Origin of the sequence: Micromonospora sp. WMMD1128, assembly GCF_027497235.1 — a bacterium.
GTDB lineage: Bacteria > Actinomycetota > Actinomycetes > Mycobacteriales > Micromonosporaceae > Micromonospora.
Genome location: NZ_CP114902.1, coordinates 2,211,954 through 2,327,296 on the forward strand (window position 1 = coordinate 2,211,954; position 115,343 = coordinate 2,327,296).

Annotated in this window: 95 protein-coding genes (2 of these 95 cut by a window edge); 64 read left to right on the forward strand and 31 right to left on the reverse strand. The window is 73.7% G+C overall.

The genetic code is table 11. The features are described 5' to 3' along the window. Nucleotides 1-487, reverse strand: the 5' portion of a protein-coding gene (locus O7602_RS10230; RefSeq protein ID WP_281590239.1) for an XRE family transcriptional regulator. It extends 143 nt beyond the left edge of the window; the window shows 487 of its 630 coding nt (coding positions 1-487); its start codon is at nt 485-487; the stop codon falls past the left edge of the window. 140 nt (nt 488-627) lie between these two features. On the opposite strand from O7602_RS10230, the gene O7602_RS10235 reads away from it, so the two are divergent. The 3 genes from O7602_RS10235 to O7602_RS10245 all read left to right on the forward strand — a co-directional run bounded on the left by O7602_RS10235 (nt 628) and on the right by O7602_RS10245 (nt 3,083). Beyond that, the gene (locus tag O7602_RS10235) at nt 628-1,464 is read left to right on the forward strand and encodes a methyltransferase domain-containing protein (protein ID WP_281588185.1); all 837 of its coding nucleotides are present in this window, start codon (nt 628-630) and stop codon (nt 1,462-1,464) included. Between the two features lie 269 nt (nt 1,465-1,733). Continuing rightward, complete coding sequence (locus tag O7602_RS10240; protein ID WP_281588186.1) at nt 1,734-2,468, forward strand: NAD(P)H-binding protein; 735 nt, start codon at nt 1,734-1,736, stop codon at nt 2,466-2,468. Nucleotides 2,469-2,864: 396 nt separating this feature from the next. Continuing rightward, nucleotides 2,865-3,083, forward strand: a complete 219-nt coding sequence (locus O7602_RS10245) for a hypothetical protein (protein ID WP_281588187.1) — start codon at nt 2,865-2,867, stop codon at nt 3,081-3,083. Between the two features lie 39 nt (nt 3,084-3,122). On the opposite strand, the gene O7602_RS10250 is transcribed toward O7602_RS10245, so the two are convergent. Both O7602_RS10250 and O7602_RS10255 read right to left on the reverse strand, forming a co-directional pair. Beyond that, a complete protein-coding gene (locus O7602_RS10250; protein WP_281588188.1) occupies nt 3,123-3,479 on the reverse strand; it encodes a nuclear transport factor 2 family protein in 357 nt (118 codons plus the stop codon). A gap of 84 nt (nt 3,480-3,563) precedes the next feature. Then, nucleotides 3,564-4,448: an RNA polymerase sigma-70 factor gene (locus O7602_RS10255; RefSeq protein WP_281588189.1), complete on the reverse strand. Its 885-nt coding sequence runs from the start codon at nt 4,446-4,448 to the stop codon at nt 3,564-3,566. A gap of 536 nt (nt 4,449-4,984) precedes the next feature. Here O7602_RS10255 and O7602_RS10260 point away from each other — a divergent pair. Both O7602_RS10260 and O7602_RS10265 read left to right on the forward strand, forming a co-directional pair. Further along, the gene (locus O7602_RS10260) at nt 4,985-6,451 is read left to right on the forward strand and encodes an endo-1,4-beta-xylanase (RefSeq protein ID WP_281588190.1); all 1,467 of its coding nucleotides are present in this window, start codon (nt 4,985-4,987) and stop codon (nt 6,449-6,451) included. A 103-nt stretch (nt 6,452-6,554) separates the two neighbouring features. After that, on the forward strand, nt 6,555-7,328 hold the full coding sequence (locus O7602_RS10265; RefSeq protein WP_281588191.1) for a hypothetical protein: 774 nt from the start codon (nt 6,555-6,557) through the stop codon (nt 7,326-7,328). A 59-nt stretch (nt 7,329-7,387) separates the two neighbouring features. On the opposite strand, the gene O7602_RS10270 is transcribed toward O7602_RS10265, so the two are convergent. Beyond that, a complete protein-coding gene (locus O7602_RS10270; protein ID WP_281588192.1) occupies nt 7,388-11,614 on the reverse strand; it encodes an FG-GAP-like repeat-containing protein in 4,227 nt (1,408 codons plus the stop codon). Between the two features lie 144 nt (nt 11,615-11,758). On the opposite strand from O7602_RS10270, the gene O7602_RS10275 reads away from it, so the two are divergent. Together O7602_RS10275 and O7602_RS10280 are read left to right on the forward strand one after the other, a co-directional pair. Continuing rightward, complete coding sequence (locus O7602_RS10275; protein ID WP_281588193.1) at nt 11,759-12,949, forward strand: cellulose binding domain-containing protein; 1,191 nt, start codon at nt 11,759-11,761, stop codon at nt 12,947-12,949. A gap of 23 nt (nt 12,950-12,972) precedes the next feature. Beyond that, the gene (locus O7602_RS10280; protein ID WP_281588194.1) at nt 12,973-14,094 is read left to right on the forward strand and encodes a glycosyl hydrolase 53 family protein; all 1,122 of its coding nucleotides are present in this window, start codon (nt 12,973-12,975) and stop codon (nt 14,092-14,094) included. 56 nt (nt 14,095-14,150) lie between these two features. On the opposite strand, the gene O7602_RS10285 is transcribed toward O7602_RS10280, so the two are convergent. The 4 genes from O7602_RS10285 to O7602_RS10300 all read right to left on the reverse strand — a co-directional run bounded on the left by O7602_RS10285 (nt 14,151) and on the right by O7602_RS10300 (nt 20,123). Next, entirely contained in the window at nt 14,151-15,716 is a 1,566-nt protein-coding gene (locus O7602_RS10285) for a cellulase family glycosylhydrolase (RefSeq protein ID WP_281588195.1), read from the reverse strand. A 75-nt stretch (nt 15,717-15,791) separates the two neighbouring features. Continuing rightward, entirely contained in the window at nt 15,792-16,652 is an 861-nt protein-coding gene (locus tag O7602_RS10290; protein WP_281588196.1) for a substrate-binding domain-containing protein, read from the reverse strand. Between the two features lie 21 nt (nt 16,653-16,673). Beyond that, entirely contained in the window at nt 16,674-17,930 is a 1,257-nt protein-coding gene (locus O7602_RS10295) for an ROK family transcriptional regulator (protein ID WP_281588197.1), read from the reverse strand. 114 nt (nt 17,931-18,044) lie between these two features. Further along, nucleotides 18,045-20,123, reverse strand: coding sequence for a cellulase family glycosylhydrolase (locus O7602_RS10300; protein WP_281588198.1), 2,079 nt, complete (start codon nt 20,121-20,123; stop codon nt 18,045-18,047). 464 nt (nt 20,124-20,587) lie between these two features. On the opposite strand from O7602_RS10300, the gene O7602_RS10305 reads away from it, so the two are divergent. Further along, the gene (locus tag O7602_RS10305; protein ID WP_281588199.1) at nt 20,588-21,661 is read left to right on the forward strand and encodes a LacI family DNA-binding transcriptional regulator; all 1,074 of its coding nucleotides are present in this window, start codon (nt 20,588-20,590) and stop codon (nt 21,659-21,661) included. Here O7602_RS10305 and O7602_RS10310 read toward each other — a convergent pair. The 11 genes from O7602_RS10310 to O7602_RS10360 form a co-directional block, all read right to left on the reverse strand. Then, nucleotides 21,637-22,884 carry a PP2C family protein-serine/threonine phosphatase gene (locus O7602_RS10310; protein ID WP_281588200.1) on the reverse strand — a complete coding sequence of 416 codons (1,248 nt, stop codon included), beginning with the start codon at nt 22,882-22,884 and terminating at the stop codon, nt 21,637-21,639. The two genes, O7602_RS10305 and O7602_RS10310, sit on opposite strands and share 25 nt — an antisense overlap. An 81-nt stretch (nt 22,885-22,965) precedes the next feature. Next, the gene (locus O7602_RS10315; RefSeq protein WP_281588201.1) at nt 22,966-24,330 is read right to left on the reverse strand and encodes an MmgE/PrpD family protein; all 1,365 of its coding nucleotides are present in this window, start codon (nt 24,328-24,330) and stop codon (nt 22,966-22,968) included. Continuing rightward, on the reverse strand, nt 24,327-25,262 hold the full coding sequence (locus O7602_RS10320) for an LLM class flavin-dependent oxidoreductase (RefSeq protein WP_281588203.1): 936 nt from the start codon (nt 25,260-25,262) through the stop codon (nt 24,327-24,329). Before O7602_RS10320 ends, O7602_RS10315 begins: the two co-directional genes overlap by 4 nt. Beyond that, nucleotides 25,259-25,861 carry a hypothetical protein gene (locus O7602_RS10325; RefSeq protein WP_281588205.1) on the reverse strand — a complete coding sequence of 201 codons (603 nt, stop codon included), beginning with the start codon at nt 25,859-25,861 and terminating at the stop codon, nt 25,259-25,261. Before O7602_RS10325 ends, O7602_RS10320 begins: the two co-directional genes overlap by 4 nt. Next, nucleotides 25,858-26,211 (reverse strand): EthD domain-containing protein, encoded by a 354-nt coding sequence (locus O7602_RS10330; RefSeq protein WP_281588206.1) that lies wholly within the window; start codon nt 26,209-26,211, stop codon nt 25,858-25,860. Before O7602_RS10330 ends, O7602_RS10325 begins: the two co-directional genes overlap by 4 nt. Further along, nucleotides 26,208-26,729 carry a hypothetical protein gene (locus O7602_RS10335; RefSeq protein ID WP_281588208.1) on the reverse strand — a complete coding sequence of 174 codons (522 nt, stop codon included), beginning with the start codon at nt 26,727-26,729 and terminating at the stop codon, nt 26,208-26,210. Before O7602_RS10335 ends, O7602_RS10330 begins: the two co-directional genes overlap by 4 nt. Next, a complete protein-coding gene (locus O7602_RS10340) occupies nt 26,729-27,607 on the reverse strand; it encodes a DUF3891 family protein (protein ID WP_281588210.1) in 879 nt (292 codons plus the stop codon). The genes O7602_RS10335 and O7602_RS10340 overlap by 1 nt, the downstream gene beginning before the upstream one ends. Beyond that, nucleotides 27,604-29,016 (reverse strand): MmgE/PrpD family protein, encoded by a 1,413-nt coding sequence (locus tag O7602_RS10345; RefSeq protein ID WP_281588211.1) that lies wholly within the window; start codon nt 29,014-29,016, stop codon nt 27,604-27,606. The genes O7602_RS10340 and O7602_RS10345 overlap by 4 nt, the downstream gene beginning before the upstream one ends. A gap of 37 nt (nt 29,017-29,053) precedes the next feature. After that, entirely contained in the window at nt 29,054-29,899 is an 846-nt protein-coding gene (locus O7602_RS10350) for a cyclase family protein (protein ID WP_281588212.1), read from the reverse strand. Then, nucleotides 29,896-30,738: a CoA ester lyase gene (locus tag O7602_RS10355; protein WP_281588214.1), complete on the reverse strand. Its 843-nt coding sequence runs from the start codon at nt 30,736-30,738 to the stop codon at nt 29,896-29,898. Before O7602_RS10355 ends, O7602_RS10350 begins: the two co-directional genes overlap by 4 nt. Further along, a complete protein-coding gene (locus O7602_RS10360) occupies nt 30,735-31,511 on the reverse strand; it encodes an IclR family transcriptional regulator (RefSeq protein WP_281588217.1) in 777 nt (258 codons plus the stop codon). The genes O7602_RS10355 and O7602_RS10360 overlap by 4 nt, the downstream gene beginning before the upstream one ends. A gap of 204 nt (nt 31,512-31,715) precedes the next feature. On the opposite strand from O7602_RS10360, the gene O7602_RS10365 reads away from it, so the two are divergent. From O7602_RS10365 to O7602_RS10415, 11 genes are all read left to right on the forward strand, one after another. Next, a complete protein-coding gene (locus tag O7602_RS10365; protein WP_281588218.1) occupies nt 31,716-32,963 on the forward strand; it encodes an ABC transporter substrate-binding protein in 1,248 nt (415 codons plus the stop codon). Continuing rightward, a complete protein-coding gene (locus tag O7602_RS10370) occupies nt 32,960-33,991 on the forward strand; it encodes a branched-chain amino acid ABC transporter permease (protein ID WP_281588220.1) in 1,032 nt (343 codons plus the stop codon). Before O7602_RS10365 ends, O7602_RS10370 begins: the two co-directional genes overlap by 4 nt. Beyond that, a complete protein-coding gene (locus tag O7602_RS10375; protein WP_281588222.1) occupies nt 33,988-35,037 on the forward strand; it encodes a branched-chain amino acid ABC transporter permease in 1,050 nt (349 codons plus the stop codon). Before O7602_RS10370 ends, O7602_RS10375 begins: the two co-directional genes overlap by 4 nt. Further along, entirely contained in the window at nt 35,034-35,765 is a 732-nt protein-coding gene (locus O7602_RS10380; protein ID WP_281588224.1) for an ABC transporter ATP-binding protein, read from the forward strand. Before O7602_RS10375 ends, O7602_RS10380 begins: the two co-directional genes overlap by 4 nt. After that, entirely contained in the window at nt 35,752-36,453 is a 702-nt protein-coding gene (locus O7602_RS10385; protein WP_281588226.1) for an ABC transporter ATP-binding protein, read from the forward strand. Before O7602_RS10380 ends, O7602_RS10385 begins: the two co-directional genes overlap by 14 nt. A 1-nt stretch (nt 36,454) precedes the next feature. After that, a complete protein-coding gene (locus O7602_RS10390) occupies nt 36,455-37,789 on the forward strand; it encodes an MmgE/PrpD family protein (protein ID WP_281588228.1) in 1,335 nt (444 codons plus the stop codon). Nucleotides 37,790-37,798: 9 nt separating this feature from the next. Continuing rightward, a complete protein-coding gene (locus tag O7602_RS10395; RefSeq protein ID WP_281588230.1) occupies nt 37,799-38,443 on the forward strand; it encodes an aspartate/glutamate racemase family protein in 645 nt (214 codons plus the stop codon). Then, complete coding sequence (locus tag O7602_RS10400) at nt 38,440-39,837, forward strand: FAD-binding protein (protein WP_281588232.1); 1,398 nt, start codon at nt 38,440-38,442, stop codon at nt 39,835-39,837. The genes O7602_RS10395 and O7602_RS10400 overlap by 4 nt, the downstream gene beginning before the upstream one ends. Then, complete coding sequence (locus O7602_RS10405; RefSeq protein WP_281588233.1) at nt 39,834-41,303, forward strand: dihydroorotase family protein; 1,470 nt, start codon at nt 39,834-39,836, stop codon at nt 41,301-41,303. Before O7602_RS10400 ends, O7602_RS10405 begins: the two co-directional genes overlap by 4 nt. Before the next feature lie 2 nt (nt 41,304-41,305). After that, nucleotides 41,306-42,511: a CoA transferase gene (locus O7602_RS10410; protein WP_281588235.1), complete on the forward strand. Its 1,206-nt coding sequence runs from the start codon at nt 41,306-41,308 to the stop codon at nt 42,509-42,511. Nucleotides 42,512-42,628: 117 nt separating this feature from the next. After that, the gene (locus tag O7602_RS10415; RefSeq protein WP_281588236.1) at nt 42,629-44,215 is read left to right on the forward strand and encodes a tannase/feruloyl esterase family alpha/beta hydrolase; all 1,587 of its coding nucleotides are present in this window, start codon (nt 42,629-42,631) and stop codon (nt 44,213-44,215) included. A 47-nt stretch (nt 44,216-44,262) separates the two neighbouring features. Here O7602_RS10415 and O7602_RS10420 read toward each other — a convergent pair whose 3' ends face one another. Further along, nucleotides 44,263-44,781, reverse strand: coding sequence for a hypothetical protein (locus O7602_RS10420; protein WP_281590241.1), 519 nt, complete (start codon nt 44,779-44,781; stop codon nt 44,263-44,265). A 1,091-nt stretch (nt 44,782-45,872) separates the two neighbouring features. Between O7602_RS10420 and O7602_RS10425 the strand changes: the two genes are divergently transcribed. The 17 genes from O7602_RS10425 (at nt 45,873) to O7602_RS10505 (ending at nt 80,266) form a co-directional block, all read left to right on the forward strand. Further along, nucleotides 45,873-51,110, forward strand: coding sequence for a non-ribosomal peptide synthetase (locus O7602_RS10425; protein WP_281588238.1), 5,238 nt, complete (start codon nt 45,873-45,875; stop codon nt 51,108-51,110). Nucleotides 51,111-51,141: 31 nt separating this feature from the next. Continuing rightward, nucleotides 51,142-51,984 (forward strand): IS5 family transposase, encoded by an 843-nt coding sequence (locus O7602_RS10430; protein WP_281583622.1) that lies wholly within the window; start codon nt 51,142-51,144, stop codon nt 51,982-51,984. After that, nucleotides 51,981-52,400 (forward strand): hypothetical protein, encoded by a 420-nt coding sequence (locus O7602_RS10435; RefSeq protein ID WP_281583623.1) that lies wholly within the window; start codon nt 51,981-51,983, stop codon nt 52,398-52,400. The genes O7602_RS10430 and O7602_RS10435 overlap by 4 nt, the downstream gene beginning before the upstream one ends. A gap of 70 nt (nt 52,401-52,470) precedes the next feature. Further along, complete coding sequence (locus O7602_RS10440) at nt 52,471-53,409, forward strand: phosphopantetheine-binding protein (protein ID WP_281588240.1); 939 nt, start codon at nt 52,471-52,473, stop codon at nt 53,407-53,409. After that, nucleotides 53,406-61,295: a non-ribosomal peptide synthetase gene (locus O7602_RS10445; protein ID WP_281588242.1), complete on the forward strand. Its 7,890-nt coding sequence runs from the start codon at nt 53,406-53,408 to the stop codon at nt 61,293-61,295. Before O7602_RS10440 ends, O7602_RS10445 begins: the two co-directional genes overlap by 4 nt. After that, on the forward strand, nt 61,292-68,506 hold the full coding sequence (locus tag O7602_RS10450; protein ID WP_281588244.1) for a non-ribosomal peptide synthetase: 7,215 nt from the start codon (nt 61,292-61,294) through the stop codon (nt 68,504-68,506). Before O7602_RS10445 ends, O7602_RS10450 begins: the two co-directional genes overlap by 4 nt. Next, nucleotides 68,503-69,723 carry a cytochrome P450 gene (locus O7602_RS10455; RefSeq protein WP_281588245.1) on the forward strand — a complete coding sequence of 407 codons (1,221 nt, stop codon included), beginning with the start codon at nt 68,503-68,505 and terminating at the stop codon, nt 69,721-69,723. The genes O7602_RS10450 and O7602_RS10455 overlap by 4 nt, the downstream gene beginning before the upstream one ends. Nucleotides 69,724-69,820: 97 nt before the next feature. Next, on the forward strand, nt 69,821-70,033 hold the full coding sequence (locus tag O7602_RS10460; protein ID WP_281588247.1) for an MbtH family NRPS accessory protein: 213 nt from the start codon (nt 69,821-69,823) through the stop codon (nt 70,031-70,033). A gap of 97 nt (nt 70,034-70,130) precedes the next feature. Then, a complete protein-coding gene (locus tag O7602_RS10465; RefSeq protein ID WP_281588249.1) occupies nt 70,131-71,396 on the forward strand; it encodes a lysine 2,3-aminomutase in 1,266 nt (421 codons plus the stop codon). Next, nucleotides 71,393-72,688, forward strand: coding sequence for an MFS transporter (locus tag O7602_RS10470; protein WP_281588251.1), 1,296 nt, complete (start codon nt 71,393-71,395; stop codon nt 72,686-72,688). The genes O7602_RS10465 and O7602_RS10470 overlap by 4 nt, the downstream gene beginning before the upstream one ends. A 130-nt stretch (nt 72,689-72,818) precedes the next feature. Continuing rightward, nucleotides 72,819-74,015: a S8/S53 family peptidase gene (locus O7602_RS10475; protein WP_281588253.1), complete on the forward strand. Its 1,197-nt coding sequence runs from the start codon at nt 72,819-72,821 to the stop codon at nt 74,013-74,015. A gap of 4 nt (nt 74,016-74,019) precedes the next feature. Then, complete coding sequence (locus O7602_RS10480) at nt 74,020-74,610, forward strand: sigma-70 family RNA polymerase sigma factor (RefSeq protein WP_281588254.1); 591 nt, start codon at nt 74,020-74,022, stop codon at nt 74,608-74,610. Continuing rightward, nucleotides 74,607-75,095 carry a hypothetical protein gene (locus O7602_RS10485; protein WP_281588256.1) on the forward strand — a complete coding sequence of 163 codons (489 nt, stop codon included), beginning with the start codon at nt 74,607-74,609 and terminating at the stop codon, nt 75,093-75,095. Before O7602_RS10480 ends, O7602_RS10485 begins: the two co-directional genes overlap by 4 nt. Nucleotides 75,096-75,147: 52 nt before the next feature. Further along, on the forward strand, nt 75,148-77,619 hold the full coding sequence (locus tag O7602_RS10490) for a CHAT domain-containing protein (protein ID WP_281588257.1): 2,472 nt from the start codon (nt 75,148-75,150) through the stop codon (nt 77,617-77,619). Between the two features lie 64 nt (nt 77,620-77,683). Continuing rightward, entirely contained in the window at nt 77,684-78,643 is a 960-nt protein-coding gene (locus O7602_RS10495; protein WP_281588259.1) for a hypothetical protein, read from the forward strand. Between the two features lie 113 nt (nt 78,644-78,756). Beyond that, nucleotides 78,757-78,990: a hypothetical protein gene (locus O7602_RS10500; RefSeq protein WP_281588260.1), complete on the forward strand. Its 234-nt coding sequence runs from the start codon at nt 78,757-78,759 to the stop codon at nt 78,988-78,990. A gap of 91 nt (nt 78,991-79,081) precedes the next feature. Then, nucleotides 79,082-80,266, forward strand: coding sequence for a radical SAM protein (locus O7602_RS10505; protein WP_281588262.1), 1,185 nt, complete (start codon nt 79,082-79,084; stop codon nt 80,264-80,266). An 8-nt stretch (nt 80,267-80,274) separates the two neighbouring features. Here the strand turns inward: O7602_RS10505 and O7602_RS10510 are convergent, their stop codons facing one another. Together O7602_RS10510 and O7602_RS10515 are read right to left on the reverse strand one after the other, a co-directional pair. Continuing rightward, the gene (locus O7602_RS10510) at nt 80,275-80,943 is read right to left on the reverse strand and encodes a lysophospholipid acyltransferase family protein (protein WP_281588264.1); all 669 of its coding nucleotides are present in this window, start codon (nt 80,941-80,943) and stop codon (nt 80,275-80,277) included. Then, on the reverse strand, nt 80,937-81,533 hold the full coding sequence (locus O7602_RS10515) for a TetR/AcrR family transcriptional regulator (protein ID WP_281588265.1): 597 nt from the start codon (nt 81,531-81,533) through the stop codon (nt 80,937-80,939). Before O7602_RS10515 ends, O7602_RS10510 begins: the two co-directional genes overlap by 7 nt. A 129-nt stretch (nt 81,534-81,662) precedes the next feature. Here O7602_RS10515 and O7602_RS10520 point away from each other — a divergent pair, with 129 nt between their 5' ends. From O7602_RS10520 to O7602_RS10555, 8 genes are all read left to right on the forward strand, one after another. Next, entirely contained in the window at nt 81,663-82,706 is a 1,044-nt protein-coding gene (locus tag O7602_RS10520) for an aromatic ring-hydroxylating dioxygenase subunit alpha (protein ID WP_281588267.1), read from the forward strand. Further along, nucleotides 82,703-82,909 carry a hypothetical protein gene (locus O7602_RS10525; protein WP_281588269.1) on the forward strand — a complete coding sequence of 69 codons (207 nt, stop codon included), beginning with the start codon at nt 82,703-82,705 and terminating at the stop codon, nt 82,907-82,909. Before O7602_RS10520 ends, O7602_RS10525 begins: the two co-directional genes overlap by 4 nt. Beyond that, nucleotides 82,906-83,859, forward strand: a complete 954-nt coding sequence (locus O7602_RS10530) for a PDR/VanB family oxidoreductase (RefSeq protein WP_281588271.1) — start codon at nt 82,906-82,908, stop codon at nt 83,857-83,859. Before O7602_RS10525 ends, O7602_RS10530 begins: the two co-directional genes overlap by 4 nt. Nucleotides 83,860-83,889: 30 nt before the next feature. Further along, nucleotides 83,890-84,660, forward strand: coding sequence for an IclR family transcriptional regulator (locus O7602_RS10535; protein WP_281588273.1), 771 nt, complete (start codon nt 83,890-83,892; stop codon nt 84,658-84,660). A gap of 76 nt (nt 84,661-84,736) precedes the next feature. Further along, nucleotides 84,737-85,663 carry an SDR family NAD(P)-dependent oxidoreductase gene (locus O7602_RS10540; RefSeq protein ID WP_281588275.1) on the forward strand — a complete coding sequence of 309 codons (927 nt, stop codon included), beginning with the start codon at nt 84,737-84,739 and terminating at the stop codon, nt 85,661-85,663. 37 nt (nt 85,664-85,700) lie between these two features. After that, nucleotides 85,701-86,582, forward strand: coding sequence for an amidohydrolase family protein (locus O7602_RS10545; RefSeq protein WP_281588277.1), 882 nt, complete (start codon nt 85,701-85,703; stop codon nt 86,580-86,582). Between the two features lie 17 nt (nt 86,583-86,599). Beyond that, nucleotides 86,600-87,052, forward strand: a complete 453-nt coding sequence (locus O7602_RS10550; RefSeq protein WP_281588279.1) for a MaoC family dehydratase — start codon at nt 86,600-86,602, stop codon at nt 87,050-87,052. Between the two features lie 13 nt (nt 87,053-87,065). Then, the gene (locus O7602_RS10555) at nt 87,066-88,589 is read left to right on the forward strand and encodes a long-chain fatty acid--CoA ligase (RefSeq protein ID WP_281588280.1); all 1,524 of its coding nucleotides are present in this window, start codon (nt 87,066-87,068) and stop codon (nt 88,587-88,589) included. Here the strand turns inward: O7602_RS10555 and O7602_RS10560 are convergent. From O7602_RS10560 to O7602_RS10585, 6 genes are all read right to left on the reverse strand, one after another. Next, nucleotides 88,513-89,400, reverse strand: coding sequence for a PaaX family transcriptional regulator C-terminal domain-containing protein (locus O7602_RS10560; protein WP_281588281.1), 888 nt, complete (start codon nt 89,398-89,400; stop codon nt 88,513-88,515). The two genes, O7602_RS10555 and O7602_RS10560, sit on opposite strands and share 77 nt — an antisense overlap. A gap of 38 nt (nt 89,401-89,438) precedes the next feature. Continuing rightward, nucleotides 89,439-90,251, reverse strand: coding sequence for an ABC transporter ATP-binding protein (locus tag O7602_RS10565; protein WP_281588282.1), 813 nt, complete (start codon nt 90,249-90,251; stop codon nt 89,439-89,441). Beyond that, a complete protein-coding gene (locus O7602_RS10570) occupies nt 90,244-91,068 on the reverse strand; it encodes an ABC transporter permease (protein WP_281588284.1) in 825 nt (274 codons plus the stop codon). The genes O7602_RS10565 and O7602_RS10570 overlap by 8 nt, the downstream gene beginning before the upstream one ends. Continuing rightward, nucleotides 91,065-91,865, reverse strand: a complete 801-nt coding sequence (locus O7602_RS10575; protein WP_281588286.1) for an ABC transporter permease — start codon at nt 91,863-91,865, stop codon at nt 91,065-91,067. Before O7602_RS10575 ends, O7602_RS10570 begins: the two co-directional genes overlap by 4 nt. A gap of 5 nt (nt 91,866-91,870) precedes the next feature. After that, complete coding sequence (locus tag O7602_RS10580; RefSeq protein ID WP_281588288.1) at nt 91,871-92,845, reverse strand: ABC transporter substrate-binding protein; 975 nt, start codon at nt 92,843-92,845, stop codon at nt 91,871-91,873. A gap of 89 nt (nt 92,846-92,934) precedes the next feature. Then, nucleotides 92,935-94,107, reverse strand: a complete 1,173-nt coding sequence (locus O7602_RS10585) for a 4-hydroxybenzoate 3-monooxygenase (protein ID WP_281588289.1) — start codon at nt 94,105-94,107, stop codon at nt 92,935-92,937. Nucleotides 94,108-94,343: 236 nt separating this feature from the next. Between O7602_RS10585 and O7602_RS10590 the strand changes: the two genes are divergently transcribed. The 8 genes from O7602_RS10590 to O7602_RS10625 are packed head-to-tail and all read left to right on the forward strand — an operon-like array spanning nt 94,344 to nt 100,544. After that, the gene (locus O7602_RS10590; RefSeq protein WP_281588291.1) at nt 94,344-95,159 is read left to right on the forward strand and encodes a CoA transferase subunit A; all 816 of its coding nucleotides are present in this window, start codon (nt 94,344-94,346) and stop codon (nt 95,157-95,159) included. A gap of 26 nt (nt 95,160-95,185) precedes the next feature. Next, the gene (locus O7602_RS10595; RefSeq protein WP_348651330.1) at nt 95,186-95,947 is read left to right on the forward strand and encodes a CoA-transferase; all 762 of its coding nucleotides are present in this window, start codon (nt 95,186-95,188) and stop codon (nt 95,945-95,947) included. Further along, nucleotides 95,944-96,693, forward strand: a complete 750-nt coding sequence (gene pcaH / locus O7602_RS10600; protein WP_281588295.1) for a protocatechuate 3,4-dioxygenase subunit beta — start codon at nt 95,944-95,946, stop codon at nt 96,691-96,693. Before O7602_RS10595 ends, pcaH begins: the two co-directional genes overlap by 4 nt. After that, nucleotides 96,686-97,258 (forward strand): protocatechuate 3,4-dioxygenase subunit alpha, encoded by a 573-nt coding sequence (gene pcaG, locus O7602_RS10605; RefSeq protein WP_281588297.1) that lies wholly within the window; start codon nt 96,686-96,688, stop codon nt 97,256-97,258. Before pcaH ends, pcaG begins: the two co-directional genes overlap by 8 nt. Then, nucleotides 97,233-98,573 carry a 3-carboxy-cis,cis-muconate cycloisomerase gene (gene pcaB / locus O7602_RS10610; RefSeq protein ID WP_281588299.1) on the forward strand — a complete coding sequence of 447 codons (1,341 nt, stop codon included), beginning with the start codon at nt 97,233-97,235 and terminating at the stop codon, nt 98,571-98,573. The genes pcaG and pcaB overlap by 26 nt, the downstream gene beginning before the upstream one ends. Beyond that, nucleotides 98,570-99,349: a 3-oxoadipate enol-lactonase gene (gene pcaD, locus O7602_RS10615; RefSeq protein WP_281588301.1), complete on the forward strand. Its 780-nt coding sequence runs from the start codon at nt 98,570-98,572 to the stop codon at nt 99,347-99,349. Before pcaB ends, pcaD begins: the two co-directional genes overlap by 4 nt. After that, on the forward strand, nt 99,346-99,726 hold the full coding sequence (gene pcaC / locus O7602_RS10620) for a 4-carboxymuconolactone decarboxylase (protein WP_281588303.1): 381 nt from the start codon (nt 99,346-99,348) through the stop codon (nt 99,724-99,726). Before pcaD ends, pcaC begins: the two co-directional genes overlap by 4 nt. Next, complete coding sequence (locus O7602_RS10625) at nt 99,723-100,544, forward strand: IclR family transcriptional regulator C-terminal domain-containing protein (protein WP_281588304.1); 822 nt, start codon at nt 99,723-99,725, stop codon at nt 100,542-100,544. The genes pcaC and O7602_RS10625 overlap by 4 nt, the downstream gene beginning before the upstream one ends. Here O7602_RS10625 and O7602_RS10630 read toward each other — a convergent pair. Together O7602_RS10630 and O7602_RS10635 are read right to left on the reverse strand one after the other, a co-directional pair. After that, on the reverse strand, nt 100,534-101,460 hold the full coding sequence (locus O7602_RS10630; RefSeq protein WP_281588306.1) for a glycoside hydrolase family 68 protein: 927 nt from the start codon (nt 101,458-101,460) through the stop codon (nt 100,534-100,536). The genes O7602_RS10625 and O7602_RS10630 overlap by 11 nt on opposite strands. Before the next feature lie 63 nt (nt 101,461-101,523). Then, nucleotides 101,524-102,594: a LacI family DNA-binding transcriptional regulator gene (locus tag O7602_RS10635; protein ID WP_281588307.1), complete on the reverse strand. Its 1,071-nt coding sequence runs from the start codon at nt 102,592-102,594 to the stop codon at nt 101,524-101,526. 166 nt (nt 102,595-102,760) lie between these two features. Between O7602_RS10635 and O7602_RS10640 the strand changes: the two genes are divergently transcribed. From O7602_RS10640 to O7602_RS10660, 5 genes are all read left to right on the forward strand, one after another. Continuing rightward, the gene (locus O7602_RS10640) at nt 102,761-104,116 is read left to right on the forward strand and encodes an extracellular solute-binding protein (protein WP_281588309.1); all 1,356 of its coding nucleotides are present in this window, start codon (nt 102,761-102,763) and stop codon (nt 104,114-104,116) included. Next, nucleotides 104,113-105,030 carry a sugar ABC transporter permease gene (locus tag O7602_RS10645; protein ID WP_281588311.1) on the forward strand — a complete coding sequence of 306 codons (918 nt, stop codon included), beginning with the start codon at nt 104,113-104,115 and terminating at the stop codon, nt 105,028-105,030. Before O7602_RS10640 ends, O7602_RS10645 begins: the two co-directional genes overlap by 4 nt. Then, nucleotides 105,027-105,854: a carbohydrate ABC transporter permease gene (locus O7602_RS10650; protein ID WP_281588313.1), complete on the forward strand. Its 828-nt coding sequence runs from the start codon at nt 105,027-105,029 to the stop codon at nt 105,852-105,854. Before O7602_RS10645 ends, O7602_RS10650 begins: the two co-directional genes overlap by 4 nt. A gap of 4 nt (nt 105,855-105,858) precedes the next feature. Then, nucleotides 105,859-107,004: a serine hydrolase domain-containing protein gene (locus O7602_RS10655; protein WP_281588315.1), complete on the forward strand. Its 1,146-nt coding sequence runs from the start codon at nt 105,859-105,861 to the stop codon at nt 107,002-107,004. A gap of 174 nt (nt 107,005-107,178) precedes the next feature. Further along, nucleotides 107,179-108,402, forward strand: coding sequence for a multidrug effflux MFS transporter (locus tag O7602_RS10660; RefSeq protein WP_281590243.1), 1,224 nt, complete (start codon nt 107,179-107,181; stop codon nt 108,400-108,402). 25 nt (nt 108,403-108,427) lie between these two features. Here O7602_RS10660 and O7602_RS10665 read toward each other — a convergent pair whose 3' ends face one another. After that, entirely contained in the window at nt 108,428-109,633 is a 1,206-nt protein-coding gene (locus tag O7602_RS10665; RefSeq protein WP_281588317.1) for a CoA transferase, read from the reverse strand. 337 nt (nt 109,634-109,970) lie between these two features. Between O7602_RS10665 and O7602_RS10670 the strand changes: the two genes are divergently transcribed. The 7 genes in view from O7602_RS10670 to O7602_RS10700 are tightly spaced (at most 2 nt apart) and all read left to right on the forward strand, a layout consistent with a single transcriptional unit that may run on beyond the window. Next, on the forward strand, nt 109,971-111,167 hold the full coding sequence (locus O7602_RS10670; RefSeq protein WP_281588319.1) for a substrate-binding domain-containing protein: 1,197 nt from the start codon (nt 109,971-109,973) through the stop codon (nt 111,165-111,167). Continuing rightward, nucleotides 111,164-111,937, forward strand: a complete 774-nt coding sequence (locus O7602_RS10675; protein ID WP_281588321.1) for an ATP-binding cassette domain-containing protein — start codon at nt 111,164-111,166, stop codon at nt 111,935-111,937. The genes O7602_RS10670 and O7602_RS10675 overlap by 4 nt, the downstream gene beginning before the upstream one ends. Then, a complete protein-coding gene (locus O7602_RS10680; protein WP_281588322.1) occupies nt 111,937-113,031 on the forward strand; it encodes an ABC transporter permease in 1,095 nt (364 codons plus the stop codon). Before O7602_RS10675 ends, O7602_RS10680 begins: the two co-directional genes overlap by 1 nt. A 2-nt stretch (nt 113,032-113,033) precedes the next feature. After that, nucleotides 113,034-114,080, forward strand: coding sequence for an amidohydrolase family protein (locus tag O7602_RS10685; protein ID WP_281588324.1), 1,047 nt, complete (start codon nt 113,034-113,036; stop codon nt 114,078-114,080). Continuing rightward, complete coding sequence (locus tag O7602_RS10690) at nt 114,067-114,384, forward strand: NifU family protein (RefSeq protein WP_281588326.1); 318 nt, start codon at nt 114,067-114,069, stop codon at nt 114,382-114,384. Before O7602_RS10685 ends, O7602_RS10690 begins: the two co-directional genes overlap by 14 nt. Then, nucleotides 114,381-114,899, forward strand: coding sequence for a heme-binding protein (locus tag O7602_RS10695; protein WP_281588328.1), 519 nt, complete (start codon nt 114,381-114,383; stop codon nt 114,897-114,899). Before O7602_RS10690 ends, O7602_RS10695 begins: the two co-directional genes overlap by 4 nt. Beyond that, nucleotides 114,896-115,343, forward strand: the 5' portion of a protein-coding gene (locus tag O7602_RS10700) for an enoyl-CoA hydratase-related protein (RefSeq protein ID WP_281588330.1). It continues 311 nt past the right edge of the window; the window shows 448 of its 759 coding nt (coding positions 1-448); the start codon lies at nt 114,896-114,898; the stop codon falls past the right edge of the window. Before O7602_RS10695 ends, O7602_RS10700 begins: the two co-directional genes overlap by 4 nt.

Consider the following 115,343-nt stretch of genomic DNA (forward strand, 5'->3'; position numbering starts at 1 on the left):
GCTCACCGGAGATGACGTAGGCGAACTCCTCCCCCCGGTGGCCGTACGCGTTCTCCCGCCGCCCGCCCGGCGCGATGTGCACGAGCATCGGCTCCAGCACCAGGTCCGGCCCCCGGTCGGAGAGCATGCGATAGGTCTGCTGCCCCGACACGTACTGCGTGGCAGACGTTTCCGCCCTGGTGAGCGTGAAGTGCCGGGGGAGCGGGGAGACGTTGCTGTCCGACGCGCCGGTGCCGGCGTCGAAGAAGTCGGCCACCGAACGGTCCAGCGCCTTGGCGACGCTGCCGAGCGCGGTCAGACCGATCGAGGAGATCCCGCGCTCGACCTGGGACAGGAAACCGATCGACAGGCCGGCGCGGGAGGCGAGGCCACGCAGGGTGAGCCCGCGCTCCTTGCGGTAGCGCCGGATCCGGGCCCCGACCACGCCGGCCGGGGTGCTCTCGTCCACGGCGCCACCGGCGCCGGCCGGCTGCGGCCGGGTGTCCATGGACCGCACGTGGACCTCCTGTCGCCGTGGCGGGGGAGCCCGCCCGAGATGTTCGATGCTATCGAACATGCCCGCGGGTGTGCGAGGGGTAGCCGGCCCGCAGTTCCCCTCGCCGCGGCGGTCGGCGCGAGAATGCGGTCATGAGTTCATCGCAGCCCGGCGTCGACCCCGGGCCGGACCCGACCGCGGATCACCGCTACCTGCTCGACAACGCCCGGGCGGAGGCGGGCGAACGGTTCACCTGGCTGGCCGAGCTGTTCGACGGCGTCACACGGGGGCACGTCGACCGGCTCGGCGCGCGGCCGGGCTGGCGCTGCTGGGAGATCGGCGCCGGCGGCCCCAGCATTCCCGAGGCGCTCGCCACGGCCGTCGGGCCGACCGGCCACGTGCTGGCCACCGACATCAATCCGGCCTGGTTGGACCCGCACGGCGGGTACGAGGTGCGCCGACATGACGTCGTCGCGGACCCGCCGCCGCAGCCCGGCACGTTCGACCTGGTCCATGCGCGGCTCGTCCTCGTCCACGTGCCCGACCGGGCCCGCGCGTTGGCGACGATGGCGGCGGCGCTGCGGCCCGGCGGCTGGCTGCTGGTGGAGGACGCCGACACCGAGCTTCAGCCGCTGGCCTGCCTCGACGAGGTCGGCCCGGCGCAGCGGCGCGCCAACCGGTTACGGCGCGCGGTCCGGGAGCTGATGACCCGCCGCGGCGCCGACCTGCGCTTCGGCCGGACGCTGCCCCGGGCGTTGCGCGCGGCGGGCCTGGTCGACGTCGCGGCGGCCGGGTGCTTCCCGGTCGGCGGGGTGGCCTGCGACCGGCTGGAGGCCGCGACGGTGCGCATGGTCCGCGCCGACCTGCTCGCCGCCGGGCTGGCCGACGACGCCGAGATCGACGCGCACCTGGCCGCCGTGGACGCCGGCGAACTCGACCTGACGCTCGCGCCACTGATCTCGGCGTGGGGACGCCGCCCACCGTCCTAGGGTGCGGGCCGGCGGACCGGGCGTCACCCGGACGCGCAGCGACGCCACGGTCTCGACGGTCTGCTCACGGACGCCGTCGGAGGGCTGCAGCTCCAGCGCGCGGACGACGTCGCGCTGCTGGGCGTCCGGATCGGGCACCCACCGGCTGGCGGCGAGTGATCCGGGACACCACCCGCGGTGAAGCCGTCACGATCGGCGGCGCTGTCCGGTCATTGCGGGTGTAGCCGGGCGAACGCCCGACGGTCCGACCGAGACACGAGGTGTGAGACATGAAGATCGCCGTACTGGGTGGCACCGGGCTCATCGGCTCGCAGGTCGTACGGATCCTGCGGGACGGGGGGCACGAGGCGGCGCCACTGTCGCCGTCCAACGGGGTGGACCTGTTCACCGGCGACGGCCTCGACGCCGGGCTGAAGGGCGCCGACGTCGTGCTCAACCTGACGAACTCGCCCACCTTCGACGAGGCATCGGCCACGTTCTTCCGGAGGACCATGGACAACCTGCTCGCCGCCGCCGACCGCGAGGGCGTCGGGCACGCGGCGGTCCTCTCCATCGTCGGGGTCGACCAGGTGCCGGACCTTGCCTACTACCGCGCCAAGGTCCTGCAGGAGGACCTGCTCAAGGCCGGCCCGGTGCCGTACTCCATCGTCCGCGCCACCCAGTTCTTCGAGTTCGTCGACTCGATCCTGGCCATGACCACCGAGGGAGAGACGGTACGACTGCCCGGCACCCCGGTGCAACCGATGGCCTCGGCCGACGTGGCGCGGGCGGTGGCCGAGGTCGCCGTGGGGCAGCCGCTGAACGGCGTCCGTAACGTGGCCGGCCCGGAGGTCTTCCCGCTCGACGAACTCGGCCGGATCACCCTGGCGGCCAAGGGCGACCCCCGTACCGTCGTCACCGACGGCGCCGCGGGCATGTTCGGCGCGGTGCCCGGTGACGTCCTGATCGCCCCGCGCGACGCCGTCCTGGCCACCACCACCTACCGGGACTGGCTGGCCCGCTAGGGCCGACGCCGCACGCCGCGGCAGGCCGTGCTCCGGCACGGACAACGCCTCCAGCGGGCCGGGCGCGGTCCTCCGGCGCGGGCCGCGCGTACACAGAACGCGCCCTCGGCCAACCAGGCGGAGGTCTCCCAGCCGGGTATACGCGCGTCCAACACCACGGGGTGGCCCGTGGTCGGCGGATGCCTGGCGGGGGCGGGATGCCCGGCAGCACAACCCTGCACGGCGAGCAGGCTGGCTACGACGATCGCGATGATGCGAGTGCGCATGTCTTAAGCATTCCGGCTAAATGTCCCCGCGGCGACCAACAGCCGCCGCGGGGACGAAGTTGTCACGTCAGCAGAAGCAGGCCATCAACGCGATCCAGACCGCGTACGCCGCCACCGCAGCCCGGCGGGGTTGCCGGTCGAGCCGCCGGGCCACGGCGAGGACCCGGCGGCGACGGTGGAGCGCGCCGACGAACTGCGGGCGGCGCTGCTGCTGCTCGGCACCCGGCTGACCGTCGGCCTGGGCCGGCCGGCCTCCGCCGCGGATCAACTGCGGCTGCTGGCGGCGTTCCTGGAGGTCGCCCCGACCGGGAGCCCGGCTGCGCTCGCCGAGCTGGCACGGGACCGATGACGTGGCCACGAGCCCGCGCGGGCACCGCCGGACCGGGGTTCAGGGACGGTGCCAGCCGCGCAGTTTCGCCGGGTTCACGACGACCCACAGGACCGCGGCGGCGTCCTCCGTCCGGCTGACGGCGATCACGGCCACGGCGGTGCCGGCCTGGCGAAGGGCCAGGCCGGCCCGCCCGTTGACGCTCTCGACCGTCACCTGCGTGCCGGGCAGGAGGGCGCGCAGCAGCCGGGCCACCTCGGCGGCGCCGTGCCGCGGGCCGGCCGGAGCCGGCACCCGGCCGCCGCCGTCGCACACCGCCACGGCGTCCGGATGGAGGGCGGCCCCGATCGCCGCGACGGCACCGTCGCGGCAGGCGGCGGCGAGCCGGCGTACGGCGTCGTCATGCGCGTCCGACATCGCCTGACGACGCGCCCGCCGCGCCCCCGCCGACGATCAGCATCGTCCGCATTCCGCGCGCCCCCAGTCCCCGGATCCGCACCGCTACGGCCGGGCGGGCGGCGCAGATGTGACAGCGGTCAGCTTGTCGGGATTCATCATCCACAGCAGCCGTTCGATGCCGGCCTCGGACGCGCTGACCGTGATCACGCCGAACGGCGTCCCGTCCCGGCTCAGGACGGCGCCGGTCTGTCCGTTCGCGTCCGTCCACCGGACCTCCACGCCCGTCCAGAACCAGGACGACACCGTGACGACGAACCGCGCCACCCGATCCCCGCCGGAGATGACCTTGCGGGCGACCCGCCGCGCGCCGTTGCCGTCGGAGACGCTCGTCGCGTCGGCCGCAAACAGCCGTTCGAGCGCCGCCAGGTCACCGCTGCGGGCGGCCTCCAGGAAGGTCCCCAGCAGCTGCCGCTGGGCGGTCGGCGAAACCGGGATCCTCCGCTCCTCGGCGATATGCCGGCGGGCCCGGCTGACCAGCTGACGGACGGCCGGTTCGGTCGACTGCAGGATCTCGGCGATCTGCGGATAGGGATAGTCGAACGCCTCCCGCAGCACGTACGCGGCCCGCTCGTGCGGGGTGAGGCGCTCCATCAGCATCAGCACCGCGAGTTCCAGCGCCTCCCCGCGCTCGGCGCCCAGGAACGGGTCGGCGCTGGTGTCCACCGGCTCCGGCAGCCAGGGTCCGATGTACGTCTCCCGACGGACCCGCGCCGACTGCAACTCGTTGATGGCCAGCCGGGTCGCCGTCGTGGCCAGGAAGGCGCCCGGGTGCTCCACCACGCTGCGGTCGGTCGCCTGCCAGCGCAGCCAGACCTCCTGCACCAGATCCTCGGCCTCGCCGGCGCTGCCGAGCATCCGGTAGGCGATCCCGAACAGGCGCCGACGCACGCCCTGGAAGATCGACGCCGCCTCGTCCAGATCAGTCACCCGAACCCCCAAGGTCGCTCGGCTCAGGCTAGCGGGCTGTCACGATCCGGTGGCCTGTCAGGTCATGGGTGACGACACGGCCGACGCCCAGAGGCAGGGCAGACGATCCGGCGCGGACGGCGCTCGGCCGGACCGACCCGGCGAACCGGACGGACGCGCGTTCCACGGCCAGTTCGCCGCCGACCTGTCTGCGTCGGAGGCCGCCGTGCTGGCCGCGACACAGCGACCGGCGCGCGTGCGATGGTGTCGCGGGCCGGACCGGGCGAACCGCCCCGGCGGCGGTGGCGGGACCAGGCGGTCGTCGCGGGATCGGGGACACCCGTCGCAGATCGAATTGATTCGATATAGCATCGCGACAGGGCAGCGTCACTCCGCCCGGGCGTACCACGCGGAGTGCTCGCCATCCACCGGACGGACCGGGTAGCCGGCCGGTGGCCACCGATTCGGGCGCGGCCGGCTGACGCCGGCTCGGCGTCCCCTGCGGCCTGCCGGTCCAGCGACAGCGGGCCGGACAGAACACCGAGGAGAAAGCACAGATGAACGACGTACCCGCTCGACCGAAACGCCGCACCAGGGCCGCCACCAGGCTGCTTCTGGGCGGAGCCTGCGCGCTGGCGATCACCGTGTCCTCGATGGCCGTGGCGACCTTCGCCAGCGCCGACCTCAGCGGACCGCCCGGGACCACGCTGAAGGCCGCCGCCGAACGCAGTGGCAGGTACTTCGGGGCCGCCATGGGGGGAGACCGGCTCAACGACTCGGGCTTCCTGACCATCGCGAACCGCGAGTTCGACATGATGACCGCCGTCAACGAGATGAAGCCCGACGCGACCGAGCCCAACCGGGGTCAGTTCGACTTCCGCGCCGGTGACGCGATCTACAACTGGGCCGTCCAGCACGGCATGCGGGTCCGTGGTCACACCCTGGCCTGGCACGCCCAGCAGCCGAGGTTCTGGGGCAGCCTCAGCGGCAGCGCCCTGCGGACCGCGATGATCGACCACATCAACGGCGTGATGGCCCACTACAAGGGCAAGCTGGCCTACTGGGACGTGGTGAACGAGGCGTTCGCCGAGAACGGCAGCCGGCGGTCGTCGAACCTGCAGTCCACCGGGAACGACTGGATCGAGGTGGCGTTCCGGACCGCGCGCGCCGCCGACCCGAGCGTGAAGCTCTGCTACAACGACTACAACATCGAGAACTGGACGTACGGCAAGACGCAGGGCGTCTACAACATGATCAAGGACTTCAAGGCCCGTGGCGTCCCGATCGACTGCGTCGGACTCCAGACCCACTTCACCGGCGGCAGCTCGTTGCCGGGCAACTTCCAGCAGACGCTGTCGAGCTTCGCCGCCCTCGACGTGGACGTGGCCTTGACCGAGGCCGACGTCACCAACGCCTCGACCAGCCAGTACCAGGGCATGGCCCAGGCCTGCGCGAGCGTCCCCCGTTGCGTCGGCATCACCACATGGGGCATCCGGGACAGCGACTCGTGGCGCGGCAACGAGAACCCGCTGCTGTTCGACCGCAACAGCAACCCCAAGGCGGCGTACACGGCGGTCCTCAACGCGCTCAACGCCGCCTCCACCACCGTGCCCGGCACGAGCACCCCGCCGACCACCACCCCGCCGACGAGCACGCCGCCGACCAGCACCCCACCCACGAGCGCCCCGCCGACCAGTACCCCACCGACCAGCACCCCGCCGGGCGCCTGCACCGCGACGTACCGGATGGTCAATAGTTGGGGCGGCGGCTTCCAGGGCGAGGTCACCGTGGCCAACAACGGCTCCGCCACCCTCAACGGCTGGACCGTACGGCTGACGCTTGCCGGTGGGCAGACCCTTGCCAACATCTGGAACGGCATCAACACCGGCACCAGCGGGACGGTGAGCGTCCGCAACGCCGACTACAACGGGTCCCTCGGCGGGAACGCCTCGACCACCTTCGGCTTCCTGGTCAACGGCAGCAGCAACGCGGCGCCCGGCAACCTCTCCTGCACCAGCCCCTGACCGACGACAGGCACCAGCGCCCCGTGCCGGGACGCCTACCGGGCCCGGAGCCACCGGCTCCGGGCCCGGGTGCGCGACCGGCCGTCAACCCATGGAGGACGACATGCGTAGTTTCCTCGCGGTGCTCGGCGCCGCCCTGATCCTCGGCACCGCCGCCGGCAGCGTTCCGGCCGGCGCGTCCGGTGCCGCCCCGCGCCCGTGCCCCCGGGGCGTGCTCTTCTGTGAGGACTTCGAGCGGCTGCCGCCCGGCGGGCCCAGCACGCTGAAGTGGGGCGTCGACACCCGCCACGGCACGCTCACCGTCGAGCGCGCCCGCCGTGGCAACCAGGTGCTGCACGTCCACACGGTCGACAACGGACGCGCCTTCCTGCGGGTCGACGACTTCGCCGCGCCGGGTAACCGCTTCTACGGCCGGATGCGCCTGCGCGTCGACGCCTTCCCCACCGCCCCGGACTGGGCGCACTTCACCCTCGTGGAGGCGACCGGCGCCGGCAGCGCGGAGGTCGTCCGCCCGATCGGCGGCCAGTACGCGCCCACCGTCCCCGGGACCTTCTGGGGGATCGGCGCCGACGGGGGCCCGACCGGCGACTGGACCAACTGGCGGGAGTCCGCCCCGGTCACCGAGGACACCTGGCAGTGCGTCGAGTGGAAGCTCGACGCGGCGGACAACCGCGTCGCGGTGTGGATCGACGGCGTGGCGAACCCGGAGCTGACCGCCTCCACGACCGAGCACGGCGGCGCCGACGTGCCCTTCGTCCTGCCGACCGTCGACACGGTGAAGATCGGCTGGCAGCTCTACCAGGGCGGCACGACGCCCGGCGCGTTCGACCTCTGGATCGACGACATCGCCCTCTCCAGCAGGCGGCTCGGCTGCTGAGCGGCCGGCGGGGCGGGCACGGATCGGCTCCGTGCCCGCCCCGCCGGCGACGTGGTCGGTCAGGAACAGCGGTTGGCGACGCAGAGCGGCGGGTCCGTGCCGTCCCCGGGGACCGGCGGGCTCGGGTCGCCCGGCAGCGGGGTCGGGTTACCGGCCGCGGGCCCGCCGGCCGCACCGTTGTTGAACCAGGCCCGAATGCCGCCCTGGTCGTCGAGGACCAGGTAGTCGGCCCGCCGGTCGCCGTTGATCTCGGCGAGTTCCACCCGGCTGCCCGGGTAGCCGGCCCCCGAGGCGACCTCGCCGCGCGACAGCCAGGCCGAGCCGGGCCCACCCCGGTTGTTGACCCAGGCGCGGACCTGCCCGTACGCGCCGATGACGAGGTAGTCGTCGCGGCGGTCGCCGTCGAGGTCGGCGAAGGTGACGGTGTCTCCGGCCGCGCCGACACCGGCGGCCACCTCACCCTGCGCCGTCCAGGCCACGGCGTTGCCAGTGCCGGTGTTCAGCCAGCCCTGGACCTGCCCGAGGTCGCCGAGGACCAGGTAGTCGTCGCGGCCGTCGCCGTTGAGGTCGGCGAACCGGACCCGGTCGCGGGGGCCGGCGCCGGCGGCGACCTGACCCGCTGACGTCCAGGCCACGCCGTCGCCGGTGCCCGTGTTGAGCCACAACCGGACCTGCCCCTGGTCGCCGACGAGCAGGTAGTCGTCGCGGCCGTCGCCGTTGAGGTCGGCGAACCGCACCTGCTCGCGCGGGCCGGCGCCGGCGGCGACCTCGTCCCGCCAGTCCCAGCCGACCCGGTCACCGTCGCGCACGTTGAGCCAGGCCCGCACCTGACCCTGCGCACCCACCGCGAGGTAGTCGTCGCGGCCGTCGCCGTTGAGGTCGGCCAGGCGTACCTGCTCCCGGCCGACGCCGCTGGTCGCGATCAGGCCCTGCCAGTCCCACGGGTCCGGGCGGCCGTACCTGTCGTTGAGCCAGGCTCGGACCTGCCCCTGCTCGCCGACGACGAGGTAGTCGTCGCGGCCGTCGCCGTTGACGTCGGCCAGGACGAGTTCGGCGCTCGTCGCGCCGACGCCGCCGGCGACGTCGCCCTGATAGATCCACGGCCGCGCGCCGCCGACGTCGTTCAACCAGCCACGGATCTGCGCCTGGTCGCTGACCGTCAGGTAGTCGTCGCGGCCGTCGCCGTCGAGGTCGGCGAACCGGACCCGGTCCCGGGTCGAGTTCACCCCGGAGGCGACCTCACCCTGGTAACTCCACCCCCAGCCGCCGGCGCCGTACGCGTTCAGCCAGGCCCGTACCTGGCCCTGATCACCGACCACGAGGTAGTCCGCGCGGCCGTCCACGTCGATGTCGGCGAAGCGCACCTGGTCGCGGGTGGCGCCGACCCCGGGGGCGACCGTGCCCGCGGCCGTCCAGGACACCGCGTCGCCGGCGCCGGTGTTGAGCCATGCCTGCACCTGGCCCTGGTCGCCGACGACCAGGTAGTCGTCGCGGCCGTCGCCGTCGAGGTCGGCGAACCGGACCTGCGTGCGCGGGCCGGCGCCGGCCGCGACCTCGCCCCGGTACTGCCAGCCGAAGCCGTCACCGCTACGTCGGTTGAGCCACAAGCGGACCTGGCCCTGGTCGCCGACGAGCAGGTAGTCGTCGCGGCCGTCGCCGTTGAGGTCGGCGAAGCGGACCTGCTCGCGGGGGCCGGTGCCGGCGGCGATCTCACCGACCCAGTTCCAACCGGGCGGGCGGGGCCCCTCGGGTAGGTTGCCGGGCGGGCTGCCGCACGGGGCGGAGTCGCCGGCGACCGGGGGCCGGATGAGCCCTTCGGCCAGGGCGTCGGTGACGGCCCGGCCGAACGCGTCCGCCATCTTGCGGTAGCCGGTGTTGTTCGGGTGCAACGAGTCGGTCAGGTCCGCGGTCGTCACCGCGTTCATGCTGACCAGCCGTACCGACAGTCCTTCGGCGCGCAGTTCGTCGACGATGCCGGGGATGCGGGCGTTGTACTGCTGGATCCGGCTGTTGGTCACGCTCGTCGACGACGGCACGAGCGTGGCCACCAGCACGGTGGTCTCCGGAGCCAGCCGGAGGATGTGCTCGATGAGCGCCTTGAGCCGCGCCGGTGCCGCGGCGAGGTCGTCGCCGTAGGCCATGTCGTTGGTGCCGATGTGCAGGGTGACCACGTTGGGCCGGTAGCGGCGCACCGTGCAGTCGCCGACGAGCTGGTCGATCTGGCTGATCCGCCATCTCGGGTGCCCCTCGTGGTCGGTGTCGGGCAGTTGCCCGGAGTCCACCGAACCGACGAAGTCCAGCGCGCCGGGTTTGGCCGCCAGTTGGTCCCACAGGCGGGCCCGGTAACCGGTCCCGGCCGGGGTGCCACCGACCCCGAAGGTGATGGAGTCACCGAGGGGGAGCACGCGCAGGTCCACGCCGCCCGGCGCCGGCGTCGGCACCGGCGGCGGCGCCGGCAACGGGCCGTCCGGATCCTCGGTCATCCCGAGGCTGTACCCGGTGTCGACAGTGGCGCCCGGCACGTTCTGCCGGGCGTAGGGGATGGCGTTCCACCAGGTGAAGGCACCTTCGTACCAGACCCGGTTGTCCCACTTGTAGGTCATGCCCGCCGGCACGCCGTGATAGAGGAACCGGCCCCTCGACCCGGCCGGCACCCCGTTGCGCGCGTCGCCGCCGGGCAGCGCGAAGCTGTGGTGACCGGGACCGTCGGCGTTGCGCAGGGCACGGGACCCGGACATCATGGTCGCCGCGTCCGAACCGAGCACGCAGCCGTTCGACTTGTACCAGTCCCACACGTACGTCGGGTCGCCGCCCTTGCGCAGCCGCAGGTCACCGAGGCAGTACTGCTCGCTCCACGAGCCGTTGGCCGAGTACACGATGTGCAACTGCCCGTTCGGGTCGACGATCGGCTCCGGCGCCTCGTTGACGAAGGGCTCGCCGACGACCCGTTCCCACGACTCGCGTGGCTGCGAGATCCGGTACCGCGGCCCGGTCACGGTGGTGGGGTTGCTCATCCGGGCGAGGTAGAGGTTCTGCTCGACGTTCGTGGTGCCCTCCCAGCCCGACCACACGAACCACAGTTGGTTGTCGAAGGTGAACGGTGCTCCGTCGATCGCCCACCTGTCGTCGGGCAGGCTCAGCTTCTGGTGGGCGCCGTAGCCGCTTGTGGGTGCGGACGAGCTGATGACGTACATCCGGTGGGCGGCGCCCGCCCCGGCGGAGAAGTAGATGTGGTAGCGGCCACCGACGGCGACGAGTTGCGGCGCCCACAGCTCGGCCAGGCCCGGGTTGCTCCAGATCTTGCGGGGCGGCACGTCGCCCAGCCCGGCCAGGCTCGGCGCCGACCTCGTGTAGAGGCCGTCGCCACCGGACTCCACCGAGTGATAGGTGTTGCCGACCCGGATCACGCTCGGGTCGGCGCCCCGCACGAACAGCCGCCCGGGGGTGGGCGGCGGCAGCATGTCCGGAAGCGGCCGACCTTCGACGTTCCAGCCGCGCATCTCCCAGGCGAGCTGCTCCTCCAGCTCGATCGCCAGCTCGGCGGCCTCCTCGGCCGCGACCGCGATCGGCGCGCCGAAGACCGACTGGAGCGCGGGGACCTTGGTGAGGATCCACTGGCCGATGTTCTTCAGCGCGCCCGGCAGATAGTTCTTCGCGAAGCCGGACGCCCACTTCTCCCAGGCGAAGCCGACGACCAGACCGACGATCGTGCGGATGATGATGTCCACCCACGCCCCGCTGGTCGCCAGGTCGCCCGCGAAGGCGTGCGCGATCAGGCCGCTGACGAAACCGGTCACGGCCCCCTGCATCGGGGTGCAGATCAGCGGCACGGTCGCCGCGCCCACGCCGGAGGCCGTGAGCCATCCGATGCACAGCACCCGCAGCCCGTAGCCGGCGAGAGCGCCGAGCGTCAGCGCGACGAGCTGGCTCCACCACGACGACGACTGCACCTCCGCGGCCGGCACCGTGATCGTCATCCCGGCACCGTCCGGGGTCAGGGTCAGCGCGCCGTCGAAGTCCGGCACCGAGGAGATGTCCAGGGCGGCCACCCCACCTGGTGGATGGTCCCGCAGGTCCTTCTTGATCGACGCGCCGAGCCCGCCGTCCTGGCGGATCTCCGCCTGGATCTGCGGCACGACCTGACGGATGACCGCTGGGTCCAGCCCCATGTCCGACGCGGTGAGGGTGAGCGTGAGGTCGGTGGCGGCCCGTGCGGGCGCGACGCCGACGGCCACCACCAGCACCACGGAGAGCAGCATGGATATCACGAACCGAAGCTTCTGCACAGCGGTATCCAACTGCCTGGATGTTGTTCGGCCGTGTCGCCGCGATGAACAATTTCGCAGCGCTGCTCGACAATCGAGGCGCCGCGCTGACCGAGGCGTGAGACACGTTGGCGATCATCGATATCTTGCCGGCATCGTCGAGATATGACAGGCGTCTCCCCGTCCACACTGTTCCGCCGGCTGCGGCCGGGCCCGCTGGCCGCCGTCGTGCTGTCGACGGCGGTGCTCGCCACCGCCCTGAGCGTCGTGCCGGAGGCATCCGCCGGCACCGTGCCCTCCGCCGCGTACCCCGGGGTCGCCCCGGCGCCCGGCGGGGCCGCGGTGGCCGTCGCGGACCCGAGCGGAACCCCGCCGTCGACGCCGACCACGGCGCCCAGCACGCCGAACACGTCGCCGTTCCCGCCGACCGCGCCCACGGACCTGACCGCCAGCGAGGTACGGACCGGATCCGTCACCCTCACCTGGACGGCCGCCAAGCCCGGCTGTTGTCCCGTCGTCGGCTACGACATCACGTACTACCAGGCGTTCAGCGACGTCATCTACAGCGCCAGCGTCGGAAACGTCACCACCACCACGATCACCAACTACCTCTCGCCGGGCCGGCAGTTCTCGTTCCGGTTGGCCGCCCGGGACAGCCTGGGACACCGCTCGGCCACGTCGGACACGCTGACCGTGGTCACGCCGGTGACGGACACCGGCCCGGACACCACGCCGCCGAGCGCGCCGCAGAACCTGACCGTCGGCGAGGTGACCGCCTCGACCGGCACGCTGTCCTGGTCGCCGTCGACGGACGACGTCGGCGTGCTCGGATACAACGTCTACCGGTTCGACGGCTGGTTCACCTCCACGCTGATCGCCACCGTGCCGGGAACGACGTACACGGCGTCGCTGCCACCGTCGACGCCGCTGCGGACCCTGTACTACGTCCGGGCGCGGGACGCGGCGGGCAACGTGTCGATCGCGTCCAACACGGTCTCCCTGCCGACGACGTCCACCCCGCCGCCACCGCCCCCCGCGACCTGCCGGGTGACCTACCGGAACCAGTCCGAGTGGCGGGGCGGTTTCGTGGCCACGGTGACGGTCGAGAACACCGGGGCGGCGCCGATCGACGGCTGGATCGTCAGCTTCGGTTTCCCGGGCGACCAGCAGGTCACCTCCGCGTGGAACGCCACGGTCGGCCAGACCGGCGCCGCCGTCACCGCCCGGAACGTCGACTGGAACCGCGTGCTCGCGCCGGACGGCTCCGCGACCTTCGGCATCCAGGGGCGGTGGGGCGCCAGCGACGCGCCGCCGACCGCCTTCACGCTCAACGGCGCTCCCTGCGCCGTGGGCTGAGTCCGGTCCTGGAAGGAGTTCCGGTGCGCACACGCCACCCCCGGGCCCTGGTCGGGGCCGTCACGGCCGGCGTCCTCGCCGTCTGCGCCACGCTCGGCGGCACGCCCACGCCCGTCGCCGCCGCGAACACGCTCAGCATGCGGGGCGCCGACGTCTCCTCCCTGCAGCGCAGCCTGGATCTCGGTGCGAGATACTACGACGCCGGCGGCGTCGCCCGTGACCCGCTGGACATCCTGCGGTCCGTCGGCGTCAACTACGTGCGGCTGCGCGTCTGGAACAACCCGGTCAGCGGCTACAACAACAAGAGCAAGGTGTTGGCCCAGGCGAGGGCGGCCCGGGCGAAGGGCCTGAAGGTGCTCATCGACTTCCACTACTCCGACACCTGGGCCGACCCCGGCAAGCAGTACAAGCCGGCCGCCTGGGCCGGGCACAACCTGAGCCAGCTGCGTACCGACGTGTACAACTTCACCTACGACGTCTGCGCCAGCCTCAGCGGGCAGGGCACCCCGCCGGACAGCGTGCAGATCGGCAACGAGATCAACGTCGGGATGCTCTGGAACGAGGGCAAGGTCGTCAACAACGACTTCGCCCCGCTTGCCAGCCTGCTGAAGCAGGGCTACAACGCCACCAAGGCGTGCGGCGGCGGCATCCCGGTGATGATCCACACCGCCGACGCCGACAGCAACGCCAACGCCCGCTGGTTCTACGACGGCATCCGGGCCCAGGGCGTGCAGTGGGACATCACCGCGCTGTCGTACTACTGCATGTGGCACGGCACCCTGGCGAACCTCTACAACAACATCGTCGACCTGCGCGGTCGCTACGGCAGGCCGGTGGTGATCGTGGAGACCGCGTACCCCTTCACCCGGGCCAACGCGGACAGCGAGCCGAACGCCATCGGCGACGCGACCTGCGACGGCATCGGCGCGACCTGGTCCGGGCAGGCCCAGGAGTTCGACTGGGTGCAGAACACGGCCCGCAACGCCGGGGCGATCGGGGTCTTCTACTGGGAGCCGACCTGGTACGCCGTCCCGGGTAACGGCTGGGATCCGGCGAACATCAGCGGCACCGGAAACCAGTGGGACAACATGGCCGTCTTCGACTGGTCCGGCCGGATCAACCCGAACGTGCGCTGGACGCCCTGACCGCCGGCGGGGTGTGGGTGCGGCGGTGCACCCACACCCCGCGGCTGAGGTTTTCCCTACGGGGTCACGGTGAGCAGGTGGGCGCGGTAGCCCTCGCCGTAGCTCTTCGTCGGGGTGCCGTTGTAGTCCTCGATCAGCACGTTGCCGCCGCTGCAACCCCACGGGTTCCACGTCCACGCGGTGTAGCCCAGCCGGTTGCGGTCCAGCCAGGTCATCAGCTTGTCGATGTAGTCGTGCGCGCAGGTGTCCTGGCCGATCTCACCGGCGTGCACCGGCACCTGCGCGGCCACCGCGCCGATCTGGCTGTCCCAGCAGGTCTCGGTGACGCAGGCGTTGAAGTTGTACGAGTGCCACGAGGCCACGATGTTGTCGCGCGGGTCGGTCGGCTTCCAGGTCAGCCACTGGCTCAGGTCGTTGGTCCAGGTCAGGCCGGGCACCAGCAGCACGTTCGTGGCGCCGGTGGCGCGTACCGCGTCGACCAGTTCCTGCATGCCGGCGACCGGGTAGGTGATGCCGGTGCAGGCGCCGCCGTCGCGCAGGCACTTCCAGGCGGCGGTCATGTCCGACCAGTTGTTGGCGGCGTCCGGGTAGGGCTCGTTGAACAGGTCGAACAGGACCGCGTCGTTGCCCTTGAACGCGTTCGCCACCCCGGTCCAGAACTGCGGCGTGTACTGCCGGCTCGGCATCGGCTTCTGGCAGGTGGCGTTCACGTCGGAGCAGGCCGAGATGTTGCCGGTGTACTGGCCGTGGGTCCAGTGCAGGTCGAGGATCGGGTTGATCCCGTTGGCGACGAGCAACTTCACGTAGTCCTTGACCGCCTGCTGGTAGGTGGCGCCGCTGGGCGAGCCGGAGAGGCCCAGCCAGCAGTCCTCGTTGAGCGGGATCCGGACCGCGCGGATGTGCCACGCCTTCATCGCGTCGACGGACGCCTGGTCGACCGGGCCGCTGTCCCACATGCCCTTGCCCTGTACGCAGGCGAACTCACCGCTGGACCGGTTGACGCCGAGCAGGCGGTAGGTGGCGCCGCCCGCCGTCAGCAGCCGGTTGCCGGATACGCGCAGGCTCGGCGCGACCCCGCCCGGCGGGGTGGTGGTCGGGGGCGTGGTCGTCGGGGGAGTGGTGGTCGGCGGCGTGGTCGTGGGCGGGGTGGTGGTCGGTGGCGTGGTGGTCGGTGGGCCGGTGGGCGTCGTCGTCGGGGACGGGCTGACCGAGCCGGTGCAGGTCGTGCCGTTGAGCGCGAACGACGTGGGCACGGGGTTGGCGCCGCTCCACGACCCGTTGAAGCCGATGGTGGTCGAACCGCCGGTGGCCAGGGAGCCGTTCCAGCTCAGGCTGGCCGCCGACACCCGCGCGCCGGACTGGGACCAGGTGGCGCTCCAGCCCTGGGTGACCCGCTGGGTGGCGGTGGGGAAGTCGAACGTCAGGGTCCAGCTCGTGACCGCGGAGCCGAGGTTGGTGATGGCGACGTTGCCGGTGAATCCGCCGGTCCACTGGCTCTGCACGGTGTACGCGACAGTGCATCCGGTGGTCGCGGCCGAGGCGGGCAGGGTGACCGCGACCACGCTGGCGGCCACCAGCGTGCCGGCGGCGGCCGATGCCAGCAGGGCATGACGACGTGTCATTGATGCTCTCCTGAGTGCTAGAGGGGAGCGTCGATGGGAGCGCGTCTCGGAGCTTTGTTTATTAACCTCACTAAGTCAAGCCGATCGATGTGGCGGCCGGGGCGCGGCGGTCGTGCCCCGGGCGACCACGGTCTCGGTGTCGCACCATCGTTCCGGCACCGCCGCGCCGCCGACGAGCCGCAGCACGGACTCGCCCACCAACCCGCCGAACGTGTGCACGTCCAGGCTCATCGTGGTGAGCGCGGGCGAGGCCAGGCGGCAGAGGCTGGAGTCGTCCCAGGCGATGAGGCTGACGTCTCGAGGCACCTGTCGGCCCGACTCGGTGGCCGCGCGCAGGCCCGCGACCGCCATCAGGTCGTTGTCGTAGATGATCGCGGTGGGCGGCTCGGGATCGTCCATCAACCTGGTGGTCAACATCGCCCCGGCCTCCTCCGAGTAGTCGCCCTCCACGACGACGACGTCGACCTCGGCCACCGCCGCGGCCGAGCGCATGGCGGCGGTGCGGGTGCGGGTGTGCAGGAGGGCGCCGGGTCCGGTGACCCGGGCGATCCGGCGGTGCCCGAGGTCCACCAGGTGCGCCAGCGCCGCCCGCATCGATCCGACGTCGTCCCGGCGTACCGCCGGGGTGTCGGGGGTCGGCTCACCCGCCACCACGACGGGCAGGCGGAGGTCCCGCAGCACCGCCGGCCGGGTGTCGTCGACCGACGGGTTCACCAGCACCACCGCGTCGACCAGGCGCTGCCGTGCCCACCTGCGGTACGCCTCGATCTCGGCGGCGTGGTGCGTGACGACGTGCAGCAACACCGACCGTCCGTGCTCGGCGAGCCGTTCCTCGATGCCCGCGATGAACTCCATGAAGAACGGCTCGGTGCCGAGCAGGCGGGGCGGCCGGGCGAGCACCAGACCCACCGCGCTCGTCCGCCACACGTCGTCCATTGCGTACGCCTCCCGGGTTCGTCAGCTCGCCGACTCGGTGAGCCGGCCCCGCTCGGGCGGGCGTGGACCATAACCCAGCGGGACGAGTTCGGATTCGAGGACCAGGGCGGCGGCTCCGACGGCCGACGCCGTGGCGGCGGACCGGGAGAGGCGTACGTCGACGGTGTGCGTGCCCCGGGAGAAGGACGCGCGCAGCTCGTGCCGGACGATCGGCAGATACACCGATCCGGCGGCGGCCAGGCTCGGCCCGGTCAGCACGAGCACCTCCAGGTCGATCAGGTTCGCCAGGGTCCGGGCGGCCACGCCGACGTGCCGGGCGGACCGTTCCAGCAACGCCAGCGCGTGCGGCTCGCCCCGCCGCGCGGCGCGGCTGATCGCGGCGAAGTCGGCGACCACCGAGCCTCGCCGGCCCGCGACGGCGAGACCCGTCGCGCGGGCCGCCGCCGGGTCCGACCGGGCGGCGGCGACCACGGCGGCCGGCCCGGCCAGCGCCTCCACGCACCCCTGGGCGCCGCACCAGCACCGCGGGCCGTCGGCGGACACGCACACGTGCCCCAACTCGCCGACGTTGCCGCTCGGCCCCCGGTAGGTGACGCCGCCGATGACCAGTCCGGCGCCGATGCCGGTGCCCATGTAGAGCGCGGCGGCCGAGGTGGCGGCGCCGAACCCGCCCGTCCAGTGCTCGCCGAGCGCCGCCGCGGTCGAGTCGTTGTCGAGCATGACCGGCAGCGTCGTCACCTGCCCCAGCGCCGAGGCCAGCGGAAACCCGGTCCACTGTCGCATGGCCGGGGCCAGGCCCACGTCCGGCGGGCCGCCGATGCCCCGGGCGGCGTCGACCGGGCCCGGAAACACCAGGCCGACGCCGAGGATCCGGGCCCGGTCCACGCCGACACCGTCGATCAGCGCGGCGATCTCGGCGGCGATCCGCGCGACGACGACCGCGGGCTTCTCGGCGCCGGCGCCCGGCCGGGAGATCCGGGCCACCACCGTGCCGCCGAGGTTGGTCAGGGCGTACGTGATGACGCCGTGGTCCAGGTGCACGCCGACGGCGTACCGGGACGTGTGGTCGAGCTGGAGCAGGACCCGCCGCTTGCCCCCGGTCGACTTCGCGTGACCGGTCTCGACCACCAGGCCCTCGTCGATCAGCTTCCGGACCAGGTTGGAGATCGTCGGCGCGGTGAAGCCGGTGGCCTTGATCAGGCCGACCCGGCTGATCGTGCCGGCCGCCCGGATCGCGTCGAGAACGACTGACTTGCTGCTCGCTGCTGGTCCGCTCACTGCTTCTCTGCCACGGCTGGTGGGTCGGCCGAGGGAAGCATACAGGGATCCCGATGCCGTGGGGCCCGCCGACGGCGGTGCCGCGGCGGGACAGTTCCGCGGCACCGCCGGGCATCAGGTGGCGGCGCCGGTCACGGTCGTGCCGGACTTGGTGATGCGGTACGTGATCTTCGTGCCGCTCCAGAAGTGGAAGGTGAGGGTAACCGTGCCGTCGTTCACCTCGGCGAAGAACTCCGGCTTCAGGATGATGGTGCCGGCGGTGTAGTCGGGTTGGAAGTTGCCCCAGAACTCCTTGTACGGCGTCCAGTTGGCCGGGCCGGCGGGGCTGCCGTCGGCGTAGGTGGCCTCCATGGTGGCGAGCTGGTCGCCGCGGAACTGGGTGGGGATGGCGAAGGAACTGGTCGTGCCGGTGGCGGCCGACTGGGTGGGCGGCTCCGAGCTGATGACGTCGATCCGCCAGGGCACGCCCTGGGAGAAGCGGGCCTCGATGCTGGAGTTGACGCCGTACGCCCGGTTGCCGGCCAGGCGGGTCAGCGCCGCCGACGTGAGCGTGACGGTGCTGCCGGAGACGGTGTAGTCGGCGCCGTTGGCCAACTGCGTGCCGCCCTGCCAGAGACCGCGGAAGGTCAGGCCGTTGAGGTTGAGCGTGATCGACCTGGCGCTGATCGTGCCGGTGCGCGGCACGTACACCTGGTCGATGGAGGCGGTGCCGGAGCGGGTGGTCCAGCTCGCCTTGAGCATGTCGTACACGCCCTGGTCGCGCCAGCGCAGCTCGGCGCGGTTGAGGAACTGGCCGGCGTCCCACAGCATCGTGGTGAGGTTTCGCGTGCGGGCGTGGTAGCCGACCGCTTCGAGGTATTTCAGGAACTCACCCCGTTCGATGATGCCGGGTCGGGTGTGGTCCCAAGCGAGCAACGCCCACTCGCCGATGATGACCGGGATGCCGTGGGCGACGAAGGTGTCGTGGACCCGGTCGAACGTGCCGACGAGGTCCTGCTCCACGTTCGTGTCGTAGCGGGTGCCGCCGGCGATGTTCACGCTGAACGGCCACCACCCGTAGAAGTGCACGGTGGCGGCGAGGTTGGGGTCGTCCAGTTGGTCGATGCCGGCGGCGAGCGCGTCCAGCCGGGCCTGCTCGCCGCTCGTGTGCAGGGTGGGCAGGACCAGCAGCCGGGTGGCGTTGTTGCCGCCGGTCGCGCGCACCAGGCGGACGAACTCGGCGTTGAGTTCCCGGATCGCGGTGTCACCCTGCTCGTCGGTGGTGTCGGTGAACTGCGGCTCGTTGATGCTCTCGAAGACCAGCTTCGGTGAGTAGCCGCGGAACGTGGTGGCGAGCTGGGTCCAGAGCGCCCGGTAGCGGTTCGTCACGCCCGTCCGGTCGGCGGGATAGGTGTTGAGCCACTGCCAGGAGTCGTGATGCAGGTTGATCATCACGTAGAGGTCCTCGGCGAGGGACCAGTCGACGATCTGGCGGACGCGGTTCAACCACGTCGCGTCGATGGTGTAGTCGGGCGCCGGGCCGTGGTGGTTGCTCCACGTGATCGGGAGCCGGATGCTGCGGTAGCCCTGCGACCGTACGTGGCGCAGGAGCGCCTGGGTGGTCAGGGGGTTGCCCCAGGCGGTCTCGTCCGGGATGGCGTCGAGCGTGTTGCCGAGGTTCCAGCCGGGTTGCATCGCGGCCACCGTGGCCATCGGGTCGCCGGCCGGGGGAGGCGTGGTCGGTGGCGTCGACGGCGACGCGGTGGCGGTGGGCGACGGGGTGGTCGACGGCGTGGTCGACGGACTCGCGCTCGGCGACGGCGTGCCGCCGGTGCCGGTGCAGGCGACGCCGTTGAGGGTGAAGGCGGCCGGCGCGGTGTTGCTGCCCGACCACGACCCGTTGAAGCCGAAGGACACGGTGGCGTTCGTGCCGATGGCGGCGTTGTAGCTGACGTTGGTCGCGGTGACCTGGCTGCCCGACGAGGTGACCGTGGCGTTCCACGCCTGGGTCACCCGCTGCCCGGACGGGAACGTCCACCCCACGCGCCAGCCGTTGACCGGGTCGCCGAGGTTCGTCACGTCCACCGCGGCGGTGAACCCGCCCGGCCACTGCGACGACACCGCGTACGACACCCGGCAGCCGGCGGCCGCCTGGGCGCCGACGGGCACCATCATCGATGCCACAAGCACCGCTGCCACGCTGCCGGCGAGCATGCCGGCACGGAGGCGGATTCTTCGTATGCGTTGCAGACTCATCGCGTTCTCTCTTGCCGTTGTGGGCGGCGCGCCGCGGGTCGATCGCCGACCCGGGGCGCCGCGTGGGTTGCGGTGCGTCAGAGGTCTCCACGTCGGAAGCGAGCGGAGACGCGCGCGACGCGCGCAGGGTGGGTTCTCGCGGAGGCTGCCCGTTGTCTCCGCCGAACGCTGCACGGCTCCCGCAAGCCATGGAAACTTTCCATACACGATGGAAAGTTTCGGGCCGAACGCTACGCCCCTCCATGACGAGCGTCAATGCATCGCACGGCTACTCCGTTCGCGTCGGAGATGCCTACGAACCGGAAGGCCGTCTCCTCGCCCGAGAAACTTTCCGGCACCGCGGACGGCGGTCGGACATGGGGACTGGACAGGGCGATATCCTTGCGGCGCGAACCGTCGGGACCGGCGTGGGGGGAGTCAGGTTGTCGCACGCCGAGTCGGACGAGGTGGTCGCCGAGCGGGCCGACGCGGGCGGCGCTCCCGGCCGGCCGGTGACGATCTCCTACATCGCGGAGACCGCCGGGGTGTCGGTGCCGACCGTCTCGAAGGTCATCAACGGGCGTTCCGGCGTGGCGTCCGAGACGCGGGCCCGCGTCGAGGCGCTGATCACCCGGTACGGCTACCGCAGGCCGACCGCGTCCACCCGCAGCAACCTGGTCGAACTCGTCTTCGACCAGCTGGAACACATGTGGGGCGTCGAGGTCATCCGCGGCGTGGAGCGGGTCGCCCGGGAGAACCGGGTGGGCGTCGTGCTCACCGAGTTCGGCCCGGAGCGCAGTGCGGTCCGCTACTGGATCGACGACACCCTGGCCCGCCGGCCGGACTGCGTCATCTCCGTCGCCCAGTTGTCGAGCGAGCAACGCGACCAGTTGCGCGCCCGGGGCATCCCCTTCGTCGTCTTCGATCCCACGGGCGAGCTGCCCGACGGCGTTCCCTTCGTCGGAGCGACGAACTGGGCGGGTGGCCGGTCGGCCACCCGGCACCTGATCCACCTGGGGCACCGCCGGATCGGGATGATCGTCGGCCGGGACCGGATCCTGTGCTGCCGCGCGCGCCTCGACGGCTACCGCTCCGCGATGGAGGCAGCCGAGCTGCCGGTCGGCGCCGACCTGGTGGAGCGGGCCGAGCTGACCGTCGAGGGCGGCCGGGTCGCCGCGCTGCGCCTGCTCGGCCGCACCGACCGCCCGACGGCGATCTTCGCCAGCAACGACCTCCAGGCGGTGGGCGTCTACCACGCCGCGCGTCAGCTCGGGTTGCGGATCCCGGCCGACCTGAGCGTGGTGGGCTTCGACGACCTGCCCATCGCCGCGCTCGTCGATCCGCCGTTGACCACGGTCCACCAGCCACTGGCCCAGATGGCGGTGGCCGCGACCGAGCTGGCGCTCGCGCTCGGGCGCGGCGAGCGGACGCCGAGCACCGGGATCGAGCTGGCGACCACGCTCACGGTGCGGAGCAGCACGGCCGCCCGCGGTCACGACTCCGTCAGCAACGGGTGATGTGCCGCTGAGCTGACCGGCTCCAGGTCCGAGCGGTCGGGCGCCGGGCTGCGCCACTCGGCGAGCAGCACGGTCGCGTCGTCCTGCAGGCAGTCGTCCTGGTGGTCGAGGATGGCGTGCACGAGCCGGCGAGCGGTCTCGGGCAGCGGGAGGCGGTCGGCGAACGCCTTGGTGGTGAACTCCACCAGCCGCTCCATGCCGAATGCCTCGCCGTCGGGGGTGCGGGCCTCGATGATGCCGTCGGTGTAGAGCAGCACGTGGTCGCCGGGTTCGAGCGCCTCCTCGACGACCACCGGCGGACGGCGGTCGCCGAGGGTGACCGGAAGGGCGGTCGGGGTGGGGAGGATCCGGGCGACCCGGCCGTCGCGCAGCACGATGCCGCTCGGGTGACCCGCGGAGATGACCCGGAGGACGCCGCTGCGCTGGTCGAGTTCGGCGAGCACCGCGGTGATCATCCCGTACCGGTCGTGGGCGCGGACCGTGCGGTCGATGAGGTGGTAGGTGTCGGTCAGGTCCAGGCCGGTCCGGCGGGCGTTGCGGTAGGCGGCCAGGGCGATGGAGACGAGCACCACCGCACGCATCCCGCCACTGGAGCCGTGACCGGCGGCGTCGAAGAGCGCCAGGTGCGCGGTGTCGCCGTTGACCGCGTAGTCGAACGCGTCACCGCCCACGTCGTAGCACGGTTCGAGGATGCCGCTGATGATCAGGTGCCCGGTGGAGAAGGTCAGCGGCGGCAGTTGCGCCCGGAGCATCTCCGCCGCCAACTGCATGGGTTGCCGGCGTCGGATCAGCTCGATCCGGTCGCTGTACAGGCTGCGCGTGGTGATCAGCTCGGCGAGCAGCGTCGCGACCGCGCCACAGTCGTCGAGACCGTCGTCGCTCAACGGGGCGTCGGCGACGACCTCGAGCACGCCCATGCGTTCGCTGCCGTCGACCACCGGCACCCAGACCCGTACGCCGTCGTCGTCGCTGCCGCCGACGTACGTCGACGCGGTGCTGAAGGCGCGCCCGGCGAGGGTGCCGTCGACGTCGACCGGCTCGCGGGCCGGTGCGCTGCCGCCCAGCAGCGGCAACAGCAGCCGCTGCTGGTGGTCGACCAGATAGATCACCAGCACGCGCGCGTCCAGCAGGGGCGCGGCCCGCATCGCCATCTCCGGGAGGTCGTCCGGGCGGGCGTGGTGCGACTGCTGCAGCAACTGCCGCAGCGACTCCAGGCTGCTCACGCGCGTCCTCTCCGGCGTCACCCCAGGGGACAGGGGTGGCTCAGCCATTAGACAGGACGGTACCGACAGCAGGGCAGGCGGTCAGGGGCAGAACGTGCCGACGACCTCGGCGGCCACCCGGGTCAGGGCGTCGCCGCCGGCCGTGTCGTCGAGGAGCCCGGTCACCACCGCGTCGACGGCCGCCGGGGTGAGCACGTCCTCGGCGTTGCGGCGGAACTTGGTGACCACCTCGTCGACGGTCAGCGGGTCGCTCGGGTTGCCCCGCGCGTTGCGTACCGTGGCCGACGCCGTGACGCCGTCCCGCCACCCGACCGTGACCGTCGCCGGTCGTTCGTGCGGCAGGGCGGCGGTGAACGTCGGCTCCTCGCGCAGCCGGACCGACGCGGCCAGCGCGCCGACCTCGGGACGGGCCAGCCGGTCGGGCAGGAAGCCGGCCGCCGCCAGCTCGCCGTCGAGAGCGAGGGTGGCCAGGCTGACCGGCACCGAGAACCGCGCGTGCAGGTCCGAGGAGACCTCGGCGGCGGACAGCGAGGCGGCGAACGCGAACGTGTCGACCTCGATCCAGGCCAGGCCGTCGTGGTCGCGTACCGGGTCCGGCACGCCCGCGACGGCGGCGCGGAACGCGTCCAGCGCCGGGTGCACCCAGCGTGCGCAGGCGTACGGCTTGAGGTAGCTGTCGACGAGCCGCCACCGGCTGCCCAGCCCCGAGGTCAGCTCCGCGGCGGACAGGTCGGTGCAGACCAGGCCGTCGAGGAGGCCCGTGAGCAGGGCGGTCGACGCGGTGGCGCCGTCGGCCGCGCGACGGGCGGCGGCGGCGCCGTGCCAGGCGCCCAGCCCGGTCCACAGGTTGCGGACCGTGCCGCCGCGCATCGGCACGGCCAGGGTCGCGGCCATCGGCGCCGAGCCGGCCAGCGCGACGGCGGTGGCGGTGGCAGCCGGGGGAAGGTCGTCGAGCAGCGCGGTGGCGACCGCCGCGGCGACCGGGCCGTGGATGCCGTGCGGGTGCAGGCCGGGCCGCAGGGTGGTGCCGACGCCGAACCGCATGCCGATCTCGTTGGCGACCAGGAAGATCTCGACGAGCCGCCGGTCGTCGGCCCCGTTCGCGGCGGCGTGCAGCAGCACGGGCAGCGAGTGCGGCGCGGGGTGCGCCGTCGGCACCGGCGGCAGCCGGTGACCCTGCGGGTGGAAGGACCCGCCGGAGTCGGCGTCCAGCCAGGTCGCGGCCGTGCCGAGGGTGAGCAGCCGGCCGAACGGGAGGTCGGCGCCGACCGCCGGGCGCAGCGCGTCGCCGAGCGCCCGCACGGCCGGGTAGCGCAGGCCACCCAGCAGCGCACCGAGCGTGTCGAGCAGCAGCGCGCGGGTGAAGCGGACGACCTCGGCGGGCGCGTCGTCGATCCGGGTCCGGTGGGCGAACGCGGCGATCCGCGCGGTGTCGACTCCGGTCATCGTCCGTCCCCCGTCATCCCGTCGCGGACCGCCCGGCCCAGGTCGTCGAGCCGCTCCCACACCCCGTCGAGGGCGCCGGCCAGCACCACGCCGTCGACGCCGGCCGCGGCGAACGCGGCGAACCGGTCCGCGACCGCCCGCCGGTCCCCGGTCACCACGAACCGGTCGCGGACGAACCGGTCCGCGTCGGCCGGCCCGGCGCTGCCGGCCCGGGCGCCGGCGGTGCCGTGCCGCCGGTAGTCGTGCGCCTCGGCCACGGCGGCGACCCCGCCGCGCATCGCCTCCGGCACGTCGAACCAGTCCGGCGCCTGCGCCAGCCGGGCCGCGCACGAGCCGAGCACCGGCGCGGCGGCGGCCTCGGCGCCGGCCTCGTCGCCGGTCACCACCGCGCGGACGAACATCCAGACCGGCACGTCCGCCCGCGCCGAACGGGCCAGCGCCACCGCCCTGCCGACGATCGCCGGATCCGCGCCCGCGTCGACGAGGACGCCGCCGAGCCGGGCGGCGGTGGCCGCGATGGTGCGCGGCCCGGACGCGGCGCCGAGGAGCAGCGCCGACGCCGGCGTCAGCTCGCGCAACGTGTCGAGCGCCGACTCGTACGCCCGCAGCGGCGGCGGTGTCAGCCCCTCGTTGCGGACCGAGCTCTCGCCCCGGCCGACCACGGTGAGCAGCCGGCCCGGATGGTGCGCGTCGAGGGTGCGCACCGCGCCGGCCACCGTGGCCGGGTGCCGCAGCCCGAGGCTGAGCACGCACGGCCCGGCGAGGCGGGCCGGGGTGGCGGCGAGCACCCGCCCGGTCTCCACCAGGCAGTCGGGGAACAGCCGTGGGCTGTCGGCCAGGGCGACCCCGTCGAGCCCCGCCGCGAGCGCGGCGCCGGCCAGGTCGACCGGGTCGGCCTCGCCCATCGGCCGGGCCACGTTCAGCACGATCATCGCAGCGCCTCGACGAGTCCGGCGACGTCAGGGCCGGCCGGCACGACGTCGGGAAGCCCGTCGGAGACCACGGACAGGGTGTGGGCCAGCCCGCCGGGCATGCCGGTGATGCCCGCGTCCCAGGCGCGCAGGGCGAGCCAGGCGGCGGCCGGGTCGTGCCCGGGCACGACCCCGGGCGGACCGATCACCATCAGGCTCGCCGCGAGGTCCAGCAGCGCCGGCAGCTCGTGCGCCGGCACCCCGGCCAGCCGCGCCGCGCAGACGGTGGCGGTCAGCACACCGGTGCTCACCGGCGCGGTGGACGCCGACCACGCGGTCGCGGCGGCCAGCCCGGCGTCGACGGCGGCCGACAGCTCCGCCACCGTCCGCCGCCGGGCCGTGCCGACCGCGAGACCGGCGAGCGTCGGCCCGACGGCCGGCCCGAGCGCCGCGCACCGCTCGCCGTTCCACCGCAACGCGACGTACGTCTCCGCCCGCGTCCCGGCGCCGAACAGCGGGAACTCCCCGTCCGGGGTGCCGACCCGCGTCGCCCACGCGGCCAGGGAGCCCTCCGGCGGCGGTAGCGCGGCCAACCCGGCCAGCACGGCGTCGACAGTCATCCCCGGGTCACCTCGGTGCTGTCGGTGACCAGGTAGAACATGAACTTCGTGCGACCGGCCGGGCCGCGTTCCGCCGGCAGCGGATGCTCCTCGAACCAGCGCAGGTAGTTCGCGTACGCCTCCTCGTCGGCGTAGTGCATCTCGGCGATCCGATAGAACGACAGGCCCTCCGGCACCTGCGCCGTGCCGCCGGAGGCCTGCCGCACCGGGCGCAGCACCTTGTTGAAGACGATCCGGTCGAGGTGCGGGTTGGCCAGCAGGTCCGGCGCGTGCACCTCGAAGAGCCAGCGCTCGTACTCCTGCGGGCTGACGCCCTCCTCGATCTCGTAGCCGAGGATGGTCTTGATCATGCGCTTCCTCTCCTCACCGTCCACAGATGGGACTCGGCGCCCACGCCGAACCCCTCCAACCGCACCCGCGCCGGCTCGATCCGGACCCCGGCCAGCTCGGCGGCCACCTCGTCGTCGGTCCGCACGGGCGCTCGGGTGCAGCCGGCCGCCCGCTGCCGGGCCACCTCCCGCCGGTAGACCGCGAGCGTCCAGTCCGGGGGCATCACCGCCGCCGTCCCCCGCACGGCCACCGCGCGGGGTGGGAGCCGGCCGATGTCGAAGACGTGCGGCCGTTCGTTCGTCGCCCCCGGCGCCGGCGCGCCGACCCAGCAGACGAGCGTGTGCGGGTCCCGCCGCCACTGGTCGAGCCGCCGGTGGCCGGCGCGCTGCACCAGGCTGACCGACCAGTCCGGCTCCAGGAACGCGGTCGTCGTGCGGCTCACCGGAAAACCGTCCTGGTCGATCGTGGTCACCTGCGCGAAGCCGGCCTCGCCGAGCACGAAGGCGTACGCGGCGGCGCGGGCGGTGGCGACGTCCATCAGCGGCTCCACGGCGCGAGGCGCCAGGTCGTCACGGTGGCCGGCGTGCGGCCGACCCGGGCGGCGAGTTCGGCGTGCGTGTACGCCCGGTCCGGCACGACCACGCCGCACACGTCGACGGTCACGCCGGGGCGGCGGAACGGGTACGGGTCCAGCCGGAGCACGCCCGGCTCCCGGACGCCCACGGTGATCCGCTCGACCGGGCCGAACGGGTTCGTGCGCACCGGCGGCAGCAGCACGTCCTCGGCCGGATGGTCGAGGGCGGCCAGTTGCGGACCCCAGGGCCGGGCCGGACCCGGCTCGGCGGTCGGCTGCGGCGGCATCACGCACAGGTAGAGCGAGAGCAGGTCCCACAGCTGCAACAGCTCGTAGTTGTGCCAGAGCCGGGTCTCGAACGCGGCCCGCGGCTCGGTCGCCGTCCAGGCCAGCCGCTTCGCCGCGATCCACCGCCGTTCCTCGGCGTCGACCGCCGCGTCCTGCGCGGCCCGGCCGTCGGCGCCGAGGTCCAGCCGGCCCCGGGCGCCCGGCGTCGACCACCGGCCCCGGTAGAGGCCGGTCCAGTGCATCCCGACCAGCACGCCGGCGTACACGTCGCCGAGCGCCACCCGCTCGACGCCCTGGCGGTAGAGCCGCACGTGCTCGGTCGCGTCGATCTCCAGGAAGTGCAGCGGCCGGCGCTCCAGCTCGTGCAGGAGCACCCGGGCGTCCCACGCCCGCCAGCCCTCGTCGTGCCGGGTGGCCGCGGTGCGCACCGGCGGGCCCGGCGTCGGCGGCTCGAACCGGTCGTTGCCCCACGCGGTCGCCAGCTCGCCGGCGACCCGGCCGTGTTCGACCTGCTCGACCAGGTGCAGCGCGCCGTCGCGCCGGGTGACGATCATGCCGCCACCGCCGCCGCCCGCAGCGCGGCGCCGAGCGAACGGGCGTCCCCGCCGGCGGCCAGCCCGTCGACCGCGGCGAGCACGGCGTCGGCGTGCCCGGGGAACCGGTGGTCGAGCAGCCGCCGGGCCTTCGTCCGCGAGGCGTCCCGGTCGAAGGCCCGCGTGCCGTCGCCGCGCGGCAGGTCGGCGGCGCCGGTCAGCTCGCTGCCGTCGGCGCGGACGACCCGGACCCGGGCCGGGCGGCCGGCCGGATAGCCGGCGTCCAGCGCCGGGTCGTGCCGCACCTCGACCCGTGCCGCCAGGTCGCGCACCGGCGCCGAGCAGACCGTCGCCGTGGTCAGCGTGGTCTCGTCGAGCGCGCCGGTGAGCAACGCGACCGCGACCGAGGTGGGCACGCTGAACCGGGCGGCCAGCTCGCTGCCGGCGACCGTGTCGAACCGGGCCGCGTGCGCGAACGTGCGCACCTCGACGCGGTCCACGTCCGTGAGCGGGCCGGTCGCGGCCACGATGTCCGCCACCGCGTCGTTGACGCCGTGCAGGTGGGCGCAGGTGGGGTGCGCCTTGGTGTAGCCGGCCAGCACCTCGTGGCCGTGCTCCGGCCCGCCGGCCGACCAGTCGCGGGCAGCGACCGCCGCGAAGTGCCGCTCCAGCGCGCCGGGCAGCGGTTCCAGGCCGGCCACGGCCGCCGCGCCGAGGCTGGCGCCCAGCTGCACCGACGCGCCCAGGAACGCGTGCCCGCCGGTGCGGCCGGCGAAGACGGTCGCCGCGTCGCTGAGCAGCACGGCGGAACCGGCCAGTTCGATCGCGCGGCGCGCGGCGTCCACGTCGCCGGGGGCCAGCAGCCGGGCCACCCCGGCCGCCGCGCCGACCTGACCCCAGGTGCCGATGTCGTGTACGCCGTCCGGCGTGCCGCCCATCGCCCGGCCGACCCGGACCCCGACCTGGTAGCCGGCCAGCACCGACGACAGCAGCTCCGCGCCGGTCAGGTCCCGGTCCTCGGCGAGCGCCAGCACGGCCGGCACCACGTGCGACGCCGGATGCCCGCGGGCCGGCCGGTGCCCGTCCTGCAACTGGTCCGCCGCGATCGCGCTGCCGTTGAGGAACTGGGCGTCGCCGACGGGCCGCCGGTGCGGCGAACCCACCACCGTCGACGCGCCCGAGCCCGTGCAACCGGCTGCCAGCGCCCGCAGCTCGGCCCGCCCGCTGCCGAGCGCGGCGACCGCGACCGTGTCCGCGACCAGGTCGAGGACCCGGTCCCGCACGGCCGCCGGCGCGGACGCCCAGTCGGTGGCCGCGGCGGTCGCGGCGAGCCGCTCGATCATCCCCGCACCCGGGCCGTCAGGCCGGCCGACGTCCGGGGCGGGGGCCACGACGGGCACCACCGCGGCGACGTCCTCCCGGTCGGGCATCCGCGCGGCGGCCAGCTCCGCCGAACTGACGGCGTGCTCACGGGGTCACCGCCGCGAAGGGGCGGATCGGTGAGCCGGTGCCGCCGACGATGCGCAGCGGCGCCATCACGAAGACGAACGCGGTGAGCCCCTCGGCGGCGGCGTGCTCCAGGTTGAGGTGTTCGACGATGTGGATGCCGGCGTCGACGAGCAGCACCCGGTGCACGGGCAGCACGCTGTGCCCGACCCCCGGCCTGATCTGCTCGTACGCCGTGGTGTCCGAGCCGGTGGCGGCCACCCGCCGCGCGGCCAGCCACCCGGCGGCGTCGGTGGTGACGCCCGGCACGCCGGTGGCCTGCCCGAGATAGGTGGCCGCGTCGTCGAAGTGCCGGGCCCAGCCGGTGCGCACCAGCGCGACGTCGCCGGGGCCGGGTTCGGCCCCGGCCCGTTCGGCGGCGGCGGTCAGGTCGGCCGCGGTCACGCCGTAGCCGGCGGGCAGCACGTCGACCCCGTGCACGGCGGCCACGTCGAGCAGCACCCCGCGGGTGAGCAGCGCGGGGGTGTGTTCGGCGCCGAGCGCGGTGAACCGGCCGCCGGTCTGCGCCGCCGCGGCGTCCACGTCGCCGTGCAGCCGACCGTCATGGCTGACGTGGGAGAGCGCGTCGACGTGGGTGCCGACGTGCCCGCCGGTCACGATCATCTCGTTCGCCGCCGAGCCGCCGTCCGGGCGGACCATGTCGCCGTGCCGGCGGATCAGGCTCATCTGGAAGCCGGGGTGGTTCGGCGAGCACGGCATGCCCGTGAAGTGCGGGTGCCCGAGCTCGACGAGCCGTACCCCCGCGGTCACCGCGGCGAGCAGAGCGTCGTCCGTACGCGCCGGGCGGGCCTGCGGCTCGATGGTCAACTCGTTCCTCCTGGAGGCGGTTCGGACGGTTCGATCAGGTCGAGGACGAGCCGGGCCCGGCGGACCACCGCGGGGTCGACGAACCGGCCGTCGGCGTCGAGCACGGCCACCTCGCCGGCTTCCTCGGCGCGCGCGGCGGCGGAGACGACTGCCCGCGCGGCCGTCACCTCGCCGGCGGTCGGGGTGAAGACCTCGTGCACGACCGGGATCTGTCGGGGATGGACGACCGAGCGACCGACGAAGCCGGCGGCCCGGGCCCGTTCGGTGCTGGCGCGCAGGCCGTCGAGGTCGGCGACGTCGGTGTAGACGCTCTGCACCGGGGAGGGGAGCCCGGCGGCCCGGGCCGCGACCACCACCCAGCCGCGTGCCCAGGCCAACCCGTCGTCGCCGGTCACCCGCAGGTCGGCCGAGAGATCGGCCTCGCCCAGCCCGAGCCCCGCGACCAGGGGGTGCGCGGTGGCCAGCTCGGTGGCCCGGGCCAGTCCGGCGGCGCTCTCCAGGAGGAGTTGCAGCGGCAGCCCCGCTCGGGTGGCGGCCTGGCGGATCACGTCCGGGTCCTCGCAGCGCGGCACCCGCAGGCCGGACAGGTCGAGTCCGGCCAGCGCGTCGATGTCGGCCTCGCCCCAGGGGCCGGCCGGGTCGTTCACGCGTACCCACACCTGCCGGTCGTGGCCGCCCTGGGCGGCCACCCGCAGCGCGGTTTCCCGGGCCGTCGTCTTCGCCGCCGGCGGCACCGCGTCCTCCAGGTCGACGACCACCGCGTCGGCGCCGGCGGCGAGTGCCTTCGCCACCCGGTCGGCGCGGTGGCCGGGCACATAGAGCCAGGATCGCGGCGTCACTTGGGCAGCCCGCCGGACCAGCCCAGCGCCCGGGAGATGCGGTCGGCGGCCTCCCGTACCAGCGGGCCGTAGCGTTCCCGGGCGGTCGCGTCGACCCGGTGCGCCGGGCCGCAGACCGAGAGGGCGCCGACGACCGCGCCGTCGATGCCGAAGACCGGCGCCGCGACCGAACCGGCGCCCTCCTGCCGCTCGCCGTCGGAGTGGGCGATCCCGGTCTCGCGGATCTCGCCGAGCCGGGTGCGGAGCAGGTCGCGGTCGGTCACGGTGCGGGCGGTCAGCGGCGGCAGCCCGGCGGCGAGCGCCGCCTCCCGCTCGGTGTCGGGCAGGAAGGCCAGGATGCAGGTGCTGGAGCTGCCGGCGTGCAGCGGGAAACGGCGGCCCACCTCGACCGTCATCTTGATTTCCCGGGTGGACTCGACCTGGTCGAGATAGACCCGGCCGCCGTGCACCCGGGCGGACACGGTCGTCGTCTCGCCGGTGGTCAGTTGCAGCTCGCGCAGGACGGGCATCGCGACGGTGCGCAGTTGGGACTCGCGCAGCGCGCGGGCGCCGAGGGCGGCGGCTGCCGGGCCGAGCTGGTAGCCGCGGCTCGCGGGATCGCTCACCAGCAGCCGGCGCTCGACGAGGGTCTGCAGGATCCGGTGCACGACCGCCTTGGACAGGTCGAGGCTGCGGGCGATCGCGGTGACCCCGAGGAAGTCCGGCCCGTCGGTGAACAGGAGGAGGACGTCGGCCACGCGGCTCGCCGTCTCGGTGCCCTGACTCTCTGCCACGTGTTCATCTCCAGACGCTGTTTCCGCCAGCGGAACACGATTCCAGCACTGACCAAGTAGATGGTCAACCCCCAAAAAAGCCTTCAAGCTGCGATGAAGAAGATTCTTCGACTAACCCTTGACCGGGTAGGCGGGCGGTGCCAGCATCATCCCCCATGTGATGTTCCGTGCTGCGGAACACGGTCACCCCCAGGAGCTGACGCCATGAGGAAGACCTGGACCCTGAGCCTCGCCCTGACCCTGCCGCTGGCCCTCGCCGCGTGCGGCGGGTCGGGACCCGCCGGCACGAGCAACGGTGGCGGTGCGCAGTCGGGCGGCACGATAAAGATCGGTTCCCTGCACCCGCTCAGCGGCGCGTCCGCGGCCGACGGGCAGCAGATGGACAACGGCGCCAAGCTGGCCGTGGAGGCCATCAACGACGCCGGCGGCATCAAGTCGCAGGGCGGCAAGAAGCTGGAACTGGTGAGTGCCGACACCCAGGGCAAGCCGGAGGTCGGCCAGAGCGAGGCGCAGCGCCTCATCTCCGACGGCGCGGTCGGCCTGGTCGGCACCTACCAGAGCGCGGTCACCGCGAACGTGTCCACGGTGGCCGAACGCAACAAGGTGCCGCTGGTGATCGACGTGTCGAGTGCGGACTCGATCCTGGCCCAGGGCTACAAGTACACGTTCCGGGTGCAGCCCAGCTCCACCGTGCTCGGCACCGCCGGAGCGCAGTTCCTCGACCAGGTGGCCAAGGCGGCCGGCCAGCCGGTCAAGACCGTGGCCGTGCTGCACGAGCAGGGCCCGTTCGGCACCGCCGTCCGGGACGCGTTCAAGGCCGAGGCGGAGAAGGCCGGCATCAAGGTCGGCCCGGCGATCGGCTACGACGCCGCGAACGTCTCCGACCTGACCACACAGGTCACCCAGGTCAAGGCCAGCGGCGCCGACGTGCTGATGGTGGCCGGCTACTACCGCGACGGCGTACTGGCGGCCAAGGCCGTCGCCACCGTGAAGCCGCCGGCCCTCAACGCGGTCTACGGCGTCGCCAACGGCGCGTTCGACCTCCCGCAGTTCCCCAAGGAGGCGGGCGCCGCGGCCGAGGGTTTCTTCGACGCGAACTACCACGCCGACATGACCAACCCCGACATGCAGGCGCTGGCCAAGCTCTACCAGGAGCGCTACAACGATGAGATCCGCACCGGCGCGGTGCTCGCGTACGACTCGGTCCGGGTGATCGCCGACGCGCTGGAACGGGCCGGCGGCGCCGAGCCGGCCAAGGTGCGCGACGCGATCGCCGAGGGTTCGGTGCCGACGCTCATCGCCGGCAACGGCCCGATCACGTTCGGCCCGACCGGGGAGAACGAGAACGCCACGCCGATCCTCATGCAGGTCCAGGGTGGCGTGGTCAAGCAGGTGTTCCCGGCCGACAAGGCGGAGGCCAAGCCCGTCTACCCCGCCCTCAAGAACCAGTGACGTCGCCAGCCGACCAGGGCCACGTCGCCGCCGGCGGCGGCGACGTGGCGACCCTGGAGCCCGACGAGGTACGCGCGCCCGCCGGCCATGCCGTGCAGTGGCGACGGTACGCGCTGGTCGGCGCGCTCGTCGTGCTCGCGGTCGCGCTCGCCTACGTCCGCTCCGGCAGCGGGGTGGTCGTCGTCCAGGCGGTGGCCACCGGCGTTCTGATCGGCGGCGTCTACGGCCTGATCGCGATGGGCCTCACCCTGATCTTCGGCGTCCTCGACATCGTCAACTTCGCGCACGGCAGCTTCCTGGCGCTGGCCCTGTTCCTCACCTTCGGGCTCACCCAGGCCGGGCTGCATCCCTATCTCGCGCTCGCGGCCAGCGTGCCGGCGATGTTCCTGCTCGGTGTGCTGGTGCAGCGCGGCATCCTGGCCGGCGCGATGGGCAAGCCGCTGGAGAACCAGTTGCTGATCACGCTCGGCATCTCGCTGATCGTGGAGAACGCGCTGCTGCTGTTCTTCGGCGCCAACCCGCGCTCGGTGTCGCTTCCCGGCGACCGCGGCGTGCAGATCTTCGGGGCGGTGGCCAACCTGTCCCGGATCCTCGCCTTCGTCGGCGCGCTGCTCCTGGCCGGCCTGCTCTACCTGCTGCTGCAACGCACCCGGCTGGGCACGGCGATCCGCGCGGTGGCCGCCAACGACACCGGCGCGCAGCTCGTCGGCATCGACACCCGGGTGATCTACGCGGTGACCTTCGCGCTTGGCACCGCCTGCGCGGGCGCCGCCGGCACGCTCGTCGCGCCGCTCGTCACCATCGAGCCCACCACCGGCGCGCTGTTCAACATCGTGGCCTTCGTGGTGGTCGTGCTCGGCGGCATGGGCAACGTGGTCGGCGCGCTCGTCGGCGGCCTGGTCATCGGGCTGGCCGAGCAGCTCGGCGGCATCTACCTGCCCGGCCAGTCGCCGTTGCTGTCGGTGTTCATCGTCTTCGTGCTGGTGCTCTTCCTGCGTCCGCAGGGACTCTTCGGGAGGTCGGCATGACGACCACCACCGCCCCGCCGGCGCCGGAGGCCGCGACCGGCAAGCCGCTGCCCCGCCTGCCGTGGAACCGGCACCTGCTCGCCATCGCGGTGGTCGCCGTGCTGCTGGTGCCGTTGCCGCTGGTCCTGCCGCCGGCGCAGGCGTCGGTCGCGGTGCGGGTGCTCATCTTCGCGCTGATGAGCATCGGCTGGAACATGATGAGCGGCTTCGGCGGCCTGTTCAGCTTCGGGCACGCGGCCTACTTCGGCATCGGCGCGTACGCCGGCGCCTGGCTCCTGGTCGAGCGCCAGGTGTCGCCGTGGATCGGGATGCTCGTCGGCATGGTGCTCGCCGCCGCGTTCGCCACCCTGATCGGCTTCCTCGCGCTGCGTTACAAGCTGCGCGGCGCCTACTTCGCGCTTGCCACCTTCGCGTTCGCCGAGATGCTCCGGCTCTGGGCGACGAACAGCGACTTCGTCAACCGGGCGGTCGGCTACCACGTGCCGCTGCGCCCCGACGCCTCGTGGTGGTGGCTCCAGTTCGAGCCCAGCTCGCCGAACTACTTCTGGGTCGCGCTCGCGCTCACCGTCGCCGCGCTCGTGGTCAGCGTGCTGTACGTCCGCTCCCGGGCCGGGCAGTTCACCAAGGCGGCCCGCGACGACGAGGACGCCGCCGCCGCGGTCGGCATCCCGGTGATGCGCTACAAGCTGACGACCATGGCGCTCTCGGCCGCGATCACCGCGGTCGCCGGGACCTTCTACGTGCAGTACTTCCTGTTCATCGACCCCGACCTGGCGTTCGGGTCGAGCGTGTCGATCCAGGCGATCCTGCCCGCGGTGATCGGCGGCGTGGCGACCATCTGGGGCCCGGTGATCGGCTCGGTGGTGATGGGTCCGCTGAACGACGTGACGGCGACGTTGCTGCGCAACCCGCCGCCCGGGCTGGAGTTCCTCCAGGGCCGCAGCGGGCTCGACGTGATCGTCTACGGGGCCCTGCTGATCATCATCGTGCTGGTCCTGCCGAAGGGCATCTACGGAACGATCCGGCAAAGGTGGTCCCGACGATGACGCTGCTGCGGGTCGACAACATCTCCAAGTCGTTCAAGGGCCTGCGCGCGGTCGACGAGGTGAGCTTCGAGGTCGCCGAGGGCAGCATCCTCGGCGTCATCGGGCCCAACGGCGCCGGCAAGACCACCATCTTCAACCTCATCGCGGGCGCGTTGCGGCCGGACTCCGGCCGGGTGCACCTGGCCGGTCGGGAGATCACCGGGCACTCGCCGCACCAGGTGACCGCCGCCGGCATGACCCGCACGTTCCAGCTGATGCGTCCGTTCCACTCGATGACCGTGCTGGAGAACGTCGCCGTCGCGGTGCTGGCCGGCGGCGCCGCCAAGCGGACCGCCCGGACCGCCGCCGCCGAGCTGATCGAGCGGGTCGGCCTCGGCCGGTGGCGCGACGCACCCACCGAGGGCCTGCCCACCGCCGCGCTCAAACGGTTGGAACTCGCCCGGGCGTTGGCCAGCAGGCCCCGCGTGCTGCTGCTGGACGAGGTGCTGGCCGGGCTGGTGCCGGCGGAGCGGGCGCCGGTGATGGAGCTGCTGGAACAGCTGCGCACCGCCGACGGCGTGACGCTCGTCTTCGTCGAGCACATCATGGCCGCCGTCATGCGGTTGTCGGACTCGGTGCTCGTGCTCGACCTGGGCCGGGTGCTCACCACCGGCGCGCCGGAGGAGGTGACCCGCGACCCGCGGGTCATCGAGGCATACCTCGGGGAGGACCCGCATGCTCACGCTTGAGGGGCTCAGCGCCGGCTACCACGGCCTGCAGATCCTGCACCAACTCGACCTGCGGGTCGCCGAGGGCGAGATCGTGGCGATCGTCGGCGCCAACGGCGCCGGCAAGACCACCACGCTCAAGGCGATCTCCGGGCTGATCAGGCCGACCGCGGGCACGATCACCTTCGACGGCCGGCGGGCCGACGGCGTACGCCCGAGCGAACTGGTCGGCCGCGGCCTGCTGCACGTGGCGGAGGGGCGGGCGCTGTTCGGGCCGCTCAGCGTCGAGGAGAACCTGCGGATGGGCGGCTGGACCCGGGGGCGCAAGCCGCTCGACGAGCCGCTGCGCGAGGTCTACGACCTGTTCCCGATCCTCGCCGAGCGGCGCGCCCAGGCCGCCGAGACGCTCAGCGGCGGGCAGCAGCAGATGCTCGCCATCGGCCGGGCGTTGATGGCCGGGCCGCGGCTGCTGCTGCTCGACGAGCCGTCCACCGGCCTGTCGCCGAAGCTGACCTGGACCGTGCTCGACGCGATCCGGGCGATCCGCGACCGGGGCGTCTCGGTGCTGCTGGTCGAGCAGAACGCCGCGCACGCGCTCAACCTGGCCGACCGGGCGTACGTGCTGGAGAGCGGCAGCCTGGTCCTCGACGGCCCGGGGCCGGAGCTGGCCCGCGACGACCGGGTCCGCGCCGCGTACCTGGGGCTCTGACGTGACGTCCACCGTGGCGGCCGTGGCCCGGCTCGGCGCCTGGACCGCCGGGCTGCGCTGGGCCGACGTCCCGGACGCCGCCCGCGACCAGCTCGGGCTGGTGCTGCTCGACTCGCTCGGCGTGACGGCGGTCGGCGCCCGGCAGGCCGAGCAGCGGGCGCTGGCCGCGGCGTGGCGGCCCGGCCCCGGGCCGGCGCCGCTCGTGGGCGGCGGCGCGACCACCACCGTGGAGGCCGCCGCCTGGCTCAACGCGACGGCGATGGCCCGGCTCGAACTCGACGAGGGACACAAGTACGCCAAGGGCCATCCGGCGGCGCACGGGCTGCCCGCGGTGCTCGCGCTCGCCGCCGACCTCGGCGCCCCCGGTCCGGAGACGATGACGGCGCTGCTCGCGGCCTACGAGGTGGCGGCCCGGTTCGGCCGGGCCACCAACCTGCGGTCCGGGCTGCATCCGCACGGCAGTTGGGGCGTCGCGGGCGCGGCGGCCGGCTGCGCGCGACTGCTCGGTCTGTCGGGCGAGGGCGTCGCCGCGGCGATCGACGCGGGCGCCGGCCTGCCGGTGGCCGGTCACTTCGCCAGCGCGCTCGACGGCAACCCGGTCCGGGACGCCTGGCTGGGCGCGTCCAACCTGTCCGGGCTGGCGGCGGCGCGGATGGCCGCCGCCGGTGTCGCCCGCAACACCGGCACGCCCGCGGTGTCGCTCGGTGACGTGCTCGGCCGGTTCGACCCGGCGCCGCTCACCGACGGGCTCGGCACGCGCTGGGACGTGCGGCTCGGCTATTTCAAACGGCACGCGGCGTGCTCGTTCACCCACCCGGCCGCCGACGCGGCCCTGCTGCTGCGCGCCGACGGGCTGGCCCTCGACACCGTCGAGGAGATCCTGGTCGAAACGCATTCGCTGGCCGGCGGACTGGCCCGGACGACCTGGGACAGCCGGCTGGCCGCGCTCTTCTCGACGCCGTTCGTGGTGGCCGCCGCGCTTGTGCACGGCGCCGTCGACCCGGCGGTCTCCGCCGAGGGCCGGCGCGACGACCCGCGGGTACGCGAGCTGGCCGGCAGGGTGGTGCTCCGGGTGGCCCCCGACCTCGACGCGCGGCTGCCCGACGAGCGGGCGGCCCGGGTGACCGTGCGCCGCGTCGGCGCGCCGCCCCGGGTGATCGAGGTGCCCAACCCGGTCGGCGACGCGGCCCACCACCCGATGGCCGAGGGTGACGTGCTCGCGTTGCTCGGCCGCCTGCTCGACGCCGACACCGTCGGGATCGTGCGCGAGGTCGCCGCCGGCCTGGCCGGCAGCGCCGACGTCGGGCCCGACCTGCGCCGGCTCGCCGAGATCTAGGAGAAGACCGTGCGGATCTACGCCGTGACCCCGATCCACGTCGACGCCGAGGAACTGGCCCGCCGGCAGGCGCGCTACGCCGCGCTCGCGCCGCCCGGCGTCGAGGTCGTGCTGCACGACCTCGGGCCGGACGCGCCGCGCGCCCTGGACACCGACGCGCAGGTACGCCGGAGTGAGGAACTCGTCGTCGCCGCGCTGCGCGGCGCGCCGGCCGGATTCGACGCGCTGCTGCCGGACTGCGTCCTCGACCCGGGTGTCGCGGACCTCGCCGGCACCCTGCCGGTGCCGGTCCTCGGGTTGCTCCGGCTCAGCCTCGGGTGGGCGGTGCTGACCGGCCGCCGGTGCGCGGCGGTGGCCCGCAACCGGGCGATCGCCGACGAGATGGTGGCCCGGGCCCGGGTCTACGGCTGGTCGGCCGACCTGCTCGGGGTCGAGGTGCTGGACCTGGACGTGCACGCGATCGCCGACACCGCCCGCTGGGCGGACGCGCTGGGCGGGGTCGTCGCGACGATGGCCGCGGACGGCGCGCGTACCGTGATCAACGGCTGCTCGGCGGTGGACGTGCCGGCCGGCGTCACCCTGCCGGCCCGGGTGGTGGATCCGACCGCGCTGGCGCTGCGGCTGATCGCCGCGGGGGAGGTGACTCCCTCATGACCGGGCCCGACCTCGTGGTGGCCGGCGCCGGCGGCGGCCTGGTGGCCGCCCTGCGCGCCGCGCAGCTCGGCCTCGACGTGCTGGTGGTGGAGGCCAGCGAGCACTTCCGCCGGGGCAACAACACCTCGATGTCGACCGCGATGATCCCGGGCGCCGGCTCGCGGTGGCAGCGGGCGGCCGGGATCGACGACTCGGCCGAGCGGTTCGCCGCGGACGTCGCAGGCAAGACCAAGGGCCAGGGCGACCAGCGGCTCGCCCGCGCGCTCGGCGCGGTGAGCGCGGAGCTGGTCGAGTGGCTGACCGACCACGTCGGGCTGGAGCTGTCCCTGGTCACCGACTTCCACTACCCGGGCCACTCGGTCGACCGCTGCCACACCGTCGAGGGCCGGCACGGCACCGTCCTGCTCGACCACCTGGTCCAGCGGGTGAGCCGGGCCGACATCGACCTGCTGGTGCCGGCCCGCCTGGTCGACGTGCTGGTGGACGACGACGGGGTGTCCGCCGCCGTGGTCGAGCGGCCGGACGGCACCCGGGAGGAGATCCCGACCCGGGCGGTGCTGCTGGCCACCAACGGCTACGGCGCGGACCGGGCGCTCGTCGCCGAGCACCTGCCGGAGATCGCCCGGGCGGTCTACCACGGCAGCGAGACGTCCCGCGGCGACGCGCTGCGGATCGGGGCCGCGCTCGGCGCGCAGAGCGCCTTCCTCGACGCCTACCAGGGGCACGCCGCGCTCTCGGCGAGCGCCGCGACGCTGGTCGGCTGGGCGACCGTGATGCACGGCGGCTTCCTGCTGGACGCCACCGGCCGGCGGTTCGGGGACGAGACCACCGGCTACTCCGAGTACGCCGCCGCGCTCGCGGCCCGCCCGGACGCGGCCGGCTGGCTGGTGCTCGACCGTCGGATCCACGACGCCTGCCTGGCGTTCACCGACTTCCGGCAGAGCGTGGAGTCCGGCGCGCTGCGGGAGGCCGCCGACGCCGCCGCCCTGGCGTCGGTGACCGGGCTGCCGGCCGAGGCGGTGGACGCGGAACTCGCCGAGACCGCCGCGGTGGCCCGGGGCGAGCGCGCCGACCGGTTCGGCCGCGCCTTCTTCGCGGCCCCGCTGGAGCCGCCGTACCTCGTCGCCCGGGTGGTGCCGGCGCTCTTCCACACCCAGGGCGGCCTGGTGGTCGACGAGCACGCCCGGGTGCTGCGCGCGGACGGCGGGCCGATCCCCGGGCTGTACGCCTCGGGCGGCGCCGCGGCCGGCATCTCCGGTCACGGCGCGGCCGGTTACCTCGCCGGCAACGGCCTGCTGCCCGCGCTCGGCCTCGCCTACCTCGCGGCGAACCACGTCGCGGCCACCGGGCAGTCCCGCACCACGCAAGCCCGAACCACGGAAGGAAGCGCATGAAACCGCTGGAGACTTTGATCAAGAACGTCACCGTGGTACGCCCCGACGCCGGCTCGCCGGACGGCGACCGGCTCGACATCGGCGTCGCCGGTGGCAAGGTGGTGCGGTTGGCGGCGGACATCCCGGCCGACGAGGCGCAGGTCGTGGTGGACGGTCGCGGCCGGTTCGCGTACCCGGGCGCGGTCGACGCGCACCAGCACTGGGGCATCTACAACCCGCTGGCCGAGGACACCGCCACGGAGAGCCGCGCCAGCGCGCAGGGCGGCGTCACCACCGGGCTCACCTACATGCGGACCGGGCAGTACTACCTCAACCGGGGCGGCTCGTACGCGGAGTTCTTCCCGCACGTGCTCGCCGCGTCGGAGGGCCGGTCGTTCATCGACTACGGTTTCCACCTCGCGCCGATGATGCGGGAGCACATCGACGAGATCCCGTCGATCGTGGAGAACTTCGGCGTCACCTCCTTCAAGATCTTCATGTTCTACGGCAGCCACGGGCTGCACGGGCGCTCCGCCGACCAGAGTTCGTTCCTGATGATCCCGCCGGACGAGCGCTACGACCTCGCGCACTTCGAGTTCGTGATGCGCGGCGTGCAGGCGGCGCGGGAGAAGCTGACCGAGGCCGCGCCGCACGTGTCGCTGTCGCTGCACTGCGAGACCGCCGAGATCATGACCGCCTACACCAGGCTGGTCGAGCAGGACGCGTCGCTGTCCGGCCTCGCCGCCTACAGCGCGTCGCGACCGCCGCACTCGGAGGGGCTCGCGGTGTCGATCGCGGCGTTCCTGGCCGACGAGACCGGCCTGCCCAACATCAACCTGCTGCACCTGTCCTCGCGCAAGGCGCTGCGGGCCGCGATGCTGATGGCGAAGACGTTCCCGCACGTCGACTTCCGCCGTGAGGTGACCATCGGGCACCTGCTGGCCGACGTGGACACCGCGCACGGTCTGGGCGGCAAGGTGAACCCGCCGCTGCGCCCGCGGGAGGACGTGGAGGCGCTCTGGGAGTACGTGCTCGACGGCAGCGTCGACTGGGTGGTCAGCGACCACGCGTGCTGCAAGGACGAGATGAAGTTCGGCGACCCGCGCGACGACGTCTTCGCCGCGAAGTCCGGCTTCGGCGGCGCCGAGTACCTGGTGCCCGGCCTGGTCTCCGAGGGGCGCAAGCGAGGGCTGTCGCACCAGCGGATCGCGCAGCTGATCGCCTGGAACCCGGCCCGCCGCTACGGCCTGCCCGGCAAGGGCACCATCGGGGTCGGCTTCGACGCCGACCTGTGCCTGGTGGAGAACGCCAGCTGGACCGTGCGCGCGGCCGACTCGGCGTCCACCCAGGAGTACACGCCGTTCGAGGGCTTCGAGATCGGCGCCCGGGTCACCGACACCTGGGTCCGGGGGCGGCGCGTGCTCGACGCCGGCAACGTCGTCGGCACGCCGAGCGGCCGTTACGTCCACCGTCCGTACCAGGGGTGACCATGTCCGACGGAACCGACGGGCCGCTCGTCGGCCTGCGCGTGCTCGACGTGTCGACGATCCTGGCCGGTCCGCTCGTGGCGCAGGTGCTCGGCGACTTCGGCGCCGAGGTGATCAAGATCGAACACCCGGGTCGCGGCGACGGCATGCGCGGGCACGGGCTGGCCAAGGACGACCAGCCGCTGTGGTGGAAGATGATCGCCCGCAACAAGCGGACGGTCGGGCTCTATCTCGGCGACCCGGCCGGAGCGGAGATCTTCCGGAAGCTCGCGGCCACCGCCGACGTGGTGATCGAGAACTTCCGGCCCGGCACGCTGGAGCGCTGGGGGCTCGGCTACGACGTGCTCTCCGCCGACAACCCGGGCCTGGTCCTGCTGCGGGTCACCGGCTTCGGCCAGTCCGGCCCGTACGCGGCGCGGCCGGCGTTCGGCACGCTCGTCGAGTCGATGAGCGGGTTCGCCCACCTGACCGGCGAGCCGGACGGCCCGCCGACGCTGCCGGCGTTCGGCCTGGCTGACTCGATCGCCGGCATGGCGGGTGCGGCGGCGGTCTCGATGGCGCTGTTCCAGCGGTCGAAGGACGGTCGCGGGCAGGAGATCGACCTCGACCTGCTCAGCCCGATCATGACCGCGGTCGGGCCGGGCGTGATCTACGCCGACCAGCTCGGCATCGACCAGCAGCGCACCGGCAACCGGTCGGCGAACAACGCGCCGCGCAACACCTACCGCACCGCCGACGGGCACTGGGTGGCCGTCTCCACGAGCGCCGGCAGTATCGCCCGGCGGGTGCTGACGCTCGTCGGCCACCCCGAGGTGATCGACGAACCCTGGTTCGCCACCGGACGCCAGCGGGCCCAGCACGCCGACCTGCTCGACGGTTACGTGGGGGAGTGGATCGGGGCGCGGACCCGCGACGAGGTGCTGCGCGAGTTCGCGGAGGCGGGGGCCGCGGTGGGTCCGGTCTACAAGCCGAGCGAGCTGCTCGACGACCCGCAGGTGCGGGCGCTGGAGCTGGTGACCACCGTGGACGACCCGGACCTGGGTCCGATCCGGATGCAGAACGCGCTGTGGCGGATGAGCCGCACACCGGGCCGGATCCGGTTCACCGGGCGGGCGTTGGGCGCCGACACCGACGCGGTGCTCGGCGACGAGCTGGGTCTGTCCCCGGCGGAGCTGGCGGCCCTGCGGGAGCGTGGCGTGCTCGGCTAGTTCCGCTGAGCGGAACGACGGGGCTCGATATTGACAGCAGGTATTACCAGCTCTAGCGTCATCTCCCCGGCCGTGGTCGGCAAGCCACGTTCCGCTCAGCGAAACACTGGAGGCATCGTGCTCCACAGGTTACGTCTCCGCACCGGACTGGCCGTCGTCGCCGGCCTCGTCGTCGCCGGTTCCCCCGGCCCCGCCCTCGCGCACGGCAAGCCCAACCCCCGACCCGACTGCTCCGCCGTCGCCGCCGGCAAGCTCAGTCGCGCCGTCGGCCAGCCGACGACCGTCACCTCCGCCACCACCGGCGCCACCGCGGCCGGCACGTCCTACTGCGACGTGCGGGCCGGCATCACGGTCCGCGCCCACGACCGCAGCACCTCGGTCGTCCAGCTCCGCCTCCAGGTGCCAACAGACTGGAACCGCCGCTACGTCCAACTGGGCGGCGGCGGCTTCTGCGGCAGCATCCCCACCGCCGGCACGTCCGGCGACGGCACCGTCGACCTCGGCTACGCGGTCGCTTCCGACGACACCGGGCACGTCGGCGGCGGCTCGGACGCCTCGTTCGCGTACGACGACACCGCCGCCCAGAACACCTGGGGCTACCTGTCCGAGCACCTGACCGCGCTGGCGGCCAAGGCGATCCTCAAGGCGGTGACCCGGCAGACGACCGCGTACGCCTACTTCGTCGGCTGCTCGACCGGCGGCCGGCAGGCCCTCATCGAGGCGCAGCGCTGGCCCGGCGACTTCGACGGGATCGTGGCCGGCGCGCCGGCCAACCGGCAGAACTACCTCGCGCCCCTCTCCCAGGGGACACGCGAGTTGCAGAACCGGGACGCCGACTTCCGGCAGATCGTCGACGCGTCCGCGGCGGCGGTGCTGGCCCGGGGCGTGCTGGCGGCCTGCGACGGGGTGGTCCGCGACGGTGTGGTCGACGACCCGCGTACCTGCCGGTTCGACCCGGCGACGCTGCTCTGCCCGGGCGGCACGGCCGCGCCGGACTGCCTCAGCGCCGCCCAGGTCGCGGTGGCGCGGAAGTGGTACGACAGTCCCCGCGACGAGCGGGGTCGCGAGCTCTACCCGGGCGGGCTGCCGCTCGGCTCCGAGGGCGGCTGGGTCGGCGCCGACATCAGCACCTCGCCGACCGGGCTCAGCGGCGGTGGCGCGTACGCCGAGCAGGTCCTGCGCTACCTGGCGTTCCCGACCGATCCGGGGCCGACCTACTCGCTGCGGGACTTCGACCCGAGCCGGGACGCGGCCCGCCTGGCCGCGATGGCGAAGGTCTACAACGCCGACACCACGAACCTCGACGCGTTCCGCCGGGCGGGCGGCAAGTTGATGCTCTACCACGGCCTGGCCGACCCGCTGATCACCCCGTTCGGCACCATCCAGTACTACGAGGACGTGGTGCGGCGGTACGGCTCACTGGCCCGGACGCAGCAGTTCGCCCGGCTGTACCTGCTGCCCGGCGTCTACCACTGCGCCGGCGGTCCCGGTCCGGACCGGGTCGACTGGCTCGGCGCGATCCGCGCCTGGACCGAGCGGGGCCGGGCGCCGGCCTCGGTGCTGGCCGGCAAGGTGAGCGGCGGCGTGACCACGATGGAACGGCCGGTGTACGCGTACCCGCTGCGGGCCCGCTACGACGGCAGCGGCGACCCGAACGCGGCGGCCAACTGGCGGCCGGCGCCCGGCCCGCGCGGCCGGCGCTGACCGCTACCGCGGGGCCCGTGCGTCGCGCGCGGGCCCCGCGGCCGGTCTCAGGACAGGAGCAGGAACGTCGGCACCGCGATCAGGGCGCCGACGAGCGCGCCGGCCACCACCTGGCCGGTCGTGTGGTCACCCAGTCGGACCCGGGACCAGCCCACCAGGGCGACGAGCGCCAGCGCGGGGAGCAGCGCCGGCCCGAGCACGACGACGAGCACGGCCGTCGAACCGGCGACCACCGCGGCGTGCGCGCTGAGCTTCCACACCTGGTTGACCGCGGTGACGACGAGCAGCACCGCGAACATCACCACGACCATGGCGACGAGCGGCGCGGGCGCGCCGGCCACCACGAGCAGGGCGAGACCGACCAGGACGGAGAACATGCCGTAGACGAGCGGCATGCGGCGCTGCTCGCGTACCCCGATGTGGTGGTCGGTCAGCCGGCCCCGGCGGACGCCGACCCAGATGACGGCGTACGGGACGACGGAGCAGAACAGGACGGCGAGCAGGGCCCAGCCGAGACCGGCCGCGACGGCGGGCGCGGTGCTGTGCACCGCGATGACAAGCGGCATCACGGCCGCGAGAACGGCCGGCGCGCAGATCTCGGTGACGGCCCGGGCCACTCGGGCGGAGGCGGGGGCGGGCACGTGACGGGTCTACCTTCCGGACGGCTGCGGGCGTGGTGGGCGCGGCGGCGGACGCGGCGCCCGCGACGACCGTAGCGGTCAACGGTGACGAGATCGCACGGGCGACCTCGTCACCTGGTCGGTGGCGCCGAGGTCGTCGGTGGCCGGTCGCAAGCCGGGCCCGGCGCAGCAGGGCCGACGGCTGGACCGTGATCCGTCTACGCCCTCAGGTTCGTAGGCGCTCACGGGCGATCCCGCCGGCACCGAAGACGCGTCGGACACCCATACCGTTCCACCCATCGCGGGTGCCGGGCGCGGGCGGGGCTGGGCGCGCGGGCGGGGGCGGCCGTCGCCGGGGGATCGCGGGGGCGGCGTTCCTGAGCGCCGTGCGACACGCCGAACGCGAAGAATTTTTTCGTCGGGCGAGCGTGCCGTCGTCGCGGCCGGGGGCCGACGCCGCCCGCGTCGTCCGCATCCCGCCGCTCAACTGGTGCAACGTTGAAAACTTGACCCCGAATAGGGCTCCGTCATTAGCGCCCGGACCCGCCCGATCGGCCTCCTGATCATCCGCTTCCCGACAGCCGAGAGTTTGCGGAATGGCTGTCGGGCGTTGCAGAATGAGTGCTGTCCGCAGATGTCGGGGGATCCACTGCGGTTGACGAACTTAAGGATCGTAAAGGTCTTGGGGGAGTGGGTAGATGATCTCTGCGGTGTGGTCGTAGCGGGGTAAATCCCGACACTTGGTGACACAACACAGTGTGTGACCTGGCCACTTTCTAGATCAACCTGACCGGCGGAATGAGTTGCTCGTGTGGCATTTCCGCTTCGCCACACCTTCTGCCTAATGGTGAATGGGCGGCATTGGGCTTCGACGGCCCGGCTGAATGGTGCGCCGTGCTGCCCTGTCGGATCGTGAACAAGCCCGTCGCCTGCCAGTTTCCAGCCGAGGGGAATTTGAATTGCGACAGCTAGCGAACTGCGTCCAGAATGAATACGCTGCGTCGTTTTCCCAGCATCGTATGTGGTTCCTGGATCGGTTGGACTCAGGCCACGGCACCGCGTACGTCACGACCCCGATGTGGCGGGTGCACGGCCCGCTCGACCGGGCGCGACTCCAGGCCGCGCTCGACACGGTGGTCGCCCGGCACGACGTGCTGCGCGCGGTCTTCCTGGAACGCGACGGCACGCCCCGGGTCGTCCTGACCCCGTCGGTCGACCTCACCATCGACTGGCGGGACGCCACCTCGGCCGACGAGATCGCCCGGCAGGCCGGCGCCGAGGCCGAGCGGCCGTTCGACCTGACCACCGGTCCGCTGCTGCGGGTGGTCGCCTGGCGGCTCACCGACACCGAGCACGTGCTGCTGGCCGCGACGCACCACATCGTCTCCGACGGCTGGTCGGTGGGCCTCCTGGCCCGCGAGCTGGCCACCGCGTACGCCGGGGAACCGCTGCCCGACCTGCCCGTCCGGTACGTCGACTTCGCCCAGACGCAGCGTCGGGAACTCGACGGTGACCGGCTCGCCGCCGACCTGGACCACTGGCGGCGCCAGCTCGCCGGCCTGCCCGCGCTGACCCTGCCCACCGACCGGCCGCGCCCGGAGCATCCCTCCCACGCGGCGGCGACGACCGAGTTCGTCCTCGGCCCGGACCTGGTGGCCGGGCTGCACCGGCTCGGCCGGGAGCACGGCGTCACGCTCTACATGACGCTGCTGGCCGCCTTCCAGGTGCTGCTGTCCCGGTGGAGCGGGCAGCGTGACTTCGGCATCGGCTCGCCGGTGGCCGGCCGGAACTCCCCGGAGGTGGAGAACCTCATCGGCCTGTTCGTCAACACCGTGGTCCTGCGGGCCCGCCTGGCCGGCGACCCGACCTTCGCCGAACTGCTCGCCCGGGTCCGCGATGACGCCCTCGACGCCCTCGACCACCAGGAGGTCCCGTACGAACGGGTGGTCCAGGAGCTGCGCCCCGACCGGCCGGACACCGACTCGCTCATCGACGCCTGGTTCGCCATGCAGAACGTGCCCGGCGACGGCCCGTCGGCCGGCCCGCTGCGCTTCACCGACTTCGAGGTCGACCGGCCGAAGGCGCTGTTCGCGGTGTCGCTGTTCGCCCAGCCTCGCGGCGACGAACTGGCGATGACAGTCGTCTACCGCTCGGACCTGTTCGACGCGGCGACCGTCGACCGCCTGGCGCGGCGGTGCCGGGAGTTGCTGGCGGCCGTGGTGGCCGATCCGGGGATCCGGGTCGGTGCGGTGGAGCTGCCGGCGGACGAGACGGCGGTGCTGCGACGGTTCGGCGCGGCCGAGGTGACCGGCCGGGTGGTCGACCCGGTGGCAGCCCTCACCGACCGGGTCCGGCGGGACGGTGCCGCCGCTGCCGCCCTGACCGGCGACGCGACGGTCAGCTACGCGGAGCTGAACGCGCGGGCCAACCGGGTCGCGTGGTGGCTGCGGGAGCGGGGGGTGAGGCCGGAGAGTCCGGTCGGGATCCGGTTGCCGCGCGGGGTGGACATGCTCGCCGCCGTGCTCGGGGTGCTGAAGGCCGGCGGGGCGTACGTGCCGCTGGACCCGGCCTGGCCGGCCGAGCGCGTCGACGTCGTCCGCGCCGACGCCGGCCTCGACATCCTGCTCGACGGGCCGCTGCCGGACGGTGGCCGGGAGGACGACCCGGCGGTGGCGGTGGATCCGGCGCAGTTGGCGTACGTGATCTACACGTCGGGGTCGACGGGTCGGCCGAAGGGGGTCGGGGTGTCGCGGGGGGCGATGGCGGCGCACGTGTCGCGGATGCGGCGGCGGTTCGGGCTGGGTCCGGCCGACCGGGTGTTGCAGTTCGCCGCGCTGGCGTTCGACGCCTCGATCGACCAGATCTTCCCGGCGCTGTCCTGTGGCGCGGCGCTGGTGCTGCCCGAACACGGCCTCGTCGCGCCCGCCACGCTGCTGCCGCTGCTGGACCGGCACGGCGTCACGCTCGTCAACCTGCCGCCGGCGTACTTCGGCGAGCTGGTCGCCGAACTGACCGAGCGGGGCGGGACCGTGCCGCGCGCGCTGCGGACGGTGGTGCTCGGCGGTGACGTCGTCCGACCCGCCGACGTGGACCGCTTCGGCACGTGCTGCCCCGACGTGGCGGTGCTCAACGCGTACGGGCCGACCGAGACCACCGTCACCACGACGGTCGCCGAGGTCCCGTGCGGCCTCAGCGGCGCCGTGCCGATCGGCCGCGCCCTCGCCGACCGCGACCTGTACGTGCTCGACGCCGCGCTGCGCGACGTGCCGGTGGGCGCGGTGGGTGAGCTGTTCGTCGGCGGCACGCAGCTCGCGCGCGGCTATCTGGGCCGCCCGGGGCTGACCGGCGAGCGGTTCGTGCCGGACCCGTACGGGCGGACACCCGGCGGCCGGTTGTACCGGACCGGGGACCTGGTGCGGTGGCGGCCGGACGGGCAGGTGGAGTTCCACGGCCGGGCCGACGGCCAGGTGAAGGTGCGCGGGTTCCGGGTCGAGGTCGGTGAGGTCGAGGCCCGGCTGCGGGAGCACCCGGGCGTGCGGGACGCGGTGGTGGTCGCCTGGCAGGACCGGCTGGTGGCCTACCTGACCGGCGACGGCGTCACCGGCGCGCAGGTGCGGGAGCGGCTGGCCGAACGGCTGCCGGAGTTCATGGTGCCGGCCGTGGTGGTGGTGCTCGACGAGTTGCCGCGCACCGTCGGCGGCAAGGTCGACCGGGGCCGGCTGCCCGACCCGGAGGGACACCGCCCGGAGGTGACCGACGGCTTCGCCGAGCCGCGCACCCCGACCGAGGAGACGATCGCGGACGTGTGGCGGCAGGTGCTGCGGGTCGACCGGATCGGCGTCCACGACAACTTCTTCGACCTGGGCGGCCACTCGCTGCTCGCCACGCTCGCGGTGGCCCGGCTGGTGAAGGCGCTCGACCGGCCGGTCGACGTCCGGTCCTTCTTCGCCCACCCGACCATCGCCGAGTTCGCCGCCGCCCTGCCACCGGCCGCCGCCGGCCCCGGCCCCGAGCCCGCGCCCGCGATCACCCGGCTGCGCCGCAGCGGCGACTTCCCGCTCTCCTTCGCCCAGGAACGGATGTGGTTCCTCAACCGGCTGGAGCCGGACGCGCCCGACTACATGGCGGCGCTGGCCTGGCGGGTGGACGGGCCGCTCGACCGGGGTCGGCTCGACCGGGCCCTGCGGCAGCTCGTCGACCGGCACGAGTCGCTGCGGACCACCTTCCCGGTGGTCGACACGGCCCCGACGCAGCGGGTCGCCGCCGCCGGCGAGGTGGCCGCCGACTGGCACGACGTGACCGCGGAGACCGACCCGTACGCCACCGCCGTGGCCCGGGCCGGGGCGGAGCTGCACCGCCCGTTCGACCTGGCCGCCGGCCCGCTGTTCCGGGCCCTGGTCTGGCGGCTCGGGCCGGCGGACCACCTGCTGGTGCTGGCCATGCACCACATCGTCTCGGACGGCTGGTCGATGGGCGTGCTGGTGCGCGAGCTGGGCGCCGCGTACGCCGGCGAGGCCCTGCCGGAGCTGCCGGTGCAGTACGCCGACTACGCCGGCTGGCAGCGTCGGGAACTCACCGGTGACCGACTCGCCACCGAGCTGGGGCACTGGCGCGAACGGCTGGCCGACCTGCCGGCGCTCGAACTGCCTACCGACCGTCCCCGGCCCGCCCACCCCTCCTGGGCCGGCGCGACCCACGAGTTCACCCTGGACCCCGAGCTGGTGGCCGGGCTGGAACGGCTGGGCCGCCGGCACGGCGCGACGCTCTACATGACGCTGCTGGCGGCGTTCCAGGCGCTGTTGTCCCGGTGGACCGGGCAGCACGACTTCGGCGTCGGGGTGCCGGTGGCCGGACGTACCCGGCCCGAGGTGGAGAACGTCATCGGGTTCTTCGTCAACACCCTCGTCATGCGCGCCGACACCGGCGGCGACCCGACCTTCGCCGAGTTGCTGGGCCGGGTGCGGGACCGGGCGCTCGACGCCTACCAGTACCAGGAGCTGCCCTTCGAGCGGGTGGTGGAGGAGCTACGGCCGGACCGGGAGTCGGGCCGGTCCCCGCTGTTCCAGGTCATGTTCGACCTGGAGGCGCGGGCGATCGCCGCGCCCCGGCTCGGCGCCGCCCGGCTGCGTCCCGCCGAGATCCCGTTCGACGTGACCAAGTTCGACCTGATGGTCACGTTCACCACCGAACCCGGCGCGGCCGGCGGGTTCGTGCAGTACCGCACGGACCTGTTCGACGCGGCCACCATCGACCGGCTGGTGCGGCGGGGTCAGGAACTGCTCGCCGCGGTGGCCGCCGCGCCGGACACCCGGCTCGGCACGACCGCGCTGCCGGCCGACGAGACCGCCCTGCTGCGGCGCTTCGGCGCGGCCGAGACGCCCGGCCGGGTGACCGACCCGGTGGTGGCGTTCGAGGGCCGGGCCCGCCGGGATCCGGGCGCGCTCGCCGCGATCGCCGCCGACGGCGTGCTGTCGTACGCGGAGCTGAACGCGCGGGCCAACCGGGTCGCGTGGTGGCTGCGGGCGCGGGGCGTGCGGGCGGAGACGCCGGTGGTGGTCCGCCTGCCGCGCGGGGTGGAGATGCTCGCCGCCGTGCTCGGGGTGCTGAAGGCCGGCGGGGCGTACGTGCCCGTCGACCCAACGTGGCCGGCCGAGCGGGCCGACCTGGTCACCGCCGACGTGGGCGCGTCCGTGGTGCTGGACGGGCCGCTGCCGGACGGTGGCCGGGAGGACGACCCGGCGGTGGCGGTGGATCCGGCGCAGTTGGCGTACGTGATCTACACGTCGGGGTCGACGGGTCGGCCGAAGGGGGTCGGGGTGTCGCGGGGGGCGATGGCGGCGCACGTGTCGCGGATGCGGCGGCGGTTCGGGCTGGGTCCGGCCGACCGGGTGTTGCAGTTCGCCGCGCTGGCGTTCGACGCCTCGATCGAGCAGATCTTCCCGGCGCTGTCCTGCGGCGCGGCGCTGGTGCTGCCCGAGCACGGGCTGGTCGCGCCGGCCCAGATCGTCGCCGACGTGGAACGCCACCGGGTGACCGTGATGGAGGTGGTCCCCGGCTACCTCACCGAGCTGATCGCCGAGGTCACCGGCGACGGCACCACCGCGCCCACCTGGAGTCCGGCCCGGCTGCGGCTGCTGGTGCTCGGCGGGGACGCGGTCCGCCCCGCGGACCTGGCGTGGTGGCGCCGGCACCACCCGGACGTGTCAGAGGGTGGTTCGGTAGCTTTCGTCCATTGTGGGTTCGGCCCGGCATGTGAAGGTGAGCCGTGGTCGTAACCGGTGACGTGGTGGCCGCGTTGGGCTGATCATGGGTGAGCGTGCGGCGTATCCGAGTGACCTGACCGATGAGCAGTGGGCGGTGGTCGGGCCGTTCCTGCAGGCGTGGAAGGACCGGCACCCGTCGGTGTCGGGGCATCAGGGCCGTTACGAGTTGCGGGAGATCGTGAACGCGATCTTCTACCAGAACCGGACCGGGTGCCAGTGGGCGTACCTGCCGCACGACCTGCCGCCGAAGTCGGCCACCTACTACTACTTCGCCCTGTGGCGTGATGACGGCACCGACCAGGTGATTCACGATCTGCTGCGCTGCCAGGCACGGGAGAAGGCCGGCCGCCGGGAGGATCCGACCGCGGTGGTGCTGGACACTCAGTCGATTCGGGCGGCCAACCACGTCCCGGCCGCCACGACCGGCAAGGACGCCGCGAAGAAGGTGCCGGGCCGTAAGCGGGGCCTCGCGGTCGACGCCCTCGGGTTGATCATCGCGGTGGTGGTCACCGCCGCGTCGGTCACCGACAACGCGATCGGCGTGAAGCTGCTGGACAACGTCCTCGCGCACACGCCGACGGTGACCAAGGCATGGGTCGACGCCGGGTTCAAAGACGACGTGCAGATCCACGGCGCGGTCCGAGGTGTCGACGTGGAGCAGGTCCTGCGGTCCGACACGACCGCCGGGTTCGTGCCGATCAAGCGGCGGTGGGTGGTCGAGCAGACCAACGGCACGCTGATGCTGCACCGCCGCCTGGTCCGCGAGTACGAAAGCCGACCCGCCTCCGCGGTGTCCCACACCTGGTGGGCCTCGACAGCGAACCTCATCCGCCGGCTGACCGGCACCGCCACCACGTCCTGGCGCGACCCAGGCCACCAGCGGTGACCCAGCCGTCGCTGCTGACCCTGCTCACTGAACGCGAAACCGCCGCCGGCCTCGCCGTCGAACGGCTCCGCGCCCAGATCGCCTCCCTCGACGAGCAGCTCACCGCCGCCGAGACCGAGGTGGCCGAACTCGCCATCACCCGCAAGACGCTGCTGAGCCTGGGCGGCCCACTCGACGCGGTCGCACCTGCTGACCCGACCATCGCCAGCCCCGCCTACCAGCAGATCCTCGCCGTGTTCCACGCCGGGACCGCACCGATGCGCGCCAAGGACATCTGCAAAGCGCTGGGCGCCGGGACCACCGCGAAGGACACCGAGAATCTCCGCGCCAAGCTCAAACGCCTCGTCGCCCGCCAGATCCTCACCGAACCCGACGCCGGACTGTTCACCCTGGCTCCACCGACGACGTCCGCGTAACCCCACCAACCAGGGCCGCTAACGAACCACCAAGTCCGCATCGGACATAGCCTCCCGAACCACCCTCTCAGTGGTCAACACGTACGGACCGACCGAGACCACGATCAGCGCCACCGTCTACGACGTGCCGGCCGACGTGGACGGCGTCGTGCCGATCGGCCGCGCGGTGGGGGACCGGGCGCTGTACGTGCTCGACGGTGACCTCGCCGAGGTGCCGGTGGGCGCGGTCGGCGAGCTGTTCGTCGGCGGCACCCAACTCGCCCGGGGCTACCTGGGCCGGCCGGGGCTGACCGGCGAGCGGTTCGTGCCGGACCCGTACGGGCCGGAGCCCGGCGGCCGGCTGTACCGGACCGGGGACCTGGTCCGCTGGCGGGCCGACGGGCAGGTGGAGTTCCACGGCCGGGCCGACGGCCAGGTGAAGGTGCGCGGGTTCCGGGTGGAGGTGGGCGAGGTCGAGGCCCGGCTGCGGGAGCACCCGGGCGTGCGGGACGCGGTGGTGGTCGCCTGGCAGGACCGGCTGGTGGCCTACCTGACCGGCGACGGCGTCACCGGCGCGCAGGTGCGGGACCGGCTGGCCGAACGGCTGCCCGGATTCATGGTGCCGGCCGTGCTGATCGTCCTCGACGAGCTGCCGCGCACCGTCGGCGGCAAGGTCGACCGGGACCGGCTGCCCGACCCGGCCGGACACCGGCCGGCGCCCGCCGCCGACGCGGAACCGCCGCGCACCCCGACCGAGGAGACGGTCGCCGACATCTGGCGGCAGGTCCTGCGGGTCGACCGGATCGGCATCCACGACAACTTCTTCCACCTGGGCGGCCACTCCCTGCTCGCCACCCGGGTCGCCATCCGGCTGCGCGCGGCCTTCGGCTGCGAGGTGGCCGTCCGAACCCTCTTCGAGGAGCCCACCGTGGCCCGGCTCGCCGCCGCCGTCGAGGACCGGCTGATGGCCGAGATCGCGGCGATGAGCAGCGAGGACGTCGAGCAGGCACTGAAGGAGCAGAACCAGTGAGCACGATCCACGGATTGGTCGAGGCGCAGGTCCGGCGTACCCCGGACGCGGTCGCCCTGGAGTTCGAGGGCGCGGAGCTGACCTACCGCGACCTGGACCGGCGGGCCAACCGGCTCGCCCACGCCCTGCGCCGGGCCGGCGCCGGTCCGGAGACGGTGGTCGCCGTCGGCGCCCAGCGCTCCCTGGACCTGCTCGTCACGCTGCTCGGCGTGCTCAAGAGCGGCGCCGCCTACCTGCCGCTGGACCTGGAGCTGCCCACCGACCGGCTGACCTACATGGCCGGTCAGGGCGGCGCGAAGGTCCTGGTCCGCGGCCCGGGCATGGACATCGACCTGGGCCTGCCCGGCCTGCCCGAGCTGACGCTCGCCGACACCGGGGCAGAGTCCGACGAGCCGTGCGACGTCGGCGTCGACGGGCGCAACGCCTGCTACGTCATGTACACCTCCGGTTCGACCGGCCGGCCCAAGGGCGTGGTCGTCGAGCACCGGGGCGTGGTCAACCGGCTGCGCTGGGGCCAGCACGAGTACGGCATGACCTCCGACGAGCGGGTGCTCCAGAAGACCCCGTACGCCTTCGACGTGTCGGTGCACGAGCTGTTCTGGCCGCTGATGGTCGGCGCCCGGCTGGTCATCGCCCGGCCCGGCGGGCACCGGGACACCCGCTACCTGGTGGAGACCATCAGGCGGCGCGGCATCACCAGCGCGCACTTCATCCCGACCATGCTGGCCCTGTTCGTCGGCGAACCCGGCGTCGCCGACTGCCACAGCCTGCGCCGGATCCTGGCCAGCGGCGAGGCGCTCCCCACCGACCTGCAGAACCGGGTGCTGCGCGCCCTGCCCGACGTCGAGCTGCACAACCTCTACGGCCCGACCGAAGCCTCCATCGAGGTCAGCGCGTGGGCCTGCCAACCGGAGTGGTCCGGGGCGAGCGTGCCGATCGGCGCGGCCGTCGACCACACCCAACTGCACATCCTCGACGCCGAGCTGCGCCCGGCACCGGGCGACGGCCCGGGGGAGCTGTACCTGGCCGGGGTGCAGCTCGCGCGCGGCTACCTCGGCCAGCCCGGCCTGACCGCCGAGCGGTTCCTGCCCGACCCGTACGGCGAGCCGGGCGGGCGGATGTACCGCAGTGGCGACCTGGCCGGCTGGCACCGCCCCGGCGTGGTCGACTACCTCGGGCGGGTCGACGAGCAGCTCAAGCTCGCCGGCAACCGGGTGGAGCTGGGCGAGATCCAGGCGGTGCTCGACGACCAGCCGGGCGTCCGCGCCTCGGTGGTGGTGGCCACCGGCGAGGCCGCCGAGAAGCGGCTCGTCGCGTACGTCGTGGGGGACCGGCCGGACCTGGACGCGCTGCGGGACCGGCTGGCCGAACGGCTGCCCGGCTACATGGTGCCGTCGACGTTCGTGCCGCTGGCCGAACTGCCGCTGACCCCGAGCGGGAAACTGGACCGCAAGGCGCTGCCCGCGCCGGACCGGCCCGACCTGGCGGTGGCGTACCGGGCCCCGGAGAACCCGGCGCAGGAACGCCTCGCCAAGGTCTGGACCGACGTGTTCGGGGTGGCCCGGGTCGGTGTCGACGACACCTTCTTCGCCCTCGGCGGGCACTCGCTGCTGGCCGTGCGGCTGATCGCCCGCCTCCGCGAGGAACTGGGCGTCGAGGTGTCCATCCGGGACCTGTTCGGCGGGCTGACCGTCGCCGACCTGGCCGAGGCCGTCACCGCCGCGCCCGACGGGGACACCGCGCCGGCGCTCGTGGCCGGCGGCGACGACGCGCCCGCGGTGGCCTCGTTCGGCCAGGAACGGCTGCTGTTCCTCCAGCGGATCCACCCGGACAGCCCCAGCTACGTCATCCCGGTCGCCTGGCGGGTCGACGGTCACCTCGACGAGACCACCCTGCGCCGGGCCCTGCACCGGCTCGCCGTGCGGCACGACGCGCTGCGGACCCGGTTCGCCGGCGACGTGCCGGTGGTGGATCCGGAACCGGCGGTGGAGCTGGCCCGGGTCGACGCGGACACCTGGACCGACGAGTTGGCGGCGGCCCGCATCCGCGAGCCGTTCGACCTGGCCACCGGGCCGCTGTGGCGGGCCACGCTGGTCCGCCTGCCCGACCACGACGTGCTGCTGCTGGTGCTGCACCACGTCGTCGCCGACGGCTGGTCGCTCGGCGTGGTCGCCCGCGAACTCGGCGACCTCTACGCCGGCGCGACGCCACCCGCGCCGCCGGTGCGGTACGCCGACTTCGCCCGCTGGCAGCGCGCCGACCTCGACCCGGGCCGGCTCGCCGCGGAGCTGGACTGGTGGCGGGACGCCCTGGCCGGCGTACCCGCGCTGGAACTGCCCACCGACCGGCCCCGCCCGGCGGTGCTCGGCGCGGACGGCGCCACCCACCGCTTCGCGCTGCCGCCGGACGCGCTGCGCCGGCTCGCCGCGTTCGCCCAGGAGCAGCGGACCACGGTGCACACGGTGCTGCTGGCGGTGTTCCAGGCGCTGCTGGGCCGGTGGAGCGGGCAGCACGACTTCGCCGTCGGCACGCCGGTGGCCGGCCGGTCCCGCGCCGAGGTGGAGAACGTCGTCGGCTTCTTCGTCAACACGCTCGCGGTGCGGGCCGACCTGACCGGCGACCCGACCCTGACCGAGCTGGTCGGGCGGGTCCGGGAGGCCACCCTCGGTGCCTACGAACACCAGGACGTGCCGTTCGAACAGGTGGTCGCGGAGCTGCGCCCCGAGCGCGACCTCAGCCGGACGCCCGTCTACCAGACCATGTTCGCGTTGCGGGACACCGCGGTCACCGCGCTGCGGCTGCCCGGCCGGACCGTCACCGAGCTGCCGCTGGGCTGGCGGACCGCCAAGTTCGACCTCACCCTCTTCGTCGACGAGGCGCCGGACGGGACCCGGACCGGCCTGTTCGAGTACGCCACCGACCTGTTCGGCCCGGCCACCGTGGCGCGGCTCGCCGAGGCGTACGTCCGGCTGCTCGACGCGCTGGCCGGCGACCCGGGCAGCCGGTTCGGCGACTGGCCGGTGCTCGACCCCATGCAGCGCGACGCCCTGCTGGCGGCGGGCACCGCGGCGACACCGGCGCTGCCGGCCCGACCGCTGCACCACCTGGTCGCCGACCGGGTCACCGCCGATCCCGCCCGACCCGCCGTGGTCGACGGCGCGACCGTCTGGACGTACGCGGAGCTGGACCGGCGGGCCAACCAGCTCGCCCACCACCTGGTCGACCTCGGGGTGGGCCCGGAGACCGTGGTGGCGGTCAGCCTGCCGCGCGGCGCCGAACTGGTCCGCGCGCAGCTCGCCGTGCTCCGGGCCGGCGGCGCCTACCTGCCGCTGGACGCCGACCAGCCGGCCGAGCGCAGCCGGCACATGGTCGCCGGCGCCGACGCCACCCTGCTGGTCACCGCCGCCGGGCACCACGACGGCGCGGGACTGGACTGCCGCGTCGTCGACCTGGCCCGGGACGCCGCCGATGTGGACCGGCGACCGGCGGCCGACCCGGCGGTCGCGGTCGACCCCGGGCAGCTCGGCTTCGTGGTGCACACCTCCGGCTCCACCGGCCGCCCGAAGGGCATCGGCATCACTCACCGGGGCCTGGTCCGCACCGTCCACGACGGCGGATACCTGGACCTGACGCCGGAGGACCGGGTGGCGTTCGCCGCCAACCCGATCTTCGACGCGGCCACGTTCGAGGTCTGGGCCACGCTGGTCGCCGGCGCGACGATCGTGGTCACCCCACCCGACGTGGCGCTCTCCACCGCCGCGCTCGCCGACCACCTGGCACGGCACCGGGTCACCACGCTGTTCCTCACCACCGCGCTGTTCCACCAGGTCGCCCGGGAACGCCCGGACGCGCTGCGCGGGCTGCGGCACGTGCTCTTCGGCGGCGAGACCGCCGACCCGGCCACCGTGGACGCCCTGCTCGCCCGCGGCGGCAGCGGCCGACTGCGGCACATGTACGGCCCGGCCGAGTGCACCACGTTCGCCACCTGGCACCCGGTCACCGCGCCGACCGGCGACGCCGGCCGGGTGCCGATCGGCCGGCCCATCCACCACACCACGGCCTACGTGGTGGACCGGGAGCTGCGGCCCGTCCCGGTCGGGGTGGTCGGCGAGCTGCTGCTCGGCGGCGCCGGACTGGCCCGGGGGTACGTCGGCGCGCCGGCCCGCACCGCCGAGCGGTTCCTGCCCGACCCGTTCGGCGCGCCGGGCGGCCGGGTCTACCGCACCGGCGACCTGGTGCGGTGGACCGTCGACGGGGCGCTGGAGTTCGTCGGCCGCGCCGACGGGCAGGTGAAGGTCCGTGGCTTCCGGGTGGAGCCGGGCGAGGTCGAGACGGCGGCCCGCCGCCACCCGGCGGTCCGGGACGCGGTGGTGCTCGCCCGGCCGGACCGCGCCGGCGCGCTGAGCCTCGTCGCGTACGTCGCCGCCGACCCGACGGAGCTGGGCGACCTGCGGGCGTACCTCGGGCGGACGCTGCCGGCGTACCTGGTGCCGGCCGCCGTGGTGGTCCTCGACGAGCTGCCGCTGACCGGGAACGGCAAGGTCGACCGGGCCGCCCTGCCCGAGCCGACGTACGCCACCGGGGCGGGCCGGCGGGAGCCGGCGACGGAACGGGAACGCCAGCTCGCGGAGATCTTCACCGAGGTGCTCGGCGTCGCCGACCCGGGCATGGACGACGACTTCTTCGCCCTCGGCGGGCACTCGCTGCTGGCCATCAGGGTGGTCGGTGCGGTGGCCGCCCGCACCGGCCGGGAGATCACCTTCCGGGATCTGTTCACCGCCCGCAGCATCGCCGGGCTGGCCCGCCTGCTCGCCGACGCCGACCCGGTGCTCGCCCCGATCAGCCGGGGCGAGGAGACCGCCGGGCTGCCCGTCTCCTTCGGACAGGAACGGCTGGTCTTCCTGGACCGGCTGGAGGGCGCCGGGGCGGCGTACACCGTTCCGCTGGCCTGGCGGTTGACCGGGCCGGTTGACGCCGACCGGCTGGCCGCCGCGCTTGATGCGCTCGTCGACCGGCACGAGTCGCTGCGGACCCGGTTCACGCTTGTCGACGGCGTGGTCCGGCAGGACGTCACGCCCGGCTGGGCGGGCCTGGAGCGGCGCGACGCGGCCACCGTGGCCGCCGCGGAGGCCGACCTGGCCGACGTGGCCCGCCGGCCGTTCGACCTGACCACCGGGCCGCTGTTCCGGGCCGTCCTGTGGCGGGCCGGCGACACCCACCTGCTGCTGCTCGCCATGCACCACGCGGTCTCCGACGGCTGGTCGGCGGCGGTGCTGGTGCGCGAGTTGGAGGCCGGCTACGACGGGGTGGACGTGCCCCGCCCGCCGGTGCGCTACGCCGACTTCGCCGCCTGGCAGCGCGACCGGCTCGCCGGTGACCGGCTGGCCGGCGAGCTGGACCACTGGCGCCGGCGGCTGGCCGACCTGCCCACCCTGGAGCTGCCCACCGACCGGCCCCGCCCCAAGGCGCGCGGCGGCGCCGGGGCGAGCGTCGGGTTCACCGTCGAACCGGACCTGCTCGCCGCGCTGGAACGACTCAGCCGGGCGCACGGCGCGACCCTGTTCATGACGCTGCTCGCCGCCTACCAGGCGCTGCTGGGCCGGTGGAGCGGGCAGGCCGACTTCGCGGTCGGCACGCCCGTCGCCGGTCGGGGCCGCCCGGAGGTCCGCGACGTGGTCGGGTTCTTCCTCAACACGCTCGTGCTGCGCGCCGACCTGTCCGGCCGGCCCGCCTTCGCCGCCCTGCTCGACCGGGTACGCGACGACGCGCTCGCCGCGTACGAGCACCAGGAGCTGCCGTTCGGCCGGCTCGTCGAGGAGCTGAGCCCGGACCGCGACCTCAGCCGCTCACCGCTGTTCCAGGCGCTGTTCAGCTACAACGACTGGACGCTCGACACGCTGCGGCTCGGCGCCACGACAGGTGTCGCGCAGCCGGTGGACCGGGGGGCCGCCAAGCTCGACCTGACCCTGGAGCTGGTGCACGGCCCGGACGGGTTGGCCGGCGCGCTCGACTACACCACCGACATCTTCGACGCCGCCACGATCGAGCGGATGGCCGACGCGTACGTCCGGCTGTTGCGGGCCGTCGCCGCCGACCCGACGGCCCGGATCGACGACCTGCCGCTGGCCGAGCCCGCCACCGCCCCGGCGGTGGTCCGGCCGGCCGCGCCGTTCCGTTCGCTGCTCGACCGGATCGCCGGTCAGGTGCGGGCCACGCCGGACGCGGTGGCGGTGGTCGGCCCCGGCGGGGAGCTGACCTACGCGGAGCTGGACCGGCGGTCCAACCGGCTCGCCCACCACCTGCGGGAGCGGGGGATCGGTGCGGAGGACCGGGTCGGGCTGCGGCTGCCCCGGTGCGTCGACACCGTGGTCGCCGTGCTCGGCGTGTGGAAGGCCGGCGGGGCGTTCGTCGGGCTCGACCCGGAGCTGCCGGCGCGTCGCCGCGCCCACCTGGAGCGGGACGCCGGGGTGCGGCTGGTGCTCGACCCGGAGACCGTCGCCGGCGCGGCGCTCACCGCCCACCCGGCCACCGCGCCGGACGTCGACACCCGGCCCGAGCAGCTCGCCTACGTCGTCTACACCTCCGGCTCCACCGGCGAGCCGAAGGGCGTGCTGGCCGAGCACGGCGGCGTCACCGCCTACCTCGACACCATCGCCGCCCACTACCGGCTGGACGCCGACGACGTGGTCCTGCAACGCGCCGCACCCAGCTTCGACGCGTTCCTGCGCGACTGCGTCGGCCCGCTCACCGTCGGCGCGACAGTGCTGATGGCCGGCCGGTCCGACCTGTCCACGCTCGCCGCCGACCTGCCCGGCCGGCCCGCGCCCACCGCGCTGCTGAGCATGGTCCCGTCGCTGCTGCACCAGCTCCTCGACGCCGGTGACGTCGGCGCGGCGACCCTGCCCGCGCTGCGGCTGCTGGTGCTCAGCGGGGAGCCGTGCACCCCGGCGCTGCTGGCCCGGGTGCACGAGGCGCTGCCCGGCCTGCGCCGGGTGGTCAACCAGTACGGCCCCACCGAGGCCACGGTCACCACCACCGTCGCCGACCTCGACCCGGGCCGGCGGTACGAGTCGGTGGGCATCGGCGTACCGATGCCGGGGACCAGCGTGCGGGTGCTCGACGCGGCGCTGCGCCCGACGCCGGTGGGCGTCTTCGGCGAGGTGCACATCGGCGGGTCCGGGGTCAGCCGCGGCTACCGCAACCGGCCCGGCCTCACCGCCGCCGCCTACCTGCCCGACCCGGCCGGACCGCCCGGCGCGCGGATGTACCGCACCGGCGACGCGGCGCGCTGGCTGGCCGACGGGACGCTGGAGTTCCGGGGCCGGCTGGACCGGCAGGTCAAGGTGCGTGGCGTCCGGGTGGAACCGGCCGAGGTGGAGGCCGCGCTCGCCGGCCACCCGGCGGTCGGGGCGGCGGCCGTGGTGGCCCGCCCGGACGGGCCGAACGGCTGGCGGCTCGCCGGCTACGCCCAACGCGCCCCGGGCGGCGACGTCACCGAGGCGGACCTGCGCCACCACCTGGAGGCCGCCCTGCCGTACGCGATGATCCCGGCCGAACTGCTGGTCCTGGACGCGCTGCCGCTGCTCGGCAACGGGAAGGTGGACCGGTCGGCGCTGCCCGAGGTCGGTGCCGGGCGGACCGGCGCGACCCGGGTCGCCCCGCGTACCGACACCGAGCGGGTCATCGCCGAGGTCTGGGCGGACCTGCTGGACCGGCCCGACGTCGGCGTCGAGGACGACTTCTTCGCCCTCGGCGGCCACTCGCTCACCGCGCTGCGGGTCATCTCCCGGCTGCGCGACCGACTGACCGCCCCGCTCACCCTGCGCATCTTCTTCGAGGCCCGCACCATCGCCCGGCTCGCCCGGAAACTGGAGGAAACCCGATGACCGCGCTCACCCCCGCCCAGCAGGAGCTGCTCCGCCGGCGGCTCGCCGGAGACGCCGGGCGTGCCGCCCCGGCGGGGATCACCCGCGGCGACGGCACCCGCGACCTGCCGGTCTCGTTCGGGCAGGAACGGCTGGTGTTCCTGGACCGGCTCGACGGCGCCGGCGCGGCGTACACCATCCCGGTGGCGTGGCGGCTGACCGGGCCGCTGGACCGCGACCGGCTCGACGCGGCGTTCGCCGCCCTGGTCGAGCGGCACGAGTCGCTGCGGACCCGGTTCACCGTCGACGACGGCGTGGTCCGGCAGGAGATCGTGGCCGGTTGGCCGGGCGTCGACTGGCGGGACGCGGACGACGCCGCCGAGGTCGCCGAGGCGGGCCGGCAGGTGGCGGCGGAGCCGTTCGACCTGGAGACCGGGCCGCTGTTCCGGGTCACCGGGTGGCGGCTCACACCGACCGACCACGTGGTCCTGCTGACCCTGCACCACGTCGTCGCGGACGGCTGGTCGACCGGCGTGCTGGCCCGTGACCTGGAGGCGTTCTACGCCGGGACGCCCACGCCCGAGCCGCCGGTGCGGTACGCCGACTACGCCGCCTGGCAGCGCCGCACGGCCACCGGAGATCGGCGGGACGGGGACCTGGCGTACTGGCGGGGTCGCCTGGGCGGGCTGCCGCCGCTGGAGCTGCCCACCGACGGCGAGCGTTCAACCCGCCGGTCCACCACCGGTGCGGCCTGCGACCTCACCGTGCCGGCGGAGCTCGTCGACGCGCTGGAGCGGTTCGCCCGGCAGCGCGGCGCGACCCTCTACATGGCGCTGCTCGCGGCGTTCCAGGCGGTGCTGGGCCGGCTCGCCGGCCAGGTCGACTTCGGCGTCGGCACGCCTGTCGCCGGCCGCGACCGGTCCGAGGTCGAGCAGGTGGTCGGCTTCTTCGTGAACACCCTGGTGCTGCGCGCCGACCTGGCCGGGAACCCGTCCTTCACCGACCTGCTCGACCGGGTCCGCGCCGACGCGCTCGGCGCGTACGACCACCAGGAGACGCCGTTCGAGCGGGTCGTCGACCTGCTCGCCCCGGACCGCAGCCTGGACCGGACCCCGCTGTTCCAGGCCATGTTCAGCCTCGACGACGCCGACGACGACCGGCCGGTACGCCTCGGCGCGGTCACCGGCGCGCGGTTCGACCTGGACCTCGACGCGGTCAAGTTCGACCTGATCCTGCAGACCGCGCGCCGCCCCGACGGGCTGGCCGCCGCGTTCTTCCACCGGTCGGACCTGTGGCGGCCGGCGACGGTCCGGCGGTGGGCGGCGCAGTACCGGCGGCTGCTGGAGCAGGTCGTCGCGCACCCGGACACCCCGCTGGCCGACCTGGACCTGCTGCCGGACGAGGAGCGCCGGCAGCTCGCCGCCTGGGGCGCCCCGGCGGGCGACTACCCCTCGACGGACCTGCTGCACGAACGGTTCGCCCGGCACGTCGCCGCCACGCCGGACGCGGTCGCCGTGGTGGCCGGCGGGCAGCGCGTCGACTACGGCACGCTCAACGCGCGGGCCAACCAGCTCGCCCACCGGCTGCGCGCGGCCGGCGTCGGGCCGGAGACCCCGGTGGCGCTCTGCGTGCGCCGCGACGCCGACCTGGCGGTCGGCGTCCTCGGCATCCTCAAGGCCGGCGGGACGTACGTGCCGCTGGACCCGGACCACCCGCGCGACCGGCTGGCCTACGTGGTCGACGACGCCGGGGTACGCCTGGCCGTGGTCTCGCCGGACCTCGCCGACCGGGTGCCCGTGACGCCGGCCGGGCTGCTGCGCCTGGACGACCCGACGATCGCCTCCGCGTCCACCGAGGACCCGACGCCGGTCACCGACGCCGACCACCTCGCCTACGTCATCTACACCTCCGGTTCCACCGGCCGGCCCAAGGGCGTGGGGGTCGCGCACCGGCAGGTGGTCCGTCTCCTGGACTCCTGCGTGGACGCGCTCGACCTGCCGCCCGGCGGGGTGTGGAGCCTGTTCCACTCGTACGCCTTCGACTTCTCGGTGTGGGAGCTGTGGGGCGCGCTGACCCGCGGTGGCACGGTCGTGGTGGTGGACAAAGCCACCGCCCGCGACCCGCGGCGGTTCGCCGGGCTGCTCGCCGACGAGCGGGTGACGATGCTCAGCCAGACGCCCGGCGCGTTCCGCAACCTGCGCGCCGCGCTCGGCGACCGGCCGCTGGCCGACCTCGGCGTGCGGCACGTGGTGCTCGGCGGCGAGAAGCTCGACCTGCCCGAGCTGGACGGCTGGCTGGACGGCCCCGGCGCGGGCGTGCGGGTGGTCAACATGTACGGCATCACCGAGACCACCGTGCACGTCACGCACCGCCTGGTCACCGCCGCCGACCTGGCCGGCGACGCCACCTCCCCGATCGGACGGCCGCTCGGCGACCTGACCGTGCACGTGCTCGACCGGCACCTGCGGCCGGTCCCGGTCGGCGCCACCGGCGAGATGTACGTCGGCGGCGCCGGCCTGGCCCGCGGTTACCTCGGCCGGCCGGGGCTGACCGCGGAACGGTTCGTGCCGGACCCGTTCTCCGCCGTCCCCGGCGCCCGGCTCTACCGCACCGGCGACCGGGCCCGCCACCTGCCCGGCGGCGAGCTGGAGTACCGGGGCCGCGCCGACGACCAGGTGAAGATCCGCGGGCACCGGATCGAGCTGGGCGAGGTGGAGGCCGCCCTGCTGCGCCACGACGCGGTGGGTCAGGCCGCCGTGGTGGCCCGCGGGGACCGCAGCGGCGAGCACCGGTTGCACGCCTACCTGGTCGTCGACGGCGACCTGACCGGCGACGAGCTGCGGCGCTGGCTGCGGGAGCGGCTGCCGGAGGCGATGGTGCCGGCCACCTTCACCGTGCTGCCGGCGCTGCCGTTGACCGCCAACGGCAAGGTGGACCGGCGGGCGCTGCCGGACGTCGACGGCGCGACGCTGGACGCCGCCCGCGAACACGTGCCGCCGGCCACCCCCACCGAGCGGCTGCTGGCCGAGGTGTGGTGCACGGCCCTCGGCGTCGACCGGGTCGGCGTCGGCGACCGCTTCTTCGACCTCGGCGGCGACTCGATCCTCGCGTTGCGCGTGGTGGGGCTCGCCGAGCGGCGCGGCGTCACCGTGTCGCTGCGCGACGTCTTCGCCCACCAGGCGCTCGGCGAGCTGGCCCGGGCCGTCGACGCCGCCGCCGACCGGCGCGCCGCCGACCCGGCCGGGACGCCGTCGGTGGAGCGGTTCGCCATGGTCGCGCCCGCCGACCGGGGCCGGCTGCCGGCCGGGCTCGCGGACGCCTACCCGCTGACCCGGATGCAGCAGGGCATGCTCTACGAGCTGCTCGCCGACGCCGGCAAGGGCGCCTACCACAACGTGACGAGCTTCCGGGTGCAGGAGCCGGCCGGGTTCGACGCCACCGCCATGCGGGCCGCGGCGGACGCGGTCGTCGACCGGTACGAGATCCTGCGCACCGGGTTCGACTGGAGTTCCTACGAGGAGCCGCTGCAACTGGTGCACGAGCGGGCCACGCTGCCGGTCGGGGTGGACGACCTGCGTAGCCTGCCGGAGGAGGTCCAGCTCCAGCGGGTCCGGGAGCATCTGCACGCCGAGTCGGTGCGCTGGTTCGAGCTGGCCGAGCCGCCGCTGATCCGGCTGCACGTGCACGTGCTCAACGACGCCGAGTACCGGCTCACCATCACCGACTGCCACGCCGTCCTGGACGGCTGGAGCCTGACCTCGCTCATCGCCGAGCTGGTCGACCGGCACCGCCGGTCGGTCAACGGCGCGGCGCAGGAGCCACCGGCCGGTCCGGTGCCCCGCTTCGCCGAGTACGTGGCGCTCGAACGGGCCGCGGTCGCCGACCCGGCCGCCCGGGCGTTCTGGGACGCCATGGTGGAGCAGTTCCCGCCGGTGCGGGTGCCGCGTTCGGTCGGCGCGGAGCCGGCCGACAAGTCCACCTGCGAGGTGCTGCGCGACTACCGGCACCTCACGGCCGGCATCGACGCGCTGGCCGCCCGCGCCGGGGTGCCCCGCAAGACGGTCCTGTTCACCGCCTACCACCACCTGATGGGACAGCTCGCCGACGGCGCGGCGTACGCCACCGGCTTCGCCACCAACGGGCGGCTGGAGCGGGCCGGCGCGGAGGGCATGCGCGGGCTCTTCCTCAACGTGGTGCCGTTCGGGCTGCGGTCGTCCGCCACGAGCTGGGTGGGGCTGCTGCGCGACGTCTTCGCCGCCGAGCGGGACCTCCTGCCGCACCGGCGGTTCCCCCTCGCCGAGCTGCAACGGGGCCGGTGGGCCGGTGAGGTGCTCGTCGACACCGCCTTCAACTACGTGCACTTCCACGCCCTGGGCAGCGAGCACAAGGAGGAGATCGAGGAGATCGCCCGGACCAACTTCGGGCTGATGGTCACCACCGGCCCGCAGGGGGTCTCCTTCGAGGCCGACGCCGGCCGGATGTCCCCCGGCGAGGTGGCGCGGCTGGCCGACGCGTACTGCGCGCTGCTGGCGCGGATGGTCGCCGACCCGGACGCGGCGCCCGGGGTGCCCACCCCGACCGAGCGGACCCGACCCCGGGTCGCCGCCGCGACGCACGACCCGCGCAGCCTGGTCGACGTCCTGGCCACCCAGGTCGCCGCCCAGCCGGGGCGGGTCGCGCTGGCCACCCCGGACGGTCCGGTCCGCTACGCCGAGCTGGACGCGCGGGCCAACCGGGTCGCCCACCACCTGCGCCGCCACGGCGTCGGGCCGGAGCGGGTGGTCGGGCTCTGCGCCGAGCGGTCCGTGGACCTGATCGTCGGCATGCTCGGCATCCTCAAGGCCGGCGCGGCGTACCTGCCGATGGACCCGCGGGACCCGCGCCGCCGGCTCGACCTGCTCGCGGCGGACGCCGGCGCCGACCTGGTCCTGGCGCAGCCCGCCTGGCGGCACCAGGTGCCCGCGCGGATCACCACAGTGCTCACGCTCGCGGAGGAGACCTTCGCCGCCGAGCCGGCCGACCCGCCGGCGGCGGCGCCGGACGCCGACGCCCTGGCGTGCGTGCTCTACACCTCGGGCTCCACCGGGCGGCCCAAGGGCATCGCGGTGACCCACCGGTCCGTCGTCGACTCGCTGCTGCGGCAGGACTTCGCCCACCTCGGCGCGGACGAGACCGTGCTGCACCTGAGCAGCGTCAACTGGGACGCGGCGATCTTCGAGATCTTCGGTCCGCTGCTGCACGGCGGCACCTGCGCGCTCTACCCGGCCGAGCCGGTCACCCCGGCCGGCATCGGCGCGGCGATCCGCCGCCACGCCGTGACCACCGCGTTCCTCACCACCACGCTGTTCAACCTGACGGTCGAGGAGGAACCGGCCGGGCTGGGCGAGCTGCGGCAGCTCGTCCTCGGTGGCGAGGCGGCGTCCGCGCCGCACTGCCGGGACCTGGCCGCCCGCTGGCCACACCTGCGGATCGTCAACGGGTACGGGCCGGTCGAGGCGATCTTCGTGGTCACCGCGCACCAGGTCCGGGACCTGCCGGTCGACGCGGTGAGCGTGCCGATCGGCCGGCCGCTGGCCCGGACCACGGTGCTCGTGCTCGACGACGCCCTGCGGCCCGCGCCGGTCGGCGTGGCCGGCGAGATCTACCTCGGCGGCGAGTGCCTGGCCCGGGGCTACCTCGGGCAGCCCGGGCTGACCGCGGACCGGTTCGTGCCCGACCCGGCCGGCGGCGGACGTCGGCTGTACCGCACCGGTGACCGGGGGCGGTGGCGCGCCGACGGCAGCCTGGACTTCGGCGGCCGGGTCGACGGGCAGGTGAAGATCCGGGGCCGGCGGATCGAACCGGGTGAGATCGAGGCGGTGCTGTCCGCCCGGCCGGACGTGGCGGTGGCCGCGGTGGCCGCCCACGCCGCCGACGCCGACCGGCCGGGCGACGCCCGCCTCGTCGCCTACCTGGTGCCGGCCGCCGGGCTGGACCTGCCCGACGCCGCCGAACTGCGCCGCTGGCTGCGGGACCGGCTGCCCGCCTACCTGGTGCCGGCCGCGTTCGTCACGCTCGACGCGCTGCCGGTGACCGGCAACGGCAAGCTCGACCGGGCCGCGCTGCCGGCGCCGACGGCGGCGAGCGAGCCGGACCGCCCGTACCTGGAGCCGCGGACCGAGGTCGAGGTGACGCTGGCGAAGCTGTGGGCGGAGACGCTGCGGCTGGACCGGGTCGGCGTGCACGACGACTTCTTCGACCTCGGCGGGCACTCGCTGGCCATCGTGCGGCTCGCCGCCCGCGCCTGCGACCTGGGCCTGCCGGTCGGGGTGGCCGACCTGGTGGAGCACCCGACGGTGGCGGCGCTGGCCGGCGTGCTCGCCACCCGGCGACCCGGCCCGGCCGGCACGGCGGCACGCCGCGACGCGGGCGTGGTGGTGACCCTGCGCGACGGGACCGCCGGCCACCGTCCGCTGTGGTGCGTGCACCCCAGCGGCGGCAGCGTCGCCTGGTACCTGCCGCTGGCCCAGGCGCTGCCCGCCGGCCGGCCGGTGCGCGGCCTCCAGGCCCGGGGCATCGACGGCGGCGTGGACGCCGACACCATGACCGGGCTGGCCGACGACTATCTGCGCGAGCTGCGGGCGCACCAGCCGCACGGCCCGTACGCGCTGCTCGGCTGGTCGATGGGGGCGAACATCGCCCAGGAGATGGCGGTCCGGCTGACCGCCGCCGGCGAGCGGGTGGACGTGCTGCTGCTCCTCGAACCGGCGGTGCCCGACGAGACCGGGACGTTCGCCGTCACCGAGGCGCTGGACCTGCTGGACCGGGCGGTGGCGATGCGCGCGGCGATCCGCGAGCTGACCCCGGGCACCCCGGCCCGGCTCAGCCAGGAACGGGAGCTGGTCGCCACGCTCGTCGCGGCCGGCGTCAACGAGGCCGAGGCGGAACTCGGCGCGGACTGGCCGGTAGCGATGTGGACGGCGCTGCTGCGCGCCGCCGCCGGCTACCGCCCCCAGCCCTACCGGGGGCCGGCGCACCTGCTGGTCACCGCCGAGGCGGCCACCGCCGGCCCGGGCCGCCCGTCGGTGGTGGCCGGCGAGGACGGGCCCGGCTACGAACAGCGCTGCCGGGAGATGTTCCCGGGCGCGCTCACCGTGCACCACCTGCCCGGCACCCACCGGAGCATGGTCACCGACCCGGGCGTGGCGGCCGTCGCCGACCTCGCCGCCGAGCTGCTGGAGCGCACCCCATGACCACTGCCACCCGGACCGACCGCTACCTGCTCGACGACGACCTCGTCGCCGACCCGTACCCGTACCTGGCGGAGCTGCGGGCCGCCGAGCCGGTGCACTGGAGCCCGGTGCACCGGGCCTGGCTGGTGACCGGCTACGACGCGGCGACGGCGTGCTACACCGAGCCGGCGATCTCCGCGGACCGGATCGGGCCGATGCTGGCCCAGACCCCGCCGGACCTGCTCAGCCCGGAGGCCGCCCGCGCCTTCTCGATCATGGCGGGGTGGATGGTCTTCGTCGACCCGCCCGAGCACCGTCGGCTGCGCGCCGTCTTCCGGGGCGCGTTCGGGGCCCGGCAGGTGCGCCGCAACCGCCCGATGGTGCAGGAGGCGGTGACCCGGCTGGCCGTCCGGGCCGGCGCCGGCGACGTCATCGACCTGGTCACCGAGTTCGCCCGGCCGCTGCCGGCGACCGTCGCGGCGGCCTGGATGGGCGTGCCGGTCGAGGACACCGCGATGTTCCAGCGCTGGGCGATCCAGGTCGGTGACCTCGCCCTCGGCGCGGTGCAGTCGCCGGAGGAGCACGAGCGCTCGCAGCGGGCCCTGCTGGACCTCTTCGACTACCTGCGGGCGCTGGTCCGGGCCCGCCGGGCCGCGCCCCGCGAGGACCTGATCAGCGCCGCGCTCGCCAACGGCCTGGTGGGGGAGTCGGTGAGCGAGGACGAGTTCGTGGCCATGCTCACCCACGTGGCATTCGCCGGCGGCGAGACCACGAGCAACCTGATCGCCGTGGGCACCTGGAACCTGCTGCGCCACCCCGACCAGCTCGCCCTGCTGCGGGCCGATCCGGAGCTGGCGCCGGTGGCCGTGGAGGAGCTGCTGCGCTTCGACGGACCGTCCAAGATGTCCATCCGGCACGTCCGGGACGACGTCGAGCTGGCCGGTGCGCGGCTGCGGGCCGGGCAGCGGCTCTACGTGGTCACCGCCGGGGCGAACCGGGACCCGTCCCGCTTCGACCGCCCCGACGAGCTGGACCTGCGCCGGCAGCCAAATCCGCACCTGGGCTTCGGGCAGGGCGGCCACTTCTGCCTGGGCGCGCCGCTGGCCCGGCTGGTGGCCGGCGCGGCCCTCACCGACCTGCTGGCCGCCGCGCCCGCACTGGCGCTCGCCACGACCGGGGCGCGCTGGCAGCCCTCGCTGCTCAACCGCAGCCTCCAGGCGCTGCCGGTCCGCCTGTAGCTCCCGCGGGGGCCCACCGCCGGGCCGCCCGCGCCGCACACCTCCCGGTCGCCCGACCGGGGTCAGACCGATTAACCGAACGAGAAGGAGAACGACGATGGCTGTCGACGACGACGACCGCACCTACCGGGTCGTGATGAACCACGAGGAGCAGTACTCGATCTGGTTCGCCGACCGTGAGCTGCCGGCGGGCTGGACCGCCACGGGCTTCTCCGGCGCCCGCGCGGACTGCCTGGCCCACATCGACGAGGTGTGGACCGACATGCGGCCGAAGAGCCTGCGCGAGCGGATGGCCGCCGCGCGGGGCTGACCCGTACCGGGGTCGGGGCGGTCCGGGTGACCGTCCCGACCCGGCCGTCCGACGGCGGCCGTTCCTGTCCCATCCCGCTGACAACGAGGCGACGGTGATGAAGGTCTACTCCCACGAACGCCTGGCGCGGCTCGCCGGCGCGCGGGGCATGCCCGAGGAGTACGTGCACGACCTGCGGGTCGTATCCTCGGTGCTGCCGTTCAAGGTCAACCAGTACGTCGTGGACGAACTCATCGACTGGTCGGCCGTCCCGGACGATCCCATCTTCCGGCTCACCTTCCCACACCGGGACATGCTGCCGCCGGAGCTCTACGACCACCTGTCGGCGCTGCACCTGTCCGCAGCCGATCCGGGGGTGATCCGGAAGGCGGCCCGGGACGCCCACGCGCGGCTCAACCCGAACCCGGGCGCCCAGTTGGAGGCCAACGTGCCCACCCACCGGGGACGCCGGCTGCTCGGCCTGCAACACAAGTACGCCGAGACCGTGCTCGTCTTCCCGTCGCAGGGGCAGACCTGCCACTCGTACTGCGGCTACTGCTTCCGCTGGGCCCAGTTCGTCGGTAACGCGGAGATCCGGCAGGCCGCCTCGGACGTCGCGGACGTCGCCGGATACCTCGCCGACCAGCCGGGCGTGACCGACGTCCTGTTCACCGGTGGCGACCCGATGATCATGAGCGCGGCGGTGCTGGACCGGTGGGTGTCCCCACTGCTCGACCCGGCGCTGGAGCGGATCCGCACGCTGCGCTTCGGCACCAAGGCGCTGTCGTACTGGCCGGCCCGGTTCACCACCGACCCGGACGCCGACGACCTGCTGCGCCTCTTCGAGCGGATCGTGGCCGGCGGTCGCCACGTCGCCGTGATGGCCCACTTCTCCCACCCCCGGGAGTTGGCCACCGACGAGGTGCGCCGGGCCATCGCCCGGATCCGGGCCACCGGCGCGGTGATCCGCACCCAGGCCCCGCTGATCGCGCACGTCAACGACCGGGCGGGGGACTGGGCGGCGATGTGGCAGCGGTCGGTGGAGCTGGGCATGGTCCCGTACTACATGTTCGTGGAGCGGGACACCGGCGCGCGCAGCTACTTCAGCGTGCCGCTGGAGCGGGCCTGGCAGGTCTACACCGACGCGGTCCGGTCGGTCTCCGGGCTGGCCCGCACCGCGCGCGGCCCGGTCATGTCGGCCGCGCCGGGCAAGGTGCTCGTCGACGGCGTGGCGCGGGTCGGCGGGGCCGACCTGTTCAGCCTGCGCATGCTCCAGGCCCGCGACGCGGGCGACGTGGGTCGGCAGTTCTTCGCCCGGTACGATCCGACCGCGGAATGGTTCGACGACCTGCGTCCCGCGCACGGCTCCTGGTGGCCGGCATGAGCGCCGCCACGCAGCCGGCCCCGACCACATCCGACGAGGAGCCGATGCCCACCGTCACCGATCCGCCGGTGCCGGGCGCCGAGCGCCCGGTCAGCCTCTGGCGCAACCGCGACTTCAACCTGCTCTGGATCAGCCAGTGCTTCTCCGACCTCGGCGCCGCCATGTCGAATCTGGCGATGCCGCTGCTGGTGCTCTTCCTCACCGGCTCGGCCGCCCAGGCCGGTCTGGTCGGCAGCGCGGGGCTGCTCACCACGCTCGCCTGCCGGTTGCCGGCCGGTGTGGTGGCCGACCGCTTCTCCCGCCGTACGCTGCTGGTGGCCTGTGACGTGATCCGGCTGGTGGTCTACCTGGCGCTTGCCGGCGCGGTGCTCGCCGGGATCGCCAACCTGCCGATGGTCCTGGTGGTCACCGTGATCGGCGCCGCCGCCAACGCGGTCTTCGGCACCGCGGAGCACGCCGCGGTGCGCAACCTCGTGCCGGGTGCGCAGTTGTCCACCGCCGTCGCGCGCAACGAGGCCCGCTCCTACGGCACCCAGCTCGCCGGGCCGCCGTTGGGTGGCCTGCTCTACGGGCTCGGCCGGTCCCTGCCGTTCGTCGGCAACGCGCTGTCCTATCTGCTCTCCCTGCTGGCGGTGCTGCTCATCCGCCGGCCGATGGAGCAGCCCCGCACCGAGCAGGCCCGGCAGTCCGGCGGCGCCGCGGTGGCCGAGGGCATCCGGTTCGTGCTGGCCAACCCGTTCCTGCGGGCGCTGCTGGTGATCGCGGCGCCGCTGAACATGGCCTTCACCGGGATGATCTTCACGATCATCGTGTCCCTTCAGCGCTCCGGCACCCCCTCGGTCCTGGTCGGCCTGGCCAGCACGATCTTCGGGCTGGGCGGCTTCCTGGGCGCGCTCGCCGCGCCGGCGGTGCAGCGCTGGCTGCGACTGCCCGCGCTGGTGATCGTGCTGTGCTGGGCCACCACCGTGTTGATGGCGAGCAGCGCGTTCGTGTCGACGAGCGTGCTGGCCGCGATGCCACTGGCGGCGGCGGTGTTCCTCGGCCCGACCGCCAACGCGGTGCTCTTCGGCTATCAGGCGGCGATCACCCCGGACCGGCTCCAGGGGCGGGTGGTGAGCGTCATCTTCCTGGCCGCCACCTCGGCCGCCGCGCTCGCGCCCGGCCTGGCGGGGCTGCTGCTGGCCCACTTGTCGGCCGCCGTGACGATGCTTGTCTTCGCCGGCCTGGTCGCGGTCTCGGCGGTCACCGCGACGCTGAGCAGCGGCATCAGGTCGATGAGCACAGTCGACTGACTCGGCAGAGGCCGGACGGGCGCGCCAGATACACGTCGAACGGTCAGTACGGACGTACCGGCCGGCCCTTGGCGGGGGTGGGGGAACGTGCTGGACTGAACGGGTGACCACCGTCCCACCGGGAGGTCAGGTGTCCCGTTTCCCGTACCGCCCCGACGTCGTGCTCGCGCCGGCGTGGGTGGCGGAGCGCCCCGAGACGATCGACCGGCTCAACGAGTTGCTGGCCGACGCGGGCTTCGGTCGTCCGCTGTCGCCGCCGGCCGCCCCTGCGCCCCCTGACGTCGCACTGATCGAGGTGCCCGTCCAGGGTGACCCGGTGGCCGTGGCCAGGGCCAGCCGCTGGCTGTCCGGCCGTGCCGAGGGCGTGCCCGAGTGCCTGCCCGACTACGAGTGCACGGCCGCCACCGTGGAGGACGGCGCCCGGCGGGAAGCCAACCTCTACCCCAACTACCGGGCTGGTGGGCGCAAGAGCGGCCACGGCACCGTCGCCTGGCTCCCGGCGCCCGACCACGTGATGCCACCGAAACCCCGACGCCGTCCGGACCGCGACTTCCCGGCCGGACGGCCCGTGGTGGCGCTGCTCGACACCGGGGTACGGGAGCACGACTGGCTGGTGGAGGCGGACGGCGAGCCGTGCTGGGAGGAGGCGGAGGGGTGGACGCCGCCGCGCGCCATTCCGGAGATCGCGGGTCAGGACGGTCGCGGCGACGAGAGCGACGAGGTGGATTTCGGCAGCCACTGGGGGCACGGCACGTTCCTCACCGGACTGATGCGGCTGGAAGCGCCCGACGCGAAGATCCTCTCGGTACGGGTGATGAGCGACGCCGGTCGGGTCAGCGACCTGAACGCGGCACACGCACTGAACTGGCTGGCCGACCGGGCCGGCGACGGCCGTCGGCTCGACGTGGTGCTGACCGCGTTCGGCCGTCCCGGCTCGGATGGGGACGAGGAGCTGAGACCGGTCCGGAAAGCACTGGAGCGGTTGGCGGACCTCGGCGTCCAGGTGGTCGCCTCGGCCGGCAACGGCGGCGCCGACGATCCGGTCTATCCGGCGGCGTTCGCGGCCGACCCGACGCTCACGGTGATCAGCGTCGGGGCCCGCTCCTCGCCGACCGTGCGGGCGCCCTACAGCAATCACGGGGTGTGGGTGAGCCGGTGGCACGAGGGCACCCATGCGGTGAGCACCATGCCGTTGGCCACGACCCCCGCCGCGACGGGGGGCGCGTACGCCTACTGGAGCGGCACGTCGTTCGCGGCGGCTAGGTGCGCGGGCCGGCTCGCCCACCGGTTGGCGCCGGCGTCCGCGCCCGTGCGGCTCCCGGAGTGACGTCGTGTCCACGGTGTCCGGAAGCCCGGTGGACCGCGCGACCCGGCTCGGCGAGTGCCTCGACCGGGCCCGGGCGGGCGACCGGGGCGCCCTCGACGAGGTGGTCCGGGAGCTCAACCCGTTGCTGTGGCGCGTCGCCCGCGCCCAGGGTCTGACCGCCGAGGAGGCCGCCGACGTCGTGCAGACGACCTGGCTGGAGCTGGTACGCGGACTGCACGCCATCCGGTCCTCGACGTCGCTCGCCGCGTGGCTGGTGACCACCACCCGCCGGGAAGCCTGGCGGGTGCGCGGGCTCGCGCAGCGGCAGGCCCCGCACCCCGCGGCGGACCTCGAATCCTCGCCCGACCCGGATCCCGGCCCGGTCGACGTGCTGCTGTCCGAGGAACGTGACCGGGCGCTGTGGCGGCACGTCGCGCGACTGCCGGAGCGGTGCCGGACGCTGCTGCGGATCGTCGCCCACGTCGATCGTCCCGACTACGCGGCGGTGGCCCAGGCGCTGGGCATGCCACGCGGCAGCATCGGACCGACCCGTGGCCGGTGCCTGGCGAAGCTGCGGGAGTTGCTGGCCGCCGACTCGACGTGGAGCCCCACATGACCGCCCCGCACTCCGCCGACCAGCCGCTCGACGACCTGGACCAGGCGATCCTGGACCAGTTGGCCGCGGTGCTCACCCGACTGGATCCGCCGCCCGCCGATCTCGACGACCGGGTGCGCCTCGTGCTGGACCTCGACGACGTCGACCGGGAGGTCGCCCGGCTGCGCGACGAGCACCTCGTCGGCACGGTCCGGGGCACCGAACGGAGCCGTACCCTGACGTTCGACTCGGAGAGCCGGACCGTGATGATCACGATCGTGGACCGGCCCGACGGCCTCGTACGGGTCGACGGCTGGCTCGCGCCCGGCGCCGCCGTGCGCGTCGAACTGCGGCACCCGGCTCCCGACCCGGCCCAGACCGTGGAGTCCGACGCGGAGGGGCGGTTCGTGCTGGACGGCGTGCCGCACGGCTTGGCGCAGCTCGTCGTGCACCCGGCGCCGGGCGAACACACGCCGCAGGTGGTCACGCCGGCCCTCGCCCTGTGACGTGGAGCCGGCCGTGCTCGCCCGCCGGGCAGCCCGCTGGCACGCGGCGGGCGTGGCTTCGAGCGACGCCGGCCAGCCGGGTCGGGCCGCCCGGGAACTGCGGGCGGGCCTGCGGTTGGCCAGGCACAACCCGGCCCTGCGCGAGGTCCACGTCCGGCTGCTGATCAGTCTCGCCTGGGCCGAGTCCGAACGGGGTCGGGTGGAGCTGGGCTTCCGGTTGCTCGACGAGGCCGAGGCGCTCGTGGCCGCGCCGCAGTGGCCGATCCTGCTCGGCCAGCGAGCCCTCCTGCTCAAGCGCAGCGGTCGCAACGCGGAGGCGTTGCGTCAGTACGACGCGGCCGTCGGCCTGTTGAACGACATGGCGCATCCGTCCGACCTGGTCAAGGCGCTCAACAACCGCAGCCTCGTGCACCTGGAGGCGGGCCACGTCCGGCTGGCCCGGGCCGACCTGCGACGTTGCGTCGAGATCGCCGCACGACACGGGTTCACCCTGCATGTGGCGATGGCGCGGACGAACCTGGGTTGTCTCGACGTGATCGCCGGTGACCTGCCCTCCGCGTTGCGCGCGTTCACCCTGTCCGACGCCGACTACCGGTCGCTCGCGCCGGGCCGGCTCGCGAACCTGGCCGTGGAACGGGCCCGCGCACTTGTCGCGGCCGGGCTCTACCGGGAGGCGGACCGGCAACTGGCTGATGCGGTGCAGCGGGCGACGCAGCAGCAGCTCGGACACACGTACGCCGATGCGCTCCAGGTCCGCGCGGAGGCGGCCCTGCTCGCCGGCGAGCCGATCGCTGCCGCCCGGTGGGCGTCGCGAGCCCGGGCCGCGTTCCTCGGCCGGGCCAACGTCCGCCGGGCCGCTCTCGCCGCGCTGCTCGAGCTGCGCGCCGACCAGGCGGCCGGCGCGGTCGACCAGGAGACGGTGTTACGGCGAGCCGGGGCGCTGGCCGGGCGGTTGACCCGGCTCGGGCTGACGGAGGACGCCCGGGTCGCCCACCTGGTCAAGATCCGGGCGTTGGTGTCCGCGGGACGACCGCGGCGGGCTGCGGAGCAGATCGGGCGACAGGCCGGACCACGGCGGACCGACCGGCTCGACACGCGCCTGCTCTGGCACCTGACCCGGGCGGAGGTGGCGGCCTCCGCCGGCCGGGCCGGTGAGGCTCGGCGGAGCCTGCTGGCCGGAGTGACCGCGCTGCACCGGTACCGCGCCCGGTTCGGCTGCGCCGATCTTCAGACGGGGGCCGCGGTGCACGGCCGCGACCTGGCCCGGGCCGGGCTTGCCGCGGCGTTGTCCGGTGGCTCGGCCAACGCCGTCTACCGGTGGTCCGAGCGCGTTCGGGCTCAGGCGCTGCTGCTGCCGCCGGTACGACCCCCCGATGACCCGATCGCCGCCGAGGCCCTGGAGGAACTGCGCCAGTTGCGGCACAGCCTCCGTGAGGCCGAACTCGCCGGCCGCCCGACGCGGAGCTTCCGCAGCCGGTCGGAGGAGCTCCAGCGGGTGATCCGGGAGCGGGCCTGGGCGACCCCGGGCCCTCGGGACGCGGTGCCCTCGGCGCCGGCGCCGCTTGCCGCCGTGACGGCGGAGCTGGCCGGCGCGGCGCTCGTGCTGTACGTGAACGCCGGGGACATCCTGCACGCGCTCGTGGTCACCGACCGGGCGGCCACGGTGGTGGCGCTCGGCCGGCGCGCCACGGCCGAGGAGGCGGTCCGGCGGTTGCGCGCCGACCTCGACGCGCAGGCGGGCCGCGCCATGCCCGGACGGCTGGCCGCGGTGGTCCGCGCCGCAACTCGACGGGATGCCGACCTGGTGGGCGCGACGGTGCTCGACCCGGTTCTTCCCCTGGTCGGCGATCGGGAACTGGTGGTGGTTCCGACCGGGATGCTGCTGACCACGCCGTGGCACACACTGCCGGCGTGCGCGTCCCGGCCGGTCACGGTGGCGCCGTCGGTCGCGGTCTGGTTGGCCGCCCGGCGTCGCCTGCACGCCGGCGCCCCCACCGGCGGCGCGGTGGTGGTGTCGGGTCCGGGTATCCACCGGGGTGAGGCGGAGGCCCGGGCCGTGGCATCGCTGCATCCGGGCGCGGTGGTGCTGACCGGAGCGGAGGCGACCCCGGCCGCGGCGCTCATCGCGCTGGCCGGCGCCCGCGTCGCCCACGTCGCCGCGCACGGACAGCACCAGACCGAGAACCCGTTGTTCTCCACGTTGGAGCTGACCGGCGGCCCGCTTATGGGTTACGACGTGCAGGGGCTGCGGGTCGCGCCGCGTACCGTCGTGCTGTCCTGTTGTGACCTGGGCCTGACCGACGTGCGGCACGGCGACGAGGCGCTCGGCATGCCGACCGCCCTGCTCGCCGCGGGCACCGCCACGGTCGTCGCGAGCGTCGCCCGGGTCGGCGACGAGGCGGCGACGGAGGCGATGGTGGCCTATCACCGCGCGGTCGGGGCGGGCCGGAGCCCGGCCGCGGCGCTGGCCGAGGCGGCAACCGGCGACCAGCCCTCGGCCTTCGTGTGTTTCGGCGCCGGCTGAGCCACGCGAGCCGGAGCGGGTCGGCCGCGGGTATCCAGTCGGCGGCTCCGTCCCCCATCCAGGCATGACTGACCACACCATGAGAAGGCTCCCACGCCGTGCGGCTCTCGCCGCCGGCCTCACCGTGCTCACGCTGGCAGCCAGCCCTCTGGCCGGGTGCCGGACGAACGGCGGCGCGTCCGGTGGCGGCGCCGCGAACGGCTCGGTCGCCGGCGCGGCCGACGGCCTCGCGAAGGTCGCCGGTGGCGGCTGCCCGGCGGCCGGCACCCGGACCGGCGGGCTGCTGCCGAAGCTGGGCGAGGAGGACTACACCTCGATCGAGAACCCCTGCCTGCCCTACACGGATCTGGTGAGCGAGGTGACGGGGCGGATCGTTCCCGGGCAGCGGGCCCAGGCCGGGCAGTTCCTCGACCACCTCGGCCGGTTCGCCGACCGGCTCGGTCAGGTCAACGACGCCGTCGAGTGCGCGTACCGGACGGACCGGCTGGCGGTGCGCATCTACCAGAGCCGGCGCGACTCGTGGGCCGTCGGCGTCGTGGCGGTCGTCCGGGGCCGCCTCGGCGCGGTCGCCGACACCACCGCCTGCTTCCTGATCCAGCAGATCCCACTCCTGGGCCTGGCCACCCAGGGCGACGGACCGCGCCGGGACGCTCCGGCGTACTGCTTCGACACCACCCACCAACGGCGGGGCGGCGAGGACTACACCATCATGTGGATCGGCTCGTCCTCGTTGACCTGCCGAGGGCTCCAGGAGGGCCTGGTCCCGGGCGACGGCCGGCTCGTCGCGGTGGCGGCCCGGACCGGTGCGTCCCTCCGCTCGGGTCCGGGCACCTCAGCCCGGGCGTTGCGACAGGTGCCCGGCGGCACGCTGGGCCGGATGACCTGCTACCGCCGCGGCGAAGCCGTCGACGGCGAGGACGCCTGGGCGCGGGCGACGGTCCTCGGCGACACGGGCTGGATCGCGGCGGCGTACCTGGACAGCTCCCTGCCGATCCGGAGCGCCCCCGTCTGCTCGGACGGTTGAGCGGCAGCCGGTCGGAACGGAATCCGGCGGCTCGGTATCTGGCGGCGGCCCCGCCGCCACACATGAGCAAGGCCGGCGGGAAGCCGTCCCAGCCGGGGAAGGGAGCAGGACCGATGTGTGTCATTCAGGTCGGTGCCGAGGATCTGGAGAACATCCTCGCCAGCCGAGGGCCGGACATCGCCGGTGAGGAGGCTGCCGCGTGCGGAGTCCAGGTCGGGACGCCGGAGCTGAGCCGGATCCTGGCCAACCGCAAGGCCGCGCCGCTCGCGGCCGAGGCGGCCTGCGGAATCCAGGTCGGCGCGCCGGAGAACGTCGCGTTGCCGCGCGACGCCGATCCGGCCGCCTAGCCGGACGCACCACTCGCGGGGCCCGCCGTCCGCCGCACGGCCGGCGGGCCCCACCACCGCGGTACCCCACAATCCGTACGGAAGGAAAGCCATGATCGGCACTCGCCTGGACGATGTTGACGCGCCGCGCCTGATCCGCGGCGCGTACGGCTGGTGGTTCATCGGGAACCAGACCTGGACTCTGCTGCGTCCGGAGTGTGTGGGGCCCGACGGGACGGTGGACGGCGACGCCGTCGGTTTCCTTCGCCGCGTCGGGGCGTTCCGGCCGCGCACGCCGACCTCGTTCTCCCTGACCGTGCTCACCACCACCACCTGCAACCTCGGCTGTGGTTACTGCTTCCAGAACACCGGACTGGACGAGACGGGTGGCGCACGGCCGCCGCGAATCGGGCGGGCCTGGCTTGACGACGACGTGATCGACCGCGTCATCGCGTTCACCCGCGACCGGATGCGTCGGTGCGAGATGGACCGCCTCTTCCTGCTGCTGTTCGGCGGTGAGCCGCTACTCAACCCGCGCGGCTGCCTCAACCTGCTGGACCGGGCCCGCACGATCGGCCTCGACAGGTGCGCGATGACGACGAACGGCGTGCTGCTGACGCCGAGGCTGGCGCGTGAGTTGTACGCGGCGGGTCTCCACGGCGCGCAGGTGACGTTCGACGGGAGCCGGGCGGACCACGACCGGATCCGGGTCAAGCGGTCCGGGGCGCCCACCTTCGACACCATCCTGCGCAACGTGGCCCGTGCGATCGAGGTGACCGGGCTCAACTGGAATCTGCGGGTCAATGTGTCGCACCACAACGTCGACCGGATCGGTGACCTGGTCGGTGAGTTGGCCGCCGACCTCATCCCCGACCGGTGCACGGTGACGTTCGCCTGGGTGGGTGACGCGGGCTTCGGCTACCGCAACACCATGCGGCATCTGGACGAGGTGAGCGACGCCTTCGTGAGCTGGAGCATCGCGGCGTTGGAGGCGGGGTTCCGGATGGCCCGGCCCGGGATGAGGACCACCTGCCAGATCTGCTCGGTGCCCGGAGGCCGCTACGGCGCGGTGGTCAACGCCGACGGCAAGCTCTTCAGTTGTTGGCAGTCGGCCGGGAAACCCGGCTTCGAGGTGGGTGACGTCGACGAGGGTTACCTGGACGTGGCAGGTGTCCCGGAGCGCTGGGTGACCTGCGGGTACGAGTACGAGCAACCCGACCGGGCACGGTTCGACTCGTTCCAGGACCGGGTGGACGGCCGGCTGTTGGACTACCTGCACACAACCGGTCGCCTGTGACCCGGATGTCATCCGACGGTCGGCGGATCGTTGTACCGGTCGGCGACCTCCTGGCCGGACAGTTTCTGGATGGCGGTCATGATCTCGTCGGTGACCGCCCGTCGGGCCTGCCCGCCGCTGCCGGCGGGCTGCCGGGTGAAGCGCAGCGGTGTGCCGAACCGCACGGTGATCCGCCCAGGTCTGGGCAGCCGGGCGCCGACGGGTTGGATCCGGTCGGTGCCGAGCAGGGCGACCGGGACCACCGGGGCGCCGGAGGCGAGCGCGAGCCAGGCGACGCCGGTCCGGCCGCGGTAGAGCCGCCCGTCGCGGGACCGGCTGCCCTCCGGGTGGATGCCGAAGGCGCGCCCGGCGGCGAGCACGTCGAGCGCCACCCGCAGCGACTCCTGCGCCGAGCGGTGGCCGCCCCGCTCCACCGGAATGGCGTCGATCCCGGTGAGGCAGGTCCGGGTCAGCCATCCCTTCACGCCGGGCTGCCGGAAATATTCGGCCTTGGCCAGGAAGGCGACCGGTCGGGGGGCCACCAGCGGGATCACCACACTGTCGAGGAAGGACAGGTGGTTGGCGGCCAGGATCACCGGCCCGTGCCTCGGCACGTTGTCCCGGCCTTCGACCGCCGGCCGGAAGGCGAGCCGGCCCAGCGGGGCCAGCAGCAGCCGCGTGCCGGTCTGCGTCAGCACGTGATCCTCCGATCGAGGTGGGCCGTCAGCGCGGCGCGCAGCAGCGGTTCGAGATCGTCGTCGCGCACCATGAGCTGGAGACTGCCCCACTGCCCGAGCTCGGCGATGCCGTGCAGGTTGGCCCAGAGCGCGCCGGCGACGACCTGTGGCGCGGGGGAGCCGGGCACCTCGGGCCGGGCCCGGGTGACGAGGTCGACCAGGACGCCGAAGAGTCCCTCGCTGGCCTCCCGCAGCCCGACGCCGTTGCCCCGGAGCAGGTCGTGCCGGAACATCAGCTCGAACATGCCGCGGTGGGTGCGCGCGAACGTCAGGTAGAGCCGGCCCAGGGCGAGCAGTTGCCGGTGTGGGTCGGCGTCACCCTGGCGGGCGAGCGTCTCGGCGACCTCGCGGCCGAGCTGTTGGTAGCCCTCCCGCGCGATGGCTGCCAGCAGAGCGAGGTGGGTCGGGAAGTAGCGGCGCGGCGCGCCGTGGGAGACCCCGGCCCGGCGGGCGATCGCGCGCAGCGTCAGCGCCTCGGCGCCCTCCCGGGCGAGCAGGTCCACGCCGGCGGAGACCAGGCGGGTGCGGAGGCTGCTGTCCGGCGGCGGCATAGACAGTGTCTACCACGGTGTGTAGACACTGTCTACCTTCCACTCAGTGAAAGCCCGGCTCCCGGTCGGGGCCGCCGCGCGGGAGGATCCGCGAACACATCGACGTTCGTCCGCGAGGAGGTCGACCGCATGGTGTTCGCGCGCAACCAGTGGTACGTGGCGGCCTACGGCAACGAGGTCGGGCGGGACCTGCTCGCCCGCACGGTGCTCGGTGAGCCGCTGGTGCTCTACCGCACCGGGGCCGGGGCGGCGGTGGCGCTCGCCGACCGGTGCGTGCACCGGCGCTACCCGCTGTCGGAGAGCCGGCTCGACGGCGACACGATCGTCTGCGGCTACCACGGCTTCACCTACGACCCGACCGGCGCGTGCGTCTTCGTACCGGGGCAGCAGCGCATCCCGCGTACCGCCCGGGTCCCGTCCTACCCGGTGGTGGAACAGGACTCGCTCGTCTGGGTGTGGATCGGCGACCGGGACCGGGCCGATCCGGCCGCGATTCCCCGCGCGCCGTGGCTTGCCGACCCGCGGTACGCGGTGGTGCGCGGGATGGCGCCGCTGAACGCGCGGTACGGCCTGCTCGTGGACAACCTCATGGACCTGTCCCACGAGACCTACCTGCACGGTGGCTACATCGGCACGCCCGAGGTGGCGAACACCCCGATCACCACCGAGGTCGACGACGAGCGGGGCGTCGTCCACGTGAGCCGGCACATGGACGACGCCGAGTGCCCGCCGTTCTACGCGCGCTCCACCGGGATCACCGGCCGGATCACCAGGTGGCAGGACATCGAGTACCACCCGCCCTGCCTCTATCTCCTGCACAGCCGGATCGCGCCGCAGGGCCACTACCCGCCCGCCGAGGGCGAGGACAGCGCGGCCTTCCACGCCGAGATCGTGTACGCCATCACCCCGTCGACGGAGCACACCACGTACGACTTCTGGGCGGTGGCGCGCGACTTCGCGATCGACGACGAGTCGGTGAGCGAGTATCTCCACCGGAGCAACCACACGGTGGTCATGCAGGATGTGGCGGCGCTCGACATCCTGGAGCGGGTGATCGCGGCCGAACCGGACCGGTACCAGGAGCTGAGCATCAACATCGACACCGGTGGCCTGGCCGCCCGGCGGCTGCTGGCCCGGCTGGTCGAGTCGGGGAAGGCGGGAGCGGCGCGGTGAGCGCCCGCCCCGGGGACCGGGTCTACCGGATCCACTGGATGCCCGGCACGGACGCCCTGCGCGGGGTCTGCCACTGCGGGGCCGAGCGCGTGGCCGAGGAGCCGGTCGAGCTGTGGGAGTGGCTGCTCGCCCACCCGCGCGGGCACCGGGGCGCGACCGCGCCGACGCCCGGGCCGGCGAGCCGGCCGGCGGTGCCGGTGTGACCGGGGCGGAGCAGGCCGGGGTCGAGCTGCTGGTCGCGGGCCGGGACCCGGTGGCGACCGGGGTCGTCGAGCTGCGCCTGTGCCGTCCGGGCGGTGGCGACCTGCCCGGGTGGACGCCGGGCGCGCACATCGACCTGGAGGTGGGCGCCGGGCTGCTCCGCCAGTACTCGCTCTGCGGCGACCCGGCGGACCGGTCCGCGCTGCGGATCGCCGTGCAGCGGGAACCGGACGGGCGCGGCGGCTCGCGGCTGGTGCACGAGCGGCTGACCGTCGGCGCGACGGTGCGGATGCGCGGGCCCCGCAACACCTTCCCGCTGGTCGCGGCGGCGCGTTACCTCTTCGTCGCCGGGGGCATCGGCATCACCCCGATCCGACCGATGGTCGCCGCCGCCGACGCCGCCGGCGCGGACTGGCGGCTGGTGTACGGGGGACGCAGCCGCGCCACCATGGCGTTCGCCACCGGCCTGCGGGAGCGGTACGGCGACCGGGTGAGCCTGCATCCGCGGGACGAGACCGGGTTGCTCGACCTGGCCGGGCTGCTCGGTCGACCCGACCCGGGGGTGGTCTACTGCTGCGGTCCGGAGTCGCTCGTCGACGCCGTGGCGGAGCACTGTCGCGGCTGGCCGCCGGGCCGCCTGCACGTCGAGCGCTTCTCGCCGGTGGCCGCCCCCGGCGGCGCGGAGACGGCCTTCGAGGTCGAGCTGGCCCGCTCCGGGCGGACCGTCACCGTGCCACCGGGCACGCCGATCCTGCGGGCGGTGGAGGAAGCCGGCGTGCCGGTCCTCTCGTCCTGCCGGGAGGGCACCTGCGGCACCTGCGAGACGCCGGTGCTCGCCGGCGTGCCGGAGCACCGCGACAGCCTGCTCACCGAGCAGGAACGCGCCGCCGGGGACACCATGATGATCTGTGTCTCCCGGGCCCGTACGCCCCGGCTCGTGCTGGAGCTGTGACCGGCCGGCGTGGACGGCGATGATGGCGGGGTGCGCGCGGAGCCGGGGCGGTCGGTCACCAGCAAGGTGCTGGCGCTGCTGGGCGCGTTCAGTCCGGCCGTGCCGGCGTTGACCCTGAGCGAGTTGGCCCGGCGCGCCGGGCTGCCGTTGCCCACGGCCCACCGGCGGGTGGCGGAACTCGTCGCGTGGGGGGCGTTGGAGCGTGGCGACGACGGGCGCTACCGGATCGGCCTGCGGTTGTGGGAGGTGGGTTCGCTCGCGCCGAGGGGCCTGGGGCTGCGGGAGCTGGCCCTGCCGGTGATGGAGGACCTGTACGAGGTGACCCACGAGAACGTCCAGCTCGCCGTCCGGCAGGACCTGGAGGTCGTCTTCATCGAACGCCTCGCCGGACGGGACGCGGTGCCGGTGCTCACCCGGGTGGGCGGTCGCTTCGCGTTGCACGCCACGGGCGTCGGGCTGGTCCTCCTCGCCCACGCGCCCGCCGAGGTCCAGGAGCAGGTGCTGGCCGCGCCGCTGGAGCGGTACACCGAACTGACCGTGACCGAGCCGGGTCGGCTGCGCCGCTGCCTCGCCGACGTGCGCCGGACGGGGTACGCGGTGAGCGACCGCCAGGTCACCATGGACGCCCTCTCGGTGGCCGCGCCGATCTCCGGCCCGCAGGGCGTGGCGGCGGCGATCTCGCTCGTGGTCGCGTACGACCGGGCGGATCCGGTGGCCCTGGCGCCACTGGTCCAGGCGGCGGGCCGGGCGCTGTCCCGGGCGCTCGGCGACTCCCGCCACGCCGGGCGGCCGGCGACATAGACATATTGCAAAACGTTGACGCCCGGCCAGAATTTGCATTACGTTGCCCCTGCGCGTGTCACCGGGAGGAGCACCCATGTCACTGGACGGCAAGGTCGCCATCGTCACCGGATCCGGCCGGGGCCTCGGCCTCGCCTACGCGCGGGAGCTGGCGCGGCGCGGCGCGGCGGTCGTGGTCAACGACGTCGACGAGCAGGCCGCCGCCGACGCCGTCGCCACCGTCCAGGCGGCCGGCGGACGGGCCGTCGCGGTGGTCGCACCGGTCGGCCCGACCGAGACCGCGAAGGAACTCGTCCGCACGGCGGTCGAGCACTTCGGGCGGCTGGACATCCTCGTCACCAACGCCGGCGTCCTGCGCGACACCATGCTGTGGAAGATGACCGACGACGACTTCGACACGGTCATCGAGGTGCACCTGCGCGGCACGTTCACCACCGTGCGCGAGGCGGTGCGGCACATGCGTCCCGCCGGTGCGGGCGGGCGGATCATCTGCGTCGGGTCGCCCACCGGGCAGCGGGGCAACATCGGGCAGACCAACTACGCGGCGGCCAAGGCGGGCATCGTCGGCATGGTCCGCACCTGGGCGCTCGAACTCGCGCGGGCCGGCATCACCGCCAACACCGTCGTACCGGTCGCCGCGACCGCGATGACCGCCACCGTTCCCTACTTCGCCGCGGCGGTGCGGGCCGAGGCGGACGGCGAGCCGATGCCGGCGTTCTTCCGGCGCGATCTCGGCTTCGGCACGGCGGACGACGTGGCCGGGCTGATCGCGTTCCTCGGCTCCGACGCGGCGGCCTCGGTGACCGGGCAGGTGATCGGCGTGGGCGGTGACCGGCTCCAGGTGTGGACCCACCCGGAGGCGGCGCTGACCGCCCACCGCGAGGGCGGCTGGACCTACGACGCCCTGGTCGAGGCGTGGCCGACGACCTTCGCCGGCGTCACCCAGAGCGTCGGGGAACACTTCCCGGAACTCCCCGCGGAGTTCGCGCCGGCGACCTCCTGACCCGGCCGACCGGCCCGCCCGACGGAGGTTGCCGCCCATGTACCGACCCGCGATCGACCTCGACACCGTCACGGCGATCGACATGCACGTGCACATCGAGGTCGACGACCACGGTCACGCCTCCCTGCCCGAGCCGCTCGTCGCGGCGGTGTCGAAGTATTTCCGCACGGACGGGCCCCGGCCGGCGGTGGACGCGGTGGCGCGGTACTACCGCGAGCGCGACATGGCCGCCGTCGTCTTCACCGTGGACGCGGGCACGCAGCTGAGGCATCCGCCGCTGTCGAGTGTCGACATCGCCCGCGCGGCGGCCGAGCACGCCGACGTGCTCATCCCCTTCGGCTCGGTCGACCCGCGCACCGGCGCGGCGGCCCTCGACCTCGCCGCCCGGCTGATCGAGGAGGAGGGCGTACGCGGCTTCAAGTTCCACCCCACGGTGCAGGGGTTCGACCCGAGCCACGACGAGTACGCGCCGCTGTGGGGTCTCCTCGAACGGGCCGGCGTCCCGGCGCTGTTCCACACCGGACAGACCGGGATCGGCGCGGGCCTCCCGGGCGGCTACGGCCTGCGGCTCGGCCTGTCCAACCCGATCCTGCTCGACCCGGTCGCGGCCGACTTCCCGGACCTTCAGATCATCATGGCGCACCCGTCGGTGCCGTGGCAGGACGAGGCGCTCTCGGTCGCCACGCACAAGCACAACACCTGGATCGACCTGTCCGGCTGGAGCCCGAAATACTTCCCGGCCGAGCTGGTGCGGCACGCGAACTCCCGGCTCCGGCAGCGGGTGCTCTTCGGCACCGACTACCCGTTGCTCACCCCCGACCGGTGGCTGCGCGACGTGGCCGCCACCGACCTGAAGCCGGACGTGCTCCCCGGCATCCTGAAGGACAACGCGGTCCGGCTGCTGGGCCTCGCCCGGTGACGACGAGAGGAAGCGCCATGACGACCACCATCGCCTACGACCAGCTGGCCGACCTGGCCGGCGCCGATCTCGGGCACACCGCCTACCGGACCGTCACCCAGGACCAGGTGGACCTGTTCGCCGACGCCACCGACGACCACCAGTGGATCCACGTCGACCCCGAGCGGGCCCGGAGCGGCCCGTTCGGCGCGCCGATCGCGCACGGCTTCCTCACCCTCTCGCTCGCCGTTCCCCTCTGGACCGAGCTGCTCGAGGTCAAGGGCGTGTCCACCAAGCTGAACTACGGCCTCGACCGGGTGCGCTTCCCGGCGCCGGTCGTGGTCGGCTCCCGGGTGCGCATGCGGGCCACAGTCGTCGAGGTCACCGAGGTCCGCGGCGGCTACCAGCTCGCCGTCGACCAGACCATCGAGATCGAGGGCGGGGAAAAGCCCGCGGTCGTCGCGCGCGGGCTGTACCGCTTCCACGCCTGAGCCGGGGGCGACGATGCGTCAGCACGGCATCGGCGCCTGGTTGGCCAGGCGCCGGCTCAGGTCCCCGGACAAGGTCGCCCTCATCCACGGCGAGCTGTCGACCATGACGTACGGCCAGTTCGCCGACGCCGCGGACCGGGTCTCGGCGACGCTGTGGGAGCGGGGCGTCGGCACCGGTGACGCGGTCGCCTACCTCGGTGAGAACAGCCCGGAGTTCCTCCAGGTGATGTTCGGCGCGGCCCAGCTCGGCGCCGTCTTCGTGCCGGTCAACACCCGGCTCGCGCCACCCGAGATCGCCCACGTCGTCACGGACTCCGGCGCGCGGGTGCTCATCCACGACCCGGAGTTCACCGGGCCGGTGGCCGCCGCCGGGCTCGCCGCCGGGAGCCGGCACGTCATCGTCACCGGCGAGGGGACCGCGGACCGCCCGGGGCTGGCCCGGCTGGCGCGGGCCGCCGCCGGCTTCGCCGGCCCGGTCCGCACCGACCTCCACGACCCGGCGGCGATCATCTACACCTCGGGCACGACCGGCCGGGCCAAGGGTGCCGTGCTGACCCACGGGAACCTCACCTGGGTCGCGCTCAACTGCGTGGTCGACTACGACGTCGTCTCGACCGACGTGGCGCTGATGATCTCGCCGTTGTTCCACGTCGCCTCGCTCGGCATGGGCGCGCTGCCGGTCTTCCTCAAGGGCGCCACCATGGTCCTCGAGAAGGGCTTCGAGCCGGGCCGGGCGCTGGCCCGGATCGAGCGGCACGGGGTGACCATGCTCAGCGGGGTGCCGACCACCTACCAGCTGATGGCCGACCATCCGGCGTGGGCCGCGACCGACCTGTCGACGCTGGCGAAGCTCACCTGCGGCGGCTCGGCGGTGCCGACCCGCGTCCTCGACGCGTACGAGGCGCGGGGGTTGTCGTTCTCGCAGGGTTACGGCATGACCGAGGCCGCGCCGGGCGTCACCGCGCTGCCGCCGGCGATGACCCGCGCCAAGCAGGGCAGCGTCGGCCTGCCGCACTTCTTCACCGACGTGCGGATCACCGACGGGACGGGTGACGTGGTGCCCGCCGGTGACGTCGGTGAGATCGAGATCGCCGGCCCCAACGTCTTCCCCGGCTATCACGGGCTGCCGGAGGCGACCGCCGAGGCGTTCACCGCCGACGGATGGTTCCGCTCCGGCGACCTGGGCCACCTGGACGCCGACGGTTACCTCCACATCTCCGGCCGGCTCAAGGACATGATCATTTCGGGAGGCGAGAACATCTACCCGGCCGAACTCGAACAGCTGCTCGCCGAGATCGACGGGGTGACCTCGGCGGCGGTCATCGGGGTGCCGGACGAGCGTTGGGGGGAGGTGCCGTGGGCGGTCGTGACCGTACGCCCGGGGGTGTCCCTCGACACCGACGCCGTGCGGGACCACCTCGACGGCCGGCTCGCGCGCTACAAGCTGCCGAAGAACGTCGTCATCGTGGACGAGTTGCCGCGGACCGCGTCGGGGAAGGTGCGGAAGGCCGAGCTGCGGGCCCGCTTCGGCGCCTGACCCCGCCCGGCGCCGCGACGAGGTCGGCGAACTCGGCGGCGGACGCCTCGGCCAGCGTGTCATGCGTGCGGCGGTAGGTCTCCGCCGAGCGGGTCGCCGGCCACTGCGCGTCCATGAACTCGGCCGGCAGCCTCGGGTCGGCGCGCAGCAGCGCGAGCCAGTCCGCCACGAGCATCGTCCGCACGGTGAGCGCGCCGGGCGCCGTCGTCGTCGCGGCCGGGTCGTCCCACACCTCGATGAACGCGAGGTGCTGACGCCGGATCGCCTCGATGTCCCACGCCGCGCGCACGCTCTCGCCGATCGGGAAACCGTCGAGTTCGCGGGCGTGGAACGCCACCACGGCGTGCGGCGGGAGGTCCTGCCGCAGCGGCTCCAACGACCCGGCGAGGTCGACCTCGCCGGGCGCCAGCCAGAGCCCGTCCCGCAGCGGCGCGAAGCCCTCCCAGGTCAGGGTCGAGCGCAGCCGGTGCCGCAGCATCCGCTGGCCCTCCGGGATGGAGAAGGTGACAAGCGTCCATCCGCTGCCCTGGGGATCGAACGGCCGCGGCCCGCGGACCCGGTCCTTCGCCTCGCGCAGCACCGCGGCCCCGTGCTCGGTCAGCGAGAACAGGGTCTCCCGACCGCTGCGGGCGCGGGCGAGGATGCCGCTGTGCACGAGGCGGTCGAGGGTGGCGCGGGTCGCCGGCGCGGCGACGCCGGCGCCCTCCAGCACGCCGATCAGCACGCTCGCCCGGATCGGCCCGGTCGCGGCGTCGACGACGTGCTCGCCGAAGAACGCGAGCAGCAGTTGCTTCGGTTGACGACTACGCACAGCCCTCCCTCTCGGCGATGCCGGTGTGGCGGCCCGGGTCACCGAGCGGATCGCGGGGCCACCGCCGGTCCGCGCCGGGCCCGCTGGATCTGGCCGTAGACGTGCGTCCGCAGCTCCGTGAAACGGGGCAGGGCACGGGTCGTGATCTGGTCGCGCTCCGGCGGCAGGTCGATCGCCAGGTCCTCCCGGACCCGGGTCGGCGAGGTGGACAATACTAGAACCCGCTGGCCGAGATACACCGCCTCGTCGATGTCGTGGGTGACGAACAGCGTCGAGATCCGGCGGCTGGCGTGCAGCTCGCGGACCAGGTCCTCCAGGTCCGCGCGGGTCTGGGCGTCCACCGCGGCGAACGGCTCGTCCATGATCAGAATCTCCGGCTCGTACGCGATGGCTCGCGCGATCGCCACCCGCTGCTGCATCCCGCCGGAGAGCTGCCACGGGTGGCTGCGCGTGGCGTGCGCGAGGCCGACCGCGTCGATCGCGTCGGCGACAAGCCTGTCCCGTCGGGCCCGGGGCAGTTTCTTGTGCCGCAGCGGAAGCTCGACATTGCCGCGCACGGTCAGCCACGGGTAGAGGCTGCGACCGTACTCCTGGAACACGACGGCCATGGCGGGGCTCGGCCCGGTCACCGGCGCGCCGTCCATCTCGACCAGGCCGCTCGTCGGCCGCAGCAGACCGGCGAGGCACTTCAGCAGCGTGGTCTTGCCGCACCCGGACGGCCCGACGATGCAGACCAGCTCACCGGCGTCCATGGTGAAGCTGAGGTCCCCGATCGCCTCCACGTCCCCGGTCGTGGACCCGTAGACCTTCCGCAGGTGCTCCACCCGCAGCAGGGTGCTCCGATCAGGCACGGCTGGCCTCCCTGACTCCGTGGTACCAGCGCAGGACGCGCCGTTCGACGAGACCGAACACGACGGCGAGGAAGACGCCGACGAGGCCGAGCAGGAGGATGCCGCTCCACATCTCGGCGATGAGGTAGTTGCGCTGGAAGTAGGCGATCCGGTAGCCGAGCCCCGACGACGAGGCGAACATCTCGGAGATCACCATGAGGATGAGCGCGACCGACAGGGCCTGCCGGACACCGGTCATGATGCGGGGGCCGGCGGCGGGCAGCACGAGGAACCACAACCGCTCCCACCAGGTGATTCGGAACGAGGCCGCGGTCTCGGTCATGACGCTGTCCGTCGCCCGGACCCCCTCGATCGTGTTCAGCAGGATCGGCCAGAGCGCGCCGGAGACGATCACCGCCACCTTCATCGTGTCGGTGATGCCGAGCAGGAGCATGACCACCGGGATCAGCACCGGCGGCGGGACGGCCCGGAAGAACTCCAGCAGCGGTTCGAGCAGGTCGCGCAGCCAGGGGAACAGGCCGATCACCGTGCCGGCGGCGACACCGAACACGATCGACCCGGTGACACCGAGGCCGAGGCGGTAGAGGCTCGGCAGCACGTCCTCAACGAAGGCCGGGCCGACCCAGGTGTCCACGAAGGCCCGGGCGATCTCCGCCGGGCCGGGGAAGAACCCGCTCGTCGCCCTGCTCGCCACCAGCCCCCACGCCACCAGGAGCAGCATCGGCAGCCCGAGCGCGTGGAGCAGACCCGCCCCGAGCCGGGCGCCGACGCCCGGGCCGCGCGGCGTGGCGGCGATCCGGCCGGGGTACGCGGTCACCGCGCCTCCTCGCCGCGTACCGACTGGTGCCAGGACAGCGTCAGGCGTTCGACGAACCGGAAGACCAGGTTCACCGCGAGCCCGAGCAGGCCGGTGACCACGACCAGGGCGTACAGGCCGGTCGCGTCCCCGGCGGACCGGGACAGCTCGATCATGCGTCCGAGGCCGGGGTTGCCGATGACCATCTCGGCGGTGACGGCGAGGATCAGCGCGACCGCCGCCGCGAGCCGCAGACCCGTCATGAGGTACGGCAGGGCGGTCGGCAGGACGAGGTGCGTCAACCGCTCCCGCCGGGTCAGGCCGAAGCTGCGGGCGGTGTCGCGGGCGACCGCGTCGACGTCGGCCACCCCGTAGATCACCTGCACGAACACCTGCCAGAACGACGCGTAGACGATGATGACGAGGGCAGCCCGCATCTGGATGCCGAACATCAGCACGGCGAGCGGGATGAGGGCGACCGACGGGATCGGTCGCAGGAACTCGACTGCGGTGTGGGTGGCGCGCCGCAGGAACGGCACCAGGCCGACGACCGTGCCGAGGACGACGGCGGCGACAGTCGCCAGGCTCAGGCCGATCGCCCAGGACGTCATGGTGCTGCCCAGCCGACGCCAGAAGGCGAGGTCGACGAGTTGTTCGGACAGCCGCGCCAGCACGTCCGTCACGTACGGCAGGTACTGCGGGTCGATCAGGCCCAACGTGGGGATCGACTGCCAGATGGCGAGGAACCCGGCCAGGCCGGCGACGCCGAGCAACGCCTTGCGGGACGCGCGCCGGCCCCGGCCGGAGAGGACGCCCATGCCGGCTACTGCTGTTGGATCAGGCGGTCGAAGTCGGGCTGCTTGTCGAGCACCTTGTACTTCTGTGCCAGCTCGGCGAGCGTGCGCAGGCTCGCCCGGTCGACCTCCCACCCGAACGCCGGGAGCCGCACCGACTCCGCGACCGGCGGGGGCAACTCGAGGTTGTCCTTGATGGCCTGCCGGACGGCCGGCTCGTTGGCCGGGTCCTCGGCCCACTGAAGCGTCTCCTTCATCGCGGCCGAGAAGTCCGCGACCAGTTCGGCGTCCTTCTCGGTACGTTCCTTGGTGGTGATCGTGGTGAGGGTGGCCAGGCCGGGCACGACCGCCTGGTAGGGCTCGACGACGATCGTGTCGCCGCGGTTCTTCAGCTGGGTGACGAAGGGCTCCGGCACCCACGCGGCGTCGATGTTGCCGGCCTGGAGTTGGGCCGGGGTGTCCGGGAATGCGACCTCGACGAACTTGACCTTGGACGGGTCGCCGCCGTCCTTCTCCACCGCCGCCATGATCGTCACGTCACCGGCGGCGCCGAGGCTGTTGACCGCGACCCGCTTGCCGGCGAGCTCGGCCGGGCGCTTGATGCCGGACTTCGCCGAGGCCACCACCGCGTTGATGTCGTCGCCGTCGGCGTACGAGGAGGCGTAGTTGCCGATGATGACGACGCCGAGGTTGCTCAGGTCGGCCCGGAACGGGCCGAAGGGCTGGCCGATCGCGAAGTCGATGTCGCCGTTGGTCAGGGCGGGAATGGCCTGCGCGCCGCCCTGGGCGGGCAGCACCTCGACCTTGAGGCCGTGCGCGGCGAAGATGCCCGCCTTGATGCCGCCCCACAGCGCGGCGGTCTCGGTGATGGGCAGCGCCGCGACCCGGACCTGGCGCAACTCGCCCGAGCCCTGGTCGGACGGGGGTGGCGCGTCGGAGTCGGTGCATCCGGTGAGGGCGATCGCGGTGGCGGCGATCAGCCCGAGTGCCATGACCTTCTTCATGGACGGGACCCTTCCTGGGCGGGGGTGGGGAAATGGTCAGCCACGTCGATATCGAAAGTCAAGAAAATCTGACGCCCGTCATGGATAAGTTAAACGACGGGCAGTCCGACGTAGTTCTCGGCCAGGCTGGTGGCGTAGGCGCGGGAGGTGGCGACGTATCGCAGCGTGGCGGTCTGCAGCTTCGCCTCGTACGGGTCGTCCCGCTCCAACCGGTGCAGCATGGAGGTCATCCACCAGGAGAAGTGCTGGGCCCGCCAGACCCGGCGCAGCGCCGTCGCCGAGTAGCCCGCCAGAAGGTCCGTGCGCCCCCGGTCGTACCACGCGGCGAAGGCGTCCCCGAGCAACGCGACGTCGGCGAGGGCCAGGTTCATGCCCTTCGCGCCGGTCGGCGGCACGATGTGCACCGCGTCCCCGGCCAGGAACAGCCGCTCCCACCGCATCGGCTCGACCACGAAGCTCCGCATCGGCGTGATCGACTTCTCCAGGACCGGCCCCTCGTGGAGCGACCAGCCCGGCACCGTCTCCAGCCGCGTCCGCAGCTCCGCCCAGATCCGCTCGTCCGGCCACGCGGCGATGTCCTCGTCCGGAGCGACCTGAAGATAGAGCCGGGAGATCTCCGGTGAACGCATGCTGTAGAGGGCGAAACCGCGGTCGTGGTGGGCATAGACGAGTTCCTCCACCGCGGGCGCGGCGGCGGCGAGCACGCCCAGCCAGGCGAACGGGTACGTCCGCTCGTACGTGGTCAGCACCCCGTCGGGCACCGCGGCGCGGCTGACCCCGTGGAACCCGTCGCAGCCGGCCACGAAGTCGCACCGCAGCGCCTCCTCCCGTCCGTTCCGGCGGAAGTGGACGGTCGGCGCGTCCGTGTCCAGGCCGTCCAGGCGGACCGCCTCGGCCTCGAACCGGATCGCGCCGCCGGCCGCGAGCCGGGCCGCGATCAGGTCCTTGACCACCTCCTGCTGCCCGTAGACGGTGATCGCCCGTCCGGTCAGCTCCGTCATCGGCACCCGATGCGACTCCCCGGCGAAGCGCAGCTCGATGCCCTCGTGCCGCAGCCCCTCCCGATCCAGCCGCGCACCGAGGCCGGTGCGGCGGAGCAGGTCGACCGAGCCCTGTTCGAGGACGCCCGCCCGGACCCGGTGCTCGACGTGGTCCCGGCTGCGGCTCTCCAGCACCACCGACTCGATTCCGCGCAGGTGCAGCAGGTGCGACAGCATGAGCCCCGCCGGCCCGGCGCCGACGATGCCGACCTGGGTACGCATCTCGGGCTCCTCTCGCAGGTCAGAACGGCTAGCGCGGGACCGCGCCCCGCGCCGGTGAGCCACTGGGGCGTCCGCCCGGAAGGGTCTTCGACATGTTCGCTGACCGAACGGCTGTTCTCTGTTTGAACGTTGGCACGTGGCCCGGCCCGCGTCAACGGCGTTGACGGATGTCGCTCTCCGTCGTACGTTCGTTCTCAGCACGACAGTCCGCATGGCGAACAGGGCGGGGGAGGCTCATGGCGAAGCTGGTCCCGCTGGCCGACGGTGTGGCCGAGCTGGTCCGCGACGGCGACGTGGTGGCCCTGGAGGGGTTCACCCACCTCATTCCGTTCGCCGCCGGACACGAGATCATCCGGCAGGGGCGGCGCGATCTGACCCTGGTGCGGATGACTCCCGACGTCATCTACGACCAGCTCATCGGCGCCGGGTGCGCCCGCCGCCTGGTCTTCTCCTGGGGCGGCAACCCGGGCGTCGGGTCGCTGCACCGCTTCCGGGACGCGGTGCGGCACGCCTGGCCGGGTCCGCTCGAGCTGGAGGAGCACAGCCACGCGGGCATGGCGAACCGCTACGTGGCCGGGGCGGCCGGGCTGCCGTTCGCCGTCCTGCGCGGCTACACCGGCACCGACCTGGCCCGGCACACCACGAACATCCGGCCGATCACCTGCCCCTTCACCGGGGAGACCCTGACCGCCGTGCCCGCCCTGCGCCCCGACGTGACGGTGGTGCACGCGCAGCGCGCCGACCGGGCCGGCAACGTGCAGATGTGGGGCATCACCGGCGTGCAGAAGGAGGCGGTGCTCGCCGCCCACCGGTCGCTTGTCACCGTCGAGGAGATCGTGGACGAGCTGTCACCCGTGCCCGGTCAGGTCGTCCTGCCCGGATGGGCGGTCACCGCGGTGGCCGAGGCGCCCGGCGGCGCGCACCCCTCCTACGCCCAGGGCTACTCGACCCGGGACAACGACTTCTACCGGGCCTGGGACGAGGTCAGCCGGGACCGCGACACCTTCCGCGCCTGGTTGGACCGGCACGTGCACCTGGTCGGCACCCCGTGAGCGCGGCGGAGTGGACGGCGGACGAGATGATGACCGTCGCCGCCGCCCGGCAACTGCGCGACGGCGCAGCCTGCTTCGTCGGGATCGGGCTGCCGAGCACCGCGGCGAACCTGGCCCGGGCCACCCACGCCCCGAACCTGGTGCTCGTCTACGAGTCCGGCTGCCTCGGCGCGAAGCCGGACCGGCTTCCGCTGTCCATCGGGGACGGTGTCCTCGCCGACACGGCCGACGCGGTGGTGTCGGTGCCCGAGGTGTTCAACTACTGGCTGCAACCCGGCCGGATCGACGTCGGCTTCCTCGGCGCCGCGCAGCTCGACCGGTACGGCAACATCAACACCACGGTCATCGGCGGCGACTACGACGCTCCCGAGGTCCGCCTGCCCGGCGCCGGTGGCGCGCCGGAGATCGCCGCCTCCTGCGGCGAGGTCGTGGTCATCGTCCGGCAGAACCCGCGGACGTTCACCGCGCGGGTCGACTTCGTCACCTCGGTCGGCTACGGATCGGGGCCGGGCGACCGGGAGCGGCTCGGCCTGCGCGGCGGCGGTCCCCGACTGGTGATCACCGACCTCGGCGTCCTCGAACCGGACCCGGTCACCTGCGAGCTGACGCTGACCCGGCTGCATCCGGGCGTGACCGTGGAGCGGGCCCGGGCGGCCACCGGCTGGGACCTGGCCGTCGCCGGGCGGCTGGTCACCGGGGAGCCGCCGACGGCGCGCGAACTCACGGCGCTGCGAGCGCTGGAGGCGACCAGGATCGGCCGCGCCGAGCCGGACGGGAGAGGAACATGACCACCCGGGACACCGCCCACCAGGGCGGCCTGGTGCTGCCGCGCTACCGGCGGGACGACGTCGACGCCCATCCGCCCCTGCTCAGCCCCGGCTACGGGTCCACCGTGGCGCGGGCGCCGCAGCAGCCGCTCGCCTACCTGCCGCAGCGCCTGACCGAGGTCACCGGGCCGCTGCTGGGGGAGGGGCGTCTCGGCGCGCTCGACCACGACCTGACCCGCCAGCACGACGGCGAGCCGCAGGGGCAGCGGATCGTCGTGCACGGCCGGGTCCGCGACGGCGACGGCCGTCCGGTGGCCGGCACGCTCGTGGAGATCTGGCAGGCCAACGCCGCCGGCCGCTACCGCCACGCGTCGGACACCTGGCCGGCGCCGCTCGACCCGCACTTCGAGGGGGTGGGCCGGGCGCTCACCGACGCCCGGGGGCGCTACCGGTTCGTCACCGTGCAGCCCGGCGCCTATCCCTGGCGCAACCACGACAACGCCTGGCGGCCGGCGCACATCCACTTCTCCCTCTTCGGCCGCGCGTTCACCCAGCGGCTGGTGACCCAGATGTACTTCCCGGGCGACCCGCTGTTCTTCCAGGACCCGATCTTCAACGCGGTCACCGACCCGGCCGCCCGCCAACGGATGGTCGCCCGGTACGACCACGCCACCACGGTGCCGGAGTGGGCCCTGGCGTACGAGTTCGACATCGTGCTGCGGGGCCGGGAGAGCACTCCCTTCGAGGACGGTGACGACGATGACTGAACGGCTGGGCGTCACGCCCGCGCAGACGGTCGGGCCGTACCTGCACATCGGTCTGCGCTGGCCCGACGGCCCGTACGTGGTGCCCGAGGGCACGCCTGGCGCGTTCTGGATCCGGGGCCGGATCGTCGACGGCGCCGGAGCGCCGGTGGTCGACGCGATGGTGGAGAGCTGGCAGGCCGACCCGGACGGCCGGTTCGACCACCCGGACGACCCGCGCGGGGCCCGGCCGCCCGCGCTCCCGGGTTTCCGGGGGTTCGGCCGCAGCGAGACCGACGGGCAGGGCTGCTACCGGCTGCTGACCGTCAGGCCCGGCGCGCTGCCCGACCCGGACGGCGGCGTCGAGGCCCCCCACCTGACCCTGTCGGTGCTGGGACGGGGGCTGCTGCACCGTCTCGTCACCCGGCTCTACTTTCCCGACGAGCCGGCGGCGAACGCCGCCGATCCGGTGCTGCGCGGCGTCGACGCGGATCGCCGGGACACGCTGCTGGCGAGCGCCGCGCCGGACGGGTTCCGCTTCGACATCCACCTCCAGGGCGACCGTGAGACCGTCTTCTTCGCCGTCTGACGGCCTGCTCGGCGGTCTCTCCGGCGCCCCGGACGTCGACGCGGAACTCGGCGACGTGTCCCTGCTCCAGGCGATGCTCGACGTGGAGGCCGCGCTCGCCCAGGCCGCCGCCGACACCGGCATCGTGCCCCCGGCGGTGGCGGAGGCGATCGGCGGCCGGTGCCGCGCCGAGCGGTTCGACCCGGCGGCGCTCGGCCGGGCCGCCGAGGCCGCCGGCAACCCGGTCGTCCCGCTGGTCCGCGAGTTGACCGCCGCGGTGCCCGAGCACGCCCGGGCCTGGGTGCACGCCGGCGCGACCAGTCAGGACGTCCTGGACACCGCGCTGGTCCTGGCCACCGTGCGGGCGCTCGGGCCGCTGTCGGGTCACCTCGACGCCGCGGTCGACGCCGCCGCCGGGCTGGCCGACACCCACCGGGACACCGTGATGGTCGGCCGGACCCTCGGGCAGCAGGCGGCACCCACCACGTTCGGGCTGAAGGCGGCCGGCTGGTTGACCGGTCTCGTCGAGGCCCGGGACCGGCTGCGGCAGGCGGGCGCCGCGCAACCCGCGCAACTCGGCGGCGCGGTCGGCACCCTGGCCGCGTTCGGCCCGGCCGGTCCGGACGTCGCCGAGCGGTTCGCGGCGCGCCTGGGCCTGCCCGGGAGCCCGCTGCCCTGGCACACCCGCCGCCAGCCCCGGCTCGACCTGGCCGCCGCCCTGGGTGGGCTCCTGGTGGCCGCCGGCAAGGTCGCGCTCGACGTCGGGCTGCTCGCCCAGACCGAGATCGGTGAGGTCACCGAGGGCGGCGACGGGCGGGGCGGCTCCTCGGCCATGCCGCACAAACGCAACCCGGTGGACTCGATCCTGGTCAGCGCCGCGGCGCGGCGCGGCCCGGGTCTCGTCGCCACCCTGTTCGCCGCGGCGGCGCAGGAGCACGAGCGGGCCGCCGGCGGCTGGCACGCCGAGTGGGAACCCCTGCTCGACCTGCTGCACGTCGCCGGCGGCGCCGCCGCCCGCTGCGCCCGGATGCTCACCGGGTTGCGGGTCCACCCGGAGCGGATGCGGGCGAACCTCGACGCGACCGGCGGCGTCGTGCTCGCCGAGGCCGTCGCCGCGCGGCTGGCCCCCGCCGTCGGCCGCGGCGTCGCGCACGACCTGGTCGCCCGCGCCGCCGCCGCGCCGTCGTTCCGGGCCGCGCTGCTCGCCGACCCCGAGATCCGCGCCCACCTGTCCGAGGCGCAGGTCGACGAGGCGCTCGACCCGTACCGCTGGCTCGGCTCGGCCGGTCACTTCGTCGACCGGGCCCTGACCGCCGTTCGGGACGTGCCGCGGTGACCGCCCGGCTGCACACCACGTCCGACGGCCCGGCCGGCGCGCCGGTGCTGCTGCTGGGTAGTTCCCTCGGCACCGCCGGCGCGATGTGGGAACCCCAGGTGACGGCGCTCGCCGCCCGGTTCCGGGTGATCCGGTACGACCACCTGGGCCACGGCCGCTCGGCGGTGCCGCCGGGGCCGTACTCGCTGGATCTGCTGGGCCGGGAGCTGTTGCGGACGCTCGACGGCCTGGGCGTGCCGTGGGTCCACTACGCGGGGCTGTCGCTCGGTGGCATGGTCGGCATGTGGCTGGCCGCGCACGCGCCCGACCGGGTGCGGCGGCTGGCGCTGCTGTGCACGTCGGCGTCGCTCGGCCCGCCGGAGCAGTGGCGGGAGCGGGCGGCGACGGTCCGGGCCGCCGGCCTGCCGGCGATCGCCGACGCGGTGGTGGCCCGCTGGTTCACCCCGGGCTTCGCCGCGGCCCGGCCGGACGTGGTCGCCGCGTTCCGCGCCATGCTGACCGCGACGTCCCCCGCCGGGTACGCCGCCTGCTGCGAGGCGATCGCCGCGATGGATCTGCGCCCCGCCCTCGGCCGGATCTGCGCGCCGACGCTCGTGGTCGCGGGCGCGGACGACGCGGCGACGCCGGTCGGGCATGCCCGCGACATCGCCGGGCGGATCCCCGGGGCCCGGCTCGCCGTCGTCGGGGAGGCGGCGCACCTGGCGAACGTCGGGCAACCCGAGCGGGTGTGCCGGCTCCTGCTGGACCACTTCGACGAGAGGCCGCATGAACGATGAACGACCGCGAGCGGCACGAGCAGGGCATGACGGTACGCCGGCAGGTGCTCGGTGACGCGCACGTCGACCGCGCGGTCGCCGGCACGGACGGGTTCACCGACGGCTTCCAGGACTTCATCACCCGCTACGCCTGGGGCGAGGTGTGGAGCCGGCCGGGTCTCGACCGGCGTACCCGCAGTTGCGTGACCCTCGCCGTGCTCGCCACCCTGCGCCACGACGAGGAGCTGGCGATGCACGTCCGGGCCGCGCTGCGCAACGGGCTGAGCGAGCAGGAGGTGGCGGAGGTCCTGCTCCAGGTCGGCGTCTACGCTGGCGTACCGGCGGCGAACCGGGCGTTCACGGTGGCCCGGGAGACGTTGCGGCGGGAGGCCGGGTGAGCGTGAGCGGCGAGGTGGCGAGGTCGCCGGAGTTCGTCCAGTCGCTGGAGCGCGGCCTCGCGGTGATCCGGGCGTTCGACGCCGACCATCCGCAGCTCACGCTCAGCGAGGTGGCCCGGCGGACCGGCCTGACCCGGGCCGCGGCGCGCCGGTTCCTGCTCACCCTGGTCGAGCTGGGCTATGTGCACACCGACGGCCGCCTCTTCTCGCTGCGGGCGCGGATCCTCGACCTCGGCTACGCCTACCTGTCCGGCCTGGGCCTGCCCGAGATCGCCCGCCGGCACATGGAGGCGCTCGTCGCGCAGGTGCGCGAGTCCTGCTCGGTGTCGGTGCTCGACGGCGACGAGGTGGTCTACGTGGCCCGCGTGCCGACCAAGCGGATCATGACGGTGGGGATCAGCGTCGGGACCCGCTTCCCCGCGTACGCCACGTCCATGGGCCGGGTGCTGCTCGCCGCGCAACCGGCGGACTGGCTCGGCGACTACCTGGCCACCGCGGAGCTGCGTCCGTTGACCCGCCGCACCGTCACCGACCCGGTGAAGCTGCGCGCCGTGCTGACGAAGGTCGCCGCCCAGGGGTACGCGATAGTGGACCAGGAGTTGGAGGAGGGGCTGCGGTCGCTGGCCGCGCCGATCCACGGCGAGGACGGGTCGGTGGTGGCGGCGGTGAACGTCTCCGCGCACGCCACCCGGGGGTCGTTCGAGGTGATCCGGCGGGATCTGCTCCCGCCGCTGCTGGCCGCCGCGAGGCGGATCGAGGAGGATCTGCGGGCCGGCGCGGGCCGGGCCTCGACGGCGGCCGGTGTCGTCACCGGGTGACGAGCCCGGCGGCGGGGTCGTGGCGGACCGGGATCGGGTCGCTGAGCTCGCCGACGAACTCGCCGTCGACGTGGTCGACGAACCCGATCAGGGACCAGCCGCCGGCGTCCGGGACCAGCCGCGGCGCGTACAGGTGGGGCAGCGTCACCGGCCGGGCCGCCGGCACGTCCCAGGGCCCGCGGACCGTCGGCGCGCTTGCCACCCAGAGCTGGTGCGCCGGTCCCCGGCCGGCGGCGACCGCGTTGGTGCAGAACAGCAGCAGCGGCTGCCCGTCCACCACGGCGACCTGCGGCACCTCCAGGTGGCCGAAGCCGGCCGGCGCGGACAGCGGGGGCCGGACGGTCCAGTCGAGCAGGTCCGGTGAGGTGGCGTGGCCGATGACACCCCGCTCCCCGGCGGGGCCCTGGTTGGCGCGGGCGGTGACGAGCATGTGCCAGCCGTCACCGTCGGGGTCGGGGAAGACCCAGGGGTCGCGCCATGCCTGCTCGTACCACATCTCCCGGTCGAGCACCTCGTACCAGGCGGGGTCGGCCTCGACGACCGGACCGTCGCCGTGCCGCCGCCAGGTGACCAGGTCGTCGGAGACGGCCAGCCCGATCCGCTGGACCAGCCCGTCCTCGGCCCGCCCGACGCCGGTGTAGAACAGGTGCCAGCGCCCGTCCGGGCCGCGGACCGTGCAACCGGTCCAGGTGGCCAGGTCGTCCCAGCCGGGCGCGTCGGCGGGCACGAGCGCGTCCGCGACCAGTCGCCAGGAGCGCAGGTCGGTGGAGACGGCGTGGCCGATCGAGGCGCGCCGGTGACGGCGGTGCGGGTCGAGCAGGGCCCGGGAGGCACGCAGGAAGAACACGTGCCACGAACCGTCGTCGTCCTGGGCGTACCAGCTGTCCCACACCCAGTGGTCGGGCAGACGTAACATGGCGGGAAAGCTATCAGTAAATCGGTTTAGCGGCTACCGCCCGGGTGGTGAGCCGCCCGGTGCTCAGCCGGCCGGCGCGGCGACGGAGCGGCGGCGGCGCAGCGGCATCGGCACGTACGCCGGCTCGTGCCCGTCGCCGTCGAGCAGCGACTCCACCGCCCGGCGTCCCATCTGCTCGTGCGGCAGCGCGGCGGTGGTCAGTTTCGGGCGCAGCCAGGTGGCGATCGGATCGTCGTCGAAGGAGATCACCGAGAGGTCGTCCGGGACGCTCAGGCCGGCCTCGCCGAGCGCCTGGTAGGCGCCGAAGGCGAGCCGGTCGTTCATGCAGATGACGGCGCTCGGCCGGACCGGCTGCCGCAGCAGCGCGCGGGTCGCGGCGTAGCCGTGCTCCGGTTGCCACTCCGGGCAGAAGCCCTCGGTCAGCAGCGAGACGCCGGCGGCGGCGAGGGCACCCCGGATGCCGCGCAGCCGGGCGGCGGCGGCCAGGGAGATCTCCGGGTCGCTCTCCTTCTGCCGGTTGCGCCCGATCAGCGCGATCCGGTCCCGGTGGCCGCGCGCGAGCAGGGTCTCCGCGACCGTGGCGCCGGCCCGTTCGTCGTCCGGCAGCACGCACGGCAGGTGCTCCGCGCTGGTGGCGTTGAGCAGCACCACCCGGCCCCCGAGGATCGCCGGCGGCACCGTCAGCCGGCGGGTCGCCATGGCCGCGTAGATCACGCCGTCGACCTGGCGGTCGAGGATCGCCTCGATCGCGTACCGCTCGAAGGCCGCGTCGCCCTGGGTCTCGGTGATGAGCAGGACGTGGTCGCGCTCGCGGGCCGCGTCCAGCGCGCCCCGGATCAGGCCGCCGGCGAAGCGGGTGGTGGCGACGATGTCGGAGACGAACGCGATGGTGGCGGTCTTGCGGGTACGCAGGCTGCGGGCGGCCACGTTGGGCCGGTAGCCGAGTTCCTCGGCCGCCGCGAAGACCCGCTGGTGCGCCTCGGCGGAGAGTCGGGTGCCCTCCCGGCCGTTGAGCACCATCGACGCGGCGGTCTTGGACAGCCCGGCGCGCTCGGCGACGTCGGCCAGGGTGGCGCGGTTGCGGCCCATCAGTCCTCCGATCCCGGCGATCCGTCCGCCGCTGCTGCCCATCATGATGCGTCCGGTCGCGGCCTCCGTCGCCGGTCTCCCGGCGGCCCGATTCGTGAACGCGTCGTTTCCGGACCGTTGCCGACTGCTTCTTGACAGCCCCAGCTCACCCGCGCATGCTCTGCTAAATCAGTTTAGCGAAGCCGTTCCGCCGCGACATAGGAGGCCCGACGTGCCGGAGTTCCCGAGGATGACCCGCCGCCGGTTCGCAGTGCTGGCGCCACTGCTCGCCGTCGGCCTGGCCGCCACCGCCTGCAGCCCACCCGGCGAGGAGCAGACCACGTCGAACGACGCCGACGCCAAGGTCAGCACCGAGCTGGGGTCGGAGAAGATCACCCTGGAGATGTACGCCGAGACCGGCTTCCCGCTGGCCAAGGCGCTCGCCGACGAGTTCACCAAGCAGCACCCCAACGTCACGTTCAACGTCCGCGAGGACCAGTTCACCGTCATCGTGGAGAACGCGCCCCGGGTCCTCGCCTCGGACAACGCGCCCGACATCATCCGGCTGCCCACCATGGTCGACCTGGTCAAGGACGGGCTGCTGAAGAACATGGACCCCTACTTCGAGGCGTACGGGTGGGACAAGTTCCCGGCCTCGCAACTGGTTCAGCTGCGGATCGGCGAGGGCGGCGTCCGGGGCGAGGGCTCCCTGTACGGCATGGGGCTGGGCTACAGCGTGACTGGCGTGTTCTACCACAAGGACCAGGCCGCGCAGATCGGCATGACCCAGCCGCCGGCCACCATCGCCGAGTTCGAGGACCTGCTGGCCAAGGCGAAGGCGGCGAACCTCCAGCCGATCATGCAGTTCAACAAGAACACCGCCGGCATCAACTTCCCGCACCAGGCGCTGCAGAACCAGTACGGCGACCCGGCCCGGATCGCCGACTGGATCTTCCAGAAGCCGGATGCCACCTTCGACACCCCGGCCGCGTTGAAGGCCACCCAGACCATCCAGAAGTGGGCGCAGGCGGGCTACTTCCCGAAGGACGCGAACGCCGTCGACTACACCGCGATGATGGGCGAGTTCGGCAAGGGCAACGGCACGTTCATGTTCAACGGCGACTGGGAGTCGGCGAATCTGGACAAGCAGCTCCCCGGCAAGGTCGGGTTCTTCCTCTTCCCGGGTGAGACCGCCGACGCCAAGCGGGTGGCGATGTCGGCGCCGAACACCTTCGGGGTCGGCGCGAAGGCCAAGCACCCCGACGCCGCCGCGTTCTTCCTCAACTGGGTGCACACCAACGACAAGGCCCGGGAGATCTCGGTGAACGTCGGCGGCTCGTCCCCGGGCGGTCCGGCCGAGCTGTCCCTGCCGCCGGTGCAGGAGGGCACCGTGCTGGCCGAGACGCTGAAGGCGTCGCAGCAGCTCGGGGCCGACAACGGCGCGGTCGACTTCACCGCGAACGCAACCGGCGGCATCTTCGCCGCGGCGATCACGCCCGAGATGCAGAAGCTGATCGCCGGACAGCAGACGCCCGAGGGGTACGTGAAGGCGGTCCAGGCCGAGTACGAGAAGGAACTGTCCCGGTGACGACCGTCCTCGGCGCACCCGCGCGGCCCCACCGGAAGCGGTGGGGCCGCGCGGCCCGGTGGAGCGGGTGGCTGTGGGTCCTGCCCGCGCTGCTCATGTACGGGTTCTTCGTGTTGCGCCCGCTCCTGCTCACCGTGCAGTACTCGTTCTACCGCTGGAACGGCATCGGGGCGGCGACCTGGGCGGGGCTGGACAACTACGTCACCGTCTTCACCGACCGGGACCTGCTGAAGATCATCGGGAACGCGTTCGTCCTGATCGTCTTCTTCAGCTTCGTCCCGGTGGTGCTGGGCCTGGTGGTGGCCAGCCTGGTCCGCCGGATCGCCACCGGCCCGGCCGGCGCGATGGTGCGTACCGTGCTCTTCCTGCCCCAGGTGATCCCGCTGGTGGCGGCCGGCATCGCCTGGAGCTGGATGATGTCCTCCAGCGGCCTGGTCAACCAGGCGCTGCGGGCGGTCGGGCTGGGCTCGGTCACCCGGCCCTGGCTCGGCGAGTTCGACACCGCGCTGCCGGCCGTGGGCGTGATCGGGGCCTGGGTGATGCTCGGTCTCTGCACCATCCTGCTGGTCACCGGCATGAGCAAGATCGACCCGTCGCTCTACGAGGCGGCCCGGATGGACGGCGCCGGCTCGATCCGGGAGTTCTTCGCGGTGACCCTGCCCAGCCTGCGCCAGGAGATCGGCATCTGCCTCACGGTGACCGTCATCGCGGCGCTCGCCAGCTTCGACATCGTCTACATCTCCACCAGCGGCGGCCCGGGCATCGAGACGACCGTGCCGGGCCTGGAGATCTACCGGCTCGCCTTCTCCCAACGCCAGGTCGGGCTCGCCTCGGCCCTGGGCGTGGTGCTGATGCTGCTGGTCCTGGTGTGCGTGCTGCCGATCCAACGGCTGACCCGGGGAGAGAAACCATGAACCTGACCGGTCGCGGTGAGCGACTGACCGGGCGGATCTTCCTGATCGCGCTCGTGGTCGTCACCCTGCTGCCGTTCCTCAGCATGCTGTCCGCGGCCCTGCAACCGCGCGGCACCGTACCCACCGGCCTGGCCTGGCCCTCGGACCCGCAGTGGGGCAACTTCGCCGACGCCTTCACCGCCGCGAACATGGGCGCCCTGCTGAAGTCCAGCATGCTGATCGTGGCCGGGGTGGTGCCGTTCGCCGTGCTCATCGCGACCATGGCCGGCTTCGGCCTCGGCCACCTGCGGGTGCCCGGCGGCCACCTCGCCTTCGGGCTGCTGCTGCTCGGCCTCACGCTGCCCTTCGAGGCCGTGGTCACCCCGCTCTACTACCAGATCCGCGACCTCGGCCTGCTCAACACCCGATGGGCGATCATCCTGCCGCTGGTCGGCCTCTACATGCCGTTCGCGGTGTTCTGGATGCGGGCGCACTTCATCAACGTGCCACGGGAGCTGTCCGAGGCGGCCCGGGTCGACGGCAGCAACACCTGGCAACTGTTCTGGCGCGTGCACGTGCCGCTGGCCCGCCCGGCCGTCGCGTCGCTGACCATCCTGCTGTTCCTCTGGACCTGGAACCAGTTCCTGCTCGCCATCGTCCTGGTGGACGACGCCACCAAGCGGACGATGGCCGGCGCGCTCGGCGCGTTCCAGGGGCAGTGGGGGACCGACCTGGTGTTGCTCTGCGCCGGCTCGCTGCTCATCATGACCCCGACGCTCATCGTGTTCGTGATCTTCCAGCGTCAGTTCATCAAGGCCCTGCTCCAGGGCTCCGTGAAGGGATGACGAGGTGACCGACCCGCAGATCCACGGGCACGCCGACGACGGCTTCGGTCGGGTCGCCGACGTGTTCCGGGCCAACTTCGCCGACCGGGGCGAGGTGGGCGCCGCGGTCGCCGTCCACGTCGCCGGCCGCGCGGTCGTCGACCTGTACGGCGGGACGGCCGACCCCCGGTCCGGCCGGCCGTGGACCGCCGACACGCCCGCGGTCGTCTTCTCCGTCACCAAGGGGATCATGGCGATCTGCGCGTACCGGCTGGCGCAGGAGGGCCGGCTCGACCTGGACGCGCCCGTCACCCGCTACTGGCCCGGGTTCGGCCGGCACGGCAAGGACGAGATCCCGGTCCGCTGGCTGCTCACCCACCAGTCCGGCCTGCCGGCGCTGGACCGGCCCTTCACCCTCGACGAGGTGCTCGCCTGGCACCCGGTGATCGAGGCGATCGAGGCGCAGGCCCCGCTGTGGCGACCGGGCACGGCGCACAGCTACCACGCGATGACCTACGGTTGGCTGATCGGCGAGGTCATCCGCCGGATCACCGGGGAACTCCCGGGCGCCTGGTTCGCCCGCACCATCGGCGAGCCGCTCGGCCTGCGTACCTGGATCGGCCTGCCGGCGGCCGAGCGCGACACGGTCGCCTGGATGCTGGCCCCGGTCGGTGACCCCGGCCCGGCCGGCGACCCGGTCGCCGAACGCGGCATCACCATGGGCGGGGCGTTCGCCTTCCCGGCCGACGACACCGGCCTGGTCAGCTTCAACGACCCGGCCATCCAGGCCGCGCAGGTCCCCGGCGCGGGCGCGGTCAGCACCGCCGAGAGCCTGGCCCGCCTCTACGCCGCCTGCGTCGCCGGGTCCGCCGCCGGCCCGCGCCTGCTCACCCCCGCGTCCGTCGACGACGCCCTCGCCGTCCGCGCCGCCGGCCAGCAGGTGTACGGGCTGCCGGACGCCGGCCACCGCTGGGGCACCGGCTTCCTGGTGCACGCGGCGCCGCGCCCGATGCTCGGGGTACGCAGCTTCGGCCACGACGGCGCCGGCGGGCACCTGGCCTTCGCCGACGACACCCACCAGCTCGGCTTCGGCTACGTGGTGAACCAGATGGGCGGCATCGACGACGAGCGGGCCAACCTGCTCAGCGCGGCGGTGCGCGACTGCCTGTGACCCGGGTAACCTCTCGCGCAGACGGGAATGGGGCCGGCGGGACGGGACCTGAACCCAGGTGTGACTGTCGCACCGAATTCCGCCCGGCCGCGTCCTGACCGGGCGGAGGTCCCCCCGATGACCGATGTCGCCACCGACCGGCGGCCGACCACCACCTCGACACCCGGGGACCTGATGGGCCGGGGGCAGCGGCTGCGGCTCGTGCTGGTCCTCGGTTCGCTGATCGCGGTGGGTCCGCTGACCATCGACATGTACCTGCCCGCGCTGCCCGCGATCGTCGCGGACTTCGCAACCACCTCGGCGGCGGTCCAGCTCACCCTCACCGGCACGCTCGCCGGGCTCGCGGTCGGCCAGCTGCTGATCGGTCCGCTGTCGGACGCGGTCGGGCGGCGCCGTCCGCTGATCGCCGGCCTCGTGCTGCACGTCATGGCGTCGTCGCTCTGCGTCGTCGCGCCGAACGTCGCCGTCCTCGGGGTGCTGCGGGTGGTGCAGGGCCTCGGCGTCGCCGCCACCGCGGTGGTCGCGATGGCAGTGGTCCGTGACCTGTTCAGCGGCGCGGCGTTCGCCACCCTGCTCTCCCGGCTGCTGCTGGTGATGGGCGCGGCGCCGATCCTCGCCCCGACCCTGGGCGGGGCCGTGCTGCGCTGGACGGACTGGCCGGGTGTCTTCGTCGTGCTGGCCGTCTTCGGCGTGCTGCTGGCCGTGGTCGCCGCGCTCGGCCTGCCGGAGACGCTCCCGCCCGAGCGCCGCCGTCGCGGCGGCGTCGTCGGCACCGCCCGCCTCTACGGCTCGCTGCTGCGCGACCGCGTGTTCGTCGGCCTGGTTCTGGTCGCCGGCCTGGCCATGGCGGCGCTGTTCGCGTATGTGGCCGGCTCGTCGTTCGTGCTTCAGCAGGGGTACGGGCTCGACGAGCAGGAGTTCGCGCTGGCGTTCGGCGCGGGCGCGGTGGGCCTGATCGGGGCGACCCAGTACAACGTGCGGTTGCTGCGCCGCTTCCCGCCGCAGCGCATCCTCGTGGTCTCGCTGGGCGTGGGAACGCTGGCCGGCCTGGCCCTGCTGGGCTTCGCCGCGACGAACGTCGGTGGGCTGCCCGCCCTGCTGGTGTCGTTGTGGGTGGTGCTGGCGGCGGCCGGCCTGGCGATGCCGAACGCCCCGGCGCTGGCGCTGTCCCGGCACGGCGAGGCGGCCGGCACCGCGTCCGCGCTGCTCGGCGCCGTGCAGTTCGGGGTGGGCGCGGTGGCCGCACCGCTGGTCGGCGTGCTGGGCACCGGCGCGGTGGCGATGGCCCTGGTGGTGACCGGTGGCATGGTGGCGGCGCTGGCGGTGCTGCTGCTCGTGGTGCGGCCGTCCCGACTCGCCGACCTGGAGCCCGCCCCGGGGGTCGTGGTCGCGCACTGACGGACCTCGACGCTCTCGACGGGCATCAGATGACCCCGGCCGCTCGAAGCTCGGCGGTCCGGTCGGCGTCCAGCCCGAGAAGCTTCCCGAACACCTCGTCGTTGTGCTCCCCGAGGTCCGGGCCGGTGTGGCGGACCGCGCCGGGAGTGCGGCTCAGCCGTGGCATGACGTTCTGCATCGGTACGTCGCCGAGGCCCGGCGCCGCCAGGCGGACGATCGCCTCGCGGGCGGCGAAGTGGGGGTCGGCGAGCATGTCGGGCGCCGTGTAGATGCGCCCGGCCGGCACCCCGTGGGCGCTGAGGCGGTCGAGCAGCTCGTCGGCGGGCACCGTCGCCGACCACTCGGCGATGATGCCGTCGATCAGGGACATGTTGCGCCCGCGCGCGTCGTGCGCGCGGAACCGGTCGTCGTCGGCCAGCTCGGTCCGGCCCATGACCTCGGTGAGCCGGCGGAACACGCTGTCCTGGTTGGCCGCGATGAGCACGCTCTCACCGTCGCTGGTCGGGAAGACGTTGCTGGGGGAGATGTTCGGTAGCACCGCGCCGGTGCGCTCGCGCTGGTAGCCGGCCAGCGACCACTCCGGCAGCAGTGACTCCATCATGGCCAGGACCGCCTCGTAGATGGCCGCGTCGACGACCTGGCCGCGGCCGGTACGGAGCCGTTCGTGCAGGGCCACGAGCGTCCCCAGCGCGGCGAAGACGGCGGCGAGGGAGTCGCCGAGGGAGATGCCGGAGCGGGCCGGTGGCCGGTCGGGGTCGCCGGTGACGTATCGGATGCCGCCCATCGCCTCGCCGATCGAACCGAAGCCGGCGCGGCCGGCGTACGGGCCGGTCTGGCCGTAACCACTGACCCGGGTCACGACCAGGCGGGGGTTGAGCTCCCACAGCGCCTCGGGGGACAGTCCCCAGCGTTCGAGCGTGCCGGGACGGAAGTTCTCGACGAGCACGTCGGCCTCGGCGAGCAGCCGCCGCACGAGCTCCTGCCCGTCGGCGTCGCGCAGGTTGATGGTGACCGACTTCTTGTTGCGGGCCACGACCGGCCACCACAGGGACATGCCGTGCGGCTTCTCGCGGCCCCACTGGCGCATGGGATCCCCGGCCCTGGGGTCTTCGATCTTGATGACCTCGGCGCCGAAGTCGCCGAGGAGCTGCCCGCAGAACGGACCGGCCAGCAGCTGGCCCATCTCGATCACGCGCAGATCGGCCAGCGGCAGCGCGGTGTTCGTCGCCATGCGACCTCCAACGTCAGACGTAACTGTATGCAATCTAGGGTGCGAGGAGCGATCCGACAACGTCTCACGGCGGAATCGTCTGCGTACCGAAAGTCAAGAGCTGCATGCAACCTCCCAGGGAGGTAACGGCTTATCTCCTGTTCAGAGGTGATGCTTGACACTGCACGAAACGTCGAACTACCTTCGGCTGTGCACAGGAAGTCGTCACTTCGAGGTTCCTGAGTCACCGCGGGATGCGGACGACAGGGACCACGAACCGCTCGATGCCAGACCGCCATCACCGCTTTTTGCATACATTCCCTCGTCCCTCGTGGGCCGTCTCCTGAGGAGTGGCATCTTGTTCACGTTCCCGAGAGCGCTCCGCCGCTCCGCCGCCGCGGCCCTGAGCGCCGCCCTGCTGCTGGGTGCCGCCGCGTGCGGCGACTCGTCCTCGGGCGGCGACACGCCCGGCCCGGTCGACGACGCCTACACCGCCCAGGCCGCCGAACTGATCAAGGTGGGCACCGGCGGCCTGCTGTACTTCGAGGGCGCCGAGGCCGACATCACCCTGGACAAGATCAAGGTCTACGAGGACTGGTCCGGCCCGACGCAGTCGGCCAAGCCGGTGGCGGGCGCGAAGGTCGACATCATCGTGTGCAAGATCGGCACCTCGTGCGAGGAGGTCGGTCGCAAGGCCGCCGCGATCGCCCAGCAGATCGGGTGGACCGCGGAGGTCATCGACGGCCAGGGCACGCCGGAGGGCTTCCAGAAGGCGCTCGCCACCGCCGCCACCCACAAGCCCAGCGCCGTCATCACCGTCGCGATCCCCGAGAACCAGGCCGCCGACGGCATCGCCGAGTTGCAGAAGGCGAAGATCCCGGTGGTCGGCATCTCGGCCGTCAAGGAAGGCGGAACGGTCGGCTTCGACGCCAACGTCTCCAGCCGGGAGACCTTCCAGTCGGTGCTCCAGGTGACCCAGGCGATCGCCGACAGCAAGGGCACCGCGAAGGCCGTCTTCCTCTGGGACGTCGGCTACCCCCACCTGGTGGAGGCGCTGAACACCAGCAAGAAGGTGTTCGCGGCGTGCACCGGGTGCCAGCTGCTCGAGGTACGCGAGCGGACGCTGGCCCAGGCGGGCGACCCGATCGAGATGCAGAACATCGCCACCTCGTTGATCCAGAAGTACGGCGACGACCTGCAGTACATCTTCACGCCCTACGGCAACGGGGTGGAGTCCATCATCGCCGCGCTGAAGGCGGCCGGCCGGACCGACGTCAAGGTGCTGTCGAAGAACGCCGAGCCGGAACGCCTGAGCAGCGTGGCCGCGGGCGACCAGTTCGCCGACTTCGGCGCGGTGCGCGGCTGGAACGCCTACGCCGCGATCGACCAGGTGGTGCGGCTCCTGGCCGGGAAGCCCGCGCTGCCCGACGCCGAGCAGGGCATCCCGGCGACCATCTTCCGGCAGTCGAACGCCCCCGAGGACGGCAAGGTCGACTGGGACTCGTACGTCGACTTCGCCGAGCGGTACACCCGGATGTGGAGCGCCGCGCAGTGACTGACGCACCGGTTCTGGAGGCCGTCGGGATCAGCAAGTCCTACGGTCGGGTGCGGGCGGTGGTGGACGTCTCCTTCGACGTGCGGCCGGGCGAGATCCTGGGCATCGTCGGCGACAACGGCGCCGGCAAGTCCACGCTCATGAACGTGGTGAGCGGGGCGATCGCCCCGGACAGCGGGCACCTGCGGGTGACGGGACGGCAGCTCACGCCGCACACCATCGGGCAGGCGCGCGCCGCCGGCATCGAGATGATCTACCAGGATCTGGGGTTGAGCGACAACCTCAGCGTGGTGGAGAACGTCTTCCTCGGCCGCGAGTGGACCGGCGGCCCCGCGGTGCTGCCGGTTCTGCGGAAGAAGGCCATGCGGGTCCGCACCCAGGCCGTGCTGGAGAGCCTCGGCATCGACCTGCACGACATGAACGTGCTCGTCGAAGGGCTCTCCGGCGGCCAGCGGCAGATGGTCGCCATCGCCCGGGCGCTCGTCGCGGCCCACGAGCCCCGGGTGATGGTGATGGACGAACCGACGGCGGCGCTCGGCACGTCGGAGTCCCGCGTCGTCAACGACCTCATCGTCCGGCTGCGGGACACCGGCTACGCCGTGGTCGTGATCAGCCACCGCATCCCCGAACTGCTGGAACTGGCCGACCGGTTGCTGGTCATGAAGGGCGGCCGGCAGGTCCACCACGGGCCGACCCGGGATCTCGACGTCGAACGGTGCGTGCAGCTCATCGTCCGCGGCACCGCAGCGCTGGAGAGGAGCGCCGGATAATGCCCGACACCCTGACCACCCCGCCCGTCCTCGTCCGGCAGAGCGCCGACCGGTCCCGGCAGAGCAGGTCCGAGTGGCTCGTCGGGGCGATCGGCAGGTTCGGGCTCATCGGGCTGCTCGTGCTGGTGATCGCCTCGTTCTCGGCGCTCAGCCCGTCGACGTACTTCACCGTCACCAACTTCCGACTCGTGCTGGTCAACCAGACCGTCACCGTCATCGTGGCCCTGGCGGCGACCCTGCCGCTGCTCGCCCACTACCTCGACGCCTCGGTCGGGCCCATGCTGGGCCTGGCCCAGGGGCTCGCGGTGTGGCTGATCGCGGTCCACGGGACGCCGATCTGGCTCGCCGTGGTGCTGGTGATCGCCGTCGCCGTCGTGGTCGGCGCGCTCAACACCCTGCTGGTGCTGCGCTTCGGCATGACGTCCATCATCGCGACCCTGGCGACCGGCAGCGTGCTCATGGGCCTGCTCTACCTGGTCACCGGTGGCCGGGTCATCTTCCAGAACGTCCCGGAGAGCTTCACCGGAATCGCCCGCGGTGATCTCGGCGGCATTCCGCTGCCGCTGCTGTACCTGCTCGTGGTGGTCGTGGTGCTGGAGATCGCCGTGGTCTGGACGCCCTTCGGGCAGCGGATGTACTCGATGGACGGAAACCTGCGCGGCGCCGCGCGGGCCGGCATCAACGTCAACTCGTACACCCTGCGGGCCTTCGTCGGCGCCGCGGTGCTGGCCTCGATCGCCGGGCTGCTGCTGGCGTCCCGGATCGGCTCCGGCCAGCCGGCCGTGGGGCAGCAGTTCCTCCTGCCGGCGTTCGCCGCGGCCTTCCTCGGCGCGGCCGTGCTGCGCCCGGGGCGGGTCAACATGCTCGGCACGCTCATCGCCGCCTACTTCGTGAGCTTCACGATCGCGGGTCTCCAGCACCTCGGCGCGGCGACCTGGATCGAGAGCGTCTTCAACGGCGTCGCCGTCATCGTCGGCGTCTCCGTCGCCGGCCTGGCGGTGCGTCGCCGCCGCCGGTTGGCCGTCCGGCACGTCGAGCGGCTCGAGGCCGAACATCCCGATCCACCGCAGGACCAGACCAGCGAGAGGGGCTGACCGTGAAGGGCAACCACTTCATCTTCGACAACGCCATCCACATGTACAAGCTCACCGAGGACAACTACGACGAGACGTACGGCGGTGGCCGCAAGTCGACGAACGCCCTGGTGGAGTACGCGAAGAAGTACTCGAAGCCGGGTTTCCCCTACGACGACATCTCCGACCGGGAGCTCTCCGTCGAGGACGCCTACCGCCTCATCTTCGAGGAGTCCGACACCGACATCGCCATGGCGCAGACGGTGCCGAGCCACGGCGGCTGGAAGCTCGGCTTCTCCCCGGCGGAGAACAACTACAAGCTGAAGGAGGCATATCCCGACCGGGTGCTCTTCTGCGGCGGCGTCGACCCGATCACGCACGGGCGGTACGGCGCCGTCACCGAGGCGATCCGGCAGATCCGGGAGTGGGGCGCGGTCAGCTTCAAGTTCTACCAGGCCCACTCCGGCGGCGTGTCCTGGCGCATCGACGACCCCGACGTGGCGTATCCGATCTGGGAGGCGTGCCTGGAGCACGGGGTGACGAACGTGCAGTTCCACAAGGGGCTGGCGTTCAACACCCAGCACATCGCCGACCTGGCCCCCTACGACCTGGAGCGCGCGGCCCAGGACTTCCCGGAGATGAACTTCATCGTCCACCACCTCGGCGAGCCGTTCATCGACGAGACCATCAACATCGCCTCGCGCTACGAGAACATCCACCTGGCGCTGACCGCCTGGATCAACCAGTACCCGGTCGCGCCCCGCGCGGCGCTGCACGCGATCGGCAAGTGTCTGCTCCACGTCGGCCCGGACCGGCTGCTCTGGGGCTCGGAGGCGTTCGTCTGGCCCAAGGTGCAGGCGTACATCGACCTGTTCGCGGACATGACGATGCCGGAGGACCTACAGGACGGCTACGGCTACCCCGAGTTGACCGACGAGGTCAAGGACAAGATCTTCGGTCGCAACTTCGCCCGGCTGATGGGGATCGACATCGAGGCGAAGACCGAGGCCCTGTACGGCGCCGGGGCCGCCACCCCGGCCCACAAGGCGGTGCGCCGTGGCCGCCGCTGACCTGAGCCGTGCGGCCGACCAGGCGTTGGAGGGGAAGGTCCGGCAGCTCGTCGAGGCGCACGGCGGCGGCATCACCGTCGCGGTCGACGACGCGGGCGACGCCCGGGTCAGCTTCAAGGGCCGGTGTCGGGCGTGTCCGTCCGCCCCGGTCACCATGGGCGCGCTGGTGCGCCCGGCGTTGTTGCAGGTCGAGGGCGTCCGCTCGGTGTCCCGGGAGGGCGGCGTGTCCCGCTTCGCCGAGGAGCGGATCGCCCGCATGTTCGGCATCAGCAGCCATCGTCCGGACGAGGAGGAGCAGTCATGAGTGGTCGCACCGGTCGGGCCCCGCGCCGCAACGGATATCGCCGGCGGGATCCGTTCCTGCCGTACCAGGACGAGGCGCCGACGTCGTCCGTGCCGTCCACCGTGGTCAACCGGCCGACGATCGCGCACGCGGCGGCCCGCGCCGCGCTCGACGCCGCGGTGGCGCGGGCCGAGTCGATGGGGCTTCCGGTCACGGTCGCGATCTGTGACGAGAGCGGGGTGCTGAAGGCGTACCAGCGGATGGACGGCGCCCCGCTGGTCACCGTGCAGCTCGCCCAGGACAAGGCGTACACCGCGGTCGGCTTCGGGCTGAGCAGCGACGGATGGTACGACTTCATCAAGGACGACGGGCCGCTCGCCATGGGGGCGCCCGCCGGCATCGACCGGCTGGTCACGTTCGGCGGCGGTTTCCCGATCCGGGTCGACGGAGCGGTCGTGGGCGCGATCGGGGTCAGCGGCGGCCACTACACCCAGGACATGGAGGTCGCCGAGGCCGGTCTGGCGGTGCTCGGGTGACGGCGGCCGTGGACCGGTCCGAGGTCGGCCTGGAGGTCGTCGACGGCGTCGCGGTCATCACGCTCGACGCGCCGCGGCGTCGCAACGCGCTCACCCTCGCGATGGCGCGTGAGCTGGTGGAGACGGTCGCGCGGGTCGACGCCGACCCGCGGGTGCGCGCCGCCGTGGTGCGCGGCGGCGGCGGGCACTTCTGCGCCGGAGCGCACCGGGCCCTGCTCGACGACGTGGCGGAGGATCCCGCGGACCCCCGTCGCTACGCCGACCTCGGCGTCGTCTACGAGTCGTTCCACCGGCTGGGTCGGCTCGGCGTCCCGGTCGTCGCGGCGGTCCGCGGCGCCGCCGTCGGCGCCGGAGTCAACCTGCTGCTCGCCGCGGACGTCCGGGTCGTGGCCGAGAACGCTCGCATCGTCGCGGGTTTCGGCGCGATCGGGTTGCATCCCGGCG

What these genes read in the sequence shown, in the direction of transcription:
- O7602_RS10485 (WP_281588256.1), top strand. Translation starts at nt 74,607, where the DNA reads ATGACCGCCCCGCACTCCGCCGACCAGCCGCTCGACGACCTGGACCAG.
- O7602_RS10400 (WP_281588232.1), top strand. Translation starts at nt 38,440, where the DNA reads ATGACCGGGCCCGACCTCGTGGTGGCCGGCGCCGGCGGCGGCCTGGTG.
- O7602_RS10320 (WP_281588203.1), bottom strand. Translation starts at nt 25,262, where the DNA reads ATGATCGTGCTGAACGTGGCCCGGCCGATGGGCGAGGCCGACCCGGTC.
- O7602_RS10285 (WP_281588195.1), bottom strand. Translation starts at nt 15,716, where the DNA reads ATGACACGTCGTCATGCCCTGCTGGCATCGGCCGCCGCCGGCACGCTG.
- O7602_RS10450 (WP_281588244.1), top strand. Translation starts at nt 61,292, where the DNA reads ATGACCGCGCTCACCCCCGCCCAGCAGGAGCTGCTCCGCCGGCGGCTC.
- O7602_RS10660 (WP_281590243.1), top strand. Translation starts at nt 107,179, where the DNA reads ATGGGCCGGGGGCAGCGGCTGCGGCTCGTGCTGGTCCTCGGTTCGCTG.
- O7602_RS10460 (WP_281588247.1), top strand. Translation starts at nt 69,821, where the DNA reads ATGGCTGTCGACGACGACGACCGCACCTACCGGGTCGTGATGAACCAC.
- O7602_RS10405 (WP_281588233.1), top strand. Translation starts at nt 39,834, where the DNA reads ATGAAACCGCTGGAGACTTTGATCAAGAACGTCACCGTGGTACGCCCC.
- O7602_RS10375 (WP_281588222.1), top strand. Translation starts at nt 33,988, where the DNA reads ATGACGACCACCACCGCCCCGCCGGCGCCGGAGGCCGCGACCGGCAAG.
- O7602_RS10380 (WP_281588224.1), top strand. Translation starts at nt 35,034, where the DNA reads ATGACGCTGCTGCGGGTCGACAACATCTCCAAGTCGTTCAAGGGCCTG.
- O7602_RS10505 (WP_281588262.1), top strand. Translation starts at nt 79,082, where the DNA reads ATGATCGGCACTCGCCTGGACGATGTTGACGCGCCGCGCCTGATCCGC.
- O7602_RS10325 (WP_281588205.1), bottom strand. Translation starts at nt 25,861, where the DNA reads ATGACTGTCGACGCCGTGCTGGCCGGGTTGGCCGCGCTACCGCCGCCG.
- O7602_RS10520 (WP_281588267.1), top strand. Translation starts at nt 81,663, where the DNA reads ATGGTGTTCGCGCGCAACCAGTGGTACGTGGCGGCCTACGGCAACGAG.
- O7602_RS10430 (WP_281583622.1), top strand. Translation starts at nt 51,142, where the DNA reads ATGGGTGAGCGTGCGGCGTATCCGAGTGACCTGACCGATGAGCAGTGG.
- O7602_RS10250 (WP_281588188.1), bottom strand. Translation starts at nt 3,479, where the DNA reads ATGTCGGACGCGCATGACGACGCCGTACGCCGGCTCGCCGCCGCCTGC.
- O7602_RS10260 (WP_281588190.1), top strand. Translation starts at nt 4,985, where the DNA reads ATGAACGACGTACCCGCTCGACCGAAACGCCGCACCAGGGCCGCCACC.
- O7602_RS10665 (WP_281588317.1), bottom strand. Translation starts at nt 109,633, where the DNA reads ATGGCGACGAACACCGCGCTGCCGCTGGCCGATCTGCGCGTGATCGAG.
- O7602_RS10515 (WP_281588265.1), bottom strand. Translation starts at nt 81,533, where the DNA reads ATGCCGCCGCCGGACAGCAGCCTCCGCACCCGCCTGGTCTCCGCCGGC.
- O7602_RS10580 (WP_281588288.1), bottom strand. Translation starts at nt 92,845, where the DNA reads ATGAAGAAGGTCATGGCACTCGGGCTGATCGCCGCCACCGCGATCGCC.
- pcaH (WP_281588295.1), top strand. Translation starts at nt 95,944, where the DNA reads ATGACCACCCGGGACACCGCCCACCAGGGCGGCCTGGTGCTGCCGCGC.
- O7602_RS10240 (WP_281588186.1), top strand. Translation starts at nt 1,734, where the DNA reads ATGAAGATCGCCGTACTGGGTGGCACCGGGCTCATCGGCTCGCAGGTC.
- O7602_RS10500 (WP_281588260.1), top strand. Translation starts at nt 78,757, where the DNA reads ATGTGTGTCATTCAGGTCGGTGCCGAGGATCTGGAGAACATCCTCGCC.
- O7602_RS10545 (WP_281588277.1), top strand. Translation starts at nt 85,701, where the DNA reads ATGTACCGACCCGCGATCGACCTCGACACCGTCACGGCGATCGACATG.
- O7602_RS10550 (WP_281588279.1), top strand. Translation starts at nt 86,600, where the DNA reads ATGACGACCACCATCGCCTACGACCAGCTGGCCGACCTGGCCGGCGCC.
- pcaC (WP_281588303.1), top strand. Translation starts at nt 99,346, where the DNA reads ATGAACGACCGCGAGCGGCACGAGCAGGGCATGACGGTACGCCGGCAG.
- O7602_RS10630 (WP_281588306.1), bottom strand. Translation starts at nt 101,460, where the DNA reads ATGTTACGTCTGCCCGACCACTGGGTGTGGGACAGCTGGTACGCCCAG.
- O7602_RS10680 (WP_281588322.1), top strand. Translation starts at nt 111,937, where the DNA reads ATGCCCGACACCCTGACCACCCCGCCCGTCCTCGTCCGGCAGAGCGCC.
- O7602_RS10340 (WP_281588210.1), bottom strand. Translation starts at nt 27,607, where the DNA reads ATGATCGTCACCCGGCGCGACGGCGCGCTGCACCTGGTCGAGCAGGTC.
- O7602_RS10555 (WP_281588280.1), top strand. Translation starts at nt 87,066, where the DNA reads ATGCGTCAGCACGGCATCGGCGCCTGGTTGGCCAGGCGCCGGCTCAGG.
- O7602_RS10235 (WP_281588185.1), top strand. Translation starts at nt 628, where the DNA reads ATGAGTTCATCGCAGCCCGGCGTCGACCCCGGGCCGGACCCGACCGCG.
- O7602_RS10265 (WP_281588191.1), top strand. Translation starts at nt 6,555, where the DNA reads ATGCGTAGTTTCCTCGCGGTGCTCGGCGCCGCCCTGATCCTCGGCACC.
- O7602_RS10495 (WP_281588259.1), top strand. Translation starts at nt 77,684, where the DNA reads ATGACTGACCACACCATGAGAAGGCTCCCACGCCGTGCGGCTCTCGCC.
- O7602_RS10590 (WP_281588291.1), top strand. Translation starts at nt 94,344, where the DNA reads ATGGCGAAGCTGGTCCCGCTGGCCGACGGTGTGGCCGAGCTGGTCCGC.
- O7602_RS10410 (WP_281588235.1), top strand. Translation starts at nt 41,306, where the DNA reads ATGTCCGACGGAACCGACGGGCCGCTCGTCGGCCTGCGCGTGCTCGAC.
- O7602_RS10595 (WP_348651330.1), top strand. Translation starts at nt 95,186, where the DNA reads ATGATGACCGTCGCCGCCGCCCGGCAACTGCGCGACGGCGCAGCCTGC.
- O7602_RS10300 (WP_281588198.1), bottom strand. Translation starts at nt 20,123, where the DNA reads ATGCTCGCCGGCAGCGTGGCAGCGGTGCTTGTGGCATCGATGATGGTG.
- O7602_RS10275 (WP_281588193.1), top strand. Translation starts at nt 11,759, where the DNA reads ATGACAGGCGTCTCCCCGTCCACACTGTTCCGCCGGCTGCGGCCGGGC.
- O7602_RS10635 (WP_281588307.1), bottom strand. Translation starts at nt 102,594, where the DNA reads ATGATGGGCAGCAGCGGCGGACGGATCGCCGGGATCGGAGGACTGATG.
- O7602_RS10330 (WP_281588206.1), bottom strand. Translation starts at nt 26,211, where the DNA reads ATGATCAAGACCATCCTCGGCTACGAGATCGAGGAGGGCGTCAGCCCG.
- O7602_RS10465 (WP_281588249.1), top strand. Translation starts at nt 70,131, where the DNA reads ATGAAGGTCTACTCCCACGAACGCCTGGCGCGGCTCGCCGGCGCGCGG.
- O7602_RS10345 (WP_281588211.1), bottom strand. Translation starts at nt 29,016, where the DNA reads ATGCCCGACCGGGAGGACGTCGCCGCGGTGGTGCCCGTCGTGGCCCCC.
- O7602_RS10575 (WP_281588286.1), bottom strand. Translation starts at nt 91,865, where the DNA reads ATGGGCGTCCTCTCCGGCCGGGGCCGGCGCGCGTCCCGCAAGGCGTTG.
- O7602_RS10540 (WP_281588275.1), top strand. Translation starts at nt 84,737, where the DNA reads ATGTCACTGGACGGCAAGGTCGCCATCGTCACCGGATCCGGCCGGGGC.
- O7602_RS10420 (WP_281590241.1), bottom strand. Translation starts at nt 44,781, where the DNA reads ATGCCGCTTGTCATCGCGGTGCACAGCACCGCGCCCGCCGTCGCGGCC.
- O7602_RS10470 (WP_281588251.1), top strand. Translation starts at nt 71,393, where the DNA reads ATGAGCGCCGCCACGCAGCCGGCCCCGACCACATCCGACGAGGAGCCG.
- O7602_RS10455 (WP_281588245.1), top strand. Translation starts at nt 68,503, where the DNA reads ATGACCACTGCCACCCGGACCGACCGCTACCTGCTCGACGACGACCTC.
- O7602_RS10650 (WP_281588313.1), top strand. Translation starts at nt 105,027, where the DNA reads ATGAACCTGACCGGTCGCGGTGAGCGACTGACCGGGCGGATCTTCCTG.
- O7602_RS10385 (WP_281588226.1), top strand. Translation starts at nt 35,752, where the DNA reads ATGCTCACGCTTGAGGGGCTCAGCGCCGGCTACCACGGCCTGCAGATC.
- O7602_RS10695 (WP_281588328.1), top strand. Translation starts at nt 114,381, where the DNA reads ATGAGTGGTCGCACCGGTCGGGCCCCGCGCCGCAACGGATATCGCCGG.
- O7602_RS10290 (WP_281588196.1), bottom strand. Translation starts at nt 16,652, where the DNA reads ATGGACGACGTGTGGCGGACGAGCGCGGTGGGTCTGGTGCTCGCCCGG.
- O7602_RS10365 (WP_281588218.1), top strand. Translation starts at nt 31,716, where the DNA reads ATGAGGAAGACCTGGACCCTGAGCCTCGCCCTGACCCTGCCGCTGGCC.
- O7602_RS10335 (WP_281588208.1), bottom strand. Translation starts at nt 26,729, where the DNA reads ATGGACGTCGCCACCGCCCGCGCCGCCGCGTACGCCTTCGTGCTCGGC.
- O7602_RS10585 (WP_281588289.1), bottom strand. Translation starts at nt 94,107, where the DNA reads ATGCGTACCCAGGTCGGCATCGTCGGCGCCGGGCCGGCGGGGCTCATG.
- pcaG (WP_281588297.1), top strand. Translation starts at nt 96,686, where the DNA reads ATGACTGAACGGCTGGGCGTCACGCCCGCGCAGACGGTCGGGCCGTAC.
- O7602_RS10315 (WP_281588201.1), bottom strand. Translation starts at nt 24,330, where the DNA reads ATGACCGGAGTCGACACCGCGCGGATCGCCGCGTTCGCCCACCGGACC.